This is a genomic window from Aeromonas sp. QDB54 (assembly GCF_027707385.1).
GTDB classification, from domain to species: Bacteria; Pseudomonadota; Gammaproteobacteria; order Enterobacterales; family Aeromonadaceae; genus Aeromonas; species Aeromonas hydrophila.
Genome location: NZ_JAPCIT010000017.1, coordinates 1 through 112,860 on the forward strand (window position 1 = coordinate 1; position 112,860 = coordinate 112,860).

General features: G+C 61.7%; 109 protein-coding genes, 1 tRNA gene and 2 other RNA genes (1 of these 112 only partly in view). 64 read left to right on the plus strand and 48 right to left on the minus strand.

Annotated features, from left to right (window positions below; all coding sequences use genetic code 11):
• Positions 1-84: 84 nt before the first annotated feature.
• The 5 genes from PG881_RS16370 to PG881_RS16390 all read right to left on the minus strand — a co-directional run bounded on the left by PG881_RS16370 (position 85) and on the right by PG881_RS16390 (position 4,437).
• Positions 85-912, minus strand: a complete 828-nt coding sequence (locus PG881_RS16370) for a cobalamin-binding protein (RefSeq protein WP_024946101.1) — start codon at positions 910-912, stop codon at positions 85-87.
• On the minus strand, positions 905-1,855 hold the full coding sequence (locus PG881_RS16375) for a cobalamin biosynthesis protein (RefSeq protein WP_024946102.1): 951 nt from the start codon (positions 1,853-1,855) through the stop codon (positions 905-907). Before PG881_RS16375 ends, PG881_RS16370 begins: the two co-directional genes overlap by 8 nt.
• A complete protein-coding gene (gene mtnN / locus PG881_RS16380) occupies positions 1,852-2,544 on the minus strand; it encodes a 5'-methylthioadenosine/S-adenosylhomocysteine nucleosidase (RefSeq protein WP_024946103.1) in 693 nt (230 codons plus the stop codon). Before mtnN ends, PG881_RS16375 begins: the two co-directional genes overlap by 4 nt.
• A gap of 107 nt (positions 2,545-2,651) precedes the next feature.
• Positions 2,652-3,410, minus strand: coding sequence for a substrate-binding periplasmic protein (locus PG881_RS16385; protein WP_024946104.1), 759 nt, complete (start codon positions 3,408-3,410; stop codon positions 2,652-2,654).
• A 94-nt stretch (positions 3,411-3,504) separates the two neighbouring features.
• Positions 3,505-4,437 carry a ZIP family metal transporter gene (locus PG881_RS16390; protein WP_270801381.1) on the minus strand — a complete coding sequence of 311 codons (933 nt, stop codon included), beginning with the start codon at positions 4,435-4,437 and terminating at the stop codon, positions 3,505-3,507.
• 377 nt (positions 4,438-4,814) lie between these two features.
• Here PG881_RS16390 and PG881_RS16395 point away from each other — a divergent pair, with 377 nt between their 5' ends.
• A complete protein-coding gene (locus PG881_RS16395; protein WP_270801383.1) occupies positions 4,815-6,446 on the plus strand; it encodes a methyl-accepting chemotaxis protein in 1,632 nt (543 codons plus the stop codon).
• 458 nt (positions 6,447-6,904) lie between these two features.
• Here PG881_RS16395 and suhB read toward each other — a convergent pair whose 3' ends face one another.
• Positions 6,905-7,708, minus strand: a complete 804-nt coding sequence (gene suhB, locus PG881_RS16400) for an inositol-1-monophosphatase (RefSeq protein ID WP_166464384.1) — start codon at positions 7,706-7,708, stop codon at positions 6,905-6,907.
• Positions 7,709-7,909: 201 nt separating this feature from the next.
• On the opposite strand from suhB, the gene PG881_RS16405 reads away from it, so the two are divergent.
• The 3 genes from PG881_RS16405 to emrD all read left to right on the plus strand — a co-directional run bounded on the left by PG881_RS16405 (position 7,910) and on the right by emrD (position 10,668).
• Positions 7,910-8,365, plus strand: a complete 456-nt coding sequence (locus PG881_RS16405; protein ID WP_270697690.1) for a hypothetical protein — start codon at positions 7,910-7,912, stop codon at positions 8,363-8,365.
• A gap of 190 nt (positions 8,366-8,555) precedes the next feature.
• The gene (locus tag PG881_RS16410) at positions 8,556-9,218 is read left to right on the plus strand and encodes a glutathione S-transferase family protein (protein WP_029301260.1); all 663 of its coding nucleotides are present in this window, start codon (positions 8,556-8,558) and stop codon (positions 9,216-9,218) included.
• A 250-nt stretch (positions 9,219-9,468) separates the two neighbouring features.
• Complete coding sequence (gene emrD / locus PG881_RS16415) at positions 9,469-10,668, plus strand: multidrug efflux MFS transporter EmrD (RefSeq protein WP_270801387.1); 1,200 nt, start codon at positions 9,469-9,471, stop codon at positions 10,666-10,668.
• Positions 10,669-10,833: 165 nt separating this feature from the next.
• Here the strand turns inward: emrD and ssrS are convergent.
• Both ssrS and zapA read right to left on the minus strand, forming a co-directional pair.
• Positions 10,834-11,016, minus strand: a non-coding RNA gene (ssrS, locus tag PG881_RS16420) — 6S RNA.
• 16 nt (positions 11,017-11,032) lie between these two features.
• Positions 11,033-11,365: a cell division protein ZapA gene (gene zapA / locus PG881_RS16425; protein ID WP_016350376.1), complete on the minus strand. Its 333-nt coding sequence runs from the start codon at positions 11,363-11,365 to the stop codon at positions 11,033-11,035.
• A 173-nt stretch (positions 11,366-11,538) separates the two neighbouring features.
• On the opposite strand from zapA, the gene PG881_RS16430 reads away from it, so the two are divergent.
• The 10 genes from PG881_RS16430 to PG881_RS16475 all read left to right on the plus strand — a co-directional run bounded on the left by PG881_RS16430 (position 11,539) and on the right by PG881_RS16475 (position 22,980).
• Positions 11,539-12,108: a UPF0149 family protein gene (locus PG881_RS16430; protein WP_011705605.1), complete on the plus strand. Its 570-nt coding sequence runs from the start codon at positions 11,539-11,541 to the stop codon at positions 12,106-12,108.
• Positions 12,109-12,291: 183 nt separating this feature from the next.
• Positions 12,292-13,509 (plus strand): 2-octaprenyl-6-methoxyphenyl hydroxylase, encoded by a 1,218-nt coding sequence (ubiH, locus tag PG881_RS16435; RefSeq protein WP_270801389.1) that lies wholly within the window; start codon positions 12,292-12,294, stop codon positions 13,507-13,509.
• Between the two features lie 88 nt (positions 13,510-13,597).
• Complete coding sequence (locus tag PG881_RS16440; protein ID WP_270801391.1) at positions 13,598-14,833, plus strand: FAD-dependent 2-octaprenylphenol hydroxylase; 1,236 nt, start codon at positions 13,598-13,600, stop codon at positions 14,831-14,833.
• A 476-nt stretch (positions 14,834-15,309) separates the two neighbouring features.
• Positions 15,310-16,407, plus strand: a complete 1,098-nt coding sequence (gcvT, locus tag PG881_RS16445) for a glycine cleavage system aminomethyltransferase GcvT (protein ID WP_016350379.1) — start codon at positions 15,310-15,312, stop codon at positions 16,405-16,407.
• A gap of 106 nt (positions 16,408-16,513) precedes the next feature.
• A complete protein-coding gene (gcvH, locus tag PG881_RS16450; protein WP_270801392.1) occupies positions 16,514-16,903 on the plus strand; it encodes a glycine cleavage system protein GcvH in 390 nt (129 codons plus the stop codon).
• A 252-nt stretch (positions 16,904-17,155) separates the two neighbouring features.
• Positions 17,156-20,032: an aminomethyl-transferring glycine dehydrogenase gene (gcvP, locus tag PG881_RS16455; protein ID WP_270801394.1), complete on the plus strand. Its 2,877-nt coding sequence runs from the start codon at positions 17,156-17,158 to the stop codon at positions 20,030-20,032.
• Positions 20,033-20,190: 158 nt separating this feature from the next.
• A complete protein-coding gene (locus PG881_RS16460) occupies positions 20,191-20,541 on the plus strand; it encodes an ArsR/SmtB family transcription factor (RefSeq protein WP_017410234.1) in 351 nt (116 codons plus the stop codon).
• Between the two features lie 45 nt (positions 20,542-20,586).
• Positions 20,587-21,663 (plus strand): ACR3 family arsenite efflux transporter, encoded by a 1,077-nt coding sequence (gene arsB / locus PG881_RS16465; RefSeq protein WP_270801397.1) that lies wholly within the window; start codon positions 20,587-20,589, stop codon positions 21,661-21,663.
• Positions 21,660-22,091 carry a glutaredoxin-dependent arsenate reductase gene (arsC, locus tag PG881_RS16470; RefSeq protein WP_270801400.1) on the plus strand — a complete coding sequence of 144 codons (432 nt, stop codon included), beginning with the start codon at positions 21,660-21,662 and terminating at the stop codon, positions 22,089-22,091. The genes arsB and arsC overlap by 4 nt, the downstream gene beginning before the upstream one ends.
• 139 nt (positions 22,092-22,230) lie before the next feature.
• A complete protein-coding gene (locus tag PG881_RS16475; RefSeq protein ID WP_270801402.1) occupies positions 22,231-22,980 on the plus strand; it encodes a class I SAM-dependent methyltransferase in 750 nt (249 codons plus the stop codon).
• A gap of 110 nt (positions 22,981-23,090) precedes the next feature.
• Here the strand turns inward: PG881_RS16475 and PG881_RS16480 are convergent, their stop codons facing one another.
• On the minus strand, positions 23,091-23,336 hold the full coding sequence (locus PG881_RS16480; RefSeq protein ID WP_029301252.1) for a hypothetical protein: 246 nt from the start codon (positions 23,334-23,336) through the stop codon (positions 23,091-23,093).
• Positions 23,337-23,502: 166 nt separating this feature from the next.
• Between PG881_RS16480 and PG881_RS16485 the strand changes: the two genes are divergently transcribed.
• Positions 23,503-24,810 carry an MFS transporter gene (locus tag PG881_RS16485; protein WP_270801405.1) on the plus strand — a complete coding sequence of 436 codons (1,308 nt, stop codon included), beginning with the start codon at positions 23,503-23,505 and terminating at the stop codon, positions 24,808-24,810.
• Positions 24,811-24,861: 51 nt separating this feature from the next.
• Here the strand turns inward: PG881_RS16485 and ahpF are convergent, their stop codons facing one another.
• The 3 genes from ahpF to PG881_RS16500 all read right to left on the minus strand — a co-directional run bounded on the left by ahpF (position 24,862) and on the right by PG881_RS16500 (position 28,212).
• Positions 24,862-26,442, minus strand: a complete 1,581-nt coding sequence (gene ahpF, locus PG881_RS16490; RefSeq protein ID WP_270801407.1) for an alkyl hydroperoxide reductase subunit F — start codon at positions 26,440-26,442, stop codon at positions 24,862-24,864.
• 93 nt (positions 26,443-26,535) lie between these two features.
• Entirely contained in the window at positions 26,536-27,102 is a 567-nt protein-coding gene (gene ahpC, locus PG881_RS16495; RefSeq protein WP_011705621.1) for an alkyl hydroperoxide reductase subunit C, read from the minus strand.
• 663 nt (positions 27,103-27,765) lie between these two features.
• The gene (locus PG881_RS16500; RefSeq protein ID WP_011705622.1) at positions 27,766-28,212 is read right to left on the minus strand and encodes a CBS domain-containing protein; all 447 of its coding nucleotides are present in this window, start codon (positions 28,210-28,212) and stop codon (positions 27,766-27,768) included.
• Between the two features lie 212 nt (positions 28,213-28,424).
• Here PG881_RS16500 and queA point away from each other — a divergent pair, with 212 nt between their 5' ends.
• The 7 genes from queA to nlpI all read left to right on the plus strand — a co-directional run bounded on the left by queA (position 28,425) and on the right by nlpI (position 35,420).
• A complete protein-coding gene (gene queA / locus PG881_RS16505) occupies positions 28,425-29,492 on the plus strand; it encodes a tRNA preQ1(34) S-adenosylmethionine ribosyltransferase-isomerase QueA (RefSeq protein ID WP_268032598.1) in 1,068 nt (355 codons plus the stop codon).
• 70 nt (positions 29,493-29,562) lie between these two features.
• Positions 29,563-30,699, plus strand: a complete 1,137-nt coding sequence (gene tgt / locus PG881_RS16510) for a tRNA guanosine(34) transglycosylase Tgt (protein WP_010634306.1) — start codon at positions 29,563-29,565, stop codon at positions 30,697-30,699.
• Between the two features lie 50 nt (positions 30,700-30,749).
• Positions 30,750-31,085 (plus strand): preprotein translocase subunit YajC, encoded by a 336-nt coding sequence (gene yajC / locus PG881_RS16515; protein WP_011705624.1) that lies wholly within the window; start codon positions 30,750-30,752, stop codon positions 31,083-31,085.
• An 18-nt stretch (positions 31,086-31,103) separates the two neighbouring features.
• Complete coding sequence (gene secD, locus PG881_RS16520; protein WP_011705625.1) at positions 31,104-32,957, plus strand: protein translocase subunit SecD; 1,854 nt, start codon at positions 31,104-31,106, stop codon at positions 32,955-32,957.
• Between the two features lie 9 nt (positions 32,958-32,966).
• On the plus strand, positions 32,967-33,914 hold the full coding sequence (gene secF / locus PG881_RS16525; RefSeq protein WP_270801412.1) for a protein translocase subunit SecF: 948 nt from the start codon (positions 32,967-32,969) through the stop codon (positions 33,912-33,914).
• 99 nt (positions 33,915-34,013) lie between these two features.
• Positions 34,014-34,382, plus strand: a complete 369-nt coding sequence (locus tag PG881_RS16530; protein WP_017410225.1) for a rhodanese-like domain-containing protein — start codon at positions 34,014-34,016, stop codon at positions 34,380-34,382.
• Between the two features lie 90 nt (positions 34,383-34,472).
• A complete protein-coding gene (nlpI, locus tag PG881_RS16535) occupies positions 34,473-35,420 on the plus strand; it encodes a lipoprotein NlpI (RefSeq protein ID WP_333563425.1) in 948 nt (315 codons plus the stop codon).
• Positions 35,421-35,537: 117 nt separating this feature from the next.
• Here the strand turns inward: nlpI and PG881_RS16540 are convergent, their stop codons facing one another.
• Positions 35,538-36,410 carry a U32 family peptidase gene (locus tag PG881_RS16540; RefSeq protein ID WP_270801415.1) on the minus strand — a complete coding sequence of 291 codons (873 nt, stop codon included), beginning with the start codon at positions 36,408-36,410 and terminating at the stop codon, positions 35,538-35,540.
• Between the two features lie 12 nt (positions 36,411-36,422).
• Positions 36,423-37,418: a ubiquinone anaerobic biosynthesis protein UbiU gene (gene ubiU / locus PG881_RS16545; RefSeq protein ID WP_017410222.1), complete on the minus strand. Its 996-nt coding sequence runs from the start codon at positions 37,416-37,418 to the stop codon at positions 36,423-36,425.
• Between the two features lie 190 nt (positions 37,419-37,608).
• On the opposite strand from ubiU, the gene ubiT reads away from it, so the two are divergent.
• Positions 37,609-38,148 (plus strand): ubiquinone anaerobic biosynthesis accessory factor UbiT, encoded by a 540-nt coding sequence (gene ubiT / locus PG881_RS16550; RefSeq protein ID WP_270801419.1) that lies wholly within the window; start codon positions 37,609-37,611, stop codon positions 38,146-38,148.
• Here the strand turns inward: ubiT and PG881_RS16555 are convergent.
• Entirely contained in the window at positions 38,095-38,511 is a 417-nt protein-coding gene (locus PG881_RS16555) for a hypothetical protein (protein WP_045790120.1), read from the minus strand. The two genes, ubiT and PG881_RS16555, sit on opposite strands and share 54 nt — an antisense overlap.
• Before the next feature lie 179 nt (positions 38,512-38,690).
• Between PG881_RS16555 and trmJ the strand changes: the two genes are divergently transcribed.
• The 20 genes from trmJ to PG881_RS16655 all read left to right on the plus strand — a co-directional run bounded on the left by trmJ (position 38,691) and on the right by PG881_RS16655 (position 57,738).
• The gene (trmJ, locus tag PG881_RS16560) at positions 38,691-39,416 is read left to right on the plus strand and encodes a tRNA (cytosine(32)/uridine(32)-2'-O)-methyltransferase TrmJ (RefSeq protein ID WP_270801423.1); all 726 of its coding nucleotides are present in this window, start codon (positions 38,691-38,693) and stop codon (positions 39,414-39,416) included.
• Between the two features lie 93 nt (positions 39,417-39,509).
• Positions 39,510-40,013, plus strand: coding sequence for a Fe-S cluster assembly transcriptional regulator IscR (gene iscR, locus PG881_RS16565; RefSeq protein WP_011705634.1), 504 nt, complete (start codon positions 39,510-39,512; stop codon positions 40,011-40,013).
• Positions 40,014-40,070: 57 nt separating this feature from the next.
• Complete coding sequence (locus PG881_RS16570; protein WP_270801426.1) at positions 40,071-41,285, plus strand: IscS subfamily cysteine desulfurase; 1,215 nt, start codon at positions 40,071-40,073, stop codon at positions 41,283-41,285.
• Between the two features lie 41 nt (positions 41,286-41,326).
• Entirely contained in the window at positions 41,327-41,710 is a 384-nt protein-coding gene (gene iscU / locus PG881_RS16575) for a Fe-S cluster assembly scaffold IscU (protein WP_005299770.1), read from the plus strand.
• Between the two features lie 15 nt (positions 41,711-41,725).
• Positions 41,726-42,049, plus strand: coding sequence for an iron-sulfur cluster assembly protein IscA (gene iscA / locus PG881_RS16580; protein ID WP_270801429.1), 324 nt, complete (start codon positions 41,726-41,728; stop codon positions 42,047-42,049).
• Positions 42,050-42,171: 122 nt separating this feature from the next.
• Positions 42,172-42,690 (plus strand): co-chaperone HscB, encoded by a 519-nt coding sequence (hscB, locus tag PG881_RS16585; protein ID WP_270801432.1) that lies wholly within the window; start codon positions 42,172-42,174, stop codon positions 42,688-42,690.
• 28 nt (positions 42,691-42,718) lie between these two features.
• Positions 42,719-44,566: a Fe-S protein assembly chaperone HscA gene (gene hscA / locus PG881_RS16590; RefSeq protein ID WP_270801435.1), complete on the plus strand. Its 1,848-nt coding sequence runs from the start codon at positions 42,719-42,721 to the stop codon at positions 44,564-44,566.
• 1 nt (position 44,567) lies between these two features.
• Positions 44,568-44,906: an ISC system 2Fe-2S type ferredoxin gene (gene fdx, locus PG881_RS16595; protein WP_005299781.1), complete on the plus strand. Its 339-nt coding sequence runs from the start codon at positions 44,568-44,570 to the stop codon at positions 44,904-44,906.
• A gap of 157 nt (positions 44,907-45,063) precedes the next feature.
• Positions 45,064-46,365: an aminopeptidase PepB gene (gene pepB, locus PG881_RS16600; protein WP_270801437.1), complete on the plus strand. Its 1,302-nt coding sequence runs from the start codon at positions 45,064-45,066 to the stop codon at positions 46,363-46,365.
• A gap of 103 nt (positions 46,366-46,468) precedes the next feature.
• Entirely contained in the window at positions 46,469-47,752 is a 1,284-nt protein-coding gene (gene pepB / locus PG881_RS16605; protein ID WP_039214901.1) for an aminopeptidase PepB, read from the plus strand.
• A gap of 269 nt (positions 47,753-48,021) precedes the next feature.
• Positions 48,022-48,450: a nucleoside-diphosphate kinase gene (ndk, locus tag PG881_RS16610; RefSeq protein WP_011705641.1), complete on the plus strand. Its 429-nt coding sequence runs from the start codon at positions 48,022-48,024 to the stop codon at positions 48,448-48,450.
• 168 nt (positions 48,451-48,618) lie between these two features.
• The gene (locus PG881_RS16615) at positions 48,619-49,722 is read left to right on the plus strand and encodes a bifunctional tRNA (adenosine(37)-C2)-methyltransferase TrmG/ribosomal RNA large subunit methyltransferase RlmN (RefSeq protein ID WP_011705642.1); all 1,104 of its coding nucleotides are present in this window, start codon (positions 48,619-48,621) and stop codon (positions 49,720-49,722) included.
• 12 nt (positions 49,723-49,734) lie between these two features.
• Complete coding sequence (tapF, locus tag PG881_RS16620) at positions 49,735-50,526, plus strand: PilW family type IVa pilus biogenesis/stability lipoprotein TapF (protein ID WP_011705643.1); 792 nt, start codon at positions 49,735-49,737, stop codon at positions 50,524-50,526.
• Positions 50,516-51,454 carry a RodZ domain-containing protein gene (locus tag PG881_RS16625; protein ID WP_270801442.1) on the plus strand — a complete coding sequence of 313 codons (939 nt, stop codon included), beginning with the start codon at positions 50,516-50,518 and terminating at the stop codon, positions 51,452-51,454. Before tapF ends, PG881_RS16625 begins: the two co-directional genes overlap by 11 nt.
• 10 nt (positions 51,455-51,464) lie before the next feature.
• The gene (gene ispG, locus PG881_RS16630; protein WP_016350405.1) at positions 51,465-52,580 is read left to right on the plus strand and encodes a flavodoxin-dependent (E)-4-hydroxy-3-methylbut-2-enyl-diphosphate synthase; all 1,116 of its coding nucleotides are present in this window, start codon (positions 51,465-51,467) and stop codon (positions 52,578-52,580) included.
• A 138-nt stretch (positions 52,581-52,718) separates the two neighbouring features.
• On the plus strand, positions 52,719-53,996 hold the full coding sequence (gene hisS / locus PG881_RS16635; RefSeq protein ID WP_011705646.1) for a histidine--tRNA ligase: 1,278 nt from the start codon (positions 52,719-52,721) through the stop codon (positions 53,994-53,996).
• Positions 53,997-53,999: 3 nt separating this feature from the next.
• The gene (locus tag PG881_RS16640) at positions 54,000-54,650 is read left to right on the plus strand and encodes a YfgM family protein (RefSeq protein ID WP_016350407.1); all 651 of its coding nucleotides are present in this window, start codon (positions 54,000-54,002) and stop codon (positions 54,648-54,650) included.
• Positions 54,643-55,827, plus strand: a complete 1,185-nt coding sequence (gene bamB / locus PG881_RS16645; RefSeq protein WP_270801447.1) for an outer membrane protein assembly factor BamB — start codon at positions 54,643-54,645, stop codon at positions 55,825-55,827. Before PG881_RS16640 ends, bamB begins: the two co-directional genes overlap by 8 nt.
• Positions 55,828-55,901: 74 nt before the next feature.
• Positions 55,902-57,401: a ribosome biogenesis GTPase Der gene (gene der, locus PG881_RS16650; RefSeq protein ID WP_011705649.1), complete on the plus strand. Its 1,500-nt coding sequence runs from the start codon at positions 55,902-55,904 to the stop codon at positions 57,399-57,401.
• Positions 57,402-57,504: 103 nt separating this feature from the next.
• Positions 57,505-57,738, plus strand: a complete 234-nt coding sequence (locus tag PG881_RS16655) for a zinc ribbon domain-containing protein (protein ID WP_270801450.1) — start codon at positions 57,505-57,507, stop codon at positions 57,736-57,738.
• Positions 57,739-58,096: 358 nt separating this feature from the next.
• Here the strand turns inward: PG881_RS16655 and mltF are convergent, their stop codons facing one another.
• Entirely contained in the window at positions 58,097-59,587 is a 1,491-nt protein-coding gene (mltF, locus tag PG881_RS16660) for a membrane-bound lytic murein transglycosylase MltF (protein WP_011705651.1), read from the minus strand.
• Between the two features lie 149 nt (positions 59,588-59,736).
• Between mltF and purL the strand changes: the two genes are divergently transcribed.
• Positions 59,737-63,642 carry a phosphoribosylformylglycinamidine synthase gene (gene purL / locus PG881_RS16665; RefSeq protein WP_270801453.1) on the plus strand — a complete coding sequence of 1,302 codons (3,906 nt, stop codon included), beginning with the start codon at positions 59,737-59,739 and terminating at the stop codon, positions 63,640-63,642.
• 60 nt (positions 63,643-63,702) lie between these two features.
• Here the strand turns inward: purL and PG881_RS16670 are convergent, their stop codons facing one another.
• From PG881_RS16670 to mepA, 24 genes are all read right to left on the minus strand, one after another.
• Positions 63,703-65,229, minus strand: coding sequence for an HD domain-containing phosphohydrolase (locus PG881_RS16670; RefSeq protein ID WP_270801456.1), 1,527 nt, complete (start codon positions 65,227-65,229; stop codon positions 63,703-63,705).
• Position 65,230: 1 nt separating this feature from the next.
• Positions 65,231-66,679, minus strand: a complete 1,449-nt coding sequence (locus PG881_RS16675; protein WP_270801459.1) for an HD domain-containing phosphohydrolase — start codon at positions 66,677-66,679, stop codon at positions 65,231-65,233.
• Positions 66,676-67,806 (minus strand): FIST signal transduction protein, encoded by a 1,131-nt coding sequence (locus tag PG881_RS16680; protein ID WP_270801462.1) that lies wholly within the window; start codon positions 67,804-67,806, stop codon positions 66,676-66,678. Before PG881_RS16680 ends, PG881_RS16675 begins: the two co-directional genes overlap by 4 nt.
• Before the next feature lie 189 nt (positions 67,807-67,995).
• Positions 67,996-69,459, minus strand: a complete 1,464-nt coding sequence (gene nuoN / locus PG881_RS16685) for an NADH-quinone oxidoreductase subunit NuoN (protein ID WP_270801465.1) — start codon at positions 69,457-69,459, stop codon at positions 67,996-67,998.
• A 61-nt stretch (positions 69,460-69,520) separates the two neighbouring features.
• Complete coding sequence (gene nuoM / locus PG881_RS16690) at positions 69,521-71,041, minus strand: NADH-quinone oxidoreductase subunit M (protein WP_016350413.1); 1,521 nt, start codon at positions 71,039-71,041, stop codon at positions 69,521-69,523.
• Between the two features lie 78 nt (positions 71,042-71,119).
• Entirely contained in the window at positions 71,120-72,967 is a 1,848-nt protein-coding gene (nuoL, locus tag PG881_RS16695; RefSeq protein ID WP_270801468.1) for an NADH-quinone oxidoreductase subunit L, read from the minus strand.
• Entirely contained in the window at positions 72,964-73,272 is a 309-nt protein-coding gene (gene nuoK / locus PG881_RS16700) for an NADH-quinone oxidoreductase subunit NuoK (protein ID WP_005299823.1), read from the minus strand. The genes nuoL and nuoK overlap by 4 nt, the downstream gene beginning before the upstream one ends.
• Complete coding sequence (gene nuoJ / locus PG881_RS16705; protein ID WP_011705659.1) at positions 73,272-73,820, minus strand: NADH-quinone oxidoreductase subunit J; 549 nt, start codon at positions 73,818-73,820, stop codon at positions 73,272-73,274. The genes nuoK and nuoJ overlap by 1 nt, the downstream gene beginning before the upstream one ends.
• Positions 73,821-73,830: 10 nt before the next feature.
• Entirely contained in the window at positions 73,831-74,373 is a 543-nt protein-coding gene (gene nuoI, locus PG881_RS16710; RefSeq protein ID WP_011705660.1) for an NADH-quinone oxidoreductase subunit NuoI, read from the minus strand.
• A 128-nt stretch (positions 74,374-74,501) separates the two neighbouring features.
• Complete coding sequence (gene nuoH, locus PG881_RS16715; protein ID WP_011705661.1) at positions 74,502-75,470, minus strand: NADH-quinone oxidoreductase subunit NuoH; 969 nt, start codon at positions 75,468-75,470, stop codon at positions 74,502-74,504.
• Positions 75,467-78,196 (minus strand): NADH-quinone oxidoreductase subunit NuoG, encoded by a 2,730-nt coding sequence (gene nuoG / locus PG881_RS16720; RefSeq protein ID WP_270801471.1) that lies wholly within the window; start codon positions 78,194-78,196, stop codon positions 75,467-75,469. The genes nuoH and nuoG overlap by 4 nt, the downstream gene beginning before the upstream one ends.
• Before the next feature lie 79 nt (positions 78,197-78,275).
• Complete coding sequence (gene nuoF, locus PG881_RS16725) at positions 78,276-79,643, minus strand: NADH-quinone oxidoreductase subunit NuoF (RefSeq protein WP_270801473.1); 1,368 nt, start codon at positions 79,641-79,643, stop codon at positions 78,276-78,278.
• Positions 79,640-80,182, minus strand: a complete 543-nt coding sequence (gene nuoE, locus PG881_RS16730; RefSeq protein WP_243756384.1) for an NADH-quinone oxidoreductase subunit NuoE — start codon at positions 80,180-80,182, stop codon at positions 79,640-79,642. The genes nuoF and nuoE overlap by 4 nt, the downstream gene beginning before the upstream one ends.
• Positions 80,183-80,243: 61 nt before the next feature.
• A complete protein-coding gene (gene nuoC, locus PG881_RS16735) occupies positions 80,244-82,049 on the minus strand; it encodes an NADH-quinone oxidoreductase subunit C/D (protein ID WP_270801476.1) in 1,806 nt (601 codons plus the stop codon).
• A gap of 2 nt (positions 82,050-82,051) precedes the next feature.
• Positions 82,052-82,726, minus strand: coding sequence for a NuoB/complex I 20 kDa subunit family protein (locus PG881_RS16740; RefSeq protein ID WP_005299840.1), 675 nt, complete (start codon positions 82,724-82,726; stop codon positions 82,052-82,054).
• Between the two features lie 29 nt (positions 82,727-82,755).
• Positions 82,756-83,160 (minus strand): NADH-quinone oxidoreductase subunit A, encoded by a 405-nt coding sequence (locus PG881_RS16745; protein WP_011705666.1) that lies wholly within the window; start codon positions 83,158-83,160, stop codon positions 82,756-82,758.
• 258 nt (positions 83,161-83,418) lie between these two features.
• A complete protein-coding gene (locus tag PG881_RS16750) occupies positions 83,419-84,294 on the minus strand; it encodes a flagellar motor protein MotB (RefSeq protein ID WP_011705667.1) in 876 nt (291 codons plus the stop codon).
• Positions 84,272-85,030 (minus strand): flagellar motor protein, encoded by a 759-nt coding sequence (locus PG881_RS16755; protein WP_011705668.1) that lies wholly within the window; start codon positions 85,028-85,030, stop codon positions 84,272-84,274. The genes PG881_RS16750 and PG881_RS16755 overlap by 23 nt, the downstream gene beginning before the upstream one ends.
• 452 nt (positions 85,031-85,482) lie before the next feature.
• Positions 85,483-85,611, minus strand: a non-coding RNA gene (locus PG881_RS16760) — RtT sRNA.
• A gap of 55 nt (positions 85,612-85,666) precedes the next feature.
• Positions 85,667-85,754 (minus strand) — tRNA-Ser (locus PG881_RS16765).
• Positions 85,755-85,899: 145 nt separating this feature from the next.
• Positions 85,900-86,517 carry a TPM domain-containing protein gene (locus tag PG881_RS16770; RefSeq protein WP_011705669.1) on the minus strand — a complete coding sequence of 206 codons (618 nt, stop codon included), beginning with the start codon at positions 86,515-86,517 and terminating at the stop codon, positions 85,900-85,902.
• Between the two features lie 20 nt (positions 86,518-86,537).
• Positions 86,538-87,266, minus strand: a complete 729-nt coding sequence (locus tag PG881_RS16775; protein WP_270801479.1) for a TPM domain-containing protein — start codon at positions 87,264-87,266, stop codon at positions 86,538-86,540.
• Complete coding sequence (locus tag PG881_RS16780) at positions 87,263-87,868, minus strand: LemA family protein (protein ID WP_016350422.1); 606 nt, start codon at positions 87,866-87,868, stop codon at positions 87,263-87,265. The genes PG881_RS16775 and PG881_RS16780 overlap by 4 nt, the downstream gene beginning before the upstream one ends.
• 42 nt (positions 87,869-87,910) lie before the next feature.
• The gene (gene mepA, locus PG881_RS16785) at positions 87,911-88,675 is read right to left on the minus strand and encodes a penicillin-insensitive murein endopeptidase (protein WP_060389098.1); all 765 of its coding nucleotides are present in this window, start codon (positions 88,673-88,675) and stop codon (positions 87,911-87,913) included.
• A 175-nt stretch (positions 88,676-88,850) separates the two neighbouring features.
• Between mepA and PG881_RS16790 the strand changes: the two genes are divergently transcribed.
• Positions 88,851-89,393: a hypothetical protein gene (locus PG881_RS16790; protein ID WP_270801484.1), complete on the plus strand. Its 543-nt coding sequence runs from the start codon at positions 88,851-88,853 to the stop codon at positions 89,391-89,393.
• Positions 89,394-89,612: 219 nt separating this feature from the next.
• Positions 89,613-89,891 (plus strand): RNA recognition motif domain-containing protein, encoded by a 279-nt coding sequence (locus PG881_RS16795; protein WP_026080382.1) that lies wholly within the window; start codon positions 89,613-89,615, stop codon positions 89,889-89,891.
• Positions 89,892-89,962: 71 nt separating this feature from the next.
• Here the strand turns inward: PG881_RS16795 and PG881_RS16800 are convergent, their stop codons facing one another.
• Entirely contained in the window at positions 89,963-90,862 is a 900-nt protein-coding gene (locus PG881_RS16800) for an aldo/keto reductase (protein WP_270801486.1), read from the minus strand.
• A gap of 115 nt (positions 90,863-90,977) precedes the next feature.
• On the opposite strand from PG881_RS16800, the gene PG881_RS16805 reads away from it, so the two are divergent.
• From PG881_RS16805 to ltaE, 3 genes are all read left to right on the plus strand, one after another.
• The gene (locus tag PG881_RS16805) at positions 90,978-91,385 is read left to right on the plus strand and encodes a helix-turn-helix domain-containing protein (protein WP_135320054.1); all 408 of its coding nucleotides are present in this window, start codon (positions 90,978-90,980) and stop codon (positions 91,383-91,385) included.
• An 80-nt stretch (positions 91,386-91,465) separates the two neighbouring features.
• Positions 91,466-92,167, plus strand: coding sequence for a short-chain dehydrogenase (locus PG881_RS16810; RefSeq protein ID WP_270801493.1), 702 nt, complete (start codon positions 91,466-91,468; stop codon positions 92,165-92,167).
• A 90-nt stretch (positions 92,168-92,257) separates the two neighbouring features.
• Positions 92,258-93,277: a low-specificity L-threonine aldolase gene (gene ltaE, locus PG881_RS16815; protein ID WP_135320052.1), complete on the plus strand. Its 1,020-nt coding sequence runs from the start codon at positions 92,258-92,260 to the stop codon at positions 93,275-93,277.
• A gap of 60 nt (positions 93,278-93,337) precedes the next feature.
• Here the strand turns inward: ltaE and PG881_RS16820 are convergent, their stop codons facing one another.
• From PG881_RS16820 to PG881_RS16835, 4 genes are all read right to left on the minus strand, one after another.
• On the minus strand, positions 93,338-93,769 hold the full coding sequence (locus PG881_RS16820; protein ID WP_005346525.1) for a PAS domain-containing protein: 432 nt from the start codon (positions 93,767-93,769) through the stop codon (positions 93,338-93,340).
• A gap of 8 nt (positions 93,770-93,777) precedes the next feature.
• Positions 93,778-94,812 carry a response regulator gene (locus tag PG881_RS16825; protein WP_039214923.1) on the minus strand — a complete coding sequence of 345 codons (1,035 nt, stop codon included), beginning with the start codon at positions 94,810-94,812 and terminating at the stop codon, positions 93,778-93,780.
• A 54-nt stretch (positions 94,813-94,866) separates the two neighbouring features.
• On the minus strand, positions 94,867-95,805 hold the full coding sequence (locus PG881_RS16830) for a LysR family transcriptional regulator (RefSeq protein ID WP_124252857.1): 939 nt from the start codon (positions 95,803-95,805) through the stop codon (positions 94,867-94,869).
• A 73-nt stretch (positions 95,806-95,878) separates the two neighbouring features.
• On the minus strand, positions 95,879-96,580 hold the full coding sequence (locus tag PG881_RS16835; RefSeq protein ID WP_103827169.1) for a DUF2982 domain-containing protein: 702 nt from the start codon (positions 96,578-96,580) through the stop codon (positions 95,879-95,881).
• A 166-nt stretch (positions 96,581-96,746) separates the two neighbouring features.
• Here PG881_RS16835 and PG881_RS16840 point away from each other — a divergent pair, with 166 nt between their 5' ends.
• From PG881_RS16840 to PG881_RS16855, 4 genes are all read left to right on the plus strand, one after another.
• Positions 96,747-98,684, plus strand: a complete 1,938-nt coding sequence (locus tag PG881_RS16840; RefSeq protein ID WP_270801544.1) for a putative bifunctional diguanylate cyclase/phosphodiesterase — start codon at positions 96,747-96,749, stop codon at positions 98,682-98,684.
• An 88-nt stretch (positions 98,685-98,772) separates the two neighbouring features.
• Positions 98,773-99,498, plus strand: a complete 726-nt coding sequence (gene nfsA, locus PG881_RS16845) for an oxygen-insensitive NADPH nitroreductase (RefSeq protein WP_043122231.1) — start codon at positions 98,773-98,775, stop codon at positions 99,496-99,498.
• A gap of 188 nt (positions 99,499-99,686) precedes the next feature.
• Positions 99,687-100,451 carry a DNA repair protein gene (locus PG881_RS16850; protein ID WP_270801513.1) on the plus strand — a complete coding sequence of 255 codons (765 nt, stop codon included), beginning with the start codon at positions 99,687-99,689 and terminating at the stop codon, positions 100,449-100,451.
• Positions 100,445-100,999: a VOC family protein gene (locus PG881_RS16855; RefSeq protein WP_270801516.1), complete on the plus strand. Its 555-nt coding sequence runs from the start codon at positions 100,445-100,447 to the stop codon at positions 100,997-100,999. The genes PG881_RS16850 and PG881_RS16855 overlap by 7 nt, the downstream gene beginning before the upstream one ends.
• A 46-nt stretch (positions 101,000-101,045) precedes the next feature.
• Here PG881_RS16855 and PG881_RS16860 read toward each other — a convergent pair whose 3' ends face one another.
• Positions 101,046-102,254 carry an MFS transporter gene (locus tag PG881_RS16860; protein WP_270801519.1) on the minus strand — a complete coding sequence of 403 codons (1,209 nt, stop codon included), beginning with the start codon at positions 102,252-102,254 and terminating at the stop codon, positions 101,046-101,048.
• Between the two features lie 93 nt (positions 102,255-102,347).
• Here PG881_RS16860 and PG881_RS16865 point away from each other — a divergent pair, with 93 nt between their 5' ends.
• Positions 102,348-103,223, plus strand: a complete 876-nt coding sequence (locus tag PG881_RS16865; RefSeq protein WP_270801522.1) for a LysR family transcriptional regulator — start codon at positions 102,348-102,350, stop codon at positions 103,221-103,223.
• A gap of 73 nt (positions 103,224-103,296) precedes the next feature.
• Positions 103,297-104,271, plus strand: a complete 975-nt coding sequence (gene cysB / locus PG881_RS16870) for an HTH-type transcriptional regulator CysB (protein WP_010634254.1) — start codon at positions 103,297-103,299, stop codon at positions 104,269-104,271.
• Positions 104,272-104,349: 78 nt separating this feature from the next.
• Here the strand turns inward: cysB and ribA are convergent, their stop codons facing one another.
• The gene (gene ribA, locus PG881_RS16875; RefSeq protein ID WP_010634253.1) at positions 104,350-104,943 is read right to left on the minus strand and encodes a GTP cyclohydrolase II; all 594 of its coding nucleotides are present in this window, start codon (positions 104,941-104,943) and stop codon (positions 104,350-104,352) included.
• Between the two features lie 249 nt (positions 104,944-105,192).
• Between ribA and cmk the strand changes: the two genes are divergently transcribed.
• From cmk to pyrF, 6 genes are all read left to right on the plus strand, one after another.
• Positions 105,193-105,885 carry a (d)CMP kinase gene (gene cmk / locus PG881_RS16880; protein ID WP_011705689.1) on the plus strand — a complete coding sequence of 231 codons (693 nt, stop codon included), beginning with the start codon at positions 105,193-105,195 and terminating at the stop codon, positions 105,883-105,885.
• Positions 105,886-105,978: 93 nt separating this feature from the next.
• Positions 105,979-107,649, plus strand: a complete 1,671-nt coding sequence (gene rpsA, locus PG881_RS16885; protein WP_011705690.1) for a 30S ribosomal protein S1 — start codon at positions 105,979-105,981, stop codon at positions 107,647-107,649.
• Positions 107,650-107,744: 95 nt separating this feature from the next.
• Positions 107,745-108,029 (plus strand): integration host factor subunit beta, encoded by a 285-nt coding sequence (ihfB, locus tag PG881_RS16890; RefSeq protein ID WP_011705691.1) that lies wholly within the window; start codon positions 107,745-107,747, stop codon positions 108,027-108,029.
• Between the two features lie 156 nt (positions 108,030-108,185).
• Entirely contained in the window at positions 108,186-108,470 is a 285-nt protein-coding gene (locus PG881_RS16895) for a LapA family protein (protein WP_011705692.1), read from the plus strand.
• Positions 108,471-108,479: 9 nt separating this feature from the next.
• The gene (gene lapB, locus PG881_RS16900) at positions 108,480-109,646 is read left to right on the plus strand and encodes a lipopolysaccharide assembly protein LapB (RefSeq protein ID WP_016350438.1); all 1,167 of its coding nucleotides are present in this window, start codon (positions 108,480-108,482) and stop codon (positions 109,644-109,646) included.
• 101 nt (positions 109,647-109,747) lie between these two features.
• The gene (gene pyrF, locus PG881_RS16905) at positions 109,748-110,449 is read left to right on the plus strand and encodes an orotidine-5'-phosphate decarboxylase (protein WP_011705694.1); all 702 of its coding nucleotides are present in this window, start codon (positions 109,748-109,750) and stop codon (positions 110,447-110,449) included.
• A gap of 46 nt (positions 110,450-110,495) precedes the next feature.
• On the opposite strand, the gene rrtA is transcribed toward pyrF, so the two are convergent.
• Complete coding sequence (rrtA, locus tag PG881_RS16910; protein ID WP_270801526.1) at positions 110,496-111,074, minus strand: rhombosortase; 579 nt, start codon at positions 111,072-111,074, stop codon at positions 110,496-110,498.
• On the opposite strand from rrtA, the gene PG881_RS16915 reads away from it, so the two are divergent.
• The 3 genes from PG881_RS16915 to queE form a co-directional block, all read left to right on the plus strand.
• Positions 111,004-111,690, plus strand: coding sequence for a tRNA-uridine aminocarboxypropyltransferase (locus tag PG881_RS16915; RefSeq protein WP_029303289.1), 687 nt, complete (start codon positions 111,004-111,006; stop codon positions 111,688-111,690). The two genes, rrtA and PG881_RS16915, sit on opposite strands and share 71 nt — an antisense overlap.
• Before the next feature lie 22 nt (positions 111,691-111,712).
• Positions 111,713-112,420: a 7-cyano-7-deazaguanine synthase QueC gene (queC, locus tag PG881_RS16920; RefSeq protein WP_270801529.1), complete on the plus strand. Its 708-nt coding sequence runs from the start codon at positions 111,713-111,715 to the stop codon at positions 112,418-112,420.
• 61 nt (positions 112,421-112,481) lie between these two features.
• Positions 112,482-112,860, plus strand: partial view of a 7-carboxy-7-deazaguanine synthase QueE gene (gene queE, locus PG881_RS16925; protein WP_016350442.1) — the 5' portion only. Its footprint extends 293 nt past the window's final position; the window shows 379 of its 672 coding nt (coding positions 1-379); it begins with the start codon at positions 112,482-112,484; its stop codon lies off the right edge, out of view.

Here is a 112,860-nt window from a genome sequence, read left to right on the forward strand (position 1 = left end):
ATGACTCATGATGAACCCTGTTCCATGGCTCCAGATGACAAACATGATCTCATATCAGGGACTTGTTCGCACCTTCCTTAGCTATCAGGAAGAATCGCGAGTTTGCATGCAGGTCTGGATTGCTTGACATATCTGCTCCACCGCATTGAGTGCTCTTGGGGTGAAACGGTGCAGCTCATCCGAGTTGATGAGTTGCAGACGCTGATGGCGAACGGCATCCACCATGGGCCACTGTTGCCAGTGGCGCAGGGCGTCAGCGTCTTGACTCCCTGCCAGGATCAACGCCGGATTGGCCTTGATCACCTGCTCCAGGCTGACCTGGGGATAGGGAGTGGGGGCATCCGCCATCAGGTTATCCCCGCCACACAACTCGATGGCCTGGGCGGGCCAGGCGTTGCCGCTGACGCTGGTCAGCGGTGGATACCAGAGCTGGTAGAACACCTTGATATGCTTGGGTTTGCCGTAGCGCTGCCCAAGGTTGGCTAGGCGGTCGAGATAGGCGTCGGCCTCGGCATTGGCGGTTTTTTCCACCCCCAATGTTTTTCCCAAGGCCCGCATTTCGGTGGCGAGGGAGGCAAAGTCGGTCGGTTCTGAATAGAACACCGGGATCCCCAGCTGCTCGACGGGGGCCAGCATACGGGATTGGGCGGAGCGCCAGGCGACGATCAAATCGGGCTTTTGGGCCAGCAGGGCTTCCAGATTGATGCTGCGGTAATTGGCCACCTGGGGCAGGCGTTTGACCTCGGGCGGATAATCGGAGGCATCGTCGGTGGCCACGATGCGATCACCGGCACCGATGGCAAACAGCAGTTCGGTCAGATGAGGAGTGAGGCTGACGATGCGTGCAGGCGTCCCGGCCAGCAGGGCGGGCGACATGCACAACAGGCAGAGCAGGGTGAGCCATCTAGCCATGCAGGTGCTCCAGCACAGTGAGCAGCAATGCCAGCGCCAGCCAGCCCCAACCGGCTTGTTGCAGGCGGTTTAGCAGACGCAGGGCTGTACCGACATCCGGCTCGGCGGCGGCGTCAAACACGGGAAAACGGATCAAGCTGCCCTGATAGTAACGGGGGCCACCAAGCTTGCAGCCCAGCGAGCCGGAGAGCAGCGCCAGCAGTATTCCCATGGCGGGGTAGGGCCAGAGCATGGCTGTACGCAATCGGCTGGCCAGCTTGCGCAGCTGGGTCAGGCACAAGGGCAGCGCCAGCAACAAGATGGCAGGGGTACACAGGGCCTGGTAGAGCACGGCGGCGGCCCGGCCAAAGTGGGCAAAGGCTGGCAGTTTCGGGCTCCAGCCCTGGTTCATCAGCTGGGCGAGGCGCCACAACAGGGCCCCCTGCACCCCCGCCAGGGCGAACCCCAGCAGCGGGCCGGCCCACTGCCCGACCAGGCGCAGGGCGCAGCTTTCACTGACCGCCTTGGCAAGCCCCATCAGGGAGAGTTTACCGGTATCTCGTCTGAGCCAGGGGGCGGCCTGCAACCTGGCCACCACCAAGGTATCCTGGTCTGTCAGTGCGCGAGTGGCACGGGCCAGCTCCCGCAGCGGACGCGATTCCAGCATCAGCAGCAGAAACAGCAGATCGAACAGCTGCTCCGAGAGCGAAAGATTGCGAACCGCCCAGAGTCCGGCGGCGCACGGCAGCCAGACAATCAGCATGGCCAGCAGACCGGCCTGCAATTGCTGACCGGGGGCGCCATCGGGGCGACACACCTTGTGACCCAGCCGGGTCAGCAGGGGCACGACGGCGGAGAGCCGATAGTGGGCCGGCCAGGGCACGATGGCCTCCAGCAGCGCGGCCCCGAGCAAAATGGCCGCCGGAGTGGCGGCCATCTGTTCCAGCGTGGTGAGTGGGATCACAGCTTGCCGAGCATCTTGATGATCACCTCTGCGGAGTGCTTGCCGGCCACCTCGATGAAGGCATCGAAGGATTCGACCTGTTCCTTGCCGGCGATGTCGGACATGGCACGCACCACCAGATAGGGCACCTTGAACATGTGGCACACCTGACCGATGGCGGCGCCTTCCATCTCGACCGCCAGCATCTGCGGGAAATCGGCGCGAGCCTTGGCGATGGCGTCGGGCTTGCACATGAACTGATCGCCGGTGCAGATGAGGCCAACCTTGGTCTGATGCTTGCCTTGCTCGGCGATGCAATCTTGGGCGACAGCGATGAGCGTTTCGTCGCAGGGGAAGGCGGCCGGTTGCTGCGCCATCTGGCCCATCTCGTAGCCAAAAGCGGTGACATCCACATCGTGGAAGCGCATCTCGCTGGCGATCACCACGTCACCTATGTGCAGGTCCTGGGCAAAGCCGCCGGCAGAACCGGTATTGATGACGTAGTCGGGGGCGAATTTTTCCAACAGCAGGCTGGTGGCGACGCTGGCGGCGACTTTACCGATGCCGGAGCGGGTCAGGATCACCTCTTTGCCTGCCAGGGTGCCCTGATAGAACTCGCAGCCGCCCAGTTGCAGGGTGGTCGGGTTGCTCATCTGGCTGCGCAGCAGGGCCACTTCCTGTTCCATGGCGCCGATAATACCTACTTTCATCACTCACCTCGTCTTGATGGCCATGCGGCCGAATAAGTTGTTGTGGATCATAACAAAAGTTGGCGATGGCGCCGAGCATTCCGATACTGCGCGATGTGAAGGGGCGCTTAAGGGTAGCGCTTGGCGAGGTTAGCCAGCTCGCCGCTGTCTGCCAGCCGTTGCAGGGCATTGGCGAACAGGGCCAGCCGGGCAGGGGAGGTGCGCTGGTAAAACAGGATGTAGAAGGGAATGGTCTCCATGGCGGTGGGGAGGATGCGAATTTGGCCGCTCAGGTGGTGGCGCAGCAGGTCGGCCTCGAAGCCGGGTGAGCGGTAATAGACGAAGCGCCCTCGTTTCATCAGCAGCTTGTCATAATTGGCAGCACTGCTGATCCCGCCGCTGTCGATGACGAGTCCCTGCAGGGCCTGCAGTCGTTCGATGGCGCCGCTGCCGTGATTGATGAGGATGATGCCCTCTTCGCCAAGAGCCCTGACGTCGTTCCACTGGCGGATCTCGACCGGATCATCGCTGCGCACCGCGAGGTGGTAGCGCACGGTGAAGATGGGGGGCTGCAGATAGAGGAAGTGGTTGCGACGGTCCGGGTTGTCGCCCACGCCGCAGATGAAGTCGAGCTGGCCGAAACGCACCTGTTTCTCCAGTCGCTTGAGGGGCACAAAGCGCTGATCCCCCTGGATGCGCAGGGCGGGCTCCTGGCGCTCCAGCAGTCGAAACAGCTCGACGCAGAATCCCCCGATGCGGCCATCCGCCATCTGGATGTATTTGGGGGCGGATTCGGGCTGCGCCGCCGTGCGATAGATTTCGGTGGCAGAGACGGCCCGGTGAGCGACTGCCAGCAGACAACCCAGCACCATCACCCGGAATATCATGTCATGCTGGCCCTCAATGCGTGGGGAAATGCGACGTTGCCCGCGGATGTCACGGCGCTAGTGATCAAACATTACGCCATATATCAGGATCTTATCAACCAAGTGCCGTATCGAGGGTCATCATCAAGGCAAACCCGGCCATCAGGCCCAGGGTGGCGTGGGTTTGGTGGCCATTGCGGTGAGTCTCGGGGATCACCTCGTGGGAGACCACGAACAGCATGGCACCGGCGGCCAGTCCGAGGCCGATGGGATAGGCGATGGCCAGCCCGCTGGAGAGGCCGACGCCGAGCAGGGCCCCGAGCGGCTCAAGCAGACCGCTGCCGATGGCAACCAGCACGGCTTTGCCGGGGCGAAAACCGGCGGCGCACATGGCGAGCGCCACCGCCAGCCCTTCCGGTATGTCCTGCAACGCGATGGCGGTGGTGAGCGGCAGACCCACCGACATGTCGCCCTGCGAGAAGCTTACCCCGATGGCCATCCCCTCCGGCAGGTTGTGCAGGGCGATGGCAAACACGAACAGCCAGACCCGGGAGCAACTCTCGTGGCCGGGACCACAGGGGCCGGTCTTGTCATGCTCATGGGGGGTGAATTGGTCGAGCCCCAGCATCAGCAGCACCCCGAGGGTCATGCCTGCCACCACCACGGCAGCGGCGAGAAAGCCGTTGCCGGTGAGCCCCTCTGCCGCCTCGAGCCCCGGCAGCAGCAGGGAGAAGGCGCTGGCCGCCAGCATCATGCCGGCGGCAAAGCCCAGCATGCTGTCCTCCACCCGCTGGGGGACCGAGCGCAGAAAGAGGGCTGGCAAGGCGCCGAGCGCGGTGGCGGCAAAGCCGGCCAGGCCGCCGAGCAGGCCGTAGCAAACGCCGGGGCTGATGTCGCCGGCGGCCAGCATCACCAGGCTCTGCAGCAGCAACAGCACGACGGCCGCCAGTGCAACGAGCAGGCCGATGGCGATCACCGGGCGTGCCCGCAGTTGCTCGCGCAGCTGGGCAGACCAGGAGGAAAGGGGCAGGGCCGACGCGTTATCCATGAAGATCACCTCTCTTGCTTGATGGCGGGGACGGCGGGGCGCCATCCGGGGACTCTTGCATTACAGCGAGCCGGGCCTGACTTGTCCATGCCGGCGCATCGATAGCATTCATCGGCTAACTATTTGAAATGATTTGGTCGCCTTGAATAGTTTGTGATGAAGATCGGGTTGTACGGAAAAACAACTTGCTTTGTTACGGCGAAAGCTGGTGAAGGAGTAGGCAGGTTTGTGGTAAAGTGCCGCCCTCGCGAAACCCACCCTTCCCTTGGTCTTTCGCAACGTCCCATCTCCCGCCAGGAAAGCCCGGGTTACCAGTTCATACGGATGTGATCGCCACTGTGCACCTGCTTGTCAGCAGTCGAGGATCACCAGCCACCATGTTTTACAAAAATCTGTCTATCGGCAAAAAGATTGCCGTGGTCTTTGCGGTCATTGCGGCCGTCAACGTGATATTCGGTATTTTTCTCTCCAGCGAGCTGCGTGGCGTGCGCGATCGCGTGCTGAATTTTACCGATTCCACCCTGCCGAGCGTACTCTCGGTCGAGAACCTGCTCTACGACGTATCCTACGTGCGCCGTGCCCAGTTTGCCCTGCTGATGGTGGATGACGCCAGCGATCTGCAGGCGCGCCGCGGCCGGATCCAGGCTAGCGTCCAGAAAGTCGAGCAGGCCTTTCGTGCCTATGAGGCCACGGTCGGTGCCGACCATGAGCGCCAGGTGTTCAACCGCGCCAAACAGGAGTGGCAACGCTATCTGAACTCGGTCAATCTGGTGGATCAACTGCTGGTGCAGGGTCAGCTGGCCCAGGCCAAGAATCAGCTGTTCCAGTCCAACCCCATTTATGGCGAGCTGGAGCAGGCGGTCAACGGTCTGGTGGAAGTGAACCTCGGCTTTGTGAAAGAGAACCGTGGCAGCCTACTTGGCAGCGTCAACATGGTGACCAGTTTTGCCATGGTGAGCATCGGCAGCCTGCTGCTGTTCATGGTGGCCATGACCTGGTTCCTGACCCGCCAGATCTGCGTGCCGTTGCAGGCCGTGGTGGCGCAGGCCAACGCCATCGCCGCCGGCGATCTGACCCATCAGCTGGACCGCCAGCACATCGGTCGCGACGAGCTGGGCATGCTGGCCAAGGCTTCCCTCAAGATGCAGGACAACCTGCGTGGCCTGATTGAAGAGGTAGTCGCGGCTGTGACTCAGCTGGGTGCCGCCATTGAAGAGGTGAGCGCCGTCTCCGAGCAGTCGGCACAGGGGATCCAGAGCCAGCAGCAGGAGATCTCGCTGGTCGCCACCGCCATGGCCCAGATGAAGGCCACCGTGGCCGATGTGGCAGGCAACACCGAGACCGCGTCCGAGTCGGCCAGCTCCGCCAATGCCTTGGCACGCCGTGGCAATCAGGATGTGCAGAGCTCGCTGATGTCCATTACCCGGGTTGCCGAGGAGATTGAACAGGCGGGCACCCTGGTCACCGAGCTGGAGCGTGAATCCGCCCAGATCAACGTGGTAGTTGACGTGATCCGCGGCATCGCCGACCAGACCAACCTGCTGGCACTCAATGCCGCCATCGAGGCTGCCCGCGCTGGCGAGCAGGGGCGCGGCTTCGCGGTGGTGGCAGATGAAGTACGCACCCTGGCGGGCCGCACCCAGGCTTCCACCGGTGAGATCGTTGCCATCATCGAAACCCTGCAGGCACGTGCCAACCAGGCCAAAGAAGTGACCGGCCAGAGCTGCGAGATGATCCGCCAGTGCGTGGAGCAGAGCGAGCAGACCAGCAATGGCATCCAGCAGATTGAAGAAGCGGTGGCCCAGATCGCCGACATGGCCATTCAGATCGCCAGCGCCTGTGGCGAGCAGGATGCGGTCTCCGATGAGCTGGGTCGCAACGTGGAGCGGATCAACGAATCCTCCAACGAGGTCGCCGTTGGGGCCGATCATACCGCCCGCGCCTGCCTGGAGCTGAGCCAGCTGGCCGCCGGTTTGCGTCAGACCATCGGTCGTTTCCGTCTGGCGTAATGCTGCTGCGCGCCAGGGAGGGCGCAGCAACCGCTGCCTGTATTGGCAGGCACCCAAACAACCCGGCTCTGGCCGGGTTGTTTGTTATTGGCTGGCGGCTACTTGGACTAGTCATATGGTTTGCAATGAAGGGATAACAACACGGGTTCGGTGAACGGCGCTGCAAGTCTGCGATGGCAGAAGCTAGCAGCCGGGGTGGTTCGAGAGCCGCCTGAGGGAGGAGGCCGGGTGGTGGCGCAGAGCTGGTTCTGGTTCGAAGGGGGAGCATCCTCTTGCCGCGTTGACGAGATATCTACAAAGGCCGCCTTGGCTGGGCAACGGATGCAGTCACCCCGATGGGATAGGTAGGGCAATGACGTGTGGGGATAGGACGCAGACTGGCAAGCTTTCTGTGCTGACGGCCATAAAAAAACCCGGCCTGGGCCGGGTTTGTGGTACGTGCGCTGCGCGAGGCTGGCTTATTTGGCCAGGGACTCCGGCAGGTTCTCACGGATCTTGCCGAGCATCTCTTTCAGAACGCGCGGGTTGGCAACCACGATGTTGCCGGAGTTTTCGTAGTTGTGACCACCGACGAAGTCGGTGACGATGGCGCCGGCCTCTTTGGCCAGCAGCTCACCGGCTGCGGTATCCCAGGGCTTCAAGCCGATTTCCCAGAAACCGTCGACACGACCGGCAGCCACGTAGGCCAGATCCAGCGCCGCAGAGCCAGCACGACGGATGTCGGCACACTCGATGAACATGCTCTGGAATATCTTCAGGTACGGCTCGATGTGGTGCTTCTGCTTGAACGGGAAACCGGTGGCCAGGATGGTGCCGGCCAGCTCTTTGGCCTTGCCGACACGGATGCGATAACCGTTCAGCTGGGCACCACTACCACGGGTAGCAGTAAACAGCTCGTCACGGATCGGATCGTAAACAACGGCTTGTTCAGTCTTGCCCTTCACGCGCAGGGCGATGGAGACGGCAAAGTGCGGAATGCCTTTGACCAAGTTGGTCGTGCCATCCAGTGGGTCAATGATCCATTGGTAGTCCGGATTGGTACCGGTAATCTCACCAGACTCTTCAGCCACGATGCTGTGTTCCGGGTAAGATTTCTTGATGGTGTGAATGATGGCCGCTTCGGCTTCACGGTCAACGTTGGTCACGAAGTCATTGCTGCCTTTCTGGATAACCTCGATGTTCTCGGGTTGAGAGAAGGCTTTTACTACTACTTGACCGGCGTTGCGCGCAGCGCGCACGGCGATATTCAGCATCGGATGCATAGGTTCACCACTGGATGTTAAAGAACGGGGAATAAAAGGACGCGGTATCATACCAGTCTTCGCGAGAATGGCAACCGTTATACGCCATCCCCCCAGCCTTGGCGACTGCCAGATCTGACGGCTCCAATATAGGCTCCTTTTGGTCTAGTCTTATGGGCAGCAGCCGAATAACAGGCTGCATTGAGCATAGGGACGTGGATCATGAATTTGTCATTAGTCAGTCAAAAACCGTCGGCAATCACTACCCAGGGGCTGCTGGTTGCTTTGCGCGCATCGACCGGATATGGCGACTACTTCAACGAGGTGAGTATTGCCCAGCCTTGCCAATGGCAGCCAGGCAAGGAAGAGGCGGCGATCTTGCTGCTCGATGGCGATGCGGCCTGGCCGGAATTTGCCTGGCAGCGCAACAGCGATACGTTCGGCTTGCCGGTGTTGCCGCTGCTGATGCGCAAAGGCGATGCCACTCTCACTATTCAGGGGCCGGACGTGCGGGACCCGCGCTTCTACTTCGTCTCGAACGGCATCGTACTGGAAGAGTCAGAGCTTGCCGATCCCGCCTGCAGCCGGGTGCTGCTGAGCAAACTGGAGTCCTACTTCCCGCTCTTGTCCCGACTGATCCTGCTGCGCCAGCGCCAACCCATGGGGCTGTGCAACTAGTCGCGTCCTTCCCTGCGTCCGGGCTGTTCAAGCGGCACAATATTTGTCATAACTGACCAGTATTGTGCCGCTTTGCCATGCAGGCGCCGGAGCAAATGCCGGTGCGGCATCCACTCTATGTCCGTTGTCGTCTCGTATGAGCGAGGCTGTGGCCGTCTTTGCACAATGTGTGAATCACAAGGAGTTCATGATGATCGACTTTTATACCGCCGCTACGCCCAACGGCTTCAAGGTGGCGATTGCCCTGGAAGAGCTGGGCTTGCCCTATCGGGTGATCCCGCTCGATCTGTCGGCGCTGGATCAGAAGAAGCCCGAGTTTCTGGCCATCAACCCCAACGGCCGTATCCCGGCCATCGTCGATCGGGATAATGGTGACTTCGCCGTGTTCGAGTCCGGCGCCATCCTGCTTTATCTGGCGGAGAAGGCGGGCAAGTTGCTGCCGGCAGATCCCAAGCGCCGCTCCCAGGCCATCCAGTGGCTGATGTTCCAGATGGGCGGGGTCGGTCCCATGATGGGGCAGGCCAACGTCTTCTATCGCTACTTCCCGGAGAAGATCCCGGCCGCCATCGAGCGCTACCAGAAGGAGGGGCGCCGTCTGTTCGAGGTGCTCGACAGCCACCTGGCCCATCACGAATATCTGGCCGACGAGTACAGCATCGCCGACATCGCCACCTGGCCCTGGGTGCGCATTTATGACTGGAGCGGCATCTCCATCGAGGGGTTGCCTCATCTGCAAGCCTGGATGGACCGGATGGCAGAGAAGCCCGCCTGTCAGAAAGGGATCACCATACCGCCGCGCAACGAGAAGCCGGAGGATCTGGTCAAACAGGCCCAGCAGATGGTAACACGTTGATTTTTATTGCTGACGGGGCTAAAAACCCCGTCACATTAGAAAAACTAGGGAAAGCTGATTATAAAGATTCGTTCGTTTTTCGTGATCTGAATCACTAAGATCACCGCAAGCCTAGGGAGTGTCCTGCTCCTGGCCGGTGCGGGTTCTCCGCCTTGTAATTTCACCTTTTATTGACTCTGTGTTTTTGGATCCCCTCTGCAGGTTTCTGCCAGGGGTGCGGCAGCTTTTTGATGATTTTCGGGACTGAGATATGTATCGGCACAGTTTTTATTCGCTGTTTTTTCTGACCATTCTGATGGTCGCTGTGGGCCAGATGACCCAGACCCTGTATGTGCCCTCCATTCCCATGATGGCGGGGGACTTCAACGTGGCCTCCGGCCAGTTGCAGGCGGTGATGGCCTGTTACCTGATCCCGTACGGGCTCTCCCAGTTTGTTTACGGCCCGCTGTCGGATCGTATCGGCCGTCGCCCCATCCTGCTGATCGGCATGATGGTGTTTCTGGTGGGCACCCTGACCATTCAGTTGATCCCAAGCTTCATGGCGCTGCTGGTGGGCAGCTTCATCCAGGGGCTGGGCACCGGGGCGGGCGGCGCCATGAGCCGGACCGTGATGCGCGATCGCTACAGCGGCGCCGAGCTCAACCGGGCCAACAGCCTGGTGAGCATGGGGGTGATCTTCTCCCCGCTGCTGGCGCCGGTGCTGGGCGGCTGGTTGACCGAGCTGTTCAACTGGCGTGCCGGGTACTGGTTCCTGTTCGGCTTCGGTGCGGTGACGACTCTGGCGCTGCTGGCCTGGTTTGCTGAAACGCTGCCGGCGACGGCGCGCCAACAGCCGCTGCGAGTCGGTGCCGCCTATCGCCACGTGCTCGGCAACCCGCGCTTTCAGGGCAACCTGCTCTGTCTGATGGCGACCTTTGCCGGTCTGGCGGTGTTCGAGGCGGCGGCCGGCGTGCTGCTCGGCGATGTGCTCAAATTGAGTGCCCGCACCGTCAGCGTGCTGTTCGTGCTGCCGTTGCCCGGTTATCTGTTCGGTGCCTGGCTCTCTGCCAAGCTCAGTTTTCGCCTGAGTCAGGGCAAGTTGATGCGCCTTGGCATCGTCTTCCTGGCGCTGGGGTCGCTGATCATCCTGCTGCCGGGTCTGTTCGGGGTCGTGAGTGCGGCCTCCCTGGTCGGTGGCGCCGCCGTCTACTTCATCGGCAGCGGCATTCTCTATCCGACTGCTACCTCCTGCGCCATCGAACCCTTCCCGGGTCAGGCGGGCACCGCCGGTGCCATCCTAGGCGGCATGCAGAACCTGGGGGCCGGTATCGTGACGCTGCTGGCAGCCTGCTTCCCGATGGAAGGGCAGGTGACTCTGGGGGCCATCATGACACTGATGGTGCTGATCGTGGCGCTGAGTTTCCTCTGGCTGCGCCACCACGGCTCACCCCATCAACAGATGGCTGTCTGAGCCGAGCGCATAGAAAAGACCCGCCTAAGCCGGCGGGTTTTTTATGGGCCGCTTCTGGTGTGACTGGTGCCGCGGGCAGTGTCGAAGGGGGGCAGCGGCAGGGGAGAGGGATGGCGCAGGAAATAAAGAAAAAGCCCGTCACGTTGGTGACGGGCTTTTTGCTGTTGGTACCCCGGAGATGCCGTTGCCGGTTTGGGCCCTTGAACCGTCGGTTCAAGGCGGGGATCGGATCTGACCGCAGGCTTCTCGGTCGTGCCGAGCATGCGCAATAGCCAGAAGGCAGATCCCCTGTTTGGTATGAATATCGGCTCGGGGACTTGAACCGGCTGACAAACACCCCAGGGAATTTTAAAACGGTGGACGATTAGGGCTGCAGGCCTTCGTCGCTGGATTCGCCATATTGTCCGTGCTCGATCAAGGCCGCTTCGATAGTGCGTTGCAGCATCTTGATCCGCTTGTCCATGGTCTCAGAGTATTGGTGATTTTTCTCTTTTTCAAGGCAGAGCTCATGGCAAAAATTGAGCGCTGCCATCACCGCCAGCTGTTCGTTGCTGGAGACCTTGGAGCGTTGACGCAGCTCGATGAGTTTATCAGTCAGCTGGTCGGCGGCCTGGCGCAGGGCATCCTGCTGTCCCAGGGGACAGGATACCTTGTAGGGACGTCCCAAAATGACGATTTCTACGGCCTCTGTGCTCATGCCTTCCTCAATACGGCGGAGCTGATTTCCGCCTTTATCCACGTGGACAACTGGGCGGGACTATATAGCGCAGATGCAGAAGTTTCAAGGCCTTGCTGGCTCTGGAAGGGGGAGAATGCTAGGATCCTGACCATTAATTCTGCATATTTGCCTGAACTTTGAGCGGATCTTCGATGAGCAAAACGAACCCCCTGAAATACGCGGCCGTGGCCGACCTGATGGAGCAGCATGAGCTGATGGCGACGGCTGTAGAGGCCCATGGCGTGATCTGCGGTCTGGTGTGCGGTGGTGTGGCACTGGACGACAAGAGCTGGCTGCCCCATTTCAATGATCTGGTCAACGACGGTTTCGGTCTGCCGGCCCCGGTGCGCCAGGTGATGACCGATCTCTATCACCAGGTGATCGAGAGCTTGATGGCCCAGAAAGGGGTCGAGCTGCTGTTGCCGAGCGACGAAGCGCCGCTCGACGAGCGCATCGACTCGCTGGTGGATTGGTCCCAGGCCTTCCTGGCCGGTTTCGGCGTGGTGCAGCAGGAGCTCTCCAAGGCTTCCGAAGAGCTGCAGGAGATGATCCAGGACATCGCCAGCATCACCCAGGTCTCCGCCGAGTTCGATCAGGAAGATGAAGAGAACGAAGCCTCCTTCCTGGTGCTCTACGAGCACGTGCGCCTCGGGGTGATGATGAGCTTCGAGGAGTTCGGCAAGCGGCCGGATGCCCCGAGCACGCCGCCGACCCTGCACTGAGTCGGCCGAACCCTAAAAAGAGCGCCTGGTGGCGCTCTTTTTACATCTGGATGTTGCCCACGCCGACCCGCCGTGATGAGGCAAGTGACGACAGGGACTGCGCTTTTTTGCCCGTAGCTTCGCATCCCGACCCCACGCTTTGTGTTAGCATGACCCCACGTTTTCAGTCTTTCCCCTCATCTCATGTCTCAATCTGATCTGAACCACGTCGATGTGGCCATCGTCGGTGGTGGAATGAGCGGCGCCGTGCTGGCGCTCTCCCTCGCGGCCCTGCCAGGGCCCAAGCCCCTGCAGATCCTGCTGCTGGAGGCGAGCGCCCCCGAGCTCAATGTGCATCCCGGCTTCGATGCCCGCGCCATCGCGCTCTCCGCCGGCACCTGCGAAGCGCTGGCCCGGCACGGGCTCTGGTCCCGTTTTGCTCCCCATTGCAGCCCCATCAGCCAGATTCATGTGTCGGATCGGGGCCACTTCGGCCAGGCCGGCTTGACGGCGGCGGAGTATGGCCTGCCAGCCCTTGGCCAGGTGATCGAGCTGTCGGCGGCGGGCATTGCGTTGCAGCAGGCGATTGCCGCCAGCCCGCAGATCCGCATGCTGTGTCCGGCCCAGCTCGAGCGCGTGGAGCCATTGGCGGAGGGGGTTAACCTGACCCTGGCCGGTGGCGAGCGTTATCAGACCCGCCTGCTGGTGGCGGCCGATGGCGGCAACTCCTTCGTGCGCCAGCAGTGCAAGCTGGCGGTAAGTCGTCACGACTACGGCCAGAGCGCCATCATCGCCACCGTCAAGACCGCCGAAGACCCGGCCGGACGGGCTTTCGAGCGTTTCACCCAAGGGGGGCCACTGGCCCTGCTGCCGATGCAGGGCGGGCTCTCCTCCCTGGTCTGGAGCGTGGCGCGGGATGAGGCGCCAGCCTTGATGGCGCTCGATGACTCTGCGTTTCTGGCCCGCCTGCAGCAGGCCTTCGGCTGGCGTCTCGGCCGCTTCCTGCAAACCGGTCAGCGCCACGTCTATCCGCTGGTGTTGACGGTGGCCGACTACCCGCTGGCCCAGCGCACCGTGCTGGTGGGCAATGCCGCCCATCTGCTGCACCCCATCGCCGGTCAGGGCTTCAACCTAGGCATGCGCGATCTGGACCTGCTCACCCAGGCGGTGGGCCGGGCGCTGACGGCGGGGGAGGATATCGGCAGCTTTGAGGTGCTCAGCGGCTACTGGCAGCAGCGCAAGGGGGATCAGGCCCAGACGGTCTGGCTCACCTCCTCGCTGGCCCAGCTCTTCTCCAATGATCATGACCCGCTGGTGGCGGGCCGCAACCTGGCGCTCTCCCTGATGGGACGGCTGAGCTGCCTCAAGGCGCCGCTGGCCTCCCGCACCCTGGGCTTTGTCGCCGATGTGTGCCGCCCCTGAGGCGAGGTGACGTCATGGGTATTGAACGGGTGCGCCTTCGGGCGTGCCCTCGCTGATCCCGGCGATCAGCCCTGAAAGGATATAAACGATGCAGATGCAAAACGTGGATGTGGTGATTGTGGGGGGCGGCATGGTGGGCCTGGGGCTCGCCGCCGCGCTCAAGGGAAGTGCGCTCAAGGTCGCCGTGATCGAGGGCCAGCTGCCGGAGCCCGCGCTTGACGAGGCGCCGGACAACCGGGTCAGCGCCTTGAGTCTCGCCAGCCAGCGCATCCTGCAGCAGGTGGGCGCCTGGCGCGGGATCGAGGCCCGCCGCCTGCAGCCCTACGGGCAGATGGAGGTGTGGGAGCAGGACAGCTTTGGCCGGATCGCGTTTGATGCCGCCAGCCTGCGCCAGCCCGAGCTCGGCCACATCGTCGAGAACCGGGTCATCCAGCTGGCGCTGCTGGAGGCGATCCTCGATGGCGACAACATCCAGCTGCTGAGCCCGGCCCGGGCGAGCAGCCTGCAAAGCGGCGAGGCGGGCTCCCTGCTGTTGCTGGAAGATGGCCGCGCGCTGTCGGCCAAGCTGGTGGTGGCGGCTGATGGCGCTCACTCCTGGGTGCGCCGGCAGGCCGACATCCCGCTCACCAGCTGGGATTACGGCCACCATGCGCTGGTGGCGACGGTGCGTTGTGCCGAGCCGCACGAGGCGGTGGCGCGTCAGATCTTCACCCCCGAGGGGCCGCTCGCCTTCCTGCCCCTGTGGCAACCGGATCTCTGCTCCATCGTCTGGTCGGTGCCAGCGACCCGGGCCGAGGCTCTCTGTCAGTGCGATGAAGAGCAGTTCAACCGCCAGCTCACCACCGCGTTCGACGGCCGGCTGGGTCTGTGCAAGGTGGAAGGTGTGCGCAGCGCCATCCCGCTCACCGCCCGCTATGCCCGCGACTTTGCCCGCGAGCGGCTGGTGCTGGTGGGGGATGCCGCCCACACCATCCACCCGCTGGCGGGGCAGGGGGTCAACCTGGGGCTGCTGGATGCCGCCGCCCTGGCCGAGCAGATCCTGCGCAATCAGGCGGCGGGCAAGGACATCGGCCGGCTCACCAACCTGCGCGGCTATGAGCGCTGGCGCAAGAGCGAGGCGGCCAGCATGCTGGCGGCGATGGAGGGGCTCAAGCGGCTGTTCGCCGGTGCCAATCCGCTCAAGAAGCTGGTGCGTGGGGCCGGGCTGTGCGCCTTCGATCTGTTGACGCCGCTCAAGCAAAGCGTGATCCGGGCCGCCATGGGGTTAGAGGGTGAGTTGCCGGCCTTGGCCAAGGGGAACAATTTGCCGACCCGGCCGAAGTAAGAGGGTGATCCGGGCCGCCATGGGGTTGGAAGGCGAGCTGCCCGCCCTGGCCAAGGGTGAAAAAATCTAATAATACCCGGCTGTTTTCACAACAAAACTAATGTGATGAGGCTGATGACCCGTTTTGGGCATCAGCCTTTAATCTGGGCGCTCGGCGAAACGTTTTTCTCCAAATTGTGACGAAACGGTAAAAATCGAAATTTAATATCGTCATTACCGGGTTTGGTCTGTTTTTATCACTGTTTTTACCTTAGTGTCTGGGGTCTGTTTACTGGCGGTGGATTAGTTTTTTTTGAGCGGCATGCGCGTCCGCTTGGCTTATAATCCGCTGCGTTCAAGGAATCACTCTTGCCCTGCGGGGCCGGAACGAGCACAGACTCAGGCACGTCGCTTGCTGCCACCCAGGTAGACAACCATGGTGGCTGCCGGGCGAGCGATGCGTGAGTGTTGTCGCGAACGCTTAAGGAAACACAGCGATGATCCAGACTACAGTACTGCATCCCAAGCACCTGGAAGCCGGCGCCAAGATGGTGGACTTCCACGGTTGGGAAATGCCCATCAACTACGGCTCACAGCTGGAAGAGCACCATCAGGTGCGCACCGATGCCGGCATGTTCGACGTCTCCCACATGACCATCGTCGATTTGACCGGCGAGCGGGTCAAAGCCTTCCTGCAACACCTGCTGGCCAACGACGTGGCCAAGCTCACCGTCTTCGGCAAGGCCCTCTACAGCGGCATGCTGACTCCGGAAGGCGGTGTGATCGATGACCTCATCACCTATTACCTTGGCGAGACCTTCTACCGCCTGGTGGTCAACTCCGCCACCCGCGAGAAGGATCTGGCCTGGATCCGCCACCACGCCCAGGACTTCGGGGTGACCGTGACCGAGCGCCCCGAGCTCGCCATGATCGCGGTGCAGGGCCCCAACGCCAAGGCAAAGGCGGCCAAGGTGTTCAGCGCCGAGCAAAATGCCGCAGTGGAAGGCATGAAGCCCTTCTTCGGCGTGCAGGCCGGCGAGCTCTTCATCGCCACCACCGGCTACACCGGTGAAGACGGCTACGAGATCGTGGTGCCGCAAGAGCAGGCGTGCGATCTGTGGCAGGCACTGCTGGACAACGGCGTGGCCCCCTGCGGCCTGGGTGCCCGTGACACCCTGCGCCTCGAGGCCGGCATGAACCTCTACGGCCAGGACATGGACGAAACCGTCTCTCCCCTTGCCGCCAACATGGCCTGGACCATCGCATGGGAACCGAGCGATCGCCAGTTCATCGGCCGCGCCGCGCTGGAAGCCCAGAAAGCCGCCGGCAGCCAGCCCAAGCTGGTGGGTCTGGTGATGGAAGAGAAGGGCGTACTGCGCAGCGGCATGCCGGTCACCTTCACCACCGCCGCTGGAGAAGAGCGGGAAGGTGTGATCACCTCCGGCTCTTTCTCGCCCACCCTGGGGTACAGTATTGCGTTGGCGCGGGTGCCCCGTGATATCGGCGAGCAAGCCTCGGTGGAGATCCGCAAGAAGCTGGTCACCGTCAAAGTGACCAAGCCGGCTTTCGTGCGCAACGGCCAGAAGCTGGTGTAACGACCCTATTGCGGCGAAGGGGCTGCCCTTCGCCAGACCCCCTTGCCCCGGCAACGCCTGTCGAACGCGCCGGGACAAGTGATCCAAGTGAATAAAGGAAGCACAAATGAGCCATATCCCGAGCGAACTGAAATATGCCACCTCCCACGAGTGGATCCGTGTCGAAGCCAACGGCGAGGCCGTGGTCGGCATCACCGAGCACGCCCAGGAGCTGCTGGGTGACATGGTGTTCGTCGATCTGCCGGAAGTGGGCAAAAAGGTCGGTGCCGGTGATGACTGCGCCGTGGCCGAGTCGGTCAAGGCCGCCTCTGACATCTACAGCCCGGTGAGCGGCGAGATCCTGGCCGTCAACGAAGAGCTGGAAGGCAGCCCCGAGCTGGTCAACTCCGACCCCTACGGTGCCGGCTGGCTGTTCCGCATCAAGCTGGACGACGCGGGCGAGCTCGCCAACCTGCTGGATGCCGAAGGCTACCAGAACGTGGTGGACGAAGAGTAATGCCCCCGGGCCCTGCCAATGCGCAGGGCCCGCTTGTATAGGTGCCCGTCGGCCTGGAGGCCGACCGGCGAGGGTGAAGTCGTCCGCACCGGTTTGCCCGCGGCAACCCGGTCAGCCGCAAGACGGCCCCCTGTCGCTATGAGCGACATCCGGTGCCGGCAGGGGCCACCCTGCCAGCCGAACATGAGTGAAGCCGACCGAGGTCGGCTGTCAGGCACTTAGTTATCAGGACTTTTTATCAGGAATAGGGAAATGACCCAGTCACTGTTTGAACTCGAGCAAAAAACCGATTTCATCCGCCGTCACATCGGGCCGGGTGAGGAAGATCTGCGCGCCCTGCTGGCCGTGGTGGGCGCCGAGAGCCTGGATGATCTGATTGAGCAGACCGTCCCCGCCGCCATTCGCCGGCCGGGTCCGCTCGGCATTGGCGCCTCCATGACCGAGGTGGAAGCGCTGGCCAAGCTCAAGGGCTATGCGGCTCAGAACAAGGTCGCCAAGAGCTACATCGGCATGGGCTATCACGATACCCACGTGCCCCACGTCATCTTGCGCAACGTGCTGGAAAACCCGGGCTGGTATACCGCCTACACCCCGTACCAGCCCGAGCTGGCGCAGGGTCGTCTCGAAGCCCTGCTCAACTTCCAGCAGCTGACCCTGGACTTGACCGGCATGGATCTGGCCAGTGCCTCCCTGCTGGATGAGGCGACCGCCGCCGCCGAGGCGATGGCGCTGGCCAAGCGGATGGCCAAGTCCAAAGCCAATCTCTTCTTCGTGGCCGACGACGTGCACCCGCAGGTGATCGACGTGGTCAAGGAACGGGCGGTCCACTTCGGTTTTGACGTGGCCGTCGGTCCGGCCGCACAGGCCTGCGCCGAAGAGGTGTTCGGTGCCCTGTTCCAGTACCCCACCACTACGGGTGAAGTGAAAGACCTGCGGGCGCTTATCGCCGCCGTGCAGGCCCAGAAAGGGCTGGCCTGCGTCAGCGCCGATCTGCTCTCCTTGCTGCTGCTCAAATCCCCGGGCGAGCTGGGAGCCGACGTGGTGCTGGGCTCGGCCCAGCGCTTCGGCGTGCCCATGGGCTACGGTGGCCCGCACGCCGCCTTCTTCGCCACTCGCGATGCCTACAAGCGCTCCATGCCGGGCCGCATCATCGGTGTCTCCAAGGATGCCCGTGGCAAGGCTGCCCTGCGTATGGCGATGCAGACCCGCGAGCAGCACATCCGCCGCGAGAAGGCCAACTCCAACATCTGTACCGCTCAGGTGCTGCTGGCCAACATGGCGAGCTTCTACGCCGTCTACCACGGCCCGGTGGGACTGAAAACCATCGCCTCCCGCGTGCACCGTCTGACCACCATTCTGGCGCTCGGCCTCAAGGCCAAGGGTGTGGCCCTCAAGCATGCCAGCTGGTTCGATACCCTAACCGTGCAGACTGCCGACAAGGCTGCGGTGATCGCCAAGGCCGAGGGGCTGGGCATCAACCTGCGCGCGGATCTGGATGGTGCGGTGGGCGTGTCGCTCTCCGAAACCACCACCCGTGGCGATGTGGCCGAGCTGTTTGAACTGTTCCTGGGCACAGGCCACGGCCTGGACATCGAGGCCCTCGACCAGGCGGCCCAGGCCCATCACGCCATCCCGCAGGATCTGCTGCGTACCGACGCCGTGCTGACCCACGAGGTGTTCAACAAGTACCACTCCGAGACCGAGATGCTGCGCTACATCCACCGTCTCGAAGCCAAAGATCTGGCCCTCAACTACGCCATGATCTCCTTGGGCTCCTGCACCATGAAGCTTAACGCCACCGCCGAGATGATCCCGGTGACCTGGCCCGAGTTTGGCAAGCTGCACCCGTTCGCCCCGCTGGCCCAGGCCAAAGGCTATCAGCTGCTGCTGGCCGACCTTGAAAACTGGCTGGTGAAGGTGACCGGTTACGATGCGGTCTGCATGCAGCCCAACTCCGGTGCCCAGGGCGAATACGCCGGCTTGCTCGCCATCAAGAAGTACCACGAGTCCCGTGGCGAGGGGCATCGCGACATCTGCCTCATTCCGGCGTCCGCGCACGGTACCAACCCGGCTTCCGCCCAGATGGCGGGCCTGCGGGTCATCGTCACTGCCTGTGACAAGTCGGGCAACGTGGACCTGGACGATCTGCGCGCCAAGGCCGCCGAGGCGGGGGATCAGCTCTCCTGTCTGATGGTGACCTATCCCTCCACCCACGGGGTGTACGAGGAGACCATCAAGGAGGTGTGCGACATCGTTCACCAGCACGGTGGCCAGGTCTATCTGGACGGTGCCAATATGAACGCGCAAGTCGGGTTGACTGCGCCGGGCTTTATCGGGGCGGACGTCTCTCACCTCAACCTGCACAAGACCTTCGCCATTCCTCACGGCGGTGGCGGCCCGGGCATGGGCCCCATCGGCGTGAAGAAGCATCTGGCGCCGTTCGTGGCCGGTCACGCCGTGGTCAAGACCGACAAGGAGAGCCGCAACAACGGCGCCGTGTCGGCGGCTCCGTTCGGCTCGGCCAGCATCCTGCCCATCAGCTGGATGTACATCGCCATGCTGGGAGACGAGGGGCTGAAGAAATCCACCCAGGTGGCCATCCTCAACGCCAACTACCTGGCCAAGAAGCTGGGTGAGTCCTTCCCCGTGCTCTACTCCGGGCGCAACGGTCGGGTAGCTCACGAGTGCATCCTGGATATCCGCCCGCTCAAAGAGGCGTCCGGCATCAGCGAGATGGACGTGGCCAAGCGGTTGATGGACTACGGTTTCCACGCACCGACCATGAGCTTCCCGGTAGCGGGCACCCTGATGGTCGAGCCGACCGAGTCGGAATCCAAGCGCGAGCTGGACCGCTTCGTCGAGGCCATGACCGCCATTCGCGCCGAGATTGCCAAGGTGCAGGACGGGCAGTGGAGCCTGACCGACAACCCGCTGGTCCATGCGCCGCACACCCAGGATGACGTGATGGACGCTGAGTGGTCCCGTGGCTACAGCCGCGCCGAGGCGGTATTCCCGTCGGAGGCCGTGCGCGCCGCCAAGCTGTGGCCGTCGGTCAACCGCATCGACGACGTCTACGGCGATCGCAACCTGTTCTGCTCCTGCATCCCGACCGAGGATTACGCCAAGTAAGGGCAGCGTTGCTTCGACCCGAACAGAGAGACCAAGGGCCTTGCATGTGCAAGGCCCTTTTTATTGGCGGGGACGATGGCGCTGAAATGGCGGGGGAGTTTGATCATTTCAATGTTTCTTGTATAGTTGAATTCATGCAAAGATAGACGGAGGTTTGCATGAACAAAGCGATCGCTACCAAGGTGTTTGAGTCCCTCGCATCCGGCATTCGTCTCGATGTGTGGCGCCTGCTGGTCAAGGCAGGTCTGGAAGGCATGGTGGCCGGCCAGCTTGCCAGCGAGCTCGACATCGCCCCGAATACCCTCTCGTTTCACCTCAAGGCCATGTTGCACGCGGGCCTGCTCTCGGTGGAGCAAGAGGGGCGTTTCTTGCGCTATCGCGCCAACATCCCCCTGATGCTGGATCTTATCGGTTACCTCACCGAGGAGTGCTGCGCCGGTCATCCAGAGGCCTGCGGGGTGGCAGGGGGCGAGTCCCTCTGTGCGCCTGCCTGTTGTGATAAAGAGTAAGGGCTCTGTCTGCCCGCCATTCGTTACCCTTCTGGGAGTCTTTTCATGAGTACCAATGCCTGCTGCGATCTGCCCGTCAGCAAAAAAATGCGTTTTCTAGACCGTAATCTGACCCTCTGGATCTTCGTCGCCATGGCCATCGGGGTTGGGATTGGCTATTTGTTTCCCCAGGTCTCCGAGTGGAATGAGGCGATGTCGGTCGGGACTACCAATATCCCTTTGGCCATTGGCCTTATCCTGATGATGTACCCGCCGCTGGCCAAGGTGAATTACGCCACCATGGGAACCATGACCCGGGATCGCCGCGCCATCACCCTCTCATTGGTGATGAACTGGCTGGTGGGCCCCATCTTGATGTTCGTCATCGCGCTGGTGTTTTTGCACGATCAGCCGGGCTATATGGTGGGGCTCATCTTGATAGGCCTGGCGCGCTGCATCGCCATGGTGCTGGTGTGGAACGATCTCGGCGGCGGCAGCAAGGAGTACGGCGCCGGCCTAGTGGCGCTCAACAGTGCATTCCAGATCCTCACCTACAGCCTGATGGCCTGGTTGTTCATTACCGTGCTGCCGCCGCTGTTTGGCCTGCAGGGCTTTGCGGTGGACATCACCATGCTGGATATCGCGCAAAGCGTGCTGATCTATCTGGGCATTCCCTTCCTGGCAGGGTTCTTGAGTCGTCACTATCTGGTCAAGGCGAAAGGGGAGAAGTGGTACACCGAGCGTTTTATTCCGGCAATTTCCCCCATCACGCTGATCGCCCTGCTGCTCACTATCGTGCTGATGTTCAGCCTCAAGGGGGAGATGATCGTCGAACTGCCCATGGATGTGCTGCGGGTCGCTGTACCCTTGGTGGTCTACTTCGTGCTGATGTTCTTCACCAGCTTCCTGGTTGGCAAGAAACTGGGCATCCCCTATGACAAGAATGCCTCCATCGCCTTTACCGCCACTGGCAACAACTTCGAGCTGGCCATCGCCGTCGCCATCGCGGTGTTCGGGCTGAGCTCGGATCAGGCCTTTGCCGGGGTGATCGGCCCGTTGGTGGAGGTGCCCGTACTGATCGCCCTGGTCAATGTCGCCCTGCGCATGAAGCGCTCTTATACCAACCCAGAGAACCCATCATGAATGACGCTCAAATCACCATCTACCACAACCCTGCCTGCGGCACTTCCCGCAATACGCTGGAGCTTATCCGCAACTCAGGCGTTGAGCCGACCGTCATCCACTATCTGGAGACACCGCCCAGTCGCGACACCCTGCTGGCCTTGACTGCCGCCATGGGGATGCCGGTACGCGACTTGCTGCGCCAGAACGTGCCCCCCTATGAGGCGCTGGGACTGGCCGAGAACAAGTTCAGCGACGATGAACTGGTCGATGCCATGCTGGCGCACCCCATTCTGATCAACCGGCCCATCGTGGTGACTCCGCTTGGCACCAAGCTGTGCCGCCCGTCAGAAGTGGTGCTGGATATTCTGCCGAGCCCCCAGCAAGGGGCCTTCAGCAAGGAAGATGGGGAGCAGGTGGTGGATGCACAAGGCAGGCGCATCGGCTGACCCGGCACTCAGGTGCGTGGCGATGATGTTGGATCGCCATGACGGGGCGATTGCCTTGCCGGTTGCGTTCGGGGCAGGATGAGGGGCGGGGCGATTGACTCGGCCCTGATCCCGCACAGATCCAGCACAAGGAGTGGCAATGGACAGTACCCAGCGATTCTCGACCCGGGTCGAGGCCTATGTGAAATATCGGCCAAGTTATCCTGCCGCCATGCTCGATTTTCTGACCAGCGAGTTGGCCATGGGGCCATCTGCCCGGGTGGCCGACATCGGGGCCGGCACCGGCATCCTGACTGCGCTGCTGGCCCCCCGGGTGGCGCGGGTCTGGGCGGTCGAGCCAAACGCGGATATGCGCGGGGCGGCCCGGCACCAGCTGCAGGCAGTGGCCAATATCGAATGGCGGGATGGCAGTGCCGAAGCCACCGGTCTGGCGGACAGGGCGGTGGATCTGGTGACGGTGGCGCAGGCGTTTCACTGGTTTGATCGCGCCGCCTTCAAGCAGGAGTGCCGGCGGCTGCTCAGACCCGGTGGCCGGGTTGCCCTCATCTGGAACGACCGGCTGACCGACACCCCATTTCTCAAGGCTTATGAGGCGGGGCTGCGCACCTATTCGGGGGACTACGAGGAGGTCAATCACCGCAATCTGGGTGAAGTGGATTTTCAGGCCTTCTTCGAGGGGGAGTACCGGCTCGATCGTTTCGCCAACCGCCAGCTGTTCGATCTCGACGGGGTGCTGGGGCGGCTCAACTCCTCTTCCTATGCCCCGGTGGCCGGCTCGCAAGCCCATGCCGAGCTGACGGCGCTGATCGCCCGGGAATTTGCCCGCCATGCGGTCGATGGCGTGATTGCCTTCAACTACGACACCTTGCTCTACAGCGGCCGGGTGTAGCGGCTGGGTGTAGCAGGGGCCCAGATAAACAGCGGGCCCTTGCCACCGGTGGCGAGGGCCCGCAAGGGCATGGCTGATCCTGTTCGCAGCGGTGGGCTGTGGTGCCTGCGCTAACTCTTGTTCAACCCCAGCATGGCCATCGCCTTGGCCAGGGTATCGACGGACTCCTGATGCTTGCCTGCCTTGTGCAGGACTTCCCCCTCGGCGCGCAGCTTCTTCACCTCGGCCAGCTTGTCGGCGCTGAGGGCGGGTTTGGCGGCGAGGGCATCATCGATCTTCTTCATGTCGGCGGGGCAGTGAAAGGCGAGGGCGCTGCCGGTAAAGAGCAGGCTGGCCAAAAGCAGGGCTGGTTTCATGTCGGCTGTCTCCACTGTGATGACCATGATGGGACGCTCCATCATGGGATACCCAGCAAGCATAGCCCGCAGTCCGCGCCCTGGCGGGGCGCTCGGGTTGAAGTGGGCGGGAAGCTGACGGTACCATGGTTGTTTTGCTCACGATTGAGCCAATCAGGGAGACCCCATGACACTCGCAAGGTTCCTCTCACCCCTGACCAGTCTGGTGATCTTCATTCTGGGCCACGGCATGTTCAACACCCTGCTGACAGTGCGCCTGTCTGCCGAGCAGGTATCGGCCCAGGCCATCGGCCTGGTATCGGCCGCCTACTTCGGCGGTCTGGTGCTGGGGGCCTTCGTCAATGCCCGCCTCATCATCCGGGTCGGTCACATCCGGGCCTATGCGGCCTACGCCTCCCTGCTCTGCTTTCTGTTTCTGCTGCACGGCATGGTGGTGGAGCCGCTGAGCTGGGCAGTGCTGCGGCTGGTGGGGGGCTTTGCCACCGGCGGTCTGTTCGTGGTGCTGGAGTCCTGGATGCTGGTCTCCAGCACGCCGGCCAACCGGGGCCGGCTGATGTCCCTCTACATGATCCTGCTCTACGGCTCCCTGGCCATGGGGCAGTTGCTGCTCAAGTGGGTGGATCCCATAGTGCTGACTCCGTTCGCCCTGTGCGCCATGGCGGCGACCCTGTCGGTGATCCCGCTGGCGGTTTCCCGGGTAGCGACCCCGGCCATGGTAGCGCCCCAGTCGGTCGGCGTGCTGGAGCTGGTGCGCCTCACCCCGGCGGGGATGGGCAGTAGCTTTACCTCTGGCCTCATCCTCGGGGCCATCTACGGCCTGCTGCCGCTCTATTTTACCGACAGCGGTTCGTCGCTCTCCAAGGTGGCGGACATGATGGCGCTGGTGATCCTGGGGGGCATGTGCCTGCAGTACCCCATCGGTCGTCTCTCCGATCGCTACGACAGGCGGCTGGTGATCCTGCTGCTCGGCGCCGTGCTGGCGCTGCTGGCCCTGTTGATGGTGCTGCTGCCCGCCGGCTGGCGCGAGCCGCTGATGGGTGGCCTGGTGTTCCTGCTGGGCGGCATGGCGTTCTCTATCTACCCCTTGAGCCTCAGCCACGCCTGCGACGAGCTGCGCCCGGATCAGGTGCTGGGGGCCAATCAGGGGTTGCTGCTCGCCTATAGCTTGGGCGCCATGACCGGGCCGCTGCTGGCGCCTTTTGTCATGGCGCAGTTTGGGCCAGAGGGGCTGTTCGTCTACTTCGCCCTCTGTGGCCTGCTGCTGGCGGGGTATCTCGGCTGGCGCAAGCGGCAACGAGCGCCCATTCCACTGGCCGATCATCAGGTGTTCATCCCGGTGCCGCCCAATACCCCGATGACGGCGGAGCTGGAGCCGAGAACGGATCTGGCTGGGGAGGCGGTACCCGCCAGCTATGCCACCCCCGGATCGGAGGAGAGTCAGCAGACGAAGGCCGGCCGAGTCGCGGGTGCGTAGCAACAAAAAAAGCCGACTCTGTGAGTCGGCTTTTTGTCCATCTGGTGGCTATCAGGCGGTGACGGCGTCAGCTTTGGTCGCTTCCGGCGCCGGATTGCGAATGAGGTAATCAAATGCTCCCAGTGCTGCGGTCGCCCCGGCGCCCATGGAGATGATGATCTGCTTGAACGGCACCGTGGTGGCGTCCCCTGCGGCGTAGACACCGGGCAGGGAGGTGGCGCCCTTGGTGTCGATCTCGATCTCGCCAAAGCGGGTCAGGGCCACGTCGCTCCCTTTCAGGAACTCGGTGTTCGGCACCAGACCGATCTGGACGAAGATACCCGCCACCGCCAGATGCTTGATCTCGCCGGTGGTGCGATCTTCGTAATCCATGCCCACCACCTTGCTGCCATCACCGATCACTTCAGTGGTGCGGGCGCTCATGATGATGTCGATGTTGCCCATGGAGCGGGCCTTCTTCTGCAGTACCTCGTCGGCACGCAGAGTATCGGCAAACTCCACCACGGTGACGTGTTCGACAATACCGGCCAGATCGATGGCCGCCTCGATGCCGGAGTTGCCGCCCCCGATCACCGCGACCCGCTTGCCCTTGAAGAAGGGGCCGTCACAGTGCGGGCAGTAGGCCACGCCCTTGGTGCGGTACTCGAGCTCGCCCGGCACGTTCAGGTCACGCCAGCGGGCGCCGGTCGCCAGGATCACGGCGCGGCTTTTCAAGGTGGCGCCAGAGGCGAGATCCACGTTGACGTAGCCATCCTTGCTGATGGCGGCGGCGCGCTGCTCGGTGATCACTTCCACGCCGTACTGCTTGACGTGCTGCTCCAGGCTCGCGGCCAGCTTGGGGCCTTCGGTGTAGGGCACGGAGATGAAGTTCTCGATACCGACGGTGTCCATCACCTGGCCACCGAAACGCTCGGCGACGATGGCGGTGCGAATGCCTTTGCGAGCGGCATAGATGGCGGCGGCTGCGCCAGCCGGGCCACCACCGACGACCAGTACGTCATAAGGGGCTTTTTCGTTGAGCTCCTCAGCCTTGCGTTCGGCGGCGCCGGTGTCGAGCTTGGCGACGATCTCTTCGAGCGAAATGCGGCCCTGGCTGAACGGCTGACCGTTCAGGTAGACGTTAGGTACCGCCATGATCTGACGCTCGTTGACCTCGTCCTGGAACAGGGCACCGTCGATCATGGTGTGGGTGATGCCGGGGTTCAGGGTCGCCATCAGGTTCAGCGCCTGCACCACGTCCGGGCAGTTGTGGCAGGAGAGCGAAATGTAAGTCTCGAAGTGGAACTCGCCCTTGAGGTTGCGGATCTGCTCCTGCACGGCCGCATCGGCCTTGGAGGGGTGACCGCCGCTTTGCAGCAGGGCAAGGACCAGGGAAGTAAATTCATGACCCATGGGGATGCCGGCAAAATGAACGCGCGGGGCCTGGCCCTTCGGCGCGACGCTCATGGAAGGCTTGCGAGCGGCAGTGCCATCTGTCATGGCAATCTTGGGGGACATCTCGCTGATCTCTGTGGCCAATGCCAGCAGTTCGGCGGATTTGTCGCTGTCATTGCCGGACACGCTGATCTCGATGGGATTGACGATGTACTGCAAGTAACCGTTGAGTTGTTGTTTGAGGTTGGTATCCAACATCTTCGAATTCCTTCTTTTGATTGCGGGTCGGCGTTGTGTCAGGCCAGAAAGCAGACCGGCCCTTGAGTGGGCCGGTCTTCAGAGCGGGGAGGCTTAGATTTTGCCTACCAGATCCAGGGACGGGGCCAGGGTGGCGTCGCCTTCTTTCCACTTGGCCGGGCACACTTCACCCGGGTGAGCGGCAACATACTGGGCAGCTTTGACCTTGCGCAGCAGCTCCAGGGCGTCACGGCCGATGCCGCCGGCGTTGATTTCAACGATCTGGATGATGCCTTGCGGGTCGATGACGAAGGTACCGCGGTCAGCCAGACCGGCTTCTTCGATCATCACGCCGAAGTTGCGGGTGATGGTGCCGGTCGGGTCGCCGATCATCGGGTACTGGATCTTCTGGATGGTGTCAGAAGTGTCGTGCCAGGCCTTGTGGGTGAAGTGGGTGTCGGTGGAGACGGAGTAGATCTCGACGCCCAGCTTCTGGAATTCGGCGTAGTTGTCAGCCAGGTCACCCAGCTCGGTCGGGCAAACGAAAGTGAAGTCAGCCGGGTAGAAGAACACCACGGACCACTTGCCTTTCAGGTCAGCGTCAGACACCTGAACGAATTTGCCATTGTGGTAGGCGGTGGCGTTGAACGGCTTGATTTCAGTGTTGATGTAGGTAGACATGTATTTGCTCCTTGGTGATGTACATATGCCTGTCTGGGTTTGAAGTGTCGTGCCGGACGAGGCGTTTAACTTTCGATGGATTCATCATAGGGACTTTTCCTAATCGATCAAAGCCGCAATTTTGAATCACTTAAATCTACTTATTAGATAAACCATGGCTGCTGTACCTAACATGAATATCGCCGGCATGCCGGGATAACTCCTTGTCGAGATTCAACATCTGTGCGTGGCTTCGGCTTTTCAAGGGGGCGGGTGGCAGTCTGCCAACCGCAGAGAGGGTTGGGGTCTGCTGCCTTGCGACGGACAGGCGCCGGCACGCACGGGGACGAGGGGGAGGGGAAACGCGCAGATAAAAAAATCCCGGCGTCGTCGCAAGGACAAGGCCGGGTCATCAAACAAGGAATGGCTATATAAACAAAAGCTTTACAGCAAAGACTAACTACGGGGTGTGCAAACTTGCAGACATATGAGAGGAAGAGGACGGGTGCACAATCCCTCGTCTTCCGCTCGGCAACTATTGCATGACGGTCATGATAGTGTGATGCAGATCACAAAGCAAGGCTGTGGTGTAATTTTTCAATCAAAATGAAAGGGTTTCAGCTTTATTGCCGATCAAGTACGCTGAAAACGCTTTTATTGTAATTTTATTACATGAAATTGAGATCAAAAGTCGCCAGGCGGCTCCTGCTCTTCCATCAGTTCCAGCAGGTTGATGGCGACGGCAATGAAGTCCGACTCGGTGACGATGCCGATCAACTTGCGTCCTTTGAGTACCGGCAGGCAGCCGTATCTGTGTCGTTGCAGGTAGAGCGCCGCCTCCTTGATGCCGGCGTGGGGATCCACGCTCGCCACCTGGCGGGTCATGATCTCGTCGAGCTGCACGCTGTCAGTGAACTCTGCCTCCCGCTCCGGATTGATCAGCAGCAGTTTGGACTCGCGGGTGGCCAGGATGTCGGAGAGGGTAACCAGGCCCAGCAGATGATGCTGTTCGTCAACGATGGGGATGTGGCGGATCCGCTCCTGCTGCATCAGATCCATCGCCTGTTTGACGCTGTTTTCCGGACCCAGGGTGAAGGGGTGTTCAGTCATGATCTCGGATAGGGTCATCATGGTGGGCCTCCTTGTGTATCTGCTTTCACCCTAGCCCAGCCCCCCTCGGCAAAACATGATCAGGGTCAATACAAAACCTTAAAGGTTTTTTAACTGGCCCTGCTTCACATAATTGCTCGCTATCCCTTGTCTCCCTTGGGTTTTTGGTCTTTTGGGTTGCCTTGGAAGAAGGGGATAACTAGACTAGCCGCCGATTCCCCCCGAGGTGAAAGATGCAAGTATCCGATTTTCATTTTGATCTGCCAGACGAGCTGATTGCCCGCTATCCCATGACGGAACGTACCGCCAGTCGTCTGTTGCAGCTCGATGGTCAAACTGGCGCACTGCGCCACGGTCAATTTGTGGATGTGCTGGACCAGCTCAACCCCGGCGATCTGCTGGTATTCAACAACACCCGTGTCATTCCGGCGCGCATGTTTGGCCAGAAGGCCAGCGGCGGCAAGCTGGAGGTGCTGGTGGAGCGGATGCTGGACGAGCACAGCGTGCTGGCTCATGTGCGCTCTTCCAAATCGCCCAAGCCCGGTACCCGGCTCATTCTGGATGGCGGGGCCGACGGCGAGAAAGTTGAAGCCGAGATGCGCGCCCGTCACGATGCCCTGTTCGAGATCCACTTCCTCGACCCCCGCCCCGTGCTGGAGATCCTGGAAGCCATCGGCCACATGCCGCTGCCCCCTTACATTGACCGTCCCGATGAGGATGCCGACAAGGAGCGCTATCAGACTGTCTACAACCAGAAGCCGGGTGCCGTGGCGGCGCCGACTGCCGGGTTGCACTTCGATGAGCCGCTGCTCGAGAAAATTCGTGCCAAGGGGGTGGAAACGGCGTTCGTCACCCTGCACGTCGGGGCGGGCACCTTCCAGCCGGTGCGGGTGGACAAGATTGAAGATCACCACATGCACTCGGAGTATGCAGAGGTACCGCAGGAGGTGGTGGACGCCATCGCCGCGACGCGCGCCCGCGGTGGCCGGGTGATTGCGGTGGGAACCACCTCGGTGCGATCGCTCGAGAGCGCGGCCAAGGTGACCCTGGCCCAGGGCAAGCCGCTGGCGCCGTTCTTCAGCGACACCGACATCTTCATCTTCCCCGGTTACCAGTTCCAGGTGGTTGATGCCATGGTCACCAACTTCCATCTGCCGGAGTCGACTCTGATCATGCTGGTGAGCGCCTTTGCCGGCTACGACAACGTGATAGCGGCCTACCAGGCGGCTGTGGCCGAGCAGTACCGTTTCTTCAGCTACGGGGACGCCATGTTCGTCACCCGTCGCCGGGCGCAGGCATAAGCCGCGCCTTTTATATCGGGCCCTCGGGCCCCCTACTGTCAGACTGTTTCTCTGACGCAACGAGGTAGCAATGAAATTTGAACTGAAAACCACTGACGGCCGTGCCCGTCGCGGCCAGCTGGTATTCGAGCGCGGCACCGTGCAGACCCCGGCCTTTATGCCGGTCGGCACCTACGGCACCGTCAAGGGGATGACCCCGGAAGAGGTGCGTGAGACCGGTGCCCAGATCCTGCTCGGCAACACCTTCCACCTCTGGCTGCGGCCGGGGCAGGAAGTGATGCGCGCCCACGGCGATCTGCATGACTTCATGAACTGGCAGGGCCCGATCCTGACCGACTCCGGCGGTTTCCAGGTGTTCAGCCTGGGGCACATCCGCAAGATCACCGAAGCGGGCGTGCACTTCCGTCACCCCATCAACGGCGAGAAGATCTTCCTCGACCCCGAGAAATCCATGGAGATCCAGTACGATCTGGGTTCCGACATCGTGATGATCTTCGACGAGTGCACGCCGTACCCGGCCACTTACGAAGAGGCGCGCAAGTCCATGGAGATGTCCCTGCGCTGGGGCAAGCGTTCGCGCGACAAGTTCGATGCCCTTGGCAACAAGAACGCCCTGTTCGGCATCATCCAGGGTTCCGTGTACGAAGACCTGCGGGATGTGTCGCTGGACGGTCTCTTGGAGATCGGCTTCGACGGCTACGCGGTCGGTGGTTTGGCGGTGGGTGAGCCGAAAGAGGACATGCATCGCATCCTTGAGCACGTCTGCCCGAAAATCCCGGCCGACAAACCGCGCTACCTGATGGGCGTGGGCAAGCCGGAAGATCTGGTGGAAGGGGTGCGCCGCGGCATCGACATGTTCGACTGCGTGATGCCGACCCGCAACGCCCGCAACGGCCACCTGTTCACCACCGATGGGGTGGTCAAGATCCGCAACGCCAAGTATCGCGAGGACACCAGCACCCTGGATGCCGACTGCGATTGCTACACCTGCAAGAACTACACCCGCAGTTATTTGTACCATCTGGACAAGTGCAACGAGATCCTCGGTGCCCGTCTGAACACCATTCACAACCTGCGTTATTACCAGCGTGTGATGCAGGGTTTGCGGGACGCGATCGAGCAGGGTAAATTAGACGACTTTGTAACTGAGTTTTACCGTCGGCAAGGGAAGCCCGTGCCTCCGTTAGCTGAAAATGACGTGAAATAACAACGATATATAAGCTAGTTTTCAAATCTACATCAATAAGAGGTTGTTAAATGAGCATTATCTCCAAGGCGTATGCAGAAGGCGCAGTTCCGGGTGCACAGGGTGGTGGCATGGAAATGATCATCATGCTGGCCGTATTCGGCCTCATCTTCTACTTCATGATCTATCGCCCCCAGGCCAAGCGCGCCAAAGATCACCGCAACCTGATGAGCTCCCTCTCCAAGGGTGACGAAGTCCTCACTTCCGGTGGCCTGGTCGGCAAGATCGCCAAAGTATCCGCCGACAGCGAATACCTGGTGCTGGCCCTGAACGATCAGACCCAGGTCACCATCAAACGTGACTTCGTCTCTGCCGTTCTGCCCAAGGGTTCTATCCAGTCCCTCTAATCTCCCGAGGAGCACAGCGTGTTAAATCGCTATCCGCTGTGGAAATACCTGATGGTGGTCGTGGTGATCGCCATCGGTTTTCTATATGCAGCCCCCAATCTTTACGGCGAAGACCCGGCCTTGCAGATCTCTGCCAGCCGGGGGGCCGAAGTCAAGCTGGACACCCTTGACCTGGTGAAAGAGACGCTCGATGCGGCTCAGATCCCGGTCAAGCATGCGGCGTTCGAGCACGGCTTCATCCTGGTTCGTTTCAAAAATACCGAAGAGCAGCTCAAGGCGCGCGACATCGTCGCCAACAAGCTGGGCGACAACTTCATTACCGCTCTCAACCTGGCCCCTTCCACGCCTGCCTGGCTCGAAGCCATCGGCGCCAACCCGCTCAAGCTGGGTCTGGACCTGCGCGGCGGTGTGCACTTCCTGATGGAAGTGGACATGGCCGAGGCGCTGACCAAGCAGCAAGAGCAGATGGTGCAGGATTTCCGCTCCGAGCTGCGTACCCAGAAGATCCGTTATTCCGGCGTGCGCCGGGCCGGTGATCAGGTACAGGTGCTGTTCCGTGACGAGGCCGATCAGGCCAAGGCCATCTCTCACCTGCGTCGTCAGAACCCTGATCTCACCTTCACCACCGAGCAGAAGGGGGACGAGTTTGTCCTGCTGGCCGGTCTGAGTGAAGCCAAGATCAAGGAAGTGAAGAAGTACGCCCTCGAGCAGAACATCACCATCATCCGCAACCGGGTGAACGAGCTGGGCGTGGCCGAGCCGCTGGTACAACAGCAGGGTGCCGAGCGCATCGTGGTGGAACTGCCCGGTATCCAGGACACCGCCCGTGCCAAGGAGATCCTGGGCGCGACCGCGACCCTGGAATTCCACATGGTCGATGAGACCGCCGACATCCAGGCCGCGGCCGATGGTCGGGTGCCGCCGAGCTCCAAGGTCTACAACGATCGCAACGGACGTCCGGTGGTGCTGCAAAAACGCATCATCCTGACCGGTGACCACATCGTGGGTGCCCAGTCCGGTTTCGATGAATACAGCCGTCCCCAAGTCAACATCAAGCTTGATGGCCAGGGTGGCAACAAGATGGCCAACTTTACCAAGGACAACGTTGGTAAGGGCATGGCTACCGTGTTCATCGAATACAAGCCGGTCGGTCAGCCGGGTCCGGATGGCAAGCGCAAGTTCCGCAAGCAGGAGGAGGTGATCAACGTCGCCACCATCCAGTCGCGTCTTGGCAGCCAGTTCCGCATCACCGGCATCGACAACGCCAACGAAGCCCACAACCTGGCGCTGCTGCTGCGTGCCGGTGCACTGATCGCCCCGATCCAGATCGTGGAAGAGCGCACCATAGGCCCGAGCCTGGGTCAGCAGAACATCGACAGCGGTATGGAAGCCATCGGCTGGGCCATGCTGGTGATCGTGTTGTTCATGGGGATCTACTACCGTGCGTTCGGCTGGGTGGCCAACATCGCTCTCACCATGAACCTGGTGTTGATCGTCGGTATTATGTCGATGATCCCGGGGGCCACCATGACTCTGCCGGGCATCGCCGGTATCGTCTTGACGCTGGGTATGGCGGTGGATGCCAACGTGCTGATCTACGAGCGTATTCGTGAAGAAATCCGCAACGGTCGCGGGGTGCAGCAGGCCATTCATCTGGGCTTTGATCGGGCATTCTCGACCATTGCCGACTCCAACGTCACCTCGCTCATCACCTGTGTGATCCTGTTCGGTATCGGTACCGGCGCCATCAAGGGCTTCGCCCTGACGCTGGGGATTGGTCTGAGTGCTTCCATGTTTACCGCCATCACGGTCTCCCGCGCCATCATCAACCTGGCCTGGGGTGGACGGCGCCTCGACAAGCTGCCGATCTAAGGAAGAGACATGTTTCAGATTCTACATTTTGAAAAGCCCATTTCCTTCATGCGCTATGCCAGGCCGGGTGTGGTCTTCTCTACCCTGCTGATGGTGATCTCCCTGTTCTTCCTGTTCGATCGGGGTCTGAACTGGGGCCTGGACTTCACCGGCGGTACCACCATCGAGGTGGGCTTCCAGCAGTCGGTGAGCCTGGACAAGGTGCACCAGGTGCTGGATGAGCAGAAGATTGAAGGGGCGACCCTGCAACACTTCGGTTCCAGCCGTGACGTACTGTTCCGCCTGACCCCGAAAGAGGGGGTCAAGGTGGAGCAGCAGGGCAACGAGGTGCTGGCGGCGGCCAAGCTGATCGATCCTGCGGCCGTGCTCAAGCGCGTCGAGTTCGTCGGCCCTTCGGTGGGTGACGAGCTGGCGACCGACGGTGCGCTGGCCATGCTGGCCTCCATCATCTGTATCCTGATCTACGTGGCGGTGCGCTTCGAATGGCGTCTGGCCATGGGGGGCATTCTCTCCCTGGTGCACGACGTGGTGATCACCCTCGGCGTCTTTGCCTACTTCCAGTACGAGTTCGACCTGACCGTGCTGGCGGCATTGATGACCCTGGTGGGTTACTCCCTGAACGACACCATCGTAGTGTTCGACCGACTGCGGGAGAACTTTCGCAAGGTGCGCAAAGGGGATACCGAGTACATCCTGGATCTCTCCATGACCGAGACCCTGAGCCGGACCATCATCACCTCGGGCTTGACCTTCGTGGTGGTACTGGCACTGCTGCTCAAGGGCGGTCCGCTGATCCACGGTTTCTCGGTGGCCATGGTGATCGGTGTCGCCTTCGGCACCTACTCCTCCATCTATGTGGCGAGCTCGTTCGCCATGTTCTTCGGGGTCAAGCGGGAGCACATGCTGCCGACCCAGGTGGAAAAAGAGGGCGCGGATCAGCAAGAGATCCTGCCGTAAATGACAAGGGCGCCGCGAGGCGCCCTTTCTCTTATCGTCCGGGTGAGTCATTATGACGGTTTCACCCACGGCTGTTGGCCAACAGGCAAGGAGCAAGCCATGCAACACAATCCCCGTTTTCTGGCACTGGTAGAGGCCATTCGTCCCCATGTACAGGAGACCGACGTGCACCAGATCAAACGTTGGCAGGATGAGGGGCGTACCTTTCACCTGGTCGACGTGCGGGAAGAGAGCGAGTGGGCCAGGGGCCATCTGCCGGGGGCGACCTACCTCGGTCGTGGCGTGATCGAGCGGGACATCGAGACCCGTTATCCGGATCCCGACACCGAGCTCTACCTCTATTGTGGTGGGGGATTTCGCTCCATCCTGGTGGCGGAGAACCTGCAGAAGATGGGCTACGGCCGGGTGGTCAGCGTCGATGGTGGCTTTCGGGGCTGGTGTGATGCCGGATACCCTGTCGAATCCTGATTTATTTGAGGGAGAGAGGCTCAGCCACATGACAAAGTGTCGGCTGACCTTTACCATATGCCGGGTCAAGCGTAAGCGTCGGAGTGTTCATTGAACGTCAGGAAAGGGATTGGATACCTCCTTGGTATCCTGTTGCTGCTCCCCATGTGGGGTTGCAGCAGTAGCAGTCAGGTTGAAGCGCCTCAAGTTCCCAAGCCGCAACCCGCTTCACTGGTATTGGCGACCCCCCTGCAGGTCTCTTACCAGAGCGAGTTGGCGTTGGCGCGACTCGGGCAGATGCTCAGTGAGATGGAATTGACCACGGAGCAACGGGCTGAACTGTTTTATGAGCGTGCTGTCGTGTTTGACCGGGTAGGCTTGCGCTCCCTGGCGCGGCTGGATTTCAACCGTGCCTTGCGGGAGAAGCCGGATTTTGCCGAAGCCTACAACTTCATCGGTGTCTATCTGGTGCAGCAGCAGAATTATGACGAGGCCTACGAGGCATTTGATTCCGCCCTCGAGCTGGCTCCCGATTATGACTATGCCTACCTGAACCGTGGCATTGCGCTCTATTACGGCAATCGTCCCGAGCTGGCCGCGGCCGATATGAAGCGCTTCTACGAGGCGCAGCCGGAAGATCCCTATCGGGTGATCTGGCTCTATCTGGCCGAACAGAAGCTCAATGCACCGGCCGCCATGAGCCGGATGCGCGAGCGGCTCAACAAGTATGATGACGATGCCTGGAACTGGGATCTGGTGCGCCTCTATACCGGCGAACTCAATGCAACCCAGTTGATGAGCAATGTGGTGAAAGGGGTGAAGGACAACCGGGAGCTCGCCGAGCGCCTGTGCGAAACCTACTTCTACCTCGGCAAGTTTGAACTGGCCAAGGGCAACCGTAAGGAAGCCATCAGCTACTTCAAGCTGGCGCTCGCCAACAACGTGTATGACTTCATCGAGCACAGATATGCCCTGCTCGAACTGGAGCTGATGGCGCGCAAACCCCTGCCGCCCGGTGCCCAGAGTGCCCAGGGCAAGAGCAGCAAGCAGGCATCCTGAGCTTGCCCTGTTGCCGGTTTGAATGATGTAGAAAAGGCCTCACTGCGAGGCCTTTTTGCTATCTGGGTGTCAGACGTGGCGATGTGATTCACCCCTTCTGATGGGTCTGCCGCCGGCTCACAGGGCCAGCATCATGCCGGGGATCTGGCGCCAGTAACCGTTGCAGTCCCGCTCCTGCTGCAAGGGCAGGGGAGCCTGGCCCTGCTGGTTGGCCTTGAAGCGCTCCAGCATCGTCAGGGTGTCCAGCCCCTCGGGGGAGAGGCGCACCACATCCACCAGCCCCTCCATCCCGGCCAGATCGTTGCCCAGGTTGTAGCAATAACCTGACTGGGTCTGGATGCCGTTGAGATTGAACACCTTCTGCCCTTCACGGCTGCTGGCGAGCCGGCCGGTGGGGTAGTCGATGCAGGCCAGTTCGCAGTTGTCCTTGGGCCGGTCGAGGGAGCGGGCGGTGAAGCAGCGCGCCGAGTAGGCGAGCGGCAGGTGGCCGTAGGCGAACACCTCCACCTCGAACTGCTGGCGGGCACTGCCCAGATCCTCATTGAGCTGCACCAGCCAGTCCCGTGAGAGCTCCACCGGCATCACCCAGCGCTGCATCCCCTGTTTGAGCAGCATGCGCAGCACGTCGGCGTTGTAGGCGTTGATGGCGGGGCCGCAGACAAACGGGAGCCCCGCCTCCCTGGCAAGTTGCACCGTGCCGAGATCGTTGGCTTCGACCATGAGATCGCCATTGTCGACCAGTCGCTTGACCTCCTTGAGCTCGGAGGGGGCGGAGATGAGCGCCAGCGTGGAGAGCACCGCCTGCTTGCCCGAGCCGGCCACCTGACGGGCGAGGGCAATCCAGTCGTCCACTTTCAGTTCACGGCGCTTGCTGCAGACGGTTTCCCCCAGATAGACGATGTCGGCCTGGCTGGCTGCGGCCGCCTGATAGAAGCTCTGGGTGTCGGCCTTGGGCCAGTAGAAGAGCAGGGGGCCGAGAGAGAATTTCATGAACAGGGCTCCTTATTGCCACTGGCGATGGTAGGCACCGAGGGTGGTCTGGCTCCCCTCGGAGACGCGGGCGAGCTGGGCATCCCACTCGGCCTTGACCTGATAGGCCTCCGGATTGGCCTGATAGGCGTCGATGGCGGCGCGCCAAACCCGGGTGACCTGCTCCACGTAGGCGGGGCTACGCTGGCGTCCTTCAATCTTGACCGACTGGATACCGGTCTGGAACAGCTCGGGCAACAGGCCGAGGGTATTGAGGCTGGTGGGCTCCTCCAGCGCGTGGTAGGTCTGGCCATCCACCTCGAAGCGGCCCTTGCACAGGGTCGGGTAGCCGGCGTTTTCCCCCGGGCCGTAGCGGTCGATCAGCACCTCGTTGAGGCGAGACTCGAGGCCGCTCGGGGTCTCCTCCCAGCGCACGAACTTGGCCGGTGAGCAGGCGCCGACGGTATTGGGGCTCTCGCCGGTCATGTAGGAGGAGAGGTAGCAGCGCCCCTCCGCCATGATGCAGAGGCTGCCGAAGGCGAACACCTCTAGACCGACGTCGGTCTCGCGGGCCAGTTGCCTCACCTGATGCATGGAAAGGACGCGGGGCAACACCACCCGACCGACGTTGAAGTGCTGCTGGTAGAAGCGGATGGCGGCGGCGTTGGTGGCGCTGGCCTGCACCGAGACGTGCAGCTCCAGATCCGGGTAGCGGCGGCTGGCATAGTCGAGCACGGCGAGGTCGGCGATGATCAGGGCATCGGCCCCCAGTGCGGCGCCCTTGTCCACCGCTTGCTGCCAGCGGGCATCGGAGCCCGGGTGGGCGAAGGTGTTGATGGCGATGTGCAGTTTGCGGCCATGCTGGTGCACATAGTCGACCGCTTTCTCCAGCTTGCTGTCGGTGAAGTTGAGCCCGGCGAAATGGCGGGCGTTGGTGTCATCCTTGAAGCCGATATAGACCGCATCGGCCCCGTTATCCACGGCTGTTTTCAGTGCCGGCAAACTGCCTGCCGGACAGAGTAATTCCATCGGGTACGCTCCGAGAGGGCAAAAAATGCAAAAGTGGCCCGATTGTATTCACCGGCGTCCTTCCACTTTTTGACCTGAGGCAGCTTTGTGTGGCTTTACCCTTCTTGAGGTAAGTGGGCACAAGTTTGATTTCCAACAGGATCATGGCTGCGGCCCTGTGCTTGAATGCGCAAAAAACTGGGAGTTTATCGTGTTTCAACAACTGCAACGTCGCCTGGTCGAACAGGCTCCCCGCATTCTGCGCCATCCCCTCAAACTGGTGCCATTTTCCTTTCAGCAGAGCCTGATGGAGCGCCTGCTGGCCAGCGTGTTCAAAGAGGCCATCGCAGATGGCGACTTTGAATTTCTGGCGGGCAAGTGGCTCAAGGTCGAAGTCTCGGATCTGGAGCTCTGCTGGTTCATCAGCGAGCAGGATGGCAAGCTGGTGGTGGCTCGCCACTGCGAGCAGGCCGATGTCTGTTTCAGCGGCACCACCAACGACCTCATTCTGATTGCCGGACGCAAGGAAGATCCCGACTCTCTCTTCTTCCAGCGCAAGCTGAAGATTGAAGGGAACACCGAGTTGGGTCTGGAGGTGAAAAACCTGATGGACAGCCTGGATCTGGACGGTTTGCCAAGCCTGGTGCGTTATCCCTTGCTGGATCTTGCCACCTTCATCGAGCGGGCGAAGGCGGGCTCAGCGCAAGAGGCGCACTCTGCGCCGGCGGGTGGGGTTGCGCCTCAGTTGTGAGACCAGCCCATCGGCATGGTGGCGGTAGTGATTGCGAGCCCACAGGCAGCGACAGGCCCACAGACAGGGCAGCAGTGCCAGCAGGGCGCCGGCGCTTGGAAGGCGCGAGAGCAGCAGACCCAGCGCCAGCCAGATGAACGGCTGGGCCTCGTAGAGCCACTCTGGCTGAAACCAGCGTTTGGTCGGAAAGATGACCAGATCGGTACGCCGATAGCTGGATCGCATCATCCAGACGGTGGCGCCAGCGACAAACAGCAAGGTGCCCGCCAGCCAGAGCAGCGGGGAGTGGCTGAGCAGGATGATGCCGACCGCCACCAGCAGATAGCAGACCGGCAACCTCTCATAAAGCCAGCGTGGGCACATGTTGCCTCCACTTTTCACCTTCCCATCCTTCAAGTCTAGCCAGTCAGCACACCCGCCTCATACCGCTTTGTTCTGCAAAACGGCGTCATTGTTGTGAATTGGTGCGCCATTTACGGTGCCAAAATAGCGATTGGCTATGTTACAATTGCACGCCATTTTTGACTGAAGATTGACTGGGCATGTTGGATCAGATTCGTATCGTGTTAGTAAACACTTCTCACACCGGCAACATGGGCTCTGCGGCGCGCGCCATGAAGACCATGGGCTTGAGCCAGATGGTGCTGGTTGATCCGCAAGCACAGCCCGATGACAACGCGTATGCGCTGGCCGCCGGTGCCAGCGATCTGCTGGCCAATGCCCGCATCGTGTCGACCCTGGATGAAGCCATTGCGGATTGTGGTTTGGTCATCGGTACCAGTGCCCGCTCCCGTACCCTGAGCTGGCCCATGCTCGACTCTCGCGAAGCGGGCGAGAAGCTGGTAACCGAGGGGATGCAGCATCCGGTGGCGCTGGTATTTGGCCGTGAACGCACCGGCCTGACCAATGACGAGCTGCAAAAGTGCCACTACCACGTGGCCATTCCGGCCAACCCAGAGTACAGCTCCCTCAACCTGGCCATGGCGGTGCAGACCCTCTGCTATGAGGTGCGAATGCACTGGTTGCAGCAGGAACAGGTCGGCGAGACCGACATGGCGGTGGGTTATCCCAGCGCCGAGCAGCTGGAAGGCTTCTATCAGCATCTGGAGCAGACGCTGCTCAAGACCGGCTTCATCGCCGATGATCACCCGGGACAGGTCATGAGCAAGCTGCGCCGCCTGTTCAATCGGGCTCGTCCGGAGGCGGTGGAACTCAATATCCTGCGCGGCATTCTGACCTCGGTACAAAAACCGAGACCGCAGGATTAAACCCGACTGGATTACTCAACCATATACTTGACTGATTTAGTCGGGTATGTGACCATATGCCCATATTGATTGGTTCGCAAAACGGTAAGGCATATGAGACTGACCTCAAAAGGACGTTACGCTGTGACTGCCATGCTCGACGTGGCGTTGCATGCAGAGCAGGGGCCCGTGCCCCTGGCTGATATTTCGGAGCGCCAGGGCATCTCCTTGTCCTATCTGGAGCAGCTGTTTGCCCGCCTGCGCAAGCATGGCCTGGTGAGCAGCGTGCGTGGCCCGGGCGGCGGTTATCGCCTCGGTCTGGCGCCGAATGCCATCTCGGTCGGTCAGGTGATCACCGCGGTCGACGAATCGGTGGATGCCACCAAGTGCCTCGGCAAGGGGGGCTGCCACGGCGGCACCCAGTGCCTCACTCACTCCCTGTGGCGTGACCTGAGCGAGCGGATCTCCAGCTTCCTGGGGGACATCACCCTGGCCGAGCTGGTTGATCAGGCCGATGTGCGCCGGATTGCCGGCAAGCAAGATGAACAAATGAAAACCGTGTTGTCCCTGGTAGATCGGGCAGAACGCGGCGATGTGAGCTTGAAAGTCCAACTATAAACAAACGTGCTTTCCACAGCTGGTCGATGTATGACCCTGGCTGTAACGGAGAAAAACATGAAACTGCCTATTTACCTTGATTATTCGGCAACCTGTCCGGTGGACCCGCGTGTCGCAGAAAAAATGATGCAGTGTCTCACCATGGATGGCCTGTTCGGCAATCCAGCTTCCCGTTCCCACCGCTTTGGCTGGCAAGCCGAAGAGGCGGTCGATCTGGCCCGTAATCAAGTGGCAGAGCTGATCGGTGCCGACCCGCGCGAGATCGTCTTCACCTCCGGTGCGACTGAATCCAACAACCTCGCCATCAAGGGCGTCGCCCATTTCTACGCCGGCAAGGGCAAGCACATCGTTACCTCCAAGACCGAACACAAGGCGGTACTGGATACCTGTCGCCAGCTGGAGCGCGAAGGCTATGAGGTAACCTACCTCGAGCCGATGCCCAATGGCCTGTTCACCCTGGAACAGATCGAAGGCGCCCTGCGTGATGACACCATCCTGGTCAGCATCATGCACGTCAACAACGAGATCGGCGTGGTGCAGAACATCGCCGCCATCGGCGAGTTGTGCCGCTCCCGCAAGATCTTGCTGCACGTGGATGCGGTACAGAGCGTGGGCAAGATCCCGGTCGACGTGGAAGCGCTCAAGGTTGACCTGCTCTCCATGTCCGCCCACAAGGTATACGGCCCGAAAGGCATTGGTGCCCTCTACGTGCGTCGCAAGCCGCGTGTGCGCCTGGAAGCCCAGATGCACGGTGGTGGCCATGAGCGCGGCATGCGTTCCGGCACCCTGCCGACTCACCAGATTGTCGGCATGGGCGAAGCCTTCCGCATCGCCAAGGAAGAGATGATGAGCGAAGGTCAGCGCATCATGGCCTTGCGTCAGCGTCTGTGGGACGGCATCAAGGATATCGAAGAGGTCTACATCAATGGTGACCTGGAACAGCGTGTGCCGGGCAACCTCAACGTCAGCTTCGCCTATGTGGAAGGGGAATCCCTCATCATGGCGCTGAAGGATCTGGCGGTCTCTTCCGGTTCTGCCTGTACCTCGGCCAGCCTGGAGCCCTCCTACGTGCTGCGTGCACTGGGCCTGAACGACGAGCTGGCGCACAGCTCCATCCGTTTCAGCATGGGCCGCTTTACCACCGAGGAAGAGATTGATTACGCAATCAAGCTTATCCGTGACTCCATCGGTCGTCTGCGCGAGATGTCTCCCCTGTGGGAGATGTACAAGGACGGCGTCGATCTGAACACGGTCGAATGGGCTCATCACTGATCCGCGGGATCGGTGTTTAACGGAATTAGCAGGAGTTAGATATGGCTTACAGTGAAAAAGTAATCGACCACTACGAGAACCCCCGTAACGTGGGCGGCTTCGACAAGAACGATCCCAGCATCGCCACCGGCATGGTCGGTGCACCGGCCTGTGGTGACGTGATGAAGCTGCAGCTGAAGATCAGCGACGACGGCATCATCGAAGATGCCAAGTTCAAGACCTACGGTTGTGGTTCCGCCATCGCCTCCAGCTCCCTGGTGACCGAGTGGGTCAAGGGCAAGACCCTGGATGAAGCGGCCGGTATCAAGAACACCGATATCGCCGAAGAGCTGGCGCTGCCACCGGTGAAGATTCACTGCTCCATTCTGGCCGAGGATGCCATCAAGGCCGCCATCGCCGATTACAAGCAGAAGAAAGGTCTCTAAGGTCAGGAGCGCAGTATGGCCATTACCATGACAGATGCCGCAGCGGCACGGGTTTCCTCGTTTCTGACCAACCGGGGCAAGGGCATCGGCCTGCGCCTCGGCGTCAAGACCACCGGCTGCTCGGGTCTTGCCTATGTGCTCGAGTTCGTCGATGAGCTGGCAGATGAAGATCAGGTATTCGAGCAGGGCGGGGTCAAGATCATCGTCGATGCCAAGAGTCTGATCCACCTGGATGGCACCGAACTGGATTTCGTCAAGGAGGGCCTCAACGAGGGCTTCCAGTTCAACAACCCCAACGCCAAGGGCGAGTGTGGTTGCGGCGAAAGCTTCAGTGTCTGAGATGTGTGCAACACATGATCGCTTGTCCGTTGAACTGGTCGGCCACGGCCGGTTCAACCATGCCGCTTCGCCCACCTGAGCGCGAGCGGCATGGGGGCAGCATCAGTGTCTAAGAGGTCTGCATGAATTATTTCGAGCTGTTTGGGCTGGTTGAAGGCTTCGAGCTCGATACCCGTCAGCTGGCAGAGACCTACCGCCAGCTGCAAACCCAGTTTCATCCCGATCGTTTTGCCACCGCCCCCGAGCGGGAGCAGCTGGCTGCGGTGCAACGTGCCGCCCAGATCAACGATGCCTTCACTACCCTCAAGGCGCCCCTGCGCCGAGCCGAGTACCTGCTCTCCCTGCGTGGCACCGAACTTCGTGGCGAGCAACAGACGTTGCAAGATACCGCGTTTCTGATGCAGCAACTGGAGTGGCGCGAGCGGCTGGCCGACCTGAAAGGGGAGACTGACCCTGAGTGTGCCATCAAGGATTTTCGCCAGGAGATCAGGCATGATCACCAGTTGTTGATGCAGCAGCTGACCCAGGCCCTCGCCACAGGTGAGGATCCGCGAGCGGCTGATTGTGTTCGCAAACTCAAGTTTGTCGACAAGCTCCTCGAGGAGCTGGAACGATTCGAAGACTCGCTGTTCGAGTCTTGATCCTTTAACGCTGGAAGTTTGATTACCCATGGCATTACTGCAAATCGCCGAGCCCGGCCAGAGCGCCGCACCTCATCAGCACAAACGTGCCGTTGGCATCGATCTTGGCACCACCAACTCGCTGGTCGCCGCCGTGCGCAGCGGTCAGGCCGATACCCTCTGCGACGAGCAGGGGCGTGATCTGCTGCCCTCCGTCGTGCATTACCAGGCTGACACCATCCGGGTCGGCGTCGATGCCAAGCGCGAGGCCGCCCTCGACCCGCACAACACCATCGTTTCCGCCAAGCGGATGATGGGCAAGGCGCTGGTTGACATCGATACCCGCCAGCAACCCTATCAATTCGTGGCGGCCGACAACGGCATGCCACAGTTACAGACCCGTCAAGGGCTGGTCAACCCGGTTCAGGTCTCGGCCGAGATCCTCAAGAAACTGGCCGAGCGGGGCGCTGCCGCCCTCGGTGGCGATCTCGACGGCGTGGTCATCACAGTGCCCGCCTATTTTGACGACGCCCAGCGCCAGGGCACCAAGGATGCAGCCCGCCTGGCCGGCCTGCACGTGCTGCGCCTGCTCAACGAACCGACCGCCGCTGCCATCGCCTATGGCCTCGACTCCGGCCAGGAAGGGGTGATCGCTGTTTATGACCTGGGCGGCGGTACCTTCGATATCTCCATCCTGCGCCTGCATCGCGGAGTGTTTGAAGTGATGGCCACCGGTGGCGATTCGGCCCTGGGCGGCGATGACTTCGATCACTTGCTGGCAGACTGGTTGAAAGAACAAGCCGGTTTGACTGGCGAGCTGGATGCCCGTCTGCAGCGCGAGCTGCTGGATGTGGCCGCCGCCGTCAAGCACGGTCTGACCGACGCCGACGCCGTTCCCTGCACCTTTGCCGGCTGGCAGGGCTCTGTGACCCGCAGCCAGTTTGACCAGCTGATCCAGCCGCTGGTCAAGCGCACCCTGCTGGCCTGCCGCCGCGCCCTGCGCGATGCGGGGCTCGAGCAGGAGGAGGTGCTGGACGTGGTGATGGTCGGTGGTTCGACCCGGGTGCCGCTGGTGCGCGAGCTGGTGGGCGAGTTCTTCCAGCGTCCCCCCTTGACCAGCATCGACCCCGACAAGGTGGTGGCCATCGGTGCCGCCATCCAGGCCGACATCCTGGTGGGCAACAAGCCTGACGCCGAGATGCTGCTGCTGGACGTCATTCCGCTCTCCCTGGGTCTTGAGACCATGGGCGGCCTCGCCGAGAAGGTGATCCCGCGCAATACCACTATTCCGGTGGCCCGCGCCCAGGAGTTCACCACCTTCAAGGATGGCCAGACCGCGATGGCGATCCACGTGGTGCAGGGCGAGCGCGAGCTGGTGGCCGATTGCCGATCCTTGGCCCGCTTCACCCTGACCGGCATTCCGCCCATGGCGGCCGGTGCCGCCCACATTCGCGTCACCTTCCAGGTGGATGCGGACGGTCTGCTGTCGGTCAGCGCCATGGAGAAATCCTCCGGCGTGCAGGCCGAGATCCAGGTCAAGCCCTCCTACGGACTGGGTGAGGATGACATCCTCAACATGCTGAGCGCCTCCATCGCCAACGCCCAGCAGGACATGGACGCTCGCATGCTGGCGGAGCAGCAGGTCGAGGCCGACCGTGTAGTCGAGAGCCTCAACGCCGCGCTGGCCGCCGATGGCGAGGCTTTATTGAGCCCCGCCGAGCGGGCCGAGCTGGATGCCGCCATCGCCCATCTGCTGACCATGCGCAGCACGGGCACCACCAACCAGATCAAAGAGGCCATCGAGGCGGCGGACGCTGCCAGTGGCGAATTTGCAGCCCGCCGGATGGATGCCTCCATCCGCAAGGTGCTGACCGGACAAAACGTCAACAAGGTGTAATATGCCAAAACTGATTATTCTGCCCCATCCCGAGCTCTGTCCGGACGGCGCGGCCCTCGAAGGTGCGACCGGTGAAACCATTCTGGACATCGCGCTGCGCAACGGCATCGAGATCGAGCACGCCTGCGAGAAGTCCTGCGCCTGCACCACCTGCCACTGCGTGGTGCGGGAAGGCTTCGACTCCCTCGAGCCGAGCGACGAGCTGGAAGACGACATGCTGGACAAGGCGTGGGGGCTGGAGCCGGAATCCCGTCTCAGCTGCCAGGCCAGACTGGCGGACGAGGATCTGGTGGTGGAACTGCCCAAGTACACCCTGAATCTGGCGTCTGAGCGCCACTGATGACCCCTTAATTACACATGAGTGAATTGCGCGTACAGCATCTCGTGGTGCAGTAATGATATGGTGAAGGCCGTGACCCTTGAGGGAGCGGCCTTTTTTGTGCCCGTGATTTCCCTATTCGTTGATGAAAGTGCCAATAAAAAGGAAGCAAGAGAACATGGCTGACATGATGAACGTACGGTTGTCTTCCCAGGCTGCCGCCGCCCACTGGGGCGAGGGTGCCCTGCTCAGTTTCAACGGCGACGAAGCCCATCTCCATCTGGGCAGCGGCCAGGAGAAGGAGGCGCTGCGCGCCATCCAGCGCGGTGCCAGACGCCTCGAGTCGAGCGGCATCAAGCGCGTCAAGCTGGTGGGTGAGGGGTGGAATGGGGAGCGTCGCTACGCCTTTGCCCAGGGCTTCTATGCCGCCAAGGGGGTTCGCGAGCTCGATTTCGGCGAGCAGAGCGATCAGGAGGCCGTCGAGCTGGCTGCCTTGCTCAAAGCGACCCGCTGGGTGCGCGAAGTGACCAACGGCTGCCCGCAGGAGATCTATCCCATGAGCCTGGCGGAATCCGCCCTGCTGCTCATCCGCAGTCTCGCCGGTGACAAGGTGACCGCCCGTATTACCGCCGGGGAGGCGCTGCAGGAGGCCGGTCATATCGGGATCTGGTCGGTGGGCTGCGGCAGCGAGCGCGAGCCGGTGCTGCTGGAGCTCGACTACAACCCGACCGGGGATGCCAATGCCCCCGTGCTGGCGGCGCTGGTGGGCAAGGGGATCACCTTCGATTCTGGCGGCTACTCCATGAAGTCCTCCGACAACATGCTGCCGATGAAGTCCGACATGGGCGGCGCCGCCATGGTGACCGGCGCGCTGGCGCTGGCCATCAGCCGCGGCCTGAACAAGCGGGTCAAACTCATCCTCTGCTGCGCCGAGAACCTGGTCTCCGGCCATGCCTTCAAGCTCGGTGACATCCTTACCTATCGCAACGGCATCTCGGTCGAGATCCAGAACACCGATGCGGAAGGCCGCCTGGTGCTGGCTGACGGCCTGCTGGCCGCGAGCGAAAGCGGGGCTGCCTATATCCTCGACGCCGCTACCCTGACCGGCGCCGCCAAGACCGCGCTGGGTCGCGACTACAACGCCGTGTTTGCCCTCGATGAGGCCGAGCAGGCACGTGCGCTGGCAGCCGCCAAAGCCGAAAACGAGCAGGCCTGGGCGCTGCCGCTGGAGCCCTGGCATGCGGGCCAGCTCACCTCCGCCTTTGCCGAGCTGGGCAACGTGGCGTCCGCCGAAGGCACCGCAGGTGCGACTACGGCGGCAGCTTTCCTGTCGCGCTTCGTGCGTGACGAAGGCAAGGGCTGGGTGCACCTGGATCTGGCAGCCTCCTATCAAAAATCGGGCAATGACCTGTGGGCGACCGGTGCCAAGGGCCACGGTCTGCGCACCATCGCTCGCTGGTTGCAGGAGGTGAGTGAATGAGAGTCTGGCTGAATCAAGCATTTGGTGAAGGCTTTGGACAATCGGCGAAAAGCGCCACGGCCTGCGTATTATCTGACACCCGCTGGCTGCAGGAGGTGAGTGCATGAACATCTGGTTGAGCCGAGAATTTGCCGCTCCCGAGTGGGGCGAGGGGGCGCTGCTCTCCCACCGCGCCGACGGCATGGTGATCCATCTGGTGACCGCCAGCCCCTTGCTGGATATCCAGCAGGCGGCACGGCGTCTGTGCAGTCAGGGGATCCAGCAGGTGGTGTTGGCCGGTCACTGGGAGCGTGAGCAGCAGTGGGCTTTCGCCCAAGGGCTGCAGACCCCCAAGGTGGAGGTCGAGCTGCAGTGGGCTACCTCGTCCGAGGAGGATCGGGAAGAGCTGGAGGCGCGCTGGCTGTGCGGGCGCTGGGTGCGGGAGATGACCAATGCCACGCCGGAACAGCTGGGGCCGCTGGAGCTGGCGGTTGAAGCTGCCGCCTTCATCACCGAGCTGGCGCCGGACCGGATCAGTCATCGCATCCTCAAGGGGGAAGCCTTGCAGCAGGCGGGCTGGGTCGGTCTCTATCAGGTCGGCCGTGGCAGCGAGCGCGAGCCCGTGCTGCTGGAGCTGGACTTCAATCCAGGTCGGGATCCCAAGGCCCCGGTGGCCGCGGCCCTGGTGGGCAAGGGCATCACCTTCGACTCCGGCGGCTACTCCATGAAGACCTCCCAGGGCATGCTGACCATGAAGCACGACATGGGCGGTGCCGCCATCGTCACCGGCGCCCTGGCGCTGGCCATTCTGCGCGGCCTCGACAAGCGGGTGAAGCTCATCCTCTGCTGCGCCGAGAACCTGGTCTCGGGTCATGCCTACAAGCTGGGCGACATCCTCACCTACAAGAACGGCACCACGGTGGAGATCGTCAACACCGACGCCGAGGGGCGGCTGGTGCTGGCCGACGGCCTGCAGCTGGCCGGGGATTCCGGTGCGCCGCTGGTCATCGACGCCGCGACCCTCACCGGGGCGGCGGTGATGGCGCTGGGGGGGCGTTACAATGCCCTGTTCGGACTGGACAAGGGGCTGGTGAGCCGCGCCATGGGCTATGCGGATGCCGAACAGGAACCCGCCTGGCCGCTGCCGCTGGAACCCTGGCATCGCCAGCAGTGCCCGTCCCACTATGCCGACACCGCCAACAGCCGGCCCGTGCCGGGCGGCGGTCCGGGGGGGGCCTCCAACGCGGCGGGCTTCCTCTCCCGCTTCGTTGCCAATGAGGGGCAGGGCTGGCTGCACGTCGATCTTGCCGCCTGTTTCAGTGAGAACGGCGACAACCTGTGGGCGCCGGGGGCCAACACCCTGGGGATGCGCACCATCGCCCACACCCTGCTGGCGGAGGTCCGCTGACCGGCAACGACAAGGGCACCTGCGGGTGCCCTTTCGACAGGGGGAGGCTGAGCAATAGCCTGGGTTTCAGGGAGTTAACATGACTATCGTGCACAAGCGCACATTTTTTCCTGCCAGCCTGGGCCAAGATGAGTGGTGATGTTGTTTTAGGGAAGAATTTGTTTAATAAAAAGTTGCTTTTCTGTGTGTTATTTCGCTTTTTGTTTACGTATAATCGCCGCCGAACATGGATTCTAACAATAAATCTCTGTAGTTAAGGAAAGATCTCAATGGCCATCGAACGTACCTTCTCCATCATCAAGCCGGATGCCGTCAGCAAGAACCTGATCGGTGCCATCTACAACCGTTTCGAGAGCGCTGGCCTGAAAGTCATCGCCGCCAAGATGCTGCACATGAGCAGCGAGCAAGCCGCCGGTTTCTATGCCGAGCACCAGGGCAAGCCTTTCTATGACGGCCTGGTCAGCTTCATGACCTCCGGCCCCGTCATGATCCAGGTGCTGGAAGGCGAAGAGGCCATCCGTCGCCACCGTGAAATCATGGGCGCCACCAACCCGAAAGAGGCCCTGGCCGGCACCCTGCGCGCCTGCTTCGCCGAGAGCATCGACCGCAACGCCGTGCACGGCTCCGATGCACCTGCCTCCGCTGCCCGTGAAATCGCCTACTTCTTCTCCGACGCCGAGATCTGCCCGCGCGGCTGATTTCTGTCGAAAGAACCCCAAGGGAGCCTCGGCTCCCTTTTGTTTTTTGGTCATTCGGTCAATATCCACTTATTCTCCAGGTGGAAAGCCGGACCCATAATTTGTACAATGCCGCCCCCTGACGTAGGTCAGCCGATAATTTATGAAGTGTGTGAGCTGAGGCCCTTGATGAGCGAAACAAAAACCAACCTGCTGGATCTTGATCGGGATGCCATGCGCGCCTTCTTCGTCGAACTGGGCGAGAAGCCGTTTCGGGCAGATCAGGTGATGAAGTGGATCTATCACTTTGGTTGTGATGATTTCGATCAGATGAACAACGTCAACAAGGTGCTGCGCGAGCGCCTCAAGGCGATCGCCGAGATCCGGGCGCCGGAAGTGAGCCGCGAACAGCGCTCCTCCGACGGCACCATCAAGTGGGCGCTGCAGGTCGGCGGCCAGGAAGTGGAGACCGTCTACATTCCGGAAGAGGATCGGGCGACTCTGTGCGTCTCCTCCCAGGTAGGCTGTGCCCTGGAGTGCAAGTTCTGCTCTACCGCCCAGCAAGGCTTCAACCGCAACCTGAAAGTCTCCGAGATCATCGGCCAGGTATGGCGCGCCGCCAAGATCGTCGGCGGCAAGCGTCCCATCACCAACGTGGTGATGATGGGGATGGGCGAGCCGCTGCTCAACCTCGCCAACGTGGTGCCGGCCATGCGCCTGATGATGGACGACTTCGGCTACGGCATCTCCAAGCGCCGGGTGACCATCTCCACCTCCGGCGTGGTACCGGCACTGGACATGCTGGGCGACCAGATTGACGTGGCCCTGGCTATCTCCCTGCACGCGCCCAACGACAAGCTGCGCTCCGAGATCATGCCGATCAACGACAAGTACAACATCGAGGAGTTCCTCGCCGGTGTCCGTCGCTACCTCGGCAAGTCCAACGCCAACGGCGGCCGGGTGACCGTGGAATATGTGCTGCTCGATCATATCAATGACGACATGCAGCACGCCCACGAGCTGGCCAAGGTGCTCAAGGATACCCCGAGCAAGATCAACCTGATCCCGTTCAACCCCTTCCCGGGCAACCCCTACGGCAAGCCGAGCAACAGCCGTATCGACCGTTTTTCCAAGGTATTGATGGAATATGGCTTCACTGTCATTGTCCGCAAGACCCGTGGCGACGACATCGATGCAGCCTGCGGCCAGCTGGTGGGGGAGGTGATCGATCGCACCAAGCGCACCATGAAAAATCGGATGCAACAGGATGGGATTTCCGTCAAAATGGTTTAACTTGCTAAGCCATTGTATAGTCAGGGAATGGATACACGTACATTGATCGTAGTGGCAGCGCTCTGCGCGCTGCCAGGCTGTGTTACCGAGACCACTTACGCTGGCCAGAATTCCACCCAGCGTGAAGTGGGTCCCGATCTCAAGGCGGCAGCCCAGACCCGTCTGGATTTGGGTATTCAATATCTGCAACAGGGCAATGCCGAGCAGGCCAAGTTCAACCTTGACCGTGCGCTGCAGTATGACCCTGCCAACCCTCAGGTTTACGTCGGTTTTGCCTACTTCTACCAGCAGGTGGAAGATTTCAAGGCGGCCGAAGAGAGCTACAAGAAAGCCCTTGCCATGGATCCGTCCAATGCTGACGCGATGAACAACTATGGCGCCTTCCTTTGCAATCGTGGTCGCTTCGACGAGGCGGAAAAGGCCTTCCTGCAGGCCGTCAGCCAGCCCAACTACATCAAGATTGCCGATACCTATGAAAACGCGGCACTTTGCGCCGCGCAAAATCGCAGAAATGATAAAGCAAGCGAGTACTATCGCTTGGCCTTGGGGTATAATCCCCGCAATCCAAGGTTATTGCTGGACATGGCGGAGCTTTCCATGAAAGATGGCAAGCTGCCTGATGTGCAGGCCTATCTCGCCCGTTTTGCCGATGTGTCAGACGAGAACGAGAACAGTCTCTGGTTGAGATTGCGGCTGGCGCAGGCCATGGACAAACCGGCACTACTTCACCAATTCGGGACTGAGCTGGTAAGGCAATATCCCACTTCGCAACAAGCCAAGCGTTACTTAGCCAATGACTACTGAACAGCCACACGATTTTCAAGACGACTCCCAGGCAGTTGGCCCAGGCCAGCTGCTGCGCAACGCCCGTGAACAGCTCGGCTGGACACGAGAACAGGTTGCGTCTCGCATTCACCTTCGTCTGGCCCTGATTGCCGCGATCGAATCGGATACGTATGACAAGCATACGTCCCATACCTTCATTCGGGGTTATCTGCGTACTTATGCCAAGCTGGTCGGTATCCCGGAAGAGACCATCCTCGCGGCTTATGACAAGCTGGGGCTGACTCCCCCCGACAACATCGACATGCAGAGCTTCTCTCGTCGCTCCCGTCAGCAGGCCAACGACAGCCGCCTCAAGGTTGTCACCTGGCTGGTGATCCTGGTGCTGATCGCGCTCTCCGTCGCCTGGTGGTGGCAGAGCACGGCCCGTCGCTCCGCCGGTGACGAGGCCCTGGCCGCGACTGAAATGGGCGCAACCAGCAACACCCCGAGCGCCACCGTGCCGCCAGCGGTGGACGTGGCTGACCCTGTGGTTGCTCCGGCAATTTCCGCTGCGGCCGCGACCTCGGTTGACCCCGTGGCGAGCGCCGCCGCGACCACGCTGCCGGTCGATGCCAGCAGCGCCGTGGCGACCACGGCTGTTGCGAGCTCTGCCGCCACTGCCACGCAACCGGCTGCCGACACCGCCGCGAGCGAGCCGGCCAAGGTGCCCCAGCTGAAGATGAGCTTCACCGCCGACTGCTGGCTGGATGTCAAGGATGCCAAGGGCAAGACCCTGTTCAGCGGCCTCAAGAAGGCCAATGACGAACTGGTACTGGAAGGACCCGAGCCGCTCAAATTCATCATTGGTGCGCCCATGGCCGTCAATATCGAATATCAGGGCAAGTCCATCGACATGAGCCGTTACAACAACGGCCGGACTGCTCGCCTCTCACTGCCGCAGGAGTAATCTGTCCGCCATGTCCGCTCACGAATCTCCCATCATTCGTCGTAAATCCAGGCAGATCATGGTCGGTAATGTACCGGTTGGGGGCGATGCCCCCATCACGGTGCAGACCATGACCAACACCAAGACCACGGACGTGGCCGCCACCGTCGAGCAGATCCAGCGGATCGAGCGGGTTGGCGCCGACATCGTGCGGGTCTCGGTGCCCACCATGGAAGCGGCGGAAGCCTTCAAGCTCATCAAGCAGCAGACCCGCATTCCCATCGTCGCCGATATCCACTTCGACTACCGCATCGCCCTGAAAGTGGCCGAATACGGTGCCGATTGCCTGCGCATCAACCCGGGCAACATCGGCAACGAGGAGCGGGTCCGCGCCGTGGTCGACTGCGCCCGTCACTACAACATCCCGATCCGCATCGGCGTCAACGGCGGCTCGCTGGAGAAAGACATTCAGGAGAAGTACGGTGAACCGACCCCGGAGGCGCTGCTCGAGTCAGCCATGCGCCACGTGGACTATCTGGATCGCCTGAACTTCGACAACTTCAAGGTGAGCGTCAAGGCGTCCGACGTCTTCCTGGCAGTCGGCGCCTATCGCCTGCTGGCCAAACAGATTGAACAGCCGCTGCATTTGGGCATCACCGAAGCGGGCGGTTTTCGCGCCGGCGCGGTGAAGTCCGCCATCGGTCTTGGCATGCTGCTGAGCGAAGGCATCGGCGACACCCTGCGGATCTCGCTGGCGGCCGATCCGGTGGAAGAGATCAAGGTGGGTTTCGACATCCTGAAATCCCTGCGCATCCGTTCCCGCGGCATCAACTTCATCGCCTGTCCCTCCTGCTCCCGCCAGGAGTTCGACGTCATCGGCACGGTCAACGCCCTGGAAGAGCGGCTGGAAGACATCATCACCCCGATGGATGTATCCATCATCGGTTGCGTGGTGAATGGTCCTGGCGAGGCGCTGGTCTCGGATCTGGGTCTGGCGGGTGCGGCCAACAAGAGTGCCTTCTACGAGGGTGGTCAGCGGGTGGACCGGCTCGACAACAAGGATCTCATCCCGACCCTGGAGCGCCGCATCCGCGCACGGGCCGCCATGCTGGATCCGGCCAACCAGATCCAGGTGGACGAGGGTTGAGCAACCAAGGGCCACTCAGGGTGGCCCTGTCTTTAGGTTGCTGATTTTACATCCCGCATTGGAATACCCTGATTTTACCTCGGGGTCGAAAATCCCTATAATGCGGCCAAATTTTACCTCTTTTTCTCGAGTATCAACGTGGCAAAACAGATCCAAGCTATTCGCGGTATGAATGATTGCCTGCCGGAGCAGAGCCCGGTATGGCAGAAAGTAGAACAGATCCTGCGCCAGGTCGTGGCCAGCTATGGCTACAGCGAAGTGCGCATGCCGATTGTCGAGCAGACCCATCTGTTCAAGCGCGCCATCGGTGAAGTGACCGACGTGGTCGAAAAAGAGATGTACACCTTTGAAGACCGCAACGGCGACAGCCTGAGTCTGCGCCCGGAAGGCACCGCCAGCTGCGTGCGTGCCGGCATCGAGCACGGTCTGCTTTACAACCAGGAACGCCGGATGTGGTACATGGGCCCCATGTTCCGTCACGAGCGTCCCCAGAAGGGCCGCTATCGCCAGTTCCACCAGTTCGGGGTCGAGTTGTTCGGCATCAACGGGCCGGACATCGATGCCGAGCTCATCATGCTGACCCACCGCCTGTGGCGTCTGTTCGGCATCAGCGAACACGTGACCCTGCAGCTCAACACCCTCGGTCAGAGCAGCGAACGCGCCGCCTACCGCGATGCGCTGGTGGCCTACCTGGAGCAGTACAAGGATCAGCTGGACGAAGAGAGCCAGCGCCGCATGTACAGCAACCCGCTGCGGGTGCTGGACTCCAAGGACGAGAAGGTACAAGCCATTCTGGTGGGTGCCCCGCGCCTGTTCGATCACCTGGGTGAAGAGAGCCTGGCCCACTTCGAGGGGCTCAAGCGCCTGCTCGAATCCGCCGGCATCCAGTACGAAGTGAACGAGCGGCTGGTGCGCGGCCTCGACTACTACAACCTCACCGTGTTCGAGTGGGTCACCAACAGTCTGGGCGCTCAGGGCACCGTCTGTGCCGGTGGTCGCTACGACGGTCTGGTGGAGCAGCTCGGTGGTCAGCCGACGCCGGCTGTGGGTTTCGCCATGGGCATGGAGCGACTGGTGCTGATGCTCGAGACCCTCGAGCTCAACGGCGATATCCGGCCGGCGGTGGATGTCTACCTGGCCATGGTGGGCGAGGGCACTGAACAGGCCGGTTTCCAGCTGGCCGAGCGGCTGCGCGATGCCCTGCCTGACTTGCGCCTGATGAGCCACTGCGGCGGCGGCAACTTCAAGAAACAACTCAAGCGTGCCGACAAGAGCGGCGCGGCCATTGCCCTGATCCTTGGCGAGACCGAGGTGCAAAACGGGGAGATCACCATCAAATATCTGCGTGGCCAGGCCGAGCAACAGACCGTCACGGTCGACGCCGCCATTGCCCTGCTGGCAGCCAAAGGAGAGTAAGCTGTGGAAGTTTATACCACCGAAGAACAACAGGTTGAGGTCATCAAGAGCTGGTGGAAAGAGAACGGAACCTCGGTGATCGCAGGAACTGTTATCGGTCTGGTTGGACTCTTTGGCTGGCGCTACTACAACGAGCATCAGCAGACCAGCCAGGAGACCGCCTCCCAGGCTTACAACGAGATGGCCGCCCAGCTGGCCAAGGGTGATGCCGCCGGCTTCGAGCAGGCGCAAAGCTTCATCAGCGCCCACAAGGGTGACTCCTATGCCGAACTGGCTGCCTTGCAGCTGGCCGCCGCCGCCGTCAAGGCCGGCAAGCTGGATCTGGCTGCCGAGCAGCTGACCCAGGTGGCCACCAGCGGTGACGAGAGCATCCGTCCCATCGCTGCCCTGCGTCTGGCCCGGGTTCTGAACGATCAGGGCAAGGCTGACGAGGCGCTGGCCCAGCTTGGCAAGATCAACAACGATGCCTTCAAGGCCCAGGTCGCGGAAGTGCGCGGCGACGTGCTGCTCAAGCAGGGCAAGGCCGAAGAGGCGCGCGATGCCTATCAGGCGGCGGCCGATGCCGGCGGCCTGCAGGGCAGCGCCGAGCTCAAGCTGAAAATGGACGATCTGGCGTTGCCAGCGGTGACCACGGGTGAGGCTCCGGATGCGTAATCTGTTCAAGATGGTGGTGTTGGGGGCTGCGGTCTCCTTCGCCCTGCAGGGGTGCTCCCTGTTCAGTTCGGAAGAGGATCTCAACCCGATGGCGCCGTTGCCCAAGGTCGAGTCCGCTTTCACGGCCGATACCAGCTGGTCCTCCTCGGTGGGTGACGGCATCGGCGACTTCTACTCCCAGCTCAAGCCGGTGGTGGAAGAGGAGCGCATCTATGCCGCCGCTCGCGATGGCGACGTGACCGCCTTTGACCGCGAAAGCGGCAAGGAGCTGTGGAGCGTGGAGCTGGCTGACTTGCCGATCAACGCCGACAAGCGCAGCGCCCGTCTCTCCGGTGGCCTGGTATCCCGTTACGGCAAGCTGTTCCTGGGTTCCGAGAACGGGGTGGTCTACGCCCTGAACCAGGAGAACGGCGAAGTGCTGTGGCAGACTTCGGTGCCGGGTGAAGTGGTGGCGAGCCCTGCCGTCGAAGATGGTCGGGTGGTGGTGCTGACCACCTCGGGTCGTCTGGTGGCGCTCGATACCGATGAAGGCAAGCTGCAGTGGACCCTGGCGGAAGAACAGCCGCCGTTGACCCTGCGCAGCGCCGGCGCCCCCATCATCACCAACGGTGCCGTGCTGTACGGCCGCGCCGATGGCAAGGTGGGCATCGCCCTGCTCAGCAATGGTCAGCCGGTGCGCCAGTCCAAGGTCGCCGACCCGCGCGGTGCCACCGAACTGGATCGGATGGTCGACGTGGACGCCACCCCGCTGATCGCCGGCGATGAGCTCTATGCCATCGCCTATAATGGCCAGCTGATGGCGCGCAAGCTGATGACCGGTGACGAGGTATGGAAGCGCAAGTATTCCGGCTACCGCGACATGGCGGTGACCGGCAATGCCATCGTGCTGACCGACAGCCGCAGCCACCTGTTTGCGGTCGACCGTCGCAATGGTCTCGAGCTGTGGTCCAATACCCAGCTGGAAAACCGCACCGTGACCGCCCCCGTCATCCTGGGTGACTATGTGGTGGTCGGCGATGTGGAAGGTTACCTGTATTGGCTGGATCGTACCGACGGTACCATCAAGGCCATGCAGCAGCTCGACAGCAGTGGTCTGTACGCCGCCCCTCTGGTGGATGGTGACACCCTGTATGTGCAGAGCCGTGGCGGCAAGTTGTACGCTATCAAGCGTCCCTGATCGCCCGTCAATCTGAATATCCGGCTCCTGGTCTTCGGACCCGGAGCCTTTGTCGTCTTGAGAATGAGGCTTTTATGACTCCTGTAGTAGCCCTGGTGGGCCGCCCCAACGTGGGGAAATCCACCCTGTTTAACCGCCTGACCCGTACCCGGGATGCCCTGGTGGCTGACTTCCCCGGTCTGACCCGGGACCGCAAGTACGGCCAGGCGAAGTTGGGCGAGCTGGAATTTATCGTGGTGGATACCGGCGGTATCGATGGCACCGAAGAGGGGATCGAGCTGAAGATGGCCGAACAGTCCCTGCTGGCCATCGAAGAGGCCGACGTGGTGCTGTTCATGGTGGATGCCCGTGCCGGTTTGACCGCGGCGGATCAGGCCATCGCCGAGCACCTGCGCAAGACCCACAAGAAGGTGTTTCTGGTGGCCAACAAGACCGACGGCATCGACGGTGATTCCGCCGTGTCCGAGTTCTACGGTCTGGCCCTGGGCGAGGTCTACCAGATGGCGGCCGCCCACGGTCGTGGCGTACTGAGCCTGCTGGAGCTGGCGCTGGCCCCCCATCTGGAGACCCTGGTCGACGCCGCCACACAAGAAACCGCGCAGGATGAGGAAGAAGAGGACTTCGACGAAGAAGCCCTGCTGCGCATGGTGGCTGCCGGTGAACTGGACACCAAGGAAGACACCAAGGAGACGCCGTTCGCTGACCTGCCCATCAAGTTTGCCATCGTCGGTCGCCCCAACGTCGGCAAATCCACCCTGACCAACCGCATGCTGGGTGAAGATCGAGTCATCGTCTATGACATGCCGGGGACTACCCGCGACTCCGTCTACATCCCGATGGAGCGTGACGAGCAGAAGTACGTCATCATCGACACCGCCGGCGTGCGTCGTCGCGGCAAGGTGCACGAGACGGTGGAGAAGTTCTCCGTCATCAAGACCCTCAAGGCGATTGAAGATGCCAACGTCTGCCTGCTGGTGATCGACGCCCAGGAGACCATCACCGATCAGGACTTGAGCATCCTCGGTTTCGTGCTCAACACCGGCCGCTCCGTGGTACTGGTGGTGAACAAGTGGGATGGTCTGGATCAGAAGGTGAAAGAGGACGTCAAGAACGAGCTCGATCGTCGTCTGGGCTTCATCGACTTCGCCCGCGTGCACTTCATCTCCGCCCTGCACGGCAGCGGGGTTGGCCACCTGTTCGAATCCATTCAGGAGGCCTACCAGTCTGCCACCCGCCGTACCAGCACCGCCATGCTGACCCGCATCATGCAGATGGCGCAGGAAGACCACCAGCCGCCGATGGTGAACGGTCGTCGGGTCAAGCTCAAATATGCCCACGCCGGTGGCTACAACCCGCCGCGCATCGTGATCCACGGCAACCAGCTCAATGACTTGCCGGATTCCTACAAGCGCTACCTCATCAACTACTTCCGCAAGTCGCTGAAGATCATGGGGACGCCGGTCCGGGTCGAGTTCCAGGAGTCGGCCAACCCGTTCGAGGGCAAGAAAAATACCCTGACCCTGAGCCAGGAGCGTCAACGCAAGCGCCTGCTCAAGGCCAAAGCCAAGAAATAAGGCCCAGCGGCTGCCCTCACCGGCAGCCGTTTTTTCTGGGGCCAGGGGAGGGGAATGTGCAGTGGGTGGGCCCACTGCACATTCACTTTGCAAGGAGCCAACCATGAGCCACCTTCACTGCCCTGCCTGTCAGGGCGAGCTGGACAGTCGCAGCCGCGAGACCACCTGTAACCAGTGCCAGGCCCGTTTCCAGATCCGGGCCCTCTGCCCGACCTGCCGGCAGGAGCTGGAGCGGCTCAAGGCCTGCGGCGCGGTGGATTACTTCTGCAATCACTGCAACAGCCTGGTATCGAAGCGGGCAGTGGTCTTTGAGGTGAGCCCGCTGGCGGGGAATTGAGGCGATAAAAAACCCGGCGATTGCCGGGTTTATGCTGTGTGTTCTGCTATCAGCAAGGTGAAGGAGCGGTTTCGCCGCCATATCTTGCGTTTGATGTCATTGAGCTTGAGTTTGCGTCTGGGGCTCCAGCCGCACTTTGCTTTTCTGACCAGTGTCGTTCTTCTGCGAGCTCGCATCTTGGTCTCCTCCCATTGGGTGGCCATCCCGGCCTTGGGTGATGATGGGAGCCTATCTGAAAGTGCTGTCATCCCGAGTGCAAGTGGATGAAATAGCGCGATAAAAACAATTTCGGATAGGCTCCGGTATGGTCGGATGGTAACAGAGAAACCACCCGAAAAACAAACCTGTCAACAAGGGATCAGCGCAGGGTGATCTGCTTGACCACTTCGGCGATGACGGTGGGGCGCTCGGCACTGGGCGGCTCGCTGCTGTCGTCATCGTCCAGCTCTTCACGGCGGTGGGCTTTCTGCTGCTCGTTGTCGAGCCAGAGCAGGCTCTGGTAGTACTGGCGCACGTTGTTGACGTAGTTGCGCGCCTCGCCGCCACGGGCATAGCCGTAGCGTACCTTGCGATGCCAGCGCGACTGCTGCAGCAGCGGCAGCACCTCTTTCACATCGCTCCAGGCATCGGGATTCTTGCCGAGCTCCTTGGTCAGGCGGCGGGCATCCATCATGTGGCCGTAACCGATGTTGTAGGCGGTAAGGGCAAACCACACCTTCTCATCATCGGGTACCGAAGCCGGCACCTTCTCCATCATCTGCTCCAGATAACGGGCGCCGCCCTTGATGCTCTCCTCCGGGTGCAGCCGGTTGTTGACCCCCATCGCCTTGGCGGTGGGCTCGGTCAGCATCATCATGCCGCGCACCCCGGTGTAGGAGCGCGCCTCCGGATCCCAGTGGGATTCCTGATAGCTGATGGCGGCCAGCAGGCGCCAGTCCACCACGTTGGCGTGGGTCTTGAACAGATCCTGATACTTGGGCAGCAGGCTCTTGGCCCGCTGCAGGAAGGTGCGGGTGTCGACGAAGTCGAAATTCTGCACGTGACCGAAGTACTTCTCGTCGAGCTTGGCGATGGCGCCGTCCATGAAGCGCTGGCCGAAGAAGTCGATGATGCTGGCGTAGAGGCTGTCGTCCGGCAGCTTGGTCATGGCCCAGGCCACGGTCTGGTTCTTGGCCAGGGTCATCCCCTCGGTGAGCTCGGGGTAGTAGCGCTGGGTGCGGGCCAGCACGGTATCCTGCACCACCGTGTAGTCAATCTTGCCGTCGGCCACCTGCTTGAGCAGCTCCTCCACGTCGGCATCCCGATTGGTGCTCCACTTCAGGTTGGGGTACTGCTTGGCGAGCTCCTTGAGCAGATCTTCGCCGGTGGAACCGGCCGGCACCACTATGTTGCCCTTGAGATCGCCGATGTCCTTGGGCTTGGGAGAGCCGTTGCGATAGACCAGCTTGGGGGAGACCTGGTAGAAGCCGGGGCCGAAGCGAAACAGCTGGCGCCGCTCCGGGGTGACCACGATGGCGGCGGCAGCCAGATCCAGCTTGCCCTTTCTCAGCAGTTCCACCAGCTCGGCGGTGGAGTAGACCGGCACTATGGTCAGCTTGACCCCCAGCCAGTCGGCATAACTCTGCGCCAGCTCGTAATCGAACCCCTGGGCGGTGTCGTCACGCTGGTAATAAGAGGTGGGGCCGTAGATGGTGCCAACCCGGATCTCGCCTCGCTGGCGGATCTGCTCCAGCTGGCTGGAGGGGGTGTAGAAGTCGCAACCGACCAGGGTCAGCAGCAACGTCAGCCCGATAAACAGTCGAAAAATGCAGCGCAAGTAGGTGAGTACCCTTGTTGAAAAAATCGGCATTTGTCAAAAAAGAGGCACCTTTATACCAGAGAGTGTGCACCGAGTCACACTGGGAAAAACAAGAAAAACGTTTGTCCGGCATGGGCCTGATCCCTATAATACGCGCGTCTCAATTCCCCCCCACTTCAACACTTGGTGAGAAAGGTCATATGGATATCTTGCGTGGTGCCCCCGCACTGTCTGAGTTTCGTGTCCAAAAACTGCTGCAACGCTTCGCGCAGATGAAACAGGAGAGAGGAGTAGAGATAGAGGATGTCTATGCCGAATACGTGCACTTTGCCGAGCTCTCGAGCCCGTTGTCGCCCCCGGAGCGAGCGACCTTGGGCCAGCTCCTGCGCTACGGCCCGACCATCCCCGAACACACCCCCAGCGGTCAGCTGTTTCTCGTTACCCCCCGCCCCGGCACTATCTCCCCCTGGTCTTCCAAAGCAACCGACATCGCCCACAACTGCGGCCTGAATCAGGTCAAGCGGCTCGAACGTGGTATTGCCTATTACGTGCAGGCTAAGGGTGAGCTGAGCGCCGCCCAGCGTGCCGACGTGGCCGCCGTGCTGCACGATCGCATGATGGAGACGGTGTTTGGCGAGATGAACGAGGCCGCCGCCCTGTTTGCCCATCACGAGCCGCGCCCCTTCACCCAGGTGGATGTGCTGGGCGGTGGTCGCGCCGCGCTGGCCGAGGCCAACGTGGCGCTCGGTCTGGCACTGGCCGACGACGAGATTGACTACCTGGTGGAGAACTTCCAGCGTCTGGGCCGCAACCCCAACGACATCGAGCTCTACATGTTTGCCCAGGCGAACTCCGAGCACTGCCGCCACAAGATCTTCAACGCCGACTGGACCATCGACGGTGAGCAGCAGCCCAAGTCGCTGTTCAAAATGATCAAGAACACCTTCGAGCAGACGCCGGATCATGTCCTGTCTGCCTATAAAGACAACGCCGCGGTGATGGAAGGGAGCCAGGGTGGCCGCTTCTTCCCGAGCCCCGCCAGCGGCGAGTATCACTATCATCAGGAACGCGTCGACATCCTGATGAAGGTGGAGACCCACAACCACCCGACTGCCATCTCCCCGTTCCCGGGCGCCGCCACCGGCTCCGGCGGCGAAATTCGCGATGAGGGTGCCACCGGTCGCGGTGCCAAGCCCAAGGCGGGTCTGGTGGGCTTCTCGGTCTCCAACCTGCGCATCCCCGGCTTCGAGCAGCCCTGGGAGCAGGATTTCGGCAAGCCGAGCCGCATCGTCAGTGCGTTTGACATCATGCAGGAGGGGCCACTCGGCGGCGCCGCCTTCAACAACGAGTTCGGCCGTCCGGCCATTCTCGGCTACTTCCGTACCTTCGAAGAGCAGGTGCCGAGCCACAACGGCGTCGAGGTGCGCGGCTACCACAAGCCCATCATGCTGGCGGGCGGTATCGGTAACATCCGCAGCGAGCACGTCCAGAAAGGGGAGATCCCTGTGGGGGCTGCCCTCATCGTGCTGGGCGGCCCGGCCATGAACATCGGTCTGGGTGGCGGCGCCGCATCAAGCATGGCCTCCGGCCAGTCGGCAGAAGATCTCGACTTTGCCTCGGTGCAGCGCGACAACCCCGAGATGGAGCGCCGTTGCCAGGAGGTGATCGATCGCTGCTGGCAGCTGGGTGACGACAACCCCATCGTCTTCATCCACGACGTGGGTGCCGGTGGCCTCTCCAACGCCATGCCGGAGCTGGTGAGCGACGGCGATCGCGGCGGTCGTTTCGACTTGCGCGCCATCCCGAACGACGAGCCGGGCATGAGCCCGCTCGAGATCTGGTGCAACGAATCCCAGGAGCGCTACGTACTGGCGGTGGCCAAGGAGAAGCTGCCGCTGTTCAAGGCGCTGTGCGAGCGCGAGCGCGCCCCCTATGCCGTCATCGGCAGCGCCACCGAAGAGAAGCATCTCACTCTCTCGGATGAGCACTTTGACAACCACCCCATCGATCTGCCGCTGGACGTGCTGCTGGGCAAGACTCCCAAGATGCACCGCGAGGTTGCAAGCCTGCCGGCGCAGGGCAAGCCGCTGATGCTCGATGGCATCACCTTGGGTGAAGCTGCTGAGCGGGTGCTGCGTCTGCCCACCGTGGCGGAGAAGTCCTTCCTCATCACCATCGGCGATCGCAGCGTAACGGGCCTCGTCAACCGCGACCAGATGGTCGGCCCCTGGCAGATCCCGGTGGCTGACTGCGCCGTCACCGCAGCCACCTACGACAGCTACCATGGCGAAGCCATGTCCATGGGCGAGCGCACCCCGGTGGCGCTGCTCTCCCACGCCGCCTCCGCTCGCATGGCGGTGGCGGAAGCGCTCACCAACCTGGCGCCGGCCCACATCGGCTCGCTCAAGCGGGTCAAGCTCTCCGCCAACTGGATGGCCGCTGCCGGTCACCCGGGCGAAGATGCCGGCCTCTATGAGGCGGTCAAGGCGGTGGGCGAGGAGCTCTGCCCGGCCCTTGGCATCACCATCCCGGTGGGCAAGGACTCCATGTCCATGAAGACCCGCTGGCAGCAGGATGGCAAGGAGCACAGCGTCACCTCGCCGCTCTCCCTGCTCATCTCGGCCTTTGCCCGGGTGGAGGACGTGCGCAATACCGTCACGCCACAGCTGCGAACCGATCTCGGTGAGACTGACCTTATCCTCATCGACCTTGGCAACGGCAAGCAGCGCCTCGGTGCGTCCGCCCTGGCCCAGGTCTATCGCCAGCTGGGTGACAAGGCGCCGGATCTGGACAACCCGGTCCAGCTCAAGGGCTTCTTCAACGCCATCCAGGCGCTGGTGAGCGATCGCAAACTCGTCGCCTACCACGACCGCTCCGACGGCGGCCTGTTTGTCACCCTGGTGGAGATGGCCTTCGCTGGCCACTGCGGCCTCGACCTGCAGCTGGATCGCATCGGTGGCGAGCTGCTGCCGGCCCTGTTCAACGAGGAGCTGGGCGCCGTCATCCAGGTGCGTCGTGAAGATAAAGAAGCGGTGATGACCCTGCTGGCCGGTCACGGTCTGGCGGCTTGCTCCCACGTGCTCGGCACGGTGCGCGAGGGGGATCTCATCACCCTGCAGCGGGCCGGTCAGGAGGTCTACCGCGCCAGCCGTACCGCCCTGCGTACCATCTGGGGCGAGACCAGCTGGCAGATGCAGCGCCTGCGCGACAACCCGGAGTGCGCGGATCAGGAGCATGCCGCCCGTCAGGACGCAGCCGATCCGGGCCTGCAGGCCAAGCTCTGCTTCAACCCGGCCGAGGATGTGGCTGCTCCTTACATTGCCCGCGGGGTCTCCCCCCGTCTGGCGGTGCTGCGCGAGCAGGGGGTCAACTCCCACGTGGAGATGGCGGCGGCGTTTGACCGCGCCGGCTTTGCGGCGGTGGACGTGCACATGAGCGACATCCTCGAGGGGCGCATCAAGCTGGATGCGTTCCAGAGCTTGGTAGCCTGTGGCGGCTTCTCCTACGGCGATGTGCTGGGGGCGGGCGAAGGCTGGGCCAAGTCCATCCTGTTCAACGATGGTGCTCGCGAGCAGTTCCAGCGCTTCTTCGAGCGCGGCGACACCCTCTCCCTGGGTGTGTGCAACGGTTGCCAGATGATGTCCAACCTGCGCGAGCTGATCCCGGGTGCCGATCTGTGGCCACGCTTCGTGCGCAACCGCTCCGAGCGCTTCGAGGCCCGCTTCAGCCTGGTGGAAGTGCAGGACTCCCCGTCGGCCTTCTTCGCCGGCATGGCAGGCTCGGTGATGCCTATCGCCGTCTCCCACGGGGAAGGGCGAGTGGAGGTGCGCGATGCCGCTCACCTGGCTGCGCTGCAACAGAGCGGACTGGTGGGGCTGCGTTTCGTCGACAACCGCGGTCAGGTGACCGAGCAGTACCCGGCCAACCCGAACGGCGCTCCGGCGGGTATCACTGCCGTCACCACCACAGATGGCCGTGCCACCATCATGATGCCGCACCCGGAGCGGGTGTTCCGCACCGTGGCCAACTCCTGGCACCCGGACAACTGGGGCGAGGATGGCGCCTGGATGCGGATGTTCCGCAACGCCCGGGTACGTCTGGGTTAAGCGCGCATCGCAAACAAAAAACCGGCCCCTGTGGCCGGTTTTTTTATGGCGGCTTGCCCGTTAGAACTGGCCGTGACCCAGCTCATGGGGGGTGAAATCCCCGCGATCGAGGATGCGCAGGCAGGCATCCACTACCGCTGCATCCAGCTTGCTGCCACGCAGTTCGATGATGTGGGCCCTGGCCTGGGGAATGCCGAGGGCGGCGCGGTAGGGACGATCGGAGGACATGGACTCCACGATGTCGGCCACCGTGAGGATGCGGGCCTCCAGCAGGATCTGCTCGCCCTTGAGCCCCGCCGGGTAGCCGGAGCCGTCGATGAACTCGTGGTGCTGGTGGATCATCTGGGCGACGGGCCAGGGCAGGGCGATGTCCTTGAGCACCTGATAGCCAGCGCCCGGATGCTCCTTGACCAGGTTGAACTCCTGCGGGGTCAGCCGGCCCGGTTTGGTGAGGATATCGAGTGGCACCTGGATCTTGCCGATGTCGTGCACCATGGCCCCCAGATAGAGCCCCCGCAGCCGCTTCTCGTCCAGCTTCAGCTCGCGGCCGATGGCCAGCGCCAGGGTGGCGACATGCTTCTGGTGGCCGGCGGTGTAAGGATCGCGTTGCTCCAGCACGGCGGCAATGGCACCGAGGGCATCTTCCAGCGCCAGCTCCAGCTGGCGGGCGTGCAGCACCTTGTCGCGCTGGGCTGTGAGATAGGCCTGCTGGGTCGCGCGGGCCTGCAGGCCGTAGGCAAGGTAGTCCGCCAGCTGGCTGAAGAGGTGCACCTCTTCGTCGGTGAACGGGCGGGCCTGTTCACTGTGAATGAGCAGGCCGCCATGCCCGCCGGCGTGCCACTGCAGCGGCAGCAGCAGACGGGCGCGCAGGGTGGCCGAGTGGTGTACCAGCGCGCTGGCCAGGGCTTCGTTGCACGGCGTCCCGGTGCCGATGGCCTGATGCAGGGCGGGATCCCGGGTTAGCCAGTCGTCGCTGGCAAACCAGACCGCGTTGCCCGCCTGCGCCAGCACCTGCAGCGTGTGCTGGTCACTGTTTTCCTGCAGCACGGTGACCAGGGGAAAGCGGCCGTCGAAGGTGATGGCGTCGCAGATCTCCTGCAACAGGGTCTGCTCATCATCCTGCTTGAGCATGGCGTGGTGGGCGCGGCCGATGGCCTCCAGGGTCCAGGTGTATTGTTGCAACCGCTCCTGCTGCTGTTTCTTCTCGGTGATGTCGTCGAAGAAGACACCGACCCCGACCACCTGGCCCAGCTCGTCGTGCAGAGGAAACTTGGTGGTGCTGAGCCAGCGGGCCTCGCCCCCCTTCAGATAGGGCTCTTCATGGCGCTGGGTGGTGCCGCTGGCCATGACCTTCAGATCGTCATCCCGGTAGCGCTTGGCCAGTTCGGCCGGGAAGAAGTCGGCATCGCACTTGCCGACCAGTTCGGCCGGGGTGAGGGCGAGATCGTCTGCCAGCAGCCGGTTGCAGGCGATGAAGACGGAGCGGGTGTCTTTGAGCAGCACCCGGTAGGGCAGCTGATCCATCACCTGGCCAAGCAGGGCGGCCGTGGGCAGCGGGGGAAAGGGCGATGCGGGTCTTGAGCTCATTTCATCCTGCCTCGGTCAAAGGGGGGGCAAAGCGATAGCCCGCCTGCCACACGGCGAAGCAGGCGCTGACCACCTGCTCGTCATAGTGGACGCCGGCATAGCGGGTCAGTTCGGCAAAGGCATCGGTGAGGGACATGGCTCGCCGGAACGGGCGGTGGGCCGTCATGGCGGCGAGCGAATCGGCCACCCGGATGATGCGCGCTTCCAGCGAGATGGCATCCCCCTGCAGCCCCTGCGGATAACCGCTGCCGTCCAGGTTCTCATGGTGCTGCTGCACGATGGCGGTGATGGGCCAGGGGAAGTCTATTTGCTGCAGGATTTCACAGCCCGCCTGCGGGTGCTGCTTGATGAGCTCGAACTCCACCTCCCTCAATGCGCGGGGGCGGGTGAGGATTTCCGCCGGGATCTGCAACAGGCCTATGTTGTGCACCATGGCGGCGAGGCCCAGCCCGTCGAGGCGTTCTTGGGAAAGTTGCAGATGCTGGCCGATGGCCAGTGCGAGATCGTGCACACGCTGCTCGTGGCCCGCGGTGCCGGGATACTTGTGGGCGATGGCGGAGGAGAGTGCCGCTATGGTCTGGAACAGCAGGGTGCGTTGTTGCTGCTCGCTCTCCTTGATATGGGTGATGTCGACCAGGGCGCCGATGATGCCGGCCACCTCACCTTGATGGTCGTAGAAGAGATCCTTGAAGTTGAGCACCTGATAGCGGTGGCCGCTGCGATCAAACAGGGTGTGCTCGAAATATTGCGGCTGCCTGCTGCGCAGCACCTCCAGGTCGCGCTGGGTGTATTCGTCGGCCATCTCGGGGGGGAGGATCTCGTCCACCCGCTTGCCCTGCAGCTCGGCCTTGCTGATGCCGGTGATCTGGGTAAAGGTCGGGTTGCAGCTGATGAAGCGTCCCTCGACATCCTTGTAGAACACCGGGATGGGGATTGCCTTGAGCAGGGATTCGTTGAAGCGCTGCATGTCGACCAGCTCCGCCTGCTGGCGCAGGGCCAGCAGCTCGCTGTCCCGGCACAGCTGGATGGCGCGGGCCAGGTTGCCGAGGATGGGGCTGAACAGGTGGCAGAGCTGTTCCCCCTGCAGCTCCGCATTGGGGGAGAGCAGCAGCATCAGGTAGCCCCCCTCGATCCGCAGCCGATAGGCAAACGGGTAGGGGCGCGAGCCTGGCAGCGGCAGCGCTGCCCGCAGGATGCACTGCTCCCCGTCGCTGACCCAGTGGGGCAGCGCGAGCGGCTCTCCCTGATGGCGAAGCAGCTGCTCATCGCCGATCGCCTTGATGATCTTGTACTCCCCCTGCGGCAACTGCTGCAGCACCAGCCCGACCGGGCAGGCGCAGTGAAACAGAAAGCGCTGCAGCACCTTGGTCAGCAGGGCATCCAGCGTGACCTCGCGGCCGATGCAGAGGGCGAGATCGCAGACGATGGCCATGGCGTGGTCGTTGTTCATCGCAATCCCTCCCCATTGCAGAGAATGGCGCCGTTGTGAAACAGCGGATAGTCCCCCGGCCGCAGGCTGCCAATCTCGCCAAGGGAGAGGGCGCCGACCAGCTGGTGGGCGCCGCTGTGGCTGAAGAGGGTCTCCAGCTCCAAGGTGCTTTGTTCGCCGAAGTGCTGCTGGCGGCCGGCGCAGTAGTAGATCTCGAGGCGCTCCGGCGCCCCGTGCCGGCTCAGCTTTTCGGCCAGCTCGATGGCGTGGGCGGTCGGGCTGTGCGGCGCCTTGAGCAGGGTGAGGATGCTGTGATCCGGCACTTCCCCGACGCAGAGCAGCGCCCCCTCGTCGGTGACGGCGACCGGGATGCGCACGATGACGTCGCCGTTGGCCCGCAGCAGCCCAAGCGGCAGGTGGACGCCGTACTGGTAGAACTGCTCCGGAGTCAGGCGCTGCTGGAACTGTTGCTGGACCAGGGACTGGTAGCGGCTGAAGGCGGGCTGCCAATCGATGAAGGAGATCTTGTTGCCCTCGCTGCTGGTAGCCAGCATGGGCTGGGCGGTGAGCTGATAGCCGTGCTCGAGCAGGGGGTAGCTGCGATGGGGCAGCAGGGTGCAGCAGACCGCCTGTTCCAGCAACCTGTGGTTGTCGAACAGGCAGGGCATGGGGCGAAACTGGCCACTGCCGGCATTGACGCCGGCATAGTGGACCCTGTCCGCGAGATGCAGATAGATCCCCTCGAGGAGGGAGGCGATGTTGGGGATCATGGCATCGAAGGTCAGAAAGAGGGTCGGTATGCCTTCGGCTGACGGCCACTGTGCAAGACGAGGGGCCAGCGCGTCGCAGAGGATACGGGCCTGCTCATCGACGCTGGCGACGGGATCGAGCGGGATGAGCAGCGGGACGTGGGAGGCCGGGCGCGGCAGCAGCCAGGCGCCGCGCTCATGAAAGCCGTGACGGCTGAGGAGGCGCGGAAAGAGGGCGCCGCTTAGTTGTATTTCGAGGTGGCTACATTGCTGCTGCAGGTCGGCTACGTGCTCTGCATCCTGCTCGGCCAGCAAGACGTCGAGCCGCTGGCCACGATAGGGGCGCAGTACCTCGGCCAGTGGCTGCGTATCGAATGAATGAAACGCGGGCTGCATCATCGCTCGGAACTCCTTTCCTGCCAATCATCAATATATCAGCAAGGGGGGCGCGGTGGATACCCGGTCGTGTCCGGCAAGTAGCCATAAGCCGTTATAAAGGCAGATAAATTTGAGACAGCTGGTCAGGCATCCCGCTTTGAGCAGATAAAAAAACCGGCCACTTGGGCCGGTTTTTGAAGTGGAGTGAAATCAGTGCAGCACCACGTTCTGGAAGCCCTGCACCAGGCTGATGACCGGCTGGGGATAGAGACCCAGCGCCACCACCAGCGCGGCGGAGAGCAGCACCACCAGACCACCGGAGGTGATGGCCCAGTCCCCCTTGGCGTCGCGCAGCTGCATGCCTGGCTCGCGCAGGTAGAGGGTGACCATGACCCGCAGGTAGTAGTAGAGACCCAGCGCACTGCCGAGCACGATGGCGCCGGAGAGCCACCACAGCTTCGCATCGACGGTCACCCCGATCAGGTAGAACTTGCCGATGAAGCCGAGCGTCATGGGGATACCGGCCAGCGAGAGCATCATCACGGTCAGCACGGCGGTCAGGTAGGGACGACGCCAGAACAGGCCGCGGTAGCTGTGCAGGGAGTCCGCATCCTTGCCGCGATAGGGGCTGGACATCATGCTGATGACGCCGAAGGCCCCCAGGCTGGTGAACAGATACATCAGCAGATAGACGCCGGCCGCTTCCACCGGCATCTGGCCGAGACGGCTCGCCACGATCACCGCCAGCAGGTAACCGAAGTGGGAGATGGAGGAGTAGCCCATCATCCGCTTGATGTTGGTCTGCAGCAGAGCCAGCAGGTTGCCGATGACGATGGAGACCACCGCCATGGCGGCCAGCAGCCAGTGGAGCATGGGATCCGCGGCGGCAGGCACCGCCAGATAGAAGCGCAGCAGCACGCAGAACACCGCGATCTTGCTGACGGTGGCTAGGAAGGTGGCTACCGGGGCCGGCGCCCCTTCGTACACGTCCGGGGTCCAGAGGTGGAACGGCGCCAGAGAGAGCTTGAAGGCAAAGCCAACCAGCATCAGACCCAGACCGCCCATCAGCAATGGGTGGTGGGCCGGGGTGGTGGCCAGGGTCAGCCCCAGATCGCTGAAGCTCAGGCTGCCGGCCTGGGCATAGAGCAGCGCCATGCCGAACAGCAGGAAGGCGGTGGCGGCGGCGGAGAGCACCATATACTTGATGCTGGCCTCCAGCGAGTGGCGCTCGCGATAGGCGTAGCCCACCAGACCGAACATCGGCAGGGTCAGCATCTCGATCCCGATGAACAGGGAGGCGAGGTGACGGGAGCCGGCCAGCACCAGGCCACCGGCGGTGGCGATCAGCAGCAGCAGGTAGAACTCTTCCCGGTTGTCCGGATAGCCCTTGAGCCAGGAGCGGCCGAAGGTACAGGTCGCCAGGGCGCCGATGAGCACCAGCCCCATGTAGAAGACGGCGTAGCCATCGATCTGCAGCAGCGGGGTGACCCCCTGATCTCCTTGCGCCATCACGATGGGCAGGGAGAAGAGCGCCAGGTTGAGGCCGGCAATGGTGACCACGAAGGCGGTGTCATCGCACCGTTTCCAGGCGATGGCCAGCATCAGGGCCACCATGGCCCCGGTTGTCAGCAACAGGGGCAGCAGGGCCAGCAGTTGCGAAGCGGTGAAGGTCATTGCAGTGCTCCTGTAAGGGACAAGGAAGGCAACAGGGCCAGCGGTTTAACAGCGGTCACTTTCATTGCAATGCTCCTGCGAAGGGCAGGGCGTACCAGTGCAGCACGCTCAGCAGGCTGTTGCCCGCGGTGTCGAGCACAGGTTGGGGATAGACACCGAGCAGCACCAAAAGACCGGCAATGGTCATCATCATCACCAGCTCGCGGCTGTCGAGCCCCTTGAGGACGCTCTCGTCCTTGGGGGTACCGAAGCAGGCGCGCTGCAGCATGATGAGGGAGTAGACCGAGGCCAGCACCAGCCCGAAGGTGGCGATGATGGTGAGCACGGGGGCAACCTGGAAGCTGCCGATGAGGATCAGGAACTCGCCGACGAAGTTGCCGGTGCCCGGCATCCCCAGAGAGGCGACCGAGAAGAACAGCATCACGCCGGGCAGGTAGCGCAGACGGCCCCACAGCCCGCCCATCAGGCGCAGGTCCCGGGTGTGCAGCCGCTCGTAGAGCTGACCGCACAGGATGAAGAGGCCGGCGGCGGAGAGGCCGTGGGCGATCATCTGTACCACGGCGCCCTGCAGGGCCAGCTCGCTGCCAGAGTAGATGGCGATCATCACGAAGCCCATGTGGGAGATGCTGGTGTAGGCCACCAGCCGCTTGATGTCGGTCTGGGCGAATGCCACGATGGCGCCGTAGACGATGCCGATGAGACCCAGCACCATGGCGTAGGGGGCAAATTCGGCGGACGCCTCGGGGAACAGCGGCAGGGCGAAGCGCAGCAGACCGTAGGCGGCGGTTTTTAGCAGGATCCCCGCCAAGTCCACGGAACCCGCGGTCGGTGCCTGGCTGTGGGCATCCGGCAGCCAGCCGTGCAGCGGCACCAGCGGCATCTTGACCGCGAAGGCGATGAAGAAGCCCAGCATCAGCAGCCACTGCACACCCTTGCTCATCGGGGTATTCAGCAAGTCCTGATAGTCAAAGGTGAACACGCCGGTGGCGGCATGGTGAGTCAGCACCAGGCCCAGGATGGCGACCAGCATGATGAGGCCGCTGACCTGGGTGTAGATGAAGAACTTGGTGGCGGCGTTGATCCGGGATTTGCCGTCGGTGACCGAGTGGCCCCACAGCGCAATCAGGAAGTACATCGGTACCAGCATCATCTCCCAGAAGAAGAAGAACAGGAACAGGTCCAGCGCCATGAAGACGCCGAGCACGCCACCCAAAATCCACAGCAGGTTGAGGTGGAAGAAGCCGATGCGCTGCACGATTTCCTTCCAGGAACAGAGGATGGCCAGCACGCCGATGAAGCAGGTAAGGATCACCATCAACAGCGACAAGCCATCCACCGCCAGGTGCAATGAGATGCCGAAGCGGGGGATCCAGGGCAGTTGCAGTTCGGCGGCCCAGACGGGCACGCCGCCCTGGGCTGCCAGGGTGAAGTCACCGCTCCACCAGATGGCGCAGGAGAGCAGCAGGCAGGCGCTCATCGACAGCAGGGCGACCCAGCGTACGAAGTACTCGCCGAATCGCTCGGTCTGCCAACAGAGCAGACCGCCGATGAAGGGTATTAACAAGATCCAGAGTAAGGTCACGATATCAGCTCTCGTCTATGTTCTAGTCACTGTGCAGGCCCGTGGGCTTGCTGCGAGTTCAGGGGCTGCATCACGGGATCAGCCGAGCAGCAGCAGGGCCAGGATCAGGGCGGCACCCATCCCCATGGAGGCTGCATACCAGCGCAACTTGCCGGAAACGGTCCAGGCCAACAGCTGGTGGCCACTCTGTGCCAGCCAGGCCGGCAGGTTCATCATCCAGTCCAGCGGATCCTTGCCGAGCAGTCGGGTCGCCAGCAGATACGGCTTGACCCACAGCTGATCGTAAAGCCAGTCAAAGCCCCAGGCATTGAACCAGAGAGTGCTGAGCAACTTGCCCGGCGCGCTGTTGGCCACGCTGCTGGCCAGACGACGCTGGCCCAGGAACAGGAAGGCAGCCAGAGCGATGCCGGCGATGGCAATGATGGCGGAGGTGATCTCCAGCCCATGGCGCCCCTCTTCGATGTGATCCCCCGGCCCTGCCGGCAGCACGCCCGCCAGCGGCGGCACGATCAAGGCACCGATGCCGGTGGAGAGCACCAGCAGGACCAGCAGCGGCAGCTGATGGGCCAGCCCGTGACCGGCGTGAGCCTGGGTTTGCTCCTTGCCGTGGAAGGCGATGAAGATCAGGCGGAAGGTGTAGAGGGAGGTGAGGAAGGCACCGCCCAGACCGGCCCACAGCAGGGCGCTCTGGCCGCTGGCCTGCACCTGCCACAAGATGGCGTCTTTACTGTAGAAACCGGCGGTCACCAGCGGCAGCGCGGCCAGGGCCGAGCCCCCCACCAGGAAGCAGGCATAGACCAGCGGCAGGCTCTTGCGCAGGCCCCCCATCTTGAAGATGTTCTGCTCGTGGTGGGTCGCGACGATCACGGCACCGGCGGAGAGGAACAGCAGCGCCTTGAAGAAGGCGTGGGTCATCAGGTGGAAGATGGCCCCTTCCCAGGCGCCAACGCCGAGGGCCAGGAACATGTAGCCGATCTGGCTCATGGTGGAGTAAGCCAGGATCCGCTTGATGTCGGTTTGCACCAGGGCCGCAAAGCCTGCCAGCACCAGGGTGATGGCACCGACCAGCGCCACCAGATGCAGGATCTCGGGGGCCAGCAGGAACAGGCCGTGGGTACGGGCGATGAGATAGACACCGGCGGTCACCATGGTGGCCGCGTGGATCAGCGCCGAGACCGGGGTCGGGCCCGCCATCGCATCCGCCAGCCAGGTTTGCAGCGGCAGCTGGGCCGATTTGCCGACGGCGCCGCCAAGCAGCATCAGACAGGCAAACGACAGGGCAGGGGAGCCCTCGGCAAACATCAGCGGTGCGCGTACCAGCAACTCGTGAATGTTGAGGGTACCGAGCTCCCGGTAGAGGACAAACAGACCGATGGCGAGGAACACGTCGCCGACCCGGGTCACCACGAACGCCTTGAGGGCGGCGGCGCCGTTGGCCGGGTTGCGGTAGTAGAAGCCGATCAGCAGGTAGCTGCACAGCCCCACGCCTTCCCAGCCGAGGTAGACGAACAGCAGGTCATCGGCCAGCACCAGAAACACCATGCTGGCGATGAACAGGTTGGTGTAGGTGAAGAAGCGCGAATAGCCCTCTTCCCCGCGCATGTACCAGGAGGCGAACAGGTGGATGAAGAAACCCACCCCGGTGACCACGCCGAGCATGGTCAGCGACAGACCGTCCAGCGCCAGGCGGAAGGTCGGGGTGAAGTTACCCACCGTTATCCACTGCCACAGGGTCTGGGTATAGACGCCGCCCGTTGGCATGGTATTGAGGAAATCGATGCCGACCCACAGGGTAGTGAGGGCCGACAGCCCTATGCTGCCGACGCCGATGAGCGCAGCAGTGCGCTCGCCGAAACGACCGATGGAGAAGGCCAGCACCAGCCATCCCAGCAGCGGAAACAGAAAAGTCAGGTATAGGAGGCTCATCCGCGCATCTCGCTCACAGTGTCCACGTTGAGGGTGTGGTAACGACGATAGAGCAGCAGTAACAGGGCGAGGCCGATACTGGCCTCCGCTGCCGCCAGAGAAATCACCAGTATGTACATGATCTGGCCATCAGCCTGGGCCCAGCGGCTGCCAGCCACCACGAATGCCAGTGCCGACGCGTTCATCATGATCTCGATACTCATGAGGATAAACAGCAAGTTGCGACGTATCAGCAGGCCGCACAGGCCGATACAGAACAGCACGGCAGCCAGCAGCAGGCCGTGTTCCATCGGGATTCCGTTCATCATTGACCTCCTTCTTGAGACGGATGTGCCGAGGCTTTTGGCACGGAGAGCACTTCCCCGCTCTTGTCTTCACGGCCCAGGTGATAGGCGGTGACCAGGCCCGCCAGCAGCAGGATGGAGGCAAGCTCCACCGCCAGCACGTAAGGACCGAACAGGGCGATGCCGACCGCTTTGGCACTGACGTCGGTCAGACCGAGTTCACCGCCGGTGACCCCGAGAATGCCGTAGGCCAGAAAACCCAGCAGAATGAGCGAAAGCAGGCCGGGGCCCACCCAGGTGGTGGGGGTGAGCCAGTTCTTTTCCTGATCCTGGGCCGAGCCCAGGTTCAGCATCATCACCACGAACACGAACAGCACCATGATGGCGCCCGCATAGACGATCACTTGCAGGGCTCCCGCGAAGGAGGCGCCCAGGCAGAAGAAGATCATGGCCACGGCGATGAGGGAGATAATGAGATTGAGCAGCGCGTGCATCGGATTGCTGGTGCTGATCACCCGCAGCGTGCTGTAAATGGCGACCAGGGCCGCGGCATAGAATGCCAGTTCCATGATTGACTCCTCAGGGCAGCAGGCTCTTGACATCGATGGGTTTGGCTTCGTTCTCGGCATCCCCTTTCGGCTTGCCGTCGATGGCCATCCCGCTCATGCGGTAGAAGTTGTAATCCGGATACTTGCCGGGTCCGCTGATCAGCAGATCTTCCTTCTCGTACACCAGATCCTGGCGGCGGTACTCGCCCATCTCGAAATCCGGCGTCAGCTGGATGGCGGTGGTGGGGCAGGCCTCTTCGCACAGGCCGCAGAAGATGCAGCGAGAGAAGTTGATGCGAAAGAACTCAGGGTACCAGCGACCATCTTCCCGCTCGGATTTCTGCAGCGAGATGCAGCCGACCGGGCAGGCCACCGCACACAGGTTGCAGGCCACGCAGCGCTCGTCGCCATCCGGATCGCGGGTCAGCACGATGCGGCCGCGATAGCGGGGCGCCGCATAGACGGCCTGTTCCGGATAGTTGAGGGTTTCGCGGGGGCTCCAGGCATGGGAGAACACCATGCCCAGGCTGCGCAATTGGGTGCCGACACCCTTGATGATGTTAATAATTTTCATAGTCGTGCCTCACTGCACATTCATCAGCACCACAGCCCGCACCGGCTGCATCCCGAGCGGGATGCAGGGCGGCGGGCAAGCAGACGTTCCAGCCAAACGGCATCACAATTTTTCTGTCCATTGCGGCCTCACTGCGCATTCATCAGCACCACGGCGCCGGTGACCAGCATGTTGAGCAGGGTCAGTGGCAGGCAGACTTTCCAGCCAAACGACATCACCTGGTCAAAGCGCGGGCGGGGCAGGGAGGCCCGCAGCAGGATGAAGAACACCATGAAACAGGCGGTCTTCAGGGCAAACCAGATGAAGGGCGGCAGCCAGGGGCCGTGCCAGCCACCGAAGAACAGAGTCACGATGAGCGAAGAGATCAGCACGATGCCGATGTACTCGCCCACGAAGAACAGACCCCATTTCATGCCCGCATACTCGATGTGATAACCGTCGGCGAGCTCCTGCTCGGCCTCCGGCTGGTCAAACGGATGGCGGTGGGTGACGGCGACGCCGGCAAACAGGAAGGTGATGAAGCCCAGGATCTGGGGGATCACGTTCCACAGTCCTGCCTGGGCTTCCACGATATCCCGCAGGTTGAAGCTACCGGTCTGGATGACGATGCCCATCAAGGAGAGGCCCAAAAACACCTCGTAGGAGAGGGTCTGAGCCGAGGCGCGCAGGCTGCCGAGCAATGAGTACTTGTTGTTGCTCGACCAGCCGGCGAACAGCACGGCGTAGACCGCCAGCCCCGCGATGGCCAGGATGTAGAGCAGCCCCACGTTGAGGTCCGCCACGCCCCAGGTGGGGGTGATCGGCACCACCGCAAACGCCAGAATGAAGGCGGTAAAGGCGATGATGGGGGCCAGCACGAAGATCCGGCGATCGGCGAATGGCGGGATCCAGTCCTCTTTGAAGAACATCTTGATCATGTCGGCCGCCAGCTGCAGCAGGCCGAAGGGGCCTACCCGGTTGGGGCCGTAACGATCCTGCCACAGCGCCAGCAGACGGCGCTCGATGAAGCTCATGAAGGCGCCGGCCCCCACGATCCCCACTAGCACGATCAATGCCTTGCCGATTTCCAGCAACAGATCGATCAGAGAGTCGCTCATGCGATGGCCTCCTGCAGGTTAGCGAGATATTGCTGGTGCAGGGCGGTCGGCAGACCGTTGACACCAAGCGGCAGGCCCACCAGACCTGTGCTCAGATGCTCGCTCAGACGCAGGGTCAGTCGCCAGTGGTGGCCACCCCAGGAGAAGGCAACCTGGCTGCCGGCATTGAGGGCGAGACGGTTGGCGTCGGCCGGGTTCAGTACCAGCACGGGCTCGCTCATACGGGCCTGGATGACCGGACTTCTGGCAGACAGCTCTTCGCCGCCAAACAGCTGGTCATAGCTCACTACCTGCAGCGCCTCTTTGGCGCTGAACGGGGCGGGGACGGCGTCGAACCAGCCGAGGTTGTCCTCGCCCGCTTCCAGCAGACGGCGACCGGGATCCCCGGCGCGCAGGTTGCCACCCACTTCATCCTGGAACTTGTTCCAGGCGGACGGGGAGTTCCAGCCCGGCGCCCAGGCGAACGGCACCTGTTGCAGCGGCTGGCGGGCACCGGCGTAGCCTTCCATGGAGAAGTTGAAGGGCGAGTCGGGATCCTGGGCGACTCTGGGCTCGCTCACGTTCTGGTCCGCCAGCATGGAGGTGCGGCCACTGTAGCGGTGCGGCTCGCGGGCGAGCTTCATGCCACGGATGCGCAGACCCGCGTTGGGAGCGGCCTCGCGCATGCTGGTCAGCAGCGGGGCGCTGGCGGCGCAGGCACTGCTCACCTCGTCGAAAGTGTTCCAGCGCAGCGGTTTGCGATCCAGCACGCCTTGCAGGGCGGCCAGCCAGCGCCAGCTCTCGCGCACCTGAATGTCGGCGTTGTAGAAGGCAGGGGCATAAACCTGGAAGAAGCGCTGGGCGCGGCCTTCCATGTTGATGAGGGTACCGTCGGCCTCGGCGAAGCTGGCGGCAGGCAGCACCAGGTTCGCCTTCTGGGCGGTGCCGGTGTCCTGATGGTCGACCACCAGCAGGTGCTGCAGACGGTCGATGGCGGCATCGACACGGCTGCGCGGTGCGCGGCGGTAGAGGTCGTTCTCGAGCATCACCAGTGCGAGCTTCTCTTCTCTTTCGATACGCTCGAGGGCGGCTTCCAGCGGGGCGGCATTGCCGGCCAGCATGGCCAGCCCCAGGCTGTTGGTCTCCTGAGCGACCAGAGCGAGCTCCACGGCCTGGCCACGGCCCTTGAGGGCGCGGGCGATGTTGCTGGCCGCCTCAAGCAGCGCCTGGCTACGGGCACCGGTGCCGGCGATGATGAGCGGCTTCTTGGCGTTGCCGAGCTGCGCGGCCCAGCTGGCGGCCAGGGCCTGCTGCTCAGGGGGGAGATCGGTCAGGGCAGGGGCGCTGCCATCGAGCAGATGGGCGATGGCGAAGCCGAGGCGCGCCTGATCCGCGTGGGGAGCGTGCAGGGTGCCGCTCGCCACGTCGTCCAGTCGGGTGCTGTCCAGGCTGGTGATCAGCAGCGGGTAGCGCTCGTTCTGGGCCAGGGTCTGCACCGCGGCGACCTGCCACAGATCCACTTTCAGCTTGCGGGCGATTTCGCGGCCCTTGCCCTTGACTGCCTGACGCAGGGCCAGGGCGATGCGGGCGGCGGTCTGGGTGACATCCTCGCCGAGCACCAGCACGGCGTCGGCCTCTTCCATGTCGCGCAGGCTGGGGGTGCGCACACCACCGTGCTGCAGGATCTGCAGCATCTTCTGCAGGCATTCCCATTCGCTTTGCTCGACGCCGCTGTAGAAGTTGGCGGCACCCACCAGTTCGCGCAGGGCGAAGTTGCTCTCAAGCGACGCGCGGGGCGAGCCGATGCCGATGACGCCGGCGGCGGTGCGCAGGGCATCGGCGGCCCGGTTCAGGGCACCGTCCACCGTGATGGCCAGCTTGTCACTGCCATCCTGCAGCAGGGGCTGGCGCGGGCGGTCGGTCAGATTGACGTGGCCGTAGCCAAAGCGGCCGCGGTCGCACAGGAAGTAGTGGTTCAGGGCACCGTGATAGCGGTTCTCGATGCGGCGCAGCTCGCCATAACGCTCACCCGGGCTGATGTTGCAGCCAACCGAGCACCCTTGGCAGATGCTGGGGGCGAACTGCATGTCCCACTTGCGGTTGTAGCGCTCGGAGTGGGTCTTGTCGGTGAACACGCCGGTGGGGCAGACCTCCACCAGGTTGCCGGAGAACTCGCTCTCCAGGGTGCCGTCCTCGACCCGGCCGAAGTAGACGTTGTCGTGGGCGCCGTAGACGCCGAGATCCTCGCCGCCAGCGTAGTCCTTGTAGTAACGGACGCAGCGATAGCAGGCGATGCAGCGGTTCATCTCGTGGTTGATGAAGGGACCCAGATCCTGATTCTGGTGGGTGCGTTTAGTGAAGCGGTAGCGACGGCTGTTGTGGCCGGTCATCACCGTCATGTCCTGCAGGTGGCAGGAGCCACCCTCTTCGCACACCGGGCAGTCGTGGGGGTGGTTGGTCATCTGCCACTCCACCACCGTCTTGCGGAACTCCTTCGCCTCTTCGTCCTCGATGGAGATATAGGTGCCATCGGTGGAGGGGGTCATGCAGGACATGACCAGGCGGCCGCGCTTGTCGTCGGCATTCTGATACTGTTTCACCGCACACTGGCGGCAGGCGCCGACGCTACCGAGCGCCGGGTGCCAGCAAAAATAGGGGACGTCCAGACCAAGGGACAGACAGGCTTGCAGCAGGTTATCTGCCCCGTCTACCTCGTACTCTTTACCGTCTACATGAATGGTGGCCATACAACTTCCCTGACTTCAATGAGATAAATTCTTTGGCTCGCGCCGGTTCAGCGGGCCCGCGGCGGGCGCCCTGCGTGCCTTACCAGCGCTCGCCCAGCAGGTTGGGCTGGATACCCTTGAGCTGCTTGCGATTATCCTGCGGCGCCTTGACGCCGGCCTCGAATTCCGACCGGAAATACTTCATCGCACTGCCCAGCGGCTCGATGGCGCCAGGGGCATGGGCGCAGAAGGTCTTGCCTGGGCCGAGGAAGCTGACCAGCTGCTCCAGGGTGGCGAGATCCCCAGGCTGACCCTCGCCCCGCTCCAGCGCACGCAGCAGCTTGACGCTCCAGGGCAGGCCGTCGCGGCAGGGAGTGCACCAGCCGCAGGACTCGCGGGCGAAGAACTCTTCCATGTTGCGCAGCAGGGAGACCATGTTGATGCTGTCATCCACCGCCATGGCAAGGCCCGTGCCCATCCGGGTGCCGACCTTGCCGATGCCGCCGGCGTACATCTGGGCATCCAGGTGCTCGGGCAGCAGGAAACCGGTACCGGCTCCGCCGGGTTGCCAGGCTTTCAGGCGATAGCCGGGCTTCATGCCGCCGGCATAGTTCTCGAACAGCTCGCGGGCGGTGATGCCAAACGGCAGCTCCCACAGGCCGGGGTTGTTGACCTTGCCGGAGAAGCCCATCAGCTTGGTGCCGTGATCTTCCGAACCCGGCAGCGCCAGCCCCTGATACCAGGCCACACCGTTGCCGATGATGGCGGGCACGTTGCACAGGGTCTCGACGTTGTTGACGCAGGTGGGCTTGCCCCAGACGCCGGAAACGGCGGGGAAGGGGGGCTTGGCGCGTGGGTTGGCGCGGCGACCCTCCAGGGAGTTGATGAGCGCCGTCTCTTCGCCGCAGATGTAACGACCCGCGCCGGTGTGGACGAACAGCTCGAAGTCAAGGCCCGAGCCCAGAATGTTCTTGCCGAGCAGACCGGCAGCCTTGGCCTCCTCCACCGCGCGGCGCAGGTTGGTGGCGGCATCGACGTACTCGCCGCGCAAAAAGATGTAGCCACGGTAGGCCTTGAGGGCCTTGGCCGAGATGATCATCCCTTCGATCAGCAGGTGGGGCAGCTGCTCCATCAACAGCCGATCCTTGTAGGTGTTCGGCTCCATCTCGTCGGCGTTGCAGAGCAGGTAACGGATGTTCATGCTCTCGTCTTTGGGCATCAGGCCCCACTTCACGCCGGTGGAGAAACCGGCGCCGCCGCGACCCTTGAGGCCGGCATCCTTGACGGTGCCGACGATCTCGTCCGGGCTCATCTGGCCCAGCGCCTTGCGGGCCGCATCGTAACCCTGCTTGCTCTGGTATTCATCCAGCCAGACCGGCTGGCCGTCGTCGCGCAGCCGCCAGGTGAGGGGATGGGTCTCGGCCGCGCGGGCGATGCGGTTGGCGGTACCAAGGGATGCCAGACTCATGGGTAAGCCTCCAGGGTCTTGAGCAGGCTGACGGCGTCGAGCCCACCGTAGGTGTCATCGTCGATCATCAGCGCCGGCCCTTTGTCGCAGTTGCCGAGGCAGCAGACCGGCAGCAGGGTGAAGCGGCCGTCGGCGGAGGTCTGGCCGGGCGCCAGATCCATCACCTCTTTCAGGCCGGCCAGCAGTTGTTCGTGGCCGTTGATGTAGCAGACCATGCTGTCGCAGACGCGGATGATGTGGCGACCGACCGGCTGGCGGAAGATCTGGCTGTAGAAGGTGGCGACCCCCTCCACGTCGCTGGCGGGGATGCCGAGCTCGGCGGCGATGGCGTGGATGGCACCGTTAGGTACCCAGCCGCGGGCCTGCTGCACTATCTTGAGCGCTTCAATGCTGGCGGCACGGGGATCTTCGTAGTGGTGTTTCTCATGCTCGATGGCATCGCGTTCTGCCTGGCTCAGGACGAAATCGTTCCCCTTGCCTTGGCATGAACTCTGTCCCTGCGGGGACTGATTGTGTTGGCACTGACATTGCTGGCTCATGGCTTAACCTTTTGTGGCTTGTCCTTTTTGTCGTGTAACGGGTCTTGGTAACAGCCGTTACTCAACGGTCCACATCCGACATAACGAAATCGATACTGCCCAGATAGACGATGAGGTCCGACACCATCTGGCCACGGATCACCGAGGGGATCTGTTGCAGGTGAGCAAAGCTCGGGGTGCGGATCCGGGTCCGGTAGCTCATGGTGGAGCCATCGCTGGTCAGGTAATAACTGTTGATCCCCTTGGTCGCCTCTATCATCTGGAAGGACTCGGCGGCCGGCATGACCGGGCCCCACGACACTTGCAGGAAGTGGGTGATCAGGGTCTCGATGTCCTGCAGGGTGCGCTCTTTGGGCGGCGGCGTGGTGAGCGGGTGATCCGCCTTGAACGGCCCTTCCGGCATGTTCTTCATGCACTGCTCTATGATGCGCATGCTCTGACGCACCTCCTCGATGCGCACCAGGGCGCGATCGTAGGCATCGCCGTTGGCGCCGACCGGCACTTCGAATTCGAACTGATCGTAGCCGGAGTAGGGGCGCCACTTGCGCACGTCGAAGTTGAGGCCGGTGGCGCGCAGACCGCCGCCCGTGGTGCCCCAGGCCAGCGCCTGCTCTGTACTGTAGGCGGCGACGCCGATGGTGCGGCCACGCAGTATGCTGTTGCGCATGGCGGCCTTCTCATAGTCCATCAGCCGCTTGGGCAGCCAGCTCAGCAGGTTGTCTTGGACCAGTCGCTGCCAGCCGACGGGCAGATCGTGGGCCACGCCGCCGATGCGGAACCAGGCCGGATGCATACGGGCGCCGGTGATGGCTTCGATGATGGTGTAAATCCGCTGCCGGTCGGTGAAGGTGAAGAAGACCGGGGTCATGGCGCCCACGTCCTGGATATAGGTACCGATGAACAGCAGGTGACTCTGGATGCGGAACAGCTCAGCCAGCATCACCCGGATCATGTCGACCCGCTGCGGTACCTTGATGCCGGCCAGCTTCTCGACCGCCAGCACGTAGGGCAGGTTGTTCATCACCCCCCCTAAGTACTCGACCCGGTCGGTGTAGGGGATGTAGCTGTGCCAGGACTGGCGCTCGCCCATCTTTTCGGCACCGCGGTGGTGATAGCCGATGTCGGGCACGCAGTCGCGGATCTCCTCGCCATCGAGCTGCAGCACCAGACGGAAGGCACCGTGGGCGGAGGGGTGGTTGGGGCCGAGGTTCAAGAACATGTAGTCCTCGTTCTCGTTGCCGCGACTCATGCCCCACTCTTCCGGTTTGAACAGCAGGTTGTCCTGCTCCATGTCCTGCTTGGCGGCATCGAGCATGAAGGGATCAAATTCGGTGGCGCGCGCCGGATAGTCCTTGCGCAGCGGGTGACCCTGCCAGCTCTTGGGCATCATGATGCGGGTCAAGTGGGGGTGACCACCGAAATTGATGCCCATCAGATCCCACACTTCCCGTTCATACCAGTTGGCATTGGGGAAGTGGCGGCTGATGGTGGGCAGCGTCAGGTCACCCTCCTTGAGCGGCACCTTCAGCATCAGGTCGGCGTTGCGATCGATGGAAATGAGGTGATAGAAGACGGTGAAGTCGCTGTCGGGCAGGTCGTGGCGATGGCTGCGCATCCGCTCGTCGGTGGCGCTGAGATCGAACAGCATCACGAACGGGGAGGGGAGCTTGCGCAGGAAGCCCATGACATCCAGCAGCAGCTCGCGGGAGAGCCAGACCACCGGTACGCCGGTGCGGGTATTCTGGATGGTGAAACGTTCGGCACCGAAATGGGCGAACAGCTCGCCGATCACCTGAGCGTCTTTGTGATCACTCGGTTGCCACTGGGCCATGGCGTAGTTGCTGGGAAATTCTCGAGTCAGTTTCATGGTCAGATCTCATCCGGCGTGCGCAGGTTGGTGACGTTGATCCGCTCGCCACGCTTGCGGTCCTTCTCGGCAGGCATTTGGGGGCGATAGATACCCTGATCGCCAACCACCCAGGAAAGTGGACGGCGCTCCTTGCCGATGGAGTCCTGCAGCAGCATCAGCGCTTGCAGGAATGCCTCGGGACGGGGCGGACAACCCGGAATATAGACGTCGACCGGCAGGAACTTGTCGACGCCCTGAACGACCGAGTAGATGTCGTACATGCCGCCGGAGTTGGCGCAGGCACCCATGGAGATGACCCACTTGGGTTCGAGCAGCTGTTCATACAGACGCTGGATGACGGGGGCCATCTTGATGAAGGGGGTGCCGGCGATCACCATGAAATCGGCCTGGCGCGGTGAGGCTCGAATAACTTCGGCGCCGAAGCGGGCCACATCATGGGGGGAGGTGAAGGCGGTACACATCTCTACGTAGCAGCAGGAGATACCGAAGTTGTAAGGCCAGAGGGAGTTCTTGCGGCCCCAGTTGACAGTGTCTTGCAGCACCTCTTCGAGGCGCCCGATCATGATGCCGCGTGAGGCCTCTTGAGCCAGAGGATCCTCGACGGTCTGGCGCTGTTCCTGGGGGTAGCGCTCAACGGGCGCATCTGGGTCGATCCGGGTCAGGGTGTACTTCATGGTGCAACCTCAAAGGGATAATCAGTAATTCAGTCTGGCTTCTTGTCGGTCAGAACGCGCTTTTTCGGTGCCCAGTCGAGGGCGCCAATGCGCCACAGGTAGATGAGTCCTACCAGCAGCAGGGAGATAAAGATGGTGGCTTCGATGAAGCCGACCCAGCCGCTTTCCCGAACGGAGACGGACCAGGCGAAGAGGTAGAGTGCCTCGACGTCAAAGATGACGAAGAACATGGCAACCAGATAGAACTTGGCGGAGAAGCGTAGACGGGCATTGCCCACCGAATCGACGCCAGATTCGAAGGGTTTGTTCTTGGCACGACCATAGGCTCGACCACCCAGCAGGGCGGCAAGGCCGATCATGGTCAGGCAGATGCAGATGGCCCCAACTACATAGACAGCAAAAGCCCAATGCTGGACAGCAATATCAGCAAACATAGGAGTTTTCCCTAACCGAATTAATCACGCGACTTAACAAGGATGTTACGTATTATGCCACTTTCGTACTGATTTACATGTCATTTCAAAGGATTAATTATTAATCATCGGGAGGAAAATCGTATTTTGCTAGCGGAGTCAATGTTCCTGTTTGAGAATCATTTTCAATCGCTTTTAGGATGTGGCGGAAATGGCGGGATCGTTTGAAAAATAAACTAATCGTGAAATGAGAGACCCCGCTAGGCGGGGTCTGCTCGATCAGGGTTTTAGGATGGGCAGCGCCTCTTCGGCCGCCTTGCCCTGGGAGAGGGTGATCTCGACCCGGCGGTTGGCCTGACGGTGCTCGGGTGTGTCATTGGGATAGCGGGGCTGGGCATCTGCTACCCCCTGGGCGATGACCCGGGTGGCATCGAGTTTGGGGTTGGTCAGCAATGTGTGCACGATGGAGGCGGAGCGCAATACCGACAGCTCCCAGTTGCTGCGATAGAGCTCTACCGGGGCCTGGGAGTTGTCGGTGTGGCCGGTGACCACGACCTTGCCCGGAATGTCAGCCAGAATGCCGGAGATCTTGTTGACCAGCGGAATGAACTGGGGCTGCAGGAAGGCGGAGTCGGCCGGGAACAGCGCCTTCTCGCCGATGCGGATCACCAGCTGGCTGCCCAGTTGTTCCACCTCCAGATCCTTGGATTCAATCTGTGCCTTGAGCTGCTGCTCGAGCTTCTTCTTGGTGACCTGCACCCACTCCTGCTCCTTGGTCTTGTGAGGCCATGACTCCGTTGCGCTCGGCTTTTCCGAGGCACCGATGGTCTCGTTGAAGGGGTCCGAGGCGGCCATGGGGGCATCTTTCTCCAATACCGTCTCTTTCTTCGGGCTGCTGGGAGTGGTCTTGGACTCGGGTTCCAGGATGCCGGTACCGCCCTGCATCACGGGGGAGCCCGCGGCAGGGGAGATGAGGCCAATTTTGCCCAGCGATTCGATGAAGCCCTGGATCAGCACCCGGGTTTCAGACTGCTTGGCCATGGCAAAGGAGTAGAGCACCACGAACAGGGCAAACAGCAGTGTCATGAAGTCGGCATAGGAGACCAGCCAGCGTTCGTGGTTCTCCGGCGCTTCAGCCTTTTTCTTTTTTGCCACCGTGGCCTCCGAGGTAGGGTTCGAGGGTGACTTGCAGGCGTTGCTGGGATTCGCCATCCACGATGCAGAGGATACCGGTCAGAGTCATCTCCTTGTAGTGGCGGATCTGATGGGCAAACCCTTTGTAGCGGTTGCCAAAGGGCAGGAAGATCAGGTTGGCGGCCGATACCCCGTAGATGGTGGCGATAAAGGCCACCGCGATGGCGCCTCCCAGCTTGTCAGGGGCATCCAGCAGGCCCATGGCGTGGATCAGGCCAAACACCGCCCCCACGATCCCCATGGTAGGGCAGTAGCCGCCCATGGCTTCATAGAATTTGACGGTCTGCTCGAGATCTTCTTGCTCGAACTCGATCTCGTTCTCCAGCACCTCGTGGATCTTGGTCTTCTCGTAGCCGTCGACCATCATCTGCACCCCTTTTTGCAGGAAGGGATCCTTGATCTCGTCGATCATGCCTTCGAGGGCCAGCATGCCGCTGCGTCTCGCATTGCCGGCCAGGTTTTCCAGCAGTTCGGCCTGCTGCTGCATATCGAGTTTTAGGGGGGCCAGCAGCCACTTGAAACGCTTGAGAGTGCTGCCAACAACGGAGAAGGGGAACTGGGTCAAGGCGGCACCTATGGTACCTCCGATCACGATAAGGAAGGCGGGCAGATCGAGCAGGGCGCTGGGATGTCCACCCTCGATCATGTTGCCGCCCAGGATGGCGATCAATGCCAGGACCAGGCCGATTAAGCTCATTTTTTATACATCCCTGAATATTGATAATGGCTAGTGTAGCTATTTAAGTATCAGTTTTTCAAAATGATATCCAATCGATGAGCAATAAAGTGAGTGCCTTGACCTCGATGGACAGATTTCTTTCCCGGGTGGCAAGCAGCCGGGCCATGCAGGGCGTTTTACCGAAAAGAGGAGGGACCGTCGCGGGACTTTGACGGGAAGGGAGACCCGGCAGATCAGATTGCAAATGTTGGAAGGCAAAAAACCGGCCATTGAGCCGGTTTTCTTAGATTGGATTGTGGGAATTGGATGCTTCAGTCCGTGTGGTTTTTCCTTGGGGGCAGCGGGCCGCCCTCCATTACCACAGGCAACGTTGCTCGTACCCAACGAGAGTGTTGCTTTCTTTCACGGGAGTCACGCATCTGAAAACCCCAAAAGCAAAAAACCGACCATCAGGTCGGTTCTTTAAAATTTGGCGGTGAGGGAGGGATGATTCGCCACTGCGTGGCTCACCCCTTCGGGGCGGCCTTCGGCCGTTCATCGCAGCAAGCTGCTCTGCTCGAACCCGGCGAGGGTTCTCACCCTCCCTTTGTGGGCATCAGATTTGCTGTGTTCCCAAAAGCAAAAAACCGACCATCAGGTCGGTTCTTTAAAATTTGGCGGTGAGGGAGGGATTCGAACCCTCGATACGTTGCCGTATACACACTTTCCAGGCGTGCTCCTTCAGCCACTCGGACACCTCACCAAATTTTCGATCACAGCGCCGTTGCGCTGGAACGGGGCGTAATTTAGGGGAAAGGGCTGCCTGGGTCAACCACTTTTCCCCTTATTTTTCATAATCTTTATCGAATGCCTATCCCTTGAACAGAATGCCGGTTTTTTAAACCCGCTCAGGGCTTGGGGAGGATGATCAGGCTGTCCGGCAGCTCGTTCTGGTCGCGGGTGGCGGGGAAGGCGTCGGTGAGAATGGCGCTGGTCCGCTCGATGCACTCGAGGAAACCCTGCTCTACCTCCTTGTTGCGCACCCGGCGGGTGAAGTCATCGATGATCTCCTGCCACTGGCCGTTGTCGATGTGCTGGGCGATGCCGTCATCCACCAGGATCTCCACGTAGTGCTCGGCCACCGAGACGAAGATCAGCACCCCCAGCCGATCCTGGGTACGATGCAAGCCCTGTTCGACGAACTGCAGGCGTGCCATCAGGGCCGCCCTGTGCTGGCGAACCTGTTTGGGGATCAGGTACATCTTGATGGGGGTCCAGTGGAACAGGATGCTCAGCACCAGCCAGACCGACCACTGCACCAGCAGGATCTCGTACCAGCCGAGCCAGAAACCGAGCTCGAATACCAGCAGCGGGGTGAGCATGGCCAGCAGCGCCGCCCACAGGGTGGGGATGTAGCGATAGCCGTCGCTGGCGGGGGCCAGAACGGTCACCAGCTCGGCATCAGTTGCCTGCTCCGCCTGCTTGACCCTGGCCTGCAGCGTGTGAAAGAACTGTTTCGAAATCATGTGTCGTCTCTTAATCCCTGTTACCAACCACCGGAGGCACCGCCGCCGCCGAAACTGCCGCCCCCTCCACTGAAACCGCCGCCACCAAAGCCGCCACCGGAGCGACCGGCACCGAAGCCACCGGCAAGGTAAGCGGCGCGGCGCCGGCCACCTCTGCCACCGCCACCACCACCACGCAGGTTGTGCAGCACGATCATCACTATCACCATCAGGATGAACAGCCAGGGCCCGCCCAGCTTGTCCTTACTGGCGTTGTCTACCGGTTTGTACTCGCCCGCCAAGGCCTGCATGATCGCCTGGCTGCCAGCGACCACCCCGGCCACCATGTCGCCGCGTTTGAACGCGGGCAGGATCCGGGTCTGGATGATGTTGGCGGCGATGGCATCGGGCAGGGCACCTTCCAGCCCGTAACCCACTTCGATGCGCACCTTGCGTTCATCCTGGGCGATCAGCAGCAGCACCCCGTTGTCCTTTCCCTTCTGGCCGATGCCCCAGTGACGGCCAAGCTGATAGCCGTACTCCTCGATGGTGTCGCCCGCCAGCGTGTCGATGGAGACCACCACCAGCTGGATGCCGCTGCGCTTCTCGAACGCCGCCAGCTGCTGGGTGAGCTGGTGGGCCTGCTTGCGGGACATCAGGTTGGCCTCGTCCACCACTCGCCCGCTCAAGGCGGGGAAAGTGGGGGCGGCGGATACCACCGCCGTCCACACCAGCAGGCAGGACAACAGGGCATGGATCACGCGCTTCATTGGAAGCTGACCTTGGGCGCCTCATCGGCACCAGGCTTGGCGCTGAACGTGGGTTTGGCCTCCAGATCCGAGTAGAGCAGCTTGGACCAGATGACGCCGGGGAAGGTGCGGATCTCGGTATTGAACTGACGTACCGCTTCTATGTAGTCGCGCCGGGCCACCGAGATACGGTTTTCGGTGCCTTCCAGCTGGGCCTGCAGGGTGAGGAACTGCTGATCCGCTTTGAGTTCCGGGTAGCGTTCGACCACCACCATCAGCCGGGAGAGGGCGCCGGAGAGCTGGTTCTGGGCCGCTTCAAACTCCTTGAGCTGGGCGGGGTCGCTGACCTGCAGGCTGCCTACGCGGGCTCTGGCATCGGTCACCGCCTTGAGGGTCTCCTGCTCGTGGCTGGCGTAGCCCTTGACGGTGGCCACCAGATTGGGGACCAGATCGGCGCGGCGCTGATACTGGTTTTCGACCTGGCCCCAGCTCGCCTTGACCTGCTCATCCAGGGTCGGAATATTGTTCATGCCGCAACCGGTCAGGCCCAGCAGCAGGGTCATAACCAACAGGGACTGGGTTGCCCTCTGCCAGAGTGAAGTGGCCATCTTGTTGTTCTCCATTGACATTTTTTGCAGATAACGGCTCACCATACCAGCTTGTGGTCAACCGCCACAACGGGCGGGCAGCCTGGGTTTGTGGTAAGCCATCGAAACCTTGGGCAGTTGCGGCTTGTCTTTGAGCCAGGACGCCAGCTCGGCGCCGCAGCCGTTGCCGGGCGGGATCGGCGCCTGAGGCTGGCAATCCGGGCTGCCGGCCGGGCAGCGCAGACGCACATGAAAGTGGCTGAAGTGGCCGACCCAGGGACGCAACTTGCCGACCCAGGGTTCATCGGGCGCCCGTTTGCACACCTCGGCCTTGAGCACAGGGTTGATGAAGATGCGGGCGACCTCAGGCTTGCTGGCTGCCAGGCGCAGCAGGTTTAGCTGCTGGGGGCCGAAGCGCCCGGGCAGTACCCGGTAGCTGGGCTCATCGATCAGAGCCCACTCCTTGGGGGCATCCTGCTCCCATGTTGAGATGGGCTGGTTGGCCATGCGAAACCAGATGTCGGCGTCGAGGCCGGTCTGGTGGCTGCGGTGCCCGGAGGTGAAGGGGCCACCGTGGGCCATGGCGAGATCGGCGATATAGAGATCCGGCATGCCGGCCATGCGGGTCTGGTTGGCCAGGGTGGTCAGGTAGGCGATGAGCTCGGGGTGGCCGTAGTAGCGCAGTCGCTTGGTGCGGATCACCTGATAGCCGGGGCCTGTCAGCGGCAGCGCTACTCCATTTTTGAGGCAGCCGGCGGAGTAGCCGCCAATCGCTTCGGCCTGGTGGGGATGAGGTTCGGCAAGAAAAGTACTGGCCATGAAGAGCAGGGTGGTGGCAAGCATGAGACTCCCGACAAGCATGCGAATGGGCTCAGATGAAGAGAATGATACCAAGAGTCCGGTGAGGCCGTCACCCGATGAGCGAGCCCGGTTGCATCCCTGTGTCGGGCTCGCGCACAATGCGCGACAAAATTGGCGCATCCAGGGCGTGTAAACGCACAGGCAAGAGGAGAAGAGAATGAAGGTCAGTGAGCTGGTGAACAAAGAGGGACTGGTCTGGCTGATGCCCCCTGCTCGCCGTTTCTATCCGGTGATGGTTGTGCTGTTGCTGGCGAGCCTGATCACCGTGCTGGCCGCCGTCGGTCTGGGTTATCCGCACATGGGTCTGCTGCCCTGGGTGGGGCTGGTGTTTGGCGGCATAGTGCTGCTGATGATGATACTGCCTCGCAGCTGGCAGCGCTGGCGGCTGGCGGAGCTGGCTTGGGACGAGGCGCATCTTTACCTGCTCAATGGCAGCAGTGATCGGGCACAGGCCTTGCCAAGATCGGTACTGGTCGGGGTCGAGCGGGATCGCAAGGTGGGCCACGATGGTCAGTGGCTGGCCTTCAGCCTGGATCTGGCGCTGAACGATGAACAGCTGGCGGCCGCCACCGCGCTGATGGGACTGAGTCGGGAAGGCACCCATGTCGTGGCGCCCGGCATCTATCGCTTTGGCTTTAAGCGCGCCTGGCATGGTCGACGCACGCTGCAGGGGCTGCTGGATACCCTGCTCCCCATATGAGCTGACTATTTTCTCGACAATCTTCCCCAAAGCTCAGATACTGCCAGTGACTCGAATTGATCTTGCCCGTTCTGTTCACCCAAGAGATCAATGACTTGAGTGAACCGTACGGGGGAGTGCCTAGGCATGATGCCCTGGCAGGTCCGGCATGGGGGTTGTGCCCTTACCTTTGTGTTGGTGATTGGATAGAGAAGGCACCTTGAATCGAGAGTGGATGGCATGAAGATTTACGTAGGTAATCTGTCGTACCGGATGACGGCCGACGAACTGACAACCGTGTTCAGCCAATTTGGGCAGGTAGACAAGGTCGATATCATCATCGATCGCGATACCGGTCAGTCCAAGGGGTTTGGCTTCATTGAAATGCCTGTCAATGGCGAGGCTGAAAAGGCCATCGCCGGTTTGCATGGCACCGAAATCGGTGGCCGTACCATCACAGTCAACCAGGCCAAGCCGAAGACAGATGCACCACGTGGTCGCCCCCAGCGTCATCGCTGAGCTGCCTCGATAACGCAAAACGGCATGGGTTTCCCCCATGCCGTTTTTGTTTCTGGCGTTTGCCGGATGAATCAGGGCACGTCGTAGCCGAGCGCCGCCTTGCGGATGCGGAACCACTGCTGACGATTGAGGACGATGGATTCAGCGGCCACGGCGGCGGCGATGCGCTCCCGTTTGCCGGAGCCTATCAGCGGCAGCGGCTGGCTTGGCAGCATCATGACCCAGGCGTAGACCACCTGTTCGATCTGTTTGGCGCCCACTTCCTGGCGGATCTGCTCGAGCTCGGCGCGCAGCGGGGCATATTCGGGGGCCTGGAACAGGCGCCCGCCACCGAGACAGGACCAGGCCATCGGCTTGATGCGCAGTTGCTGACATTGGTCCAGGGTGCCGTCCAGGGTAGTGCTCTGGTTGAGCGGCGAGATCTCCAGCTGGTTGGTCACCAGCGGGAAGGGCAGGCGCGACTGCAGCAGCTCGAACTGGCGAGGGGTGAAGTTGGAGACCCCGGCATGCTTGATCTTGCCTGCCTGCTTGAGGGTGATGAAGGCATCGGCCACTTCGTCGGCATCCATCAGGGGATCCGGGCGGTGGATCAGCAGCAGATCCAGATGGTCGGTGGCGAGCTTTTGCAAGGAGGCCTCGGCACTGGCGATGATGTGCGCCTTGCCGGTGTTGTAGTGATTCAGCGCGTGTTCCGGCTTGGCGGTGAGGGCGATGCCGCACTTGCTGACGATCTCCATCCGGCTGCGCAGAGAGGGGTCAAGGCGCAGGGCGTTGCCGAAGGCCTCTTCGCACTGGTAGCCACCATAGATGTCGGCGTGATCGATGGTGGTGACCCCCAGATCCAGGTGGTACTTCATCAGATCCAGCAGGGCGTTTGGGGAGAGTTGCCACTCCATCAGACGCCAGTAACCCATGATGAGGCGAGAGAAGGTCGGGCCCTGTGGATGCAGGGAGAGGCGGGATACGGACATTGTGGCTCCTTGGCGGATAAGGGAAAAAATGCTGCCAGCATCTTGGTCTCTTCTGGCTGGCAAGGCAATAATGCGGCGTTTGTTAATTCGAACTTTGGTTCTGAAGGGGAAGGAAATGGACGGTTTTGCCGAGCGCTTGCACAGCCTGATCGGGGCGGGCAGCATCAGTGCCTTTGCCCGCAAGGTGGGGTTGAGCGAAGCCCTGATCCGTAAATATCTGAAAGGGGCTGAACCCGGCCTTGGCAAGGCCAACCAGATTGCCATGGCCGCCAACTGCTCGCTGGAGTGGCTCGCCACCGGCTGCGGCTACCTCTATCGGCAGGCGGAAGTGGTGGACAGAGAAGCGCTGAGCGCCGCCGGCACCCTGTTGCAGGAACAGTTGCCGCAGCAGCGCCTGCCCGCAGAAGACGAGTTGGTAACCCTGCTTGCCTATTACCAGTTCTTGCGCAGTCACAAGCAGGCTGACGGATTTCTGGATCTGGCGCGGGCGCGCGAATTTGGCAAACACCTGCATGAGGCGTGAGCCTGAATGGGGATGGCCGGGAACGGCCGGGGATTATTCTGATACCCTCTAAAGCAGATGAGGGCAGCGGGGAGAGGGAGATGGGCTATCTGATCTTGGGCAGCGGCGGATTGGGCACGGCGCTGGCACATGCGCTATCCGCCCGTGGCGAGGAGCTGGTGCTGGCTGGCAGGCAGCTGCCCAAGGGCGTGGATCCCGCCTGCTATTTTCCGTTGCAGGAGGTGGATGTGCTCTCCTTCGATGCCCTGTTCACCCTCTATGACACGGCGCCGTTGCCGAGCGTGGTGATCAACACCATCGGCCTGCTGCACGACATCAACTTCATGCCGGAGCGGCGGGTGGAGGAGGTCAATCCCAGATGGCTGTGCGACAGCCTGCTGGCCAACGCCTGGCCGCAGCTGGCTCTGGCCGCCTGCTTGAGCCGCCGAATGACGGTGGATACCCGCCTCTGGCTTTGCTCTCTTTCCGATCTGGCCGGCAGTCTTGGCGCCAACGAGACGGGCAGTCGTTACAGCTACCGGATGAGCAAGGCGGCGCTCAACATGGGGGCAAGAACGCTGGCCCATGAGTGGCGGGAGCGCTTCCCCGCCGCCGGGGTTGTCACCGTGCACCCGGGGCTGATGGCCACCCCCATGAATCAACCCTTTCTCGATGAACTGGCGGCCGAGACCTTGCAGGATCCGGCGCTGGTGGCGCCGCGTCTGCTTGATCTCATCAACCAATTGTCGCCGGCCCAGTCCGGCGGCTTCCTCGACCTGCAGGGCCAGCCGCTGCCCTGGTAAGCCGTCACCGGCTTCACATTCCGGAAACGGCCCGCTTGCCAAGCCAGCTCCTGCTGGCTAACGTCATTCTCCTGCTTCAGGAGGGATGTCATGCGCTATATCGATTTACGAAGTGATACGGTCACCCAGCCCACGGATGCCATGCGCCAGAGCATGCTGCATGCCGAGGTGGGGGATGATGTCTACGGGGAAGATCCCGGCGTCAATGCACTGGAGGCCCGCGGGGCCGAGTTGCTTGGCAAGGAGGCCGCACTGTTTGTCCCCTCGGGCACCATGTCCAACCTGCTGGCGGTGATGAGCCACTGTCAGCGGGGGGAGGGAGCCATTGTCGGTCAGGCGGCTCACATCTATCGCTATGAGGCGCAGGGGAGCGCCGTGCTGGGATCGGTCGCGCTGCAGGCGGTGCCGATGCAGGCCGACGGTTCGCTGGCAGTGGCCGATGTCGCCGCGGCGATCGCCCCTGATGATGCCCATTTTGTGCAGACCCGGCTGGTCTGCCTTGAAAACACCCATAACGGCAAGGTGCTGCCCCTTCACTACCTGCAGGCGATGCGCAAATTCGTCGACGAACGCGGGTTGCAACTGCATCTGGATGGTGCCCGTTTGTTCAACGCCGCCGTGGCGAGCGGTCATGGGGTAGACGAGCTGGCCGCCCCCTTTGACAGCATCTCCATCTGCCTCTCCAAGGGGCTAGGAGCACCGGTAGGGTCGCTGTTGGTGGGCTCCCGCCCCTTCATCGACCGCGCCAGACGGCTGCGCAAGATGTTGGGTGGTGGCATGCGCCAGGCGGGGATCCTGGCTCAGGCCGGTCTGTTTGCCCTTGATCAGCATGTGGCCCGGTTGGCGGACGATCACCGCCGTGCCAGACGGCTGGCCGAAGGGTTGGCCGCATTGCCCGGGATCGAGCTGGATCTCGCGCTGGTGCAGACCAACATGGTATTTCTGCGGCTGGTGAAAGGGGAGGCCGAGGCGCTGCTCGCGTTCATGAAGGAGCGGGGGATCCTCTTCTCCGGTTACGGCGAGATGCGGCTGGTGACCCATCTGCAGATCACCGATGACGACATCGACGAGGTGATCGATGCCTTCACCGAGTACCTTGTCGTACGTTAAGGTTCACTCAATAAAACAGGGCGCCAAGGCGCCCTGTTTTATTGTTGAGAAGAAAGCAGGTCACGCCTGGCGCTGGCCGCTCATCAGCATGGCCTCGTCGGTGGCGTCATAGATCATTACCGCGATGTGAGTCACCTGACCGCCAAAGTCGGCCAGCGGCACCAGGGTCAGGTTCTGGAACATGTGGGGGGCTGAGCCGGTGATGGGGCGGTAGTTGGAAAAACGCAGCAGATAGGGTTTCTGCTCCCAGGTACTGAAGGCGCGGTTGTTGAGCTTGAACACCATGTTGGCCTTGCGCTCGAACCAGGCCCGATCCACATCGGGGAAGAGCTCGAACAGCACGCCATCGCGCACCTCGCCGGCCAATCGGCCGCTGTGGCTCTCCATGAAGCCGTTCCACACCTGCACCTTGTACTCCTTGTCGAGCACCACCAGCCCCACATCCAGATTCTGGACTATGTTCATCAGCCAATGAAATTCACGGATTTCCATGGTCACTCCTAGAGCATGTGCATGATTTTGTTGTTCATGGTGGCGATGGAATCTTCGGTAAACAGCAGCAGCAGATCGCACTGCACCGCGTAATCCTGGACCCGGTAGTTGATCTCGATGGCCAGGGTGCGGCGCCAGCGGCTCTTGTTGGTGTTGATGAGCTCGTTGATGGGCCTGTGCTGGCCGAGTACCACAGGATGGCCCTGACTGAAGGGGGTATCGAGCTGGCTGGCATAACCGCGCAAAAAGGCGCCGATCAGCACGTTGGCAGTATCCATCAAGAGCTCCAGCTCTGCATTGCGATCGAGCACGCCCTGATGGTTCATCAGCCGGGCCAGATCCTTGAAGCTAGAGTCGTGGAACAGGATCAGCGCCTCGCCGGCGATACCGGCGCCGATGAAGCCCTGGCAGACGGCGGAGAGGGTATCCGAGTCGGCGGCGGCCGAGAGGGCCATATGCAGCTCGGACACTTCCAGCACGTTGACGTTGGGAATGGGCAGCACCACGAAGGCGTTGAGCAGGCGGGCCAGCAGGTCGGCGGCCTGGCCCATGGAGACGTTGGCGAGCTCCTGATAGACATCGCGCACCTCGGGGCTGATCTTGATGCCGGTATCCAGACTGCCGACATCACTGACACTCTGGCCAGCGGGCCGGATGTCATGTGCAGTGGCGGCACCTTTGGCCTGCCACAGCTCATGCTGTTTCAGCAGGGCGCTGAGGGTTTCCGGTGCGGCGGGTTTCTTGATGAAATCCAGCGCTCCCAGCCCCATCACTCGCTGATAGGCTTCCGGCTGGATATCGCCGGAGACCACGAAGACCTTGTTGCGCAGTCCCTCCCGCTGGAGGGTTTCCAGCACGCCGTAGCCATCCATTTCCGGCATGGTCAGGTCGAGAAAGATCAGATCCCCATGACCCATCAGCACCTGCTCTATCCCTTCTAGCCCGTTGGCGGCGTAATGCAGCGTCACGTCCCAGTCGGCGGGAAGGGCGCGGGCCAGCTGTTTACGGGCGAATCCTGAGTCATCACATATCAATACATTCATAGTGTTAGGCTGGCCTGGTCAACGAGGATTGCTATAAGTGTGGCCCGCCAACGGTCAGATGCAATGGGACAGGCTGGTCGCCGGTGAAAATTGATTGTCCCATTGGCGATTCCGGTAGCGCGCTGAATATTTTTCAACAAATTCAGCGAACATCTTAACACGCAGCGGGGCAAACTGAGGGTGGCAGCGCAACATATAGAAGGGCCGGTTGCCGGTTTTCCAGTCGGGCAGTACCGGGACCAGCTGCTCATCCTGCAGGAAGGGATGCACGTAGTGGAGCGGGGCATTGACGATCCCCAGGTGGCGCCTGGCCGCCCGGACGGCAGCCTGGGTCTGGTTGACGGTCAGTTTGGCGGTACGCTTGATCTGTACCGTCTGCTCGTCCCGATCGGTCAACTGCCAGTGCTGGTGTGGCCAGCAGTAGATCAGCGCGTGCTCTTCCAGCTGGGCGGGATGCGCCGGTGTGCCCATCTTCTCCAGATAGAGCGGGGAGGCAAACAGGCCGTATTCGATGTGGCCAAGGCAGAGTGCGTTGGGCAAGGATTGCGGCAGCTCGCCGTTGAAGAACACCAGATCCCGGTCGTTGTCGAACAGATGCTGGTGGTCATTGGTCTGGGTAATGTCGAACTGCACTTCTGGGTAGTGCAGGCCAAAGTCCGCCAGCATGTCGACCAGGATGGTGTTGGAGAGGGCGATGGGGGCCGCCAGACGGATCACCCCGTTGATGTCGGCCTCTTTGCCCTGGATCTCGCCGGTGGCCTGCTCGATCGCGGCCAGCGGGGTGCACAGGCGCTCGTAGTAGCGCAGCCCTTCGTCGGTGAGGCGGAGTTTGCGGGTGGATCTGTGTAGCAAGGAGCAGCCGAGCTGCTCTTCCAGCTGAGAAATACGTCGACTGATGGTGCCGGTTGGCATGCCCAGTGCGGCAGCCGCGTGGGAGAAGCCTCCCTCTTGCACCACCTTGACGAACAGATAGAACTCTTCGATGTACTTCATAAGCGGTGTTCTGGGTGTAACAAGCCAGTGACCTTAAGAAGAGGCGCCTGCCTTGGCAAGCTCAATCCGGCGTTTAATTGATCTGGATTAGATTCGACTCCCGCTGATACTGGTGCAACAGCCGGACAAATTCGACCGGATCCCGGTCAAGGCTGTTGTCCGGCACCAGCAGATCGTAGCCGAGCAGCTCGCGCAGCCGGGTCATGCGGTTGGCCAGCATGGCGATCACCCCCTCATAGCGCTGGCCGGAGGGAGAGCGAAAATGGCTCTCTTCCAGCAATCCCTCGCCCTGAAAAGCACAAGCACAACCCCCGCCGCTGCAGGCCGGTTGTTCGCTGCGCAGTGCCTGCAGCAAGACGCTGCGTTGCTCGGTCAGCAGGCGTACTGCCAATCTGGGTGTGATCAATGTCAAAAAATCGTCGTAATCTTTTATTTTCAAACCGATATAGGGCAGGGGGACCAGATCCCAGCCCAGATGAATGCGTGGCTGGTCGATTCGCTGAATATTTCTCCATTTCAGGATCCAACCGCCGTATTTATGGTGATATTGCAGACAATCGTGACAGAGCGAGAGACTGAAGTGAGGCTCAATCAGCTTCAATGAGCCGATAAATATCATCATCAGCCCCGCCAGCAGGCCGGAGACGAGGGGGATTAGTGGTTGTTCACCGAATAAAAAAAGTATAAAAATCATAGCAATGGTTACTATGATGCCCAACAATACCAACGTGAGTCCGTTTTTTCTGACCATGGGTTTCACATGTAGCGTTTTCATATGAAGTCAGCCCTTTGCGCATGCTTGTTTCACATTATGGGCTGGATCCGATTTTGTACCAGCACCGGGTGCCCGGGAGGGCCCTCCGTCGCTGGGTTTCCCTGTGATCACACATCATGAATCACCATATTAGATGAATACGCTAGACGAACGGTTATTGAACGGGATGGATGTGCTGCATACCCCAATCTGGGTTTATGACATCCGGCATCACCACATCTATTGGGCCAATCGCGCCGCCTTGAGCGTGTGGGAAGCGAGCTCGCTGGGCGAGCTGCAATCGCGCGACTTCTCGGCCGACATGGCACAGGCCATCGATCTGCTGCTGCAGCGCTACCTCGGGGATTTCCAGCAGGGGCGCAGCTACAGCGAGTGGTGGACCCTTTCCCCCAAGGGCGTGAAAAAGCAGATCTACCTGCGCCTCTCCGGCATCCAGCTGGCGGGTCGGCTGATGATGATGACCGAGGCGGTGATCGACGCCGATACCCTCTATCAGGAGTCCTCGCTCGCCACCGGCGATACCCTGGCCTGTCTGTTTGACAATCAGGGCCAGCTGGAGAGTGGCAACCACCATTTCGACATGTGTTTCGGCAACCAGATCCGCTACCTCTCCCAGCTCTTCTCCGGCAATGACGAGGCTTTCTACCAGAAGCTCTCCCGCCTCGATGAAGTAGTGGCCGAGGGGGAGTGCCGCACCCTCAAGGGGATGCGCTGGTTTCAGTACCAGTTTCGCCACATTCAGCAGGGGGCCCAGATCCTGCTCACCATGCGCGACATCACCGACCGCAAACTGGAAGAGCTGGAGCACCGCCACCTGGCCTGGCACGATTCGCTGACCGGCCTGCTCAATCGCTATGGCTTGATGAAATCGCTGGAGGCCTATTGCGGGCTGGGCGGGCGTTTTGCGCTGGTGTTCATGGACTTGGACAACTTCAAGCTGGTCAACGACAACTACGGCCACAAGGCCGGTGATCGGCTGCTGGAGCGGGTTGCCGGTCGGCTCAAGCAGATCTGTCCGCGGGATGTGGAGCTGGCCCGGCTCGGTGGCGACGAATTCACCGCCCTGGTGCCGCTCAGCCACTCGAGCGATCGGGCGCAGGAGGTGGCCGACCTCATGCTCTCCCAGATGACCAAGCCGCTGCAGCTGAGCGGCGTGCCCGAGGTGACCATCGGCGGCAGCATCGGCATCGCCATCTATCCAGACGATGCGGACGACGGCGACAACCTCATCACCCGCGCCGACATGGCCATGTATCAGGCCAAGCAGATGGGCCGGCTGCGCTGGCAGCGCTTCACCCCCAGCATGCAGCAGACTCTGCATCGCAAGCTGACGCTGAAGCAGTTCTTGGCCAAGGCCATCGGGCGGGGGGAGCTGAGCCTCTGCTACCAGCCTCAGGTGGATGTGGCACAGGGCAAGCTGCTCGGGTATGAGGCGCTGTTGCGCTGGCACAATCCCGTGCTGGGCCACGTCTCGCCGGTGGAGTTCATCCCGCTGGCGGAAGAGATGGGGCTGATCCGCGAGATAGGCAGTTGGGTGCTGTCGACGGCGCTGGCCCAGATGGCTTACTGGCAACGGGAGTGGCGGGTAAACGTGCCGGTGTCGGTCAATCTCTCCGGCTTCCAGCTCTCTTCCGCCCTGCCTGAACTGGTGGCCCAGCAGCTCAAAGAGTTCGGGGTGGCGGCCAGCCTGCTGACGCTGGAGCTGACCGAGACGGTATTGATGCTGGACATGAAGGGGTGCATCGAGATCCTCGACGCCCTGAGTGCGCAGGGGATCAAGATTGCCATCGACGATTTCGGTACCGGCTACTCGTCGCTGGCCTATCTCAACCGGCTGCCTATCGACACCATCAAGCTGGATCGCTCCTTCGTGGTGGGCCTCAACCTGCCGGTGATCCGCGCTACCGTCGCCATGGCCACCAGCCTGGGTCTCGGCATCATGGCCGAAGGGGTGGAGGACGAGCACGAGCTTGCCGCCCTGCGCACCCAGGGCTGCCACGTGTTTCAGGGGTTCCTGTTCAGCAAGCCGATGACGGTGGCGCAGGTGGAAGAGAGCCGTTTCATGGTCAGCTGCAAGGCTGGCCGCTATCCGCTGGCAGGCTAGCGGATTACTCTGCTGCGGTGTTAATGCGAGGGGCCTTGGGCCCCTCGCTGTTTTTGGGTAGAGTGTGGGCTTCGTCTCTGGAGGCAACATGAACCCGACTCTCGACCTTATTCTCGCCCATCGCTCCATTCGTCAATTCACCGCCGAGCCCATCACCGACATTCAGCTCGACCAGATCCTGAGCGCGGCCCAGGCCGCTTCCAGCTCCAGCTTCCTGCAGGCCAACAGCATCATCCGGGTGACCGACAAGGCACTGCGCAGCCGCCTGGCCGAGCTGGCGGGACACCAGGCCTATGTGGCCCAGGCCGCCGAGTTCCTGCTCTTTTGCGCCGACTACCATCGCCACTGCGACGTGGTGCCGGATGCCCAGACCGGCTTTGTGGAGCAGCTGCTGATCGGTGCCATCGACGGCGCCCTGATGGCCCAGAATGCCCTGCTGGCAGCCCAGTCCATGGGTCTTGGCGGCGTCTATATTGGCGGGATCCGCAACAATCCGGCCGCCGTGAGCGAGGCGGTGGGCTTGCCGCATCAGGTGATCCCGCTGTTTGGCCTCTGCCTCGGCCATCCCGCCCAGGCACCCGAACAGAAACCCCGCCTGCCTCGGGCCCTGGTGGTGCATGAAAACCGCTATCAGACCGAACTGGATCGGGATCTGCTTGCCGGCTACGACCAGCAGATCGAGGCTTACTACCAGTCCCGCAGCAGCAACAACAAGCAGCAGAGCTGGAGCGGCCAGATCCGGGGCATCCTGGGCAAGGAGGCACGCCCCTTCATGCAGGATTTCCTGCGATCCAGGGGGTTCAACCTCAAGTAATGGGCCCGATGGGCGATACTAAGGGGTAATGGCGGTGTCGCCAGCGCCGCGTGATCCTGGCTTTCCCTTGTGCTCCTGCCCGTCTGGGCACAACAAATCGGGGGCAAGCTCCGCGCTGCGGACTACCTTAACTAGGTAAGCTGTTGTAGGATCACGCAATTGGATTGGGACAGGAGTTTGGACTTCCTATGATTTTAACCCTGGTATTGCTGTCTATTGGCGCACTCCTGTTTCTGGTCATCGCCTATAACGTGGTGCAGCAATATAAGCAGAAGGCAGAGGCCGACAAGCGTCACGCCATCGCCCGCCACAAGTCGGTGGTGGATGAAACCGAAGAGATGCTGCTCAACGTCAACCTGGTGCCCTTCTCCAAGAACATAGTGTTGCTGTTGCAGCACCGGATCCTCGATGCCTATCGAGCCATCGCCCTGGTGATGCCGAGCGGCCAGCTCAAGCAGCGCATTGCCGACGTGCAGACCCAGATCAAGAATGTGCAGGAGAACTACAGCAGCCAGGATGAGGGGCACTTCAAGACCCCGGAGTCGGATCGCCAGGCCATCCAGATGCTGCAGTTGGTCAAGAAGATGCGGGCCGTGCTGCGGGTTGAACACAACAAGGGCAAGATAGATCCGCAGGGCTTTGCCCAGGAGGATCGCCGCCTCGAGCTGATGCAGCTCAAGATCAACATCGCCAACCTGGTGAAACGGGCTATGGATGCCCAGATCCAGGGGCAGTTCGGCACTTGCCGGCAACTCTACACCAAGGGGCTTGCGGCCCTGGCCAGCGTCACCGACAAGGATCCCTACCTGATGGCCCGTGAAGAGGACATGCGGCAGGGCCTGGCCGGACTCGATGCCCATCTGCAGGAGCACAGCGAGAAAGAGCTGCAGAACATCAAGGACAAAGAGGCGGACGAGCTGGACGTCCTGTTCCAACCCAAGAAGAAATGGTGATTATGTCGCACTCACTCGATACCACACTGGGGCCGATGGCCCCATTTGTTTGTCAGCTGTTGACCGAGCTGGAGGCCCTCGCCATCCATCCTGCCACCATCGAGGTCGACCACCTCTGCTACCGGGCCGCCACCTTGCCTGAGTACCAGGCCCTGAAGGCACTGTTGGCAAGCCATGGTGACCTGCTGGTGGAGGGGATGATCGGCGGACGGCCTATTGCCACCTACCGCCTGCATCAACCGGTGCCCCACGCCCACGGCATCGTGCCCTGCATCGAGCTGGCGGCGCCCAAACCGGGTCGCAGCCACCAGGCGGGACTGGAACATATCGAACTGGTGGTGCCTTCGCTGGACGCCTTGCTGGCGGCCCATCCCGAGGTGCCCTTCAAAACCGGCAACCTGCGCGATGAGCGCAATCCTGACGTGGCGGTGGTGCTGGCCTCGGGGCAGATCAAATTTCATCTGCGCACCTTGGCCGAGGTGATTGAGGAAGAGCTGGTGAGCGGCGCCGTGGTGCCGGTGCCTGCCGGCTACTACGACCAGGATTGATGAGACGGGGCTGCTTGATTGGCCCCGTTTCATAGCCGAGATAGCATCAGGGATGGCAGATGCGGGGGCGGGCGGGGCGCCCCTTCAAGTGGCCGAGCCAGAGACTCAACCCCGCCGTGATGACCAGTACCAGCTCGATGCCGAGCACCAATCCCCCGAGCCCCCCTTGCACCCAGAAGGGGTGCAGATAGAGCCCCCCCAGACTGGCCCCCAGATAGTAACCCACCAGATAGAGCGACGAGGCGAGCGCCCGGTTGTGCTCCACGTGCTGGCCGACCCAGGCGCTGGCGCAGGCGTGGGCAAGGAAAAAGCCGAAACTCGAGATGAGCAGGCCTGAGAGGATGGCGCCGAGCGAGCCACCCAGCAGCAGGGCGCTGCCGAGTGCCATCAGGGCTATGCCGACCAGCAGCAGGCGCTGCGCCCCCCAGCGATGGGCGCAGCGACCGCTGAGGGAGGAGGCCACCGTCCCCGACAGATAGGTCAGAAACAGCATGCCGAGCCACTGGGTCGGCAAGGAGAAGGGGGGGCTGGCCAGCAGGAAGGTGAGGTAACTGTATTGGTTCAGAAACACCATGAAGTTGAGGCCGCCGATGAGGTAGGCCCCCACCAGCAGCGGGTTGCTGAGGTGGCTGGCGATGGCCTGGCGAAACTGGCCCGGCTTGGCGATGACGGGCACGAAACGGGTCTGTGCCGGCAGCAGCCAGATGACAAGGGGCAACAATGCCAGGCTGATGAGGCCGATGCCGAGAAAAGTGTGCTGCCAGTCGTCAAACCAGCCGGCCAGCAGACCGCCGACCACCCGGCCGGCGATGCCCCCTAGCGAGTTGGCGGCGATGTAGACCCCGACGGCGGAGAGCAGGGCCCGCTTGCTGAACTCTTCCCCCATGTAGGCGATGGCGGTGGCGGGCAGCCCCGCCAGCAGGACCCCCTGCAGGATCCGCAGCAGCAGCAGCTGTTCAAACTGACTGACCAGGCTGATGAGCAGGGAGAGCAGGATGGCGCCAGCCAGACTCCATAGCATGATCCGGCGCCGGCCGAAGCGATCCGCCAGTCGGGCGCAGACGAGCAGCGAGACGGCGAGCCCAGCGGTGCAGCCGGCCAGGGTCCAGCCGGCCGACAGCGAGCTGACGGAGAACACCTCGGCCAGCAGCGGCAGCAGCGGGTGGGTTTGATAGAGATTGAGAAACACCAGGAAGGAACCCAGGCTGAGGGCCAGGGTGGCGCGGATCCATTCACGACTACCGACTTCGATCATATGCAATTGTCCTGACAGCTTTGTTGCAGGCTAGTGCGCGCCAGAACATAAATATAATATATTTAAGTTATCCATCTGATAAATTGAATTGATATGGACCTGAAACAGCTCACCTATCTGCTGGCAGTGCGGGATGCCGGCTCCTTTACCAAGGCGGCCAACGGGTTGCACGTGGCGCAACCCGCCATCAGCATGGCCATCGCCAAGCTGGAGCAGCAGCTCGAGCTGCGCTTGTTCGACCGCCAGGATCGCAACGTGCGGCTCACCCCGGAAGGGGAGGTGCTCTGCCGCCATGCCGAGCGCCTGCTGCGCCAGATGCATCAGGCCGAAGCCGAGATGGCCGAACTCAAGGGGCTGGAGCGCGGAGAGGTGCGCATCGGCATCCCCTACATGATGGGCTCCTATTACTTTCCACCGATCCTGATGGCCTTCAAGCATCGCTACCCCGGCCTCAAGATCCGGGTGGAGGAGGCGGGTACTCGCGAGCTGTTGAGCCGCATGGTGGACGGCTCGCTGGATCTCGCCATCCTCATCACCAGCGATCTGCCGCCGGCACTGGAGGGGGCCCAACTGCTGCGTGAAGAGATGTTGATGGTGGTGGGGGAGGAGCATCCGCTGCGTCAGGCCCGGAGCGTGTCGCTGAGCGAGTTCTTCAGCCAGGAGCTGGCGATGTTTCGCCGCGGCTTCTATCACCGCGAACACATGGAAGCGCTGGCCCAGGGACTGGGCTGCGAGCCCGACATCGCCTTTGAGAGCAACCTCATCCCGCTGCTCAAGGCGGTGGTGAAGCAGGGCTTTGCGGTGACCACCTTCTTGCGGATGGCGCTGGACGAAGAGCCCGCCCTGACCGGGATCCCATTTGCACCCCCGATCTTTCTCGATCTGTGCGTGGCGTGGCGGCGAGGGGATCCGCTCTCCATGGCCAACCGTGCCTTGCGGGATTTTTTGCTGGCACAGGCACGGCCATAAATGGCCAAGAAGGAAGGGCTATCAGGCAAAAATTTGTTAGTATTAGTTCAAGTCGCCTTTAGAGCCTAACATCATGAAACTCCAACAATTGCGTTATATCGTTGAGGTTGCCAACCACAGACTGAACGTGTCGGCAACGGCAGAGAGCCTCTACACCTCTCAGCCAGGGATCAGCAAACAGGTGCGCATGCTGGAAGATGAGCTGGGGATCCAGATTTTCGAGCGCAGCGGCAAACATCTGACCCAGATCACCCCGGCTGGCCGGGATGTGATCAAGATTGCCAACGAGATCCTGGGCAAGGTGGAAAGCATCAAGTCGGTGGCGAGTCAGCACACTCACCCCGAGCAGGGCACGCTCCACATTGCGACCACCCACACCCAGGCCCGTTATGCGCTGCCTGACGTGATCAAGGGCTTCATCAAGCGCTTTCCCAAGGTCTCCCTGCACATGCACCAAGGCACGCCGACCCAGATCAGCGAAGCCGTGGTCAAGGGCCAGGCCGACTTTGCCATCGCCACCGAGGCGCTGCACCTGTACGAAGATCTCATCATGTTGCCCTGCTACCACTGGAACCGCAGCGTGATCGTGCCCAAGGGCCACCCGCTGACCCAGGTCGGCAAGCTCTCCATTGCCGACATCGCCCGCTTCCCGCTGGTGACCTATGTGTTCGGCTTTACCGGCCGCTCCGAACTCGACACCGCCTTCAACCGTGCCGGTTTTGAGCCCAACATCGTCTTCACTGCCACCGATGCGGACGTGATCAAGACCTATGTCCGGCTGGGGGTGGGGATCGGAGTAATGGCGACCATGGCGCTGGATCCCCAGGTCGATACCGATCTGGTGGCGCTCGATGCCAGCCACCTGTTTGCCCACAGCACCACCAAGATCGGCTTTCGCAAGGGCTCCTTCCTGCGTACCTACATGTATGACTTCATGACCCGTTTTGCCCCGCATCTGACCCGGGATGTGGTGGAGCGTGCCATCGCCCTGCGCTCCAGCGACGACGTGGATGCCATGTTTGCCGATATCGAGCTGCCCATCCGCTAGCGCTGCGGCGATACGAGAGCAACAAAAAACGCCTCCCGATGGGAGGCGTTTTTCATGGCGACGAGCGGCGAGGCGGGATCACTTCTTGAACATGTGATCCAGCTTATTGGCCTTGGTCGAGAGGTAGAACTCGTTGTGGGGATTGCGCCCTTCCTGCAGGGGGACCCGTTCCGCCACCGGAATGCCGAAGGATTCCATCGCCTTCATCTTGCGCGGGTTGTTGGTCATCAACTTGAGGGATTTCACCTCCAGCTGCTTGAGCATGTCGGCGCAGATGGTGTAATCGCGCATGTCGGCAGCAAAGCCGAGCGCCACGTTGGCCTCGACGGTGTCGGCGCCCTGATCCTGCAGATGATAGGCCCGGATCTTGTTGAGCAGGCCGATGCCGCGCCCTTCCTGACGCACGTACAGCAAGACGCCGCGGCCGGCCTTGGCGATGTTTTCCAATGCAGCCTGCAGCTGGAAGCCGCAGTCGCAACGCAGACTGAACAGGGCATCGCCGGTCAGGCACTCGGAGTGAATGCGGCCCAGCACCGGCTCATCGCCCGTGATATCGCCCATCACCAGTGCGGCGTGATCCTTGCCGGTGCCGGTTTCCTGAAAGCCTACCAGCGTGAAAGTGCCCCAAGGGGTCGGCAACTTGGATTTAGCCACGAGGGTAACGCTGCTCATAGGTTGCTCCTTACTACAGCTGCTTAAAAAAGGGCGGCCAGTTTAGCGCGCCTTGTGCGGAACAACCATAAGAACAAAACATTGCACAACTTAATGGTTTGCCTGGTGGTACACAAAGAGGACAGTTGCGACTGGTTTTGCGCAAATGTGTGCCACGACGACTGCCAGGCTCGGCACATTTGGGTATAATCGGCGCCCATTACCCCATCCCTCCCGGGATGTGTGCAACAAGTGTGCAGGAGAGACGTTATGCCGCAGATGGCCCCCGTGATGACAATTGATGGCCCGAGTGGTGCAGGCAAGGGCACCCTGTGTCAGTTGCTGGCTGAAAAACTGGGTTGGCACCTGCTCGATTCCGGCGCCATCTATCGGGTACTGGCCCTGGCCGCTCTGCATCACGATGTAGAGCTCGATGCCGAAGCTGCGCTGGTTCCCCTGGCTGCCAATCTGGACGTGCAGTTCCAGGTCGATGCCGAGCAGGTGAAAGTCGTGCTGGAAGGGGAGGATGTCTCCCGTACCATCCGTACCGAGGAAGTGGGCAATGCCGCCAGTAAAATCGCCGCGTTCCCGCGGGTGCGCGAAGCCCTGCTGCGTCGTCAGCGTGCATTCCGCCAAGCTCCCGGCCTCATCGCCGACGGTCGTGACATGGGCACCGTGGTTTTTCCGGAAGCCGAGGTGAAGATTTTCCTCGACGCCAGCGCCGAAGAACGGGCTGCTCGCCGCTATAAGCAGTTGCAAGATAAGGGCTTTGATGTTAACTTTGAGCGTCTTTTAACCGAGATTCGGGAACGTGACGATCGCGACAGAAATCGCGCCGTTGCCCCCCTTAAACCGGCAGAAGATGCTCTCGTGGTGGATTCAACCGCCATGTCCATAGACGAAGTGCTGGTAACGGTACTTGCCTATGCAGAGCAACAACTTGGTGATGTCAGTACAAACTGATGTCAGTCGTCTGCACCATGGATGGCGCAGATAATTTAAAACAACCCCGCTTGTGCCGGATTGCAAGTGGATGTTTCATTTGTGACATAAACAATGATCGAATCTTTTGCTCAACTCTTTGAAGAGTCCCTGAACGCCGTTGAAACCCGTCAAGGTTCCATCGTCAAGGGTACTGTCGTTGCTATCGAAAATGGTTTCGTTCTGGTTGACGCCGGTCTGAAATCCGAGTCCGCTATCCCGGCTGAAGAATTCAAGAACGCCATGGGCGAGCTGGAAATCAACGTAGGCGACTCCGTTGACGTGGCTCTGGACTCTATCGAAGATGGTTTCGGCGAAACCAAGCTGTCCCGCGAAAAAGCCAAGCGCCACGAAGCCTGGCTGCAGCTTGAAAAAGCTTACGAAGAGCAAGCTACCGTTATCGGTATCATCAACGGCAAGGTCAAGGGTGGTTTCACCGTTGAACTGAACGGCATCCGTGCCTTCCTGCCGGGTTCTCTGGTTGACGTGCGTCCGATCCGTGACACCGCTCACCTGGAAAACAAAGAACTCGAGTTCAAAGTCATCAAGCTGGACCAGAAGCGCAACAACGTTGTTGTTTCCCGTCGTGCCGTGATCGAGACCGAGAACACCTCCGAGCGCGAAAGCCTGCTGGCTAACCTGCAAGAAGGTCAAGAAGTTAAGGGTATCGTCAAGAACCTGACCGACTACGGTGCATTCGTAGATCTGGGCGGTGTTGACGGCCTGCTGCACATCACCGACATGGCGTGGAAGCGCGTTAAGCATCCTTCCGAAATCGTCAACGTTGGCGACGAGATCGCAGTCAAGGTTCTGAAGTTCGACCGCGAGCGTACCCGTGTATCCCTGGGTCTGAAGCAGCTGGGCGAAGATCCCTGGGTTGCTATCGCCAAGCGTTACCCGGAGACCACCCGTCTGTCTGGCCGCGTGACCAACCTGACCGACTACGGCTGCTTCGTTGAAATCGAAGAAGGCGTGGAAGGCCTGGTACACGTATCCGAGATGGATTGGACCAACAAGAACATCCACCCGTCCAAGGTTGTTAACGTTGGCGATGTGGTTGACGTGATGGTTCTGGACATCGACGAAGAGCGTCGTCGTATCTCCCTGGGTCTGAAGCAGTGCAAATCCAACCCGTGGCAGCTGTTTGCCGAAACTCACGCCAAGGGCGACCGTGTTTCCGGCAAGATCAAGTCCATCACTGACTTCGGTATCTTCATCGGTCTGGATGGCGGCATCGACGGCCTGGTTCACCTGTCTGACATCTCCTGGAACAACCAGGGCGAAGAAGCCGTGCGTGAATTCAAGAAGGGCGACGAGATCGAAGCCGTTGTTCTGCAAGTGGACCCGGAGCGTGAGCGCATCTCCCTGGGCGTCAAGCAGATCGAAGAAGACCCGTTCAATAAGTACCTGTCTGACAACAAGAAAGGTGCTATTGTGAAGGGTAAGGTTACCGAGGTTGATGCCAAGGGTGCCGTGATCGAACTGGCTGACGGCGTAGAAGGCTACCTGCGTGCCTCCGACGCTGCTCGTGACCGTGTAGAAGACGCCACTCTGGTGCTGTCTGTTGGTGACGAAGTTGAAGCCAAGTTCATGGGCGTTGATCGCAAGAACCGCACTGTAAGCCTGTCTGTCCGCGCTAAGGACGAGGCTGATGAGCGTGTTGCTATCGACAGCCTGAACCAACAAGAAGAAGTTGTGTTCAGCAATGCCATGGCTGAAGCGTTCAAAGCCGCCAAGGGTGAATAATCCTTGATGCAAGAAAAGGGCGGCGTGTCACGCCGCCCTTTTTTATCATTGGCGTAATGAATATTGCATGTGATCGGGGAAGGAGATTTAACGTTATGACCAAATCAGATCTCATCGAACAATTGGCTGCCAGCCGCATGCATATGCCGGCCAAGGATGTCGAAGCTGCCATCAAGGAGATCCTTGAGCAGATGGCATCGACTTTGCAAAACGGCGACCGGATTGAAATCCGCGGATTTGGAAGTTTTTCACTGCACTATCGCGCCCCCCGCGTGGGCCGCAACCCCAAAACCGGGGACAAGGTTGAACTGACCGGGAAATATGTTCCCCATTTCAAACCTGGCAAAGAGTTACGCGAGCGAGTGAATATCGCTGAATAATGCAGAAAATGGCATACTTGGGTATGCCTTTTTTGTTTTTATGGTTTGCCTTGTGGCAATTGTCCGGTTTCTCCAAGTCTTTTCCCATTCGCTCTAGAGTCTGCCGGTGATTTTAAGGATAATCAGCCTTTCATTAGATACTGACAGGGAGCTCCTATGAAGCGTATCTTGGCCCTCATTCCACTGGTGCTGGTGTTTATTCTGACCCTGGCCGTCGGTTCGCAAAATGGCCAGCTGGTGCAGTTCAACTATCTGATTGCCCAGGGCGAGTTTTCACTCTCCATGTTGCTGGGATTCTTTTTTGGTGGTGGCTTCCTGCTGGGCTGGCTGGTATTTGGTCTCTTGTTCCTGCGTCTGAAGATGCAGAATCGCACCCTCAATCGCACCATGCGCCGTCAATCCCGCGAGTTGGAGCTGGCTCGGTCGGCTGCCAAGGAATAATGTCCCTCGATGCTTGAACTGCTTTTCCTGCTGTTGCCCATTGCTGCCGGTTACGGCTGGTACATGGGGCGCAGGAGTGTTCGCCAGGACACCCAGAAACAGAGTAACCAGTTTTCCCGCCAGTACGTGGCGGGCCTCAATTATTTGTTGTCCGATGAGTCAGACAAGGCGGTGGATCTCTTTATCCAGCTGCTGGAAGTGGACAGCGAAACCATCGAAACTCACCTCTCCCTCGGCAACCTGTTTCGCCAGCGTGGCGAGGTGGACCGTGCCATCAAGATCCACCAGAACCTGGTGACCCGCCAGCTGACCCGGGAACAGCGCCAGCTGGCGTTGCAGGAACTGGCACGCGACTTTCTTGCTGCCGGTCTGCTGGACAGGGCCGAGGCGCTCTGGAACGAGCTGTGTGATGACAGCGACTATGAAGAGACGGCACTGGCCCAGCTGTTGATCATTCATCAGCAACTGCGGGATTGGGACAAGGCCATCGACGTGGCGGTGCGGCTGCAGAAGTTTCAGGGCAAGAAGCTAGCCGAGCCCATTTCCCATTTTTACTGCGAGCAGGCAGAGAGCGCCTTGCGTGAAGGGGACAAACCCGCCGGGCTTGCCAAGCTCAAGCGGGCGCTCAGCGTCAACCCCGCCTGTGCCCGTGCCAGCCTGCGTCTGGCTGAACTGGCCATGGCGGCAGGGGAGTACGAGCAGGCCAGCAAGGATCTCTTGCGGGTGTTCGAGCAGGATATCGACTTTGCCTCCGAAGCCATTCCCTCCCTCAATGAGTGCTACCAGCGCCTGGGTCGTGCCCACGATCTCATTCCCCTGCTGGAGCAGGCGGTGGAGGATCATGCCGGCGTCAGCGTGACCCTGGCACTGGCCAAGCTGGTGGAGGAGCGCGACGGCCTGAGTCAGGCCCGTGCGCTGGTGCTGCGCCAATTGCGCCGTCATCCCTCCATGAAGGGCTTCTATCAGCTGGTGGGCTTCCAGCTGGCAAGCGCTGAGGAGGGCCCCGCCAAGGAGAGCCTTGAGCTCTTGCAACAGCTGGTTGGCGAGCAGATCAAGATCAAATCCACCCACAAGTGCCGGCAGTGCGGTTTTGCCACCCACTCCCTGTTCTGGCAGTGTCCCTCCTGCCGCCAGTGGGGGTCCATCAAGCCGATCCGCGGCCTGGACGGGGAGTAAGAGCCACCACAAGATCATGAGCCAGGCCGCTGCGGCCTGGTGTTTTCAGGTCGAGCCGGGGCCAAGCTCCGGGCGGCGAATAACCATCGATAGGAAGTGAGATGCTAGATCCCAAAGTACTGGTTGCGCTGGATTATCAGCACGAGGCCGATGCCTTCGCCTTCATTGAACGTATCTCCCCGGCCCAGTGCCGTCTCAAGGTAGGCAAGGAGATGTTTACCCTGTTTGGCCCCCAGTTCGTGCGTCAGCTGGTTGCCAAGGGATTTGATGTCTTTCTGGATCTGAAGTTTCACGACATTCCCAATACCGTTGCCAAGGCGGTAGCCGCCAGTGCCGAGCTCGGCGTCTGGATGGTAAACGTGCACGCCAGCGGTGGCGAGCGGATGATGCGGGCCGCCAAGGAGGCGCTGCTACCTTATGGCGACAAGGCGCCGCTGCTTATCGGGGTGACCGTGCTGACCAGCATGGAGCAGGCCGACATGGCGCCGCTGGGGCTCACTGTCGGCCCGGCCGAGCAGGTGATCCGGCTGGCCAAATTGACCAAGGAGGCGGGGCTCGATGGGGTGGTCTGCTCCGCCGAAGAGGCGCGTGAATTGAAGGCGCTGCTCGGTGCCGACTTCAAGCTGGTGACGCCGGGGATCCGTCCCGCTGGCTCGGCAGCCGGGGATCAACGCCGGGTCATGACACCGCTGGCGGCGGTGGAGGCGGGGGCCGACTATCTGGTGATTGGCCGCCCCATCACCCAGGCGGCCGATCCTGCCGCCATGCTGGCAGGCATCAACGCAGAGCTGGCAAATCGATAACGGACAGGATGCCGGCCCGATGGGCCGGCATTGCATCAGGGGCGGCTCACTCCTTGGGAGCGGGGTCGCGCAGGGTAATCGGGAGCAGGCCGAGCAACAGGCCGGCGCCCGAGCCAATCAGATGTGATTCAATGTGTACCCTGGCGCCGATGAGGGCGGACACCGGGCTTTCCCCCGCACTGTAGAAGTCCACCCCGAGCTTGATCGCCACCCCTGCCAGCATCAACCAGCCTGAGTAGCGGCGATAGCGGATATCCTGCAGCGCCCCCCAGACGAACAGGCCGTGCAGCGCGCCCGACAATCCCATGTACCACTGGGTCTGCGGACACCACCACCAGATACCGAACCCGACGGCGGCGCCGAGCAGCAACAGCAGCAGCGGCAGCCTAAAACCGGTCAGGTATTCGCGAAACAGGCTGTAAAGTACCCACAACCCGCTCAGATTGAGCAGCAGGTGCCACAGATTGGTGTGGGCCAGATTGCCTGTTATGATGCGCCACCCTTCACCCTGGGCTATCAGGGTGCGATCGAAGGAGAGCTGGTGATTCGGCACGATGAAAAAGAGCAGCAAACTGGCGAGTGAAAGCGTGATGACCCAGAGCAATCCTGATTTTTCTGACAACATGAAACAGTCCGACGACAACAAGAGCCGCTACTGTACACGTTGCACCAGAGCCCTCAAAGCCTGTCTGTGTGATTATATTCGGCAGGTACCGCATCTCGCCCCTCTCCATATTTTGCAGCATCCGAGCGAAGTCGGGCATCCCAAGGGTACCGCCATCCTGCTGGCCGCCTCGCTGGCGCAGGCCCGTCTGCATGTGGGCGAACAGGTGGCCGACGTCCCCGAGCTGGCGGCCTTGCTGGCCGATCCCGCGCTGCAGTGTTATCTGCTGTGGCCGGATGAGGAGGCCATCTCGCTTGCCAGGGTGCGGGAGAGGGAGGCGGCCGAGCCGGCTCGTCGGGTCTGTTTTTTGCTGCTTGATGGCACCTGGCGCAAGGCCTACCGGATGCTGCACAGCAACCCTGAGTTGCAGCAGCTGCCGCGGATAAAGCTGGATGCCGTCGCGGGGCAATATTCCATTCGCAAGAAGCCGTTTCCAGAGGCGCTGTCGACCCTGGAAGCGGGCTACCATCTGTTGTCGCAGTGGGAGAGGGCGCCCGATCGCTTCGCCCCGCTGATGACCCTTTTTACCCATTTGAACCGGCAGTGGCATGATTTTGCCCAGGGCCGGCGCAGTTGAACTGCCCAGAGGAGAGTTATTCGTGAAAAAAGCCGTCGTGGTATTCAGTGGTGGCCAAGACAGCACCACCTGCCTGGTTCAGGCCTTGTCCCGTTATGACGAGGTGCACGCCATCACCTTCGATTATGGTCAGCGCCATCGGGAAGAGATCGAGACGGCGCGCCGTCTGGCCAGCCAGCTCGGCATCGCCGCCCACAAGGTGATGGACGTGACCATGCTGGGCGAGCTGGCCATCTCGGCCCTGACCCGGGATGAGATCCCGGTGAGCTTCGAGCTGCAGGACAACGGCCTGCCCAATACCTTCGTACCGGGTCGCAACATCCTGTTTCTCACCCTGGCCGCCATCTACGCCTACCAAGTGGGCGCCGAAGCGGTGATCACCGGGGTGTGCGAGACCGATTTCTCCGGTTACCCCGATTGCCGTGACGAGTTCGTCAAGGCGCTCAATCAGGCCGTCTCGCTGGGGCTGGATCGCGCCATTCGCTTCGAAACCCCGCTGATGTGGCTCGACAAGGCCGAGACCTGGGCACTGGCGGATCACTACGGCCACCTCGACACCGTGCGCCAGCAGACGCTCACCTGCTACAACGGCATTGCCGGCGACGGTTGTGGTGCCTGTCCCGCTTGTGATTTGCGCAGCCGTGGCCTGCAGCAGTACCTGGCGGACAAGGTGGGCGTGGCGGCACGCTTGCACCAAAAAACCGGGCTGGGCGAGAAAAGCGGATGCTGAGCCTGCGTCTCGGCCATGCTTGGGGTATAATCCGCGACTTTTGCAACCAGCCGTGACCAAGATGCACTACCCAATCAACGAGATATTCCAGACCATCCAGGGGGAGGGGGTCTTCACCGGCCTGCCCGCCATCTTCGTTCGCCTGCAGGGCTGCCCGGTAGGGTGCCCCTGGTGCGATACCCGCCATACCTGGGTGGTCGATCCTGCTCGTGAAGTGGGGGTACAGGCGGTGCTCGACTGCTCCAACGAATCCGATGGCTGGAGCAAGATGAGCACGGAGCAGATCCTGGCCAGCTTCCAGCAGCTCGGTTATCAGGCGCGCCATGTGGTGATCACGGGTGGGGAACCCTGCCTCTATGATCTGCAGGATCTCTCTGCCGCCCTGATTGAGGCGGGTTATCAGGTGCAGATCGAAACCAGCGGTACCAGCGAGATCCAGA

Excerpts from the sequence above, each read along its gene's own strand:
- PG881_RS16670 (WP_270801456.1), bottom strand. The coding sequence starts at position 65,229 with ATGAGCTCAAGACCCGCATCGCCCTTTCCCCCGCTGCCCACGGCCGCC.
- cysB (WP_010634254.1), top strand. The coding sequence starts at position 103,297 with ATGAAACTCCAACAATTGCGTTATATCGTTGAGGTTGCCAACCACAGA.
- cmk (WP_011705689.1), top strand. The coding sequence starts at position 105,193 with ATGCCGCAGATGGCCCCCGTGATGACAATTGATGGCCCGAGTGGTGCA.
- ihfB (WP_011705691.1), top strand. The coding sequence starts at position 107,745 with ATGACCAAATCAGATCTCATCGAACAATTGGCTGCCAGCCGCATGCAT.
- nuoK (WP_005299823.1), bottom strand. The coding sequence starts at position 73,272 with ATGAACGGAATCCCGATGGAACACGGCCTGCTGCTGGCTGCCGTGCTG.
- arsB (WP_270801397.1), top strand. The coding sequence starts at position 20,587 with ATGAGTACCAATGCCTGCTGCGATCTGCCCGTCAGCAAAAAAATGCGT.
- PG881_RS16865 (WP_270801522.1), top strand. The coding sequence starts at position 102,348 with ATGGACCTGAAACAGCTCACCTATCTGCTGGCAGTGCGGGATGCCGGC.
- PG881_RS16915 (WP_029303289.1), top strand. The coding sequence starts at position 111,004 with ATGAAAAAGAGCAGCAAACTGGCGAGTGAAAGCGTGATGACCCAGAGC.
- queA (WP_268032598.1), top strand. The coding sequence starts at position 28,425 with ATGCAAGTATCCGATTTTCATTTTGATCTGCCAGACGAGCTGATTGCC.
- rpsA (WP_011705690.1), top strand. The coding sequence starts at position 105,979 with ATGATCGAATCTTTTGCTCAACTCTTTGAAGAGTCCCTGAACGCCGTT.
- ubiU (WP_017410222.1), bottom strand. The coding sequence starts at position 37,418 with ATGGAATTACTCTGTCCGGCAGGCAGTTTGCCGGCACTGAAAACAGCC.
- PG881_RS16850 (WP_270801513.1), top strand. The coding sequence starts at position 99,687 with ATGATTTTAACCCTGGTATTGCTGTCTATTGGCGCACTCCTGTTTCTG.
- fdx (WP_005299781.1), top strand. The coding sequence starts at position 44,568 with ATGCCAAAACTGATTATTCTGCCCCATCCCGAGCTCTGTCCGGACGGC.
- bamB (WP_270801447.1), top strand. The coding sequence starts at position 54,643 with ATGCGTAATCTGTTCAAGATGGTGGTGTTGGGGGCTGCGGTCTCCTTC.
- pepB (WP_270801437.1), top strand. The coding sequence starts at position 45,064 with ATGGCTGACATGATGAACGTACGGTTGTCTTCCCAGGCTGCCGCCGCC.
- secF (WP_270801412.1), top strand. The coding sequence starts at position 32,967 with ATGTTTCAGATTCTACATTTTGAAAAGCCCATTTCCTTCATGCGCTAT.
- nfsA (WP_043122231.1), top strand. The coding sequence starts at position 98,773 with ATGAACCCGACTCTCGACCTTATTCTCGCCCATCGCTCCATTCGTCAA.
- PG881_RS16655 (WP_270801450.1), top strand. The coding sequence starts at position 57,505 with ATGAGCCACCTTCACTGCCCTGCCTGTCAGGGCGAGCTGGACAGTCGC.
- PG881_RS16475 (WP_270801402.1), top strand. The coding sequence starts at position 22,231 with ATGGACAGTACCCAGCGATTCTCGACCCGGGTCGAGGCCTATGTGAAA.
- PG881_RS16820 (WP_005346525.1), bottom strand. The coding sequence starts at position 93,769 with ATGGAAATCCGTGAATTTCATTGGCTGATGAACATAGTCCAGAATCTG.
- ahpF (WP_270801407.1), bottom strand. The coding sequence starts at position 26,442 with ATGTTGGATACCAACCTCAAACAACAACTCAACGGTTACTTGCAGTAC.
- PG881_RS16680 (WP_270801462.1), bottom strand. The coding sequence starts at position 67,806 with ATGATGCAGCCCGCGTTTCATTCATTCGATACGCAGCCACTGGCCGAG.
- ispG (WP_016350405.1), top strand. The coding sequence starts at position 51,465 with ATGTCCGCTCACGAATCTCCCATCATTCGTCGTAAATCCAGGCAGATC.
- PG881_RS16555 (WP_045790120.1), bottom strand. The coding sequence starts at position 38,511 with ATGTGCCCACGCTGGCTTTATGAGAGGTTGCCGGTCTGCTATCTGCTG.
- gcvP (WP_270801394.1), top strand. The coding sequence starts at position 17,156 with ATGACCCAGTCACTGTTTGAACTCGAGCAAAAAACCGATTTCATCCGC.
- PG881_RS16860 (WP_270801519.1), bottom strand. The coding sequence starts at position 102,254 with ATGATCGAAGTCGGTAGTCGTGAATGGATCCGCGCCACCCTGGCCCTC.
- PG881_RS16390 (WP_270801381.1), bottom strand. The coding sequence starts at position 4,437 with ATGGATAACGCGTCGGCCCTGCCCCTTTCCTCCTGGTCTGCCCAGCTG.
- nuoH (WP_011705661.1), bottom strand. The coding sequence starts at position 75,470 with ATGAGCGACTCTCTGATCGATCTGTTGCTGGAAATCGGCAAGGCATTG.
- nuoC (WP_270801476.1), bottom strand. The coding sequence starts at position 82,049 with ATGAAACTGACTCGAGAATTTCCCAGCAACTACGCCATGGCCCAGTGG.
- PG881_RS16410 (WP_029301260.1), top strand. The coding sequence starts at position 8,556 with ATGATCGACTTTTATACCGCCGCTACGCCCAACGGCTTCAAGGTGGCG.
- iscU (WP_005299770.1), top strand. The coding sequence starts at position 41,327 with ATGGCTTACAGTGAAAAAGTAATCGACCACTACGAGAACCCCCGTAAC.
- emrD (WP_270801387.1), top strand. The coding sequence starts at position 9,469 with ATGTATCGGCACAGTTTTTATTCGCTGTTTTTTCTGACCATTCTGATG.
- PG881_RS16460 (WP_017410234.1), top strand. The coding sequence starts at position 20,191 with ATGAACAAAGCGATCGCTACCAAGGTGTTTGAGTCCCTCGCATCCGGC.
- PG881_RS16395 (WP_270801383.1), top strand. The coding sequence starts at position 4,815 with ATGTTTTACAAAAATCTGTCTATCGGCAAAAAGATTGCCGTGGTCTTT.
- PG881_RS16835 (WP_103827169.1), bottom strand. The coding sequence starts at position 96,580 with ATGAAAACGCTACATGTGAAACCCATGGTCAGAAAAAACGGACTCACG.
- PG881_RS16500 (WP_011705622.1), bottom strand. The coding sequence starts at position 28,212 with ATGATGACCCTATCCGAGATCATGACTGAACACCCCTTCACCCTGGGT.
- iscR (WP_011705634.1), top strand. The coding sequence starts at position 39,510 with ATGAGACTGACCTCAAAAGGACGTTACGCTGTGACTGCCATGCTCGAC.
- PG881_RS16810 (WP_270801493.1), top strand. The coding sequence starts at position 91,466 with ATGGGCTATCTGATCTTGGGCAGCGGCGGATTGGGCACGGCGCTGGCA.
- suhB (WP_166464384.1), bottom strand. The coding sequence starts at position 7,708 with ATGCATCCGATGCTGAATATCGCCGTGCGCGCTGCGCGCAACGCCGGT.
- der (WP_011705649.1), top strand. The coding sequence starts at position 55,902 with ATGACTCCTGTAGTAGCCCTGGTGGGCCGCCCCAACGTGGGGAAATCC.
- PG881_RS16790 (WP_270801484.1), top strand. The coding sequence starts at position 88,851 with ATGAAGGTCAGTGAGCTGGTGAACAAAGAGGGACTGGTCTGGCTGATG.
- PG881_RS16540 (WP_270801415.1), bottom strand. The coding sequence starts at position 36,410 with ATGAAATTCTCTCTCGGCCCCCTGCTCTTCTACTGGCCCAAGGCCGAC.
- gcvT (WP_016350379.1), top strand. The coding sequence starts at position 15,310 with ATGATCCAGACTACAGTACTGCATCCCAAGCACCTGGAAGCCGGCGCC.
- nuoI (WP_011705660.1), bottom strand. The coding sequence starts at position 74,373 with ATGAAAATTATTAACATCATCAAGGGTGTCGGCACCCAATTGCGCAGC.
- PG881_RS16775 (WP_270801479.1), bottom strand. The coding sequence starts at position 87,266 with ATGAAGCGCGTGATCCATGCCCTGTTGTCCTGCCTGCTGGTGTGGACG.
- PG881_RS16895 (WP_011705692.1), top strand. The coding sequence starts at position 108,186 with ATGAAGCGTATCTTGGCCCTCATTCCACTGGTGCTGGTGTTTATTCTG.
- zapA (WP_016350376.1), bottom strand. The coding sequence starts at position 11,365 with ATGAGCACAGAGGCCGTAGAAATCGTCATTTTGGGACGTCCCTACAAG.
- PG881_RS16805 (WP_135320054.1), top strand. The coding sequence starts at position 90,978 with ATGGACGGTTTTGCCGAGCGCTTGCACAGCCTGATCGGGGCGGGCAGC.
- ahpC (WP_011705621.1), bottom strand. The coding sequence starts at position 27,102 with ATGTCTACCTACATCAACACTGAAATCAAGCCGTTCAACGCCACCGCC.
- PG881_RS16755 (WP_011705668.1), bottom strand. The coding sequence starts at position 85,030 with ATGAGCTTAATCGGCCTGGTCCTGGCATTGATCGCCATCCTGGGCGGC.
- PG881_RS16770 (WP_011705669.1), bottom strand. The coding sequence starts at position 86,517 with ATGATTTCGAAACAGTTCTTTCACACGCTGCAGGCCAGGGTCAAGCAG.
- PG881_RS16570 (WP_270801426.1), top strand. The coding sequence starts at position 40,071 with ATGAAACTGCCTATTTACCTTGATTATTCGGCAACCTGTCCGGTGGAC.
- hscA (WP_270801435.1), top strand. The coding sequence starts at position 42,719 with ATGGCATTACTGCAAATCGCCGAGCCCGGCCAGAGCGCCGCACCTCAT.
- PG881_RS16800 (WP_270801486.1), bottom strand. The coding sequence starts at position 90,862 with ATGTCCGTATCCCGCCTCTCCCTGCATCCACAGGGCCCGACCTTCTCT.
- PG881_RS16745 (WP_011705666.1), bottom strand. The coding sequence starts at position 83,160 with ATGTTTGCTGATATTGCTGTCCAGCATTGGGCTTTTGCTGTCTATGTA.
- PG881_RS16440 (WP_270801391.1), top strand. The coding sequence starts at position 13,598 with ATGCAGATGCAAAACGTGGATGTGGTGATTGTGGGGGGCGGCATGGTG.
- iscA (WP_270801429.1), top strand. The coding sequence starts at position 41,726 with ATGGCCATTACCATGACAGATGCCGCAGCGGCACGGGTTTCCTCGTTT.
- PG881_RS16370 (WP_024946101.1), bottom strand. The coding sequence starts at position 912 with ATGGCTAGATGGCTCACCCTGCTCTGCCTGTTGTGCATGTCGCCCGCC.
- PG881_RS16480 (WP_029301252.1), bottom strand. The coding sequence starts at position 23,336 with ATGAAACCAGCCCTGCTTTTGGCCAGCCTGCTCTTTACCGGCAGCGCC.
- PG881_RS16740 (WP_005299840.1), bottom strand. The coding sequence starts at position 82,726 with ATGAAGTACACCCTGACCCGGATCGACCCAGATGCGCCCGTTGAGCGC.
- mtnN (WP_024946103.1), bottom strand. The coding sequence starts at position 2,544 with ATGAAAGTAGGTATTATCGGCGCCATGGAACAGGAAGTGGCCCTGCTG.
- ltaE (WP_135320052.1), top strand. The coding sequence starts at position 92,258 with ATGCGCTATATCGATTTACGAAGTGATACGGTCACCCAGCCCACGGAT.
- ndk (WP_011705641.1), top strand. The coding sequence starts at position 48,022 with ATGGCCATCGAACGTACCTTCTCCATCATCAAGCCGGATGCCGTCAGC.
- PG881_RS16485 (WP_270801405.1), top strand. The coding sequence starts at position 23,503 with ATGACACTCGCAAGGTTCCTCTCACCCCTGACCAGTCTGGTGATCTTC.
- nuoE (WP_243756384.1), bottom strand. The coding sequence starts at position 80,182 with ATGAGCCAGCAATGTCAGTGCCAACACAATCAGTCCCCGCAGGGACAG.
- pyrF (WP_011705694.1), top strand. The coding sequence starts at position 109,748 with ATGCTAGATCCCAAAGTACTGGTTGCGCTGGATTATCAGCACGAGGCC.
- yajC (WP_011705624.1), top strand. The coding sequence starts at position 30,750 with ATGAGCATTATCTCCAAGGCGTATGCAGAAGGCGCAGTTCCGGGTGCA.
- mepA (WP_060389098.1), bottom strand. The coding sequence starts at position 88,675 with ATGCTTGCCACCACCCTGCTCTTCATGGCCAGTACTTTTCTTGCCGAA.
- nuoJ (WP_011705659.1), bottom strand. The coding sequence starts at position 73,820 with ATGGAACTGGCATTCTATGCCGCGGCCCTGGTCGCCATTTACAGCACG.
- PG881_RS16675 (WP_270801459.1), bottom strand. The coding sequence starts at position 66,679 with ATGAACAACGACCACGCCATGGCCATCGTCTGCGATCTCGCCCTCTGC.
- nuoN (WP_270801465.1), bottom strand. The coding sequence starts at position 69,459 with ATGACCTTCACCGCTTCGCAACTGCTGGCCCTGCTGCCCCTGTTGCTG.
- PG881_RS16625 (WP_270801442.1), top strand. The coding sequence starts at position 50,516 with ATGACTACTGAACAGCCACACGATTTTCAAGACGACTCCCAGGCAGTT.
- PG881_RS16615 (WP_011705642.1), top strand. The coding sequence starts at position 48,619 with ATGAGCGAAACAAAAACCAACCTGCTGGATCTTGATCGGGATGCCATG.
- PG881_RS16385 (WP_024946104.1), bottom strand. The coding sequence starts at position 3,410 with ATGATATTCCGGGTGATGGTGCTGGGTTGTCTGCTGGCAGTCGCTCAC.
- trmJ (WP_270801423.1), top strand. The coding sequence starts at position 38,691 with ATGTTGGATCAGATTCGTATCGTGTTAGTAAACACTTCTCACACCGGC.
- gcvH (WP_270801392.1), top strand. The coding sequence starts at position 16,514 with ATGAGCCATATCCCGAGCGAACTGAAATATGCCACCTCCCACGAGTGG.
- nuoG (WP_270801471.1), bottom strand. The coding sequence starts at position 78,196 with ATGGCCACCATTCATGTAGACGGTAAAGAGTACGAGGTAGACGGGGCA.
- PG881_RS16825 (WP_039214923.1), bottom strand. The coding sequence starts at position 94,812 with ATGAATGTATTGATATGTGATGACTCAGGATTCGCCCGTAAACAGCTG.
- mltF (WP_011705651.1), bottom strand. The coding sequence starts at position 59,587 with ATGCCGATTTTTTCAACAAGGGTACTCACCTACTTGCGCTGCATTTTT.
- ubiH (WP_270801389.1), top strand. The coding sequence starts at position 12,292 with ATGTCTCAATCTGATCTGAACCACGTCGATGTGGCCATCGTCGGTGGT.
- purL (WP_270801453.1), top strand. The coding sequence starts at position 59,737 with ATGGATATCTTGCGTGGTGCCCCCGCACTGTCTGAGTTTCGTGTCCAA.
- rrtA (WP_270801526.1), bottom strand. The coding sequence starts at position 111,074 with ATGTTGTCAGAAAAATCAGGATTGCTCTGGGTCATCACGCTTTCACTC.
- nuoL (WP_270801468.1), bottom strand. The coding sequence starts at position 72,967 with ATGAGCCTCCTATACCTGACTTTTCTGTTTCCGCTGCTGGGATGGCTG.
- ribA (WP_010634253.1), bottom strand. The coding sequence starts at position 104,943 with ATGAGCAGCGTTACCCTCGTGGCTAAATCCAAGTTGCCGACCCCTTGG.
- PG881_RS16795 (WP_026080382.1), top strand. The coding sequence starts at position 89,613 with ATGAAGATTTACGTAGGTAATCTGTCGTACCGGATGACGGCCGACGAA.
- PG881_RS16855 (WP_270801516.1), top strand. The coding sequence starts at position 100,445 with ATGGTGATTATGTCGCACTCACTCGATACCACACTGGGGCCGATGGCC.
- PG881_RS16430 (WP_011705605.1), top strand. The coding sequence starts at position 11,539 with ATGAGCAAAACGAACCCCCTGAAATACGCGGCCGTGGCCGACCTGATG.
- PG881_RS16405 (WP_270697690.1), top strand. The coding sequence starts at position 7,910 with ATGAATTTGTCATTAGTCAGTCAAAAACCGTCGGCAATCACTACCCAG.
- arsC (WP_270801400.1), top strand. The coding sequence starts at position 21,660 with ATGAATGACGCTCAAATCACCATCTACCACAACCCTGCCTGCGGCACT.
- PG881_RS16830 (WP_124252857.1), bottom strand. The coding sequence starts at position 95,805 with ATGAAGTACATCGAAGAGTTCTATCTGTTCGTCAAGGTGGTGCAAGAG.
- pepB (WP_039214901.1), top strand. The coding sequence starts at position 46,469 with ATGAACATCTGGTTGAGCCGAGAATTTGCCGCTCCCGAGTGGGGCGAG.
- PG881_RS16530 (WP_017410225.1), top strand. The coding sequence starts at position 34,014 with ATGCAACACAATCCCCGTTTTCTGGCACTGGTAGAGGCCATTCGTCCC.
- PG881_RS16840 (WP_270801544.1), top strand. The coding sequence starts at position 96,747 with ATGGATGTGCTGCATACCCCAATCTGGGTTTATGACATCCGGCATCAC.
- lapB (WP_016350438.1), top strand. The coding sequence starts at position 108,480 with ATGCTTGAACTGCTTTTCCTGCTGTTGCCCATTGCTGCCGGTTACGGC.
- PG881_RS16780 (WP_016350422.1), bottom strand. The coding sequence starts at position 87,868 with ATGGAGAACAACAAGATGGCCACTTCACTCTGGCAGAGGGCAACCCAG.
- tgt (WP_010634306.1), top strand. The coding sequence starts at position 29,563 with ATGAAATTTGAACTGAAAACCACTGACGGCCGTGCCCGTCGCGGCCAG.
- hscB (WP_270801432.1), top strand. The coding sequence starts at position 42,172 with ATGAATTATTTCGAGCTGTTTGGGCTGGTTGAAGGCTTCGAGCTCGAT.
- nuoF (WP_270801473.1), bottom strand. The coding sequence starts at position 79,643 with ATGAGTCTGGCATCCCTTGGTACCGCCAACCGCATCGCCCGCGCGGCC.